Source organism: Shewanella sp. DNRA4 (assembly GCF_012843185.1).
GTDB lineage: Bacteria > Pseudomonadota > Gammaproteobacteria > Enterobacterales > Shewanellaceae > Shewanella > Shewanella xiamenensis.
Genome location: NZ_JABAIP010000014.1, coordinates 1 through 115,343, shown reverse-complemented (window position 1 = coordinate 115,343; position 115,343 = coordinate 1). Strand labels below are relative to the sequence as shown.

Here is a 115,343-nt window from a genome sequence, read left to right as displayed (position 1 = left end):
CCACTTGGCCTGACGTTCGGCCTGTTCTATGGGTTTAGTTTCTGTCCACGAGGGGAAGTTTAAGCGCCCGTCTTTGTAAAATACTTCATAGCCTTTCTTACCAGAACTAGGGCCAGAGCCATTGCCATTGGTTTGGCGTAGGTCTTTATTGCGCTTATGGCGGCCTTTGGTTTCAATCGCGAATACGCCATTTTTGCCGATAACGAGGTGGTCGATATTAAAGCCGTCGGCTTGGACATCGTGAAACACTTGATAACCCAAGGCTTGTAGGCCGATTAGTTCATTTGCGGTGGCGATCTCTGCCGTATGCCCTAGACGTAATTTGGTGAGTTTGGAAAAGTTTTTCCACGTTTTAAAGCTGCAATAGCTTAAGCCCATTAACGCTGAAATACTTAGCATCCAAGGGAATTTGCCAGCTGCGATATGTGCTTGAATGCTGTTAAGTGCAAAGGGGAAGCTAAAGATTATGGCTCCCATCATCATGTAACCCATTAAATCTAATTGCAGATCTTGGATTTGCTTTTGTAAGCCATAGGCTGGAATGCGGGTTAGCTGCTCACGATCAACGGGCAGGGTTAGCGTTGCATCGCGGTATCGAAGAAACACATGCAACACTCCTGCACCGACAAACAGGCTGGATAGAATAATTACCACGGATAATAGGTTGCTGCCGAAATCTGCCATTTACATCCTTGAAGTAAAAAGGTTTTTCTTTATTCCATAACGCACATATAACGAATGTGCTTGATACCTTGGTGACAGAGGTTGCTTTAAGAGGGGGGAGGCGGATAACTGAGTTGCTGCTTCATCCCTAAATAGCGTGCTCGATATGGGTTTTCGAGTGTGGCTCTGCATTTCCCTAAGTGGTCACACTTTAACCCGCACGATACGGTTTAATCAATGCGTTTTATCACAAATACTTATTTTAAATAACAACTTGTGAATATTTGGGGTGATGAATTGGTGGGCGTTTTGGGGTTATACAGGGCAAATCAAAAACGGCCAATCGAATTGGCCGTTATTAATTTCCGTTAGCAGTGGCTGCTTAACGGTAAAATGCTTCTACTGTGCCTTTGATGGTTAACAGTAGCGGTTGACCGCGACGGTCTAAGGATTTGCTTGGTACTTTAACCCAGCCTTCGCTGATGCAGTATTCTTCAACATCGAAACGTTCTTTACCGTTTACGCGAATACCTACATCGTGTTCGAAAATCGCGGCCACATGGTGTGGGCTGCGTGGGTTAACCGAAAGACGATCCGGTAATGCGGGTTGTGAAGTTGTGTCAGTCATGGTCGTTATCTGTAGTGAACAAAAAGTGCGTTATTGTAGGCAATCCCGCCGCCTTGCTCAAGGATCTCAATCAAGAGTCTGGTTTTATACTGCACCCGCATTGGAAAAGGCTTTTAAGGTGCGACCATTTTCTCGGCCCATAACCGATCTTAAGTAAGTCTTGGCGAGGATATCGGCATCAATGGTACTAAAACCCGCAAAGTAATCTCGATACGCGGTATATGACTCGGTTAATACGGTTGGGCTGACAATATTGATCCGCTGTTGATGGGTGAGTTCATTAGCGACCGCGGCAACAAAATGCTCAAGTGCGCCGTTGATGGTGGCGGCGCTGACGCCATCTTTAACGGGTACATCGGCGATAATGCCGCTGGTTAAGGTAATACTGCCGCCCGCATTTAAAAACTGACTACCAACTTGCACTAGCTGGATTTGGCCTAACAATTTGCTCTGTATGCCTTTTTGCCAATCGGCTTGGTCGAGTTGGGCAAAGGGTTTAAAGGCGACGTCTCCCATTGCTGCGATAATGGCGTCGACTTTGCCTAGTTGGTTAAAGCCCTGTTGGAGTGAATTGGGATCGCGAATATCCATCAACAGATCGCCACGGGTTCGCCCGACTTGGATAACTTGATGACCTTCCGCTTTTAGTAATTGCGTGACGGCTTGGCCGATATTGCCTGCTGCACCTACAACGAGTATTTTCATGATTTTCTCCATTATTGAATATAAACACAGCATAACTCGGCGAAATAAACCGAAAAAGCCCATATAATCACCACATTGTTTAGAAAATGGATTTAATCAATGAGCCTGACGCATCTTCAATCCTTTATGATGGTTGTAAAAATGCAGAGCTTTAGTGCGGCGTCGGAGCAGCTTGAGGTCTCTAAGGGCTTAGTGTCTCGCCATGTTAAAGCCTTGGAAGATGAGCTGGGCTGCCAGTTGTTGTATCGCACCACGCGCCGGGTCTCGATGACCGAAGCGGGGCAAACCTTGTATGCCAAAGCCTGTGAAATCGACAGATTAGCCGCTGAGGCCGAGCGTTTAGTACAAGATTTAACTGAGGATGATTGTGGCCGTTTAAGATTTACCGCTCCCACAGAGTTGGGGAAAGCCCTATTAGCGCCGCTATTGATCCCATTGATGGCGAATTTTCCTCAGGTTCGGTTTGAATTTTGTTTTGAGCAGGATATTCAAGATGTTGAATTTGGTCAGTTTGACCTTGCCTTAAGAACCACACTTAAACATAGCGATAATTTAGTCGCTAAATACCTAGGGCGCATTAGCCATGTGTTAGTGGCCGCGCCAGGGTATTTGGCTGCGGCAGACTTAGTGAACCCCGCGGATTTACCCCAATATCCGCTACTTTCGGGCGGTGAAACGCAGTGGACTCTCGAGCATGCCGCTGGCGAGAGTGTAACCCAAGGGTTTGAGCCCGCAGTGATTAGCTCAAATTATGCGACTAATCATCTGTTAGCCTTGAGCGGTCAAGGGATTGCCTGTTTACCCTATTACTTAGTGCAGCAGGATATAGCGCAGCAAAAACTACTGCGGTTACTGCCAGAATGGTATTTATATCCTTATGATTTATATATGGTCTATGCAAAACAAAGCCATTATTCTCACAAACTACGGCAGTTACAGCAGTCATTGCTGACATGGTGCGCGGCTAACTCCGAGTTTATCCGCAAATCATAAGGGGGCTAAAACCTAGGCGTGCTGATTTTTTTGCGCTGATGATTTAACGCGGCTAAAGTGGCGCTCAAGCCGATGTTGAAGCGTTTCAAGCAGTGGTTGTTATTCCGATAACCACTACGGTATTTAAGCACTTATGTCTCTAATTCATTATGTATCATTCACTTATATATCAATCATTTTTATCGCTAAGTAGGGCTGAATCTAACCACTATGCACGATGATATTAGTATTCTCTTGCCATCCCTTATCCATCGTATCGGCCGCGAGGCGGCAAAGCGGGCGCAGGCAATGGCGCTAAAGCACGGCTGCGAGCTTAAGCGGGTGCGCCGCTCCCGTAATTGGAGTATCACAGGGCAGGCTATCGCCATTCAAAGCTGCTGCGCAGAGTTAACAGCCCAGAGTGATGCTGCCGAATTTGCCTTTATGATCAAAAAGATCGACAGCGGCTTATTACAACACGCCGATAAGCTTGAACCACTCAGCGCAAAATTGATCCGCCTAATCAACCAAAACCCCGCAATCACCTTAGGCGAACTGATGCAGCAAACCCAATGCAGCATAACTGAGGCAAGATTGGCGCGCTTTGATGCCGAGCTCTGAGCTTGGGCGTGGTCATTAGCTGGCTGCCACTAAGAAAAAGGCCTCAATTGCTTGAGGCCTTAGGTGGTTAAAGATAGCTATTTATGCCGAATCGACTAACACTTAATCGACTAACGCCGACATGAAGTCTTAGGCGTTAAATCTTAAATTGACCCACAAGTTTACCCAGATTCGTCCCTTCCTGTGACACGGTTTGGCTCACTCTTGCCGCATCTTCGCTGGAGTGCAGTAGCTCATTCACAATTTCTTGAATAGCAAACACATTGCGATTGATCTCTTCGGTCACTGAGCTTTGCTCGGTTGCCGCGGTGGCGATTTGGGTACTCATATCATTGATGGCGGTTACTGCCGAGGTCACAGAGCCAAGGCTGTCTGAGATAGCGCGGGACGAGTCTACCGAACGCACACAACTCTGCTGACTCTCTTCCATGGTATTGACTGCCAAGGCTACAAGCTTGTGCAGTTCGGATAGCATCTCGTTGATTTCTAATGTGCTTGATTGAGTACGACTGGCGAGGCTACGCACCTCATCGGCGACCACGGCAAAGCCGCGTCCCTGTTCACCCGCGCGTGCGGCTTCAATCGCGGCGTTTAATGCCAACAGGTTGGTTTGCTCGGCAATGCCGCCGATAACCGAGAGTACGCTGTTGATTTTTTTGGATTGTTCACTCAAGGATTGAATATTGCTGGCGGCATTATTGATTTGCGCCATTAGCGCTGAAATCTCCTCTAGCGAGGCATCGACACAACGCTGGGCATTGGCCACATCGCCCGTGGCGGCATGGGTAGCCTCGGCCACTTGGGTGGTATTTTGCGCTACTTCACTCGCGGTTGCAGACATCTCAGTAATGGCGGTAACCACTTGATCCGTTTCATTGTTATGGCTGATAAGCTGGCTCGACATCACCTTGGTTTGGTCGTGAATCGCGTTGGCCGCGCTTTTGACTTTGGCGGTCGCGTTTGCCACATCACCAATGATGGTTTGCAGTTTATCGACAAACAGGTTGAAGGAGCGGCCTAATTGGGCGATTTCATCCTCACCCGTCACTGTAAGGCGTTTAGTTAAATCGCCTTCGCCTTTGGCTATATCGTTTAAGTTATCGGCCATATTCTTAATCGGCGTCACCATGCGATGAGCTGTCAAAAGGATTACTGCGGCAGTAATTGCCGCCAGTATCAGCGCAATTAATAACACCCCAAGGGATTTACTCATCATTTGTTCAGTGGCGGTAGCACGGTAATCCTCAACCACGGCATCGATATCGTCGATATAGGCGCCTGTGCCGAGCATCCAATCAGTGCCTGGGATCATCATGGAGTAGCCGATTTTTTCGATTTGCTCGTTGGTATTTGGCTTTTGGAAATAAAACGAGAAGTTACCGTCACCGTTTTTCGCTGCATTGAGTAAACCGACAATGATTTTGGTGCCGCGGGGGTCGGTCATATCGATTTTATTTTGCCCTTCGAGATTGGGCATGACCGCATGGAACAGGTTTTTACCTTGGGAATCGTAAATAAAGAAGTAGCCCGAACTACCAAAGCGGATATCACGTAGGGCTTGATTGACATTGCCCTGTTCTTTTAATGATAACTGATATTGCACTATGCCTGCGGCGATTTGGGTGGCTTCTTTGATTTGGGTTTTACGCTCGCCAATCAGCTTTTCTCTAAATGCGGTGACCTCATCGGCAAGAGATTCTTGTTCAATATGGTAGGAAACAGTCATCAGTATGACGAGGGTTAAGAGTAACGGGAACAGCGCTAACAGGAGCAATTTGTTACGTAAACTGAGATTAGACATGCTTAACAACTCCGAAATAAGCCTCTATATTTGCAGGGCAGTATAACTAATCCCCATTCTTCTTAAGTGCTTAAGTTAACAAAAATCTAATGTAACCGACAAAAAACCTTAATGATATTTGACTTAAGGATGAGGGCGGCTCGCAGTACTTCGTTGATCTTAATCAAAGCCTAAATAAGCCAATGCGCTCATTATATTAGTTATTCTTGATAAAATGCGACAGGGCGTTTGTTCGCTTAAGTGGGCAAGAGTCGCAGCTCAAGCTTAATCAAGGTGAGGTGGACAAGGCGAGATGGACACATACCAAATGCGCACACTAAAAGGGGCAGGACTGTGACCAACCAACGGTTGATCACCCTCTTAAAAATCTGTATTAGCATCGGGCTGTGCCTGATTGTGCTTGGCATTTATCTGCATAACTTTAATCAAACCGTCGAAGCCATGGGTGTTAAGGGGATTATTATCAGCGCCGTTTGCGTTGCCGTTGGGATGGCCTTATCCCTGCCGACCAAGATGTATTTAACCTTTCTACTGGTTAAACGCGAGGCGGATAAGCAAGGTAGTGCTGAGCATTAATCCTTGGCCAAACCACAGTCAATGCCGCAATAAATCCCACTGTTTTACTTGCTGCTCACTACATAAAAATCCCGCTGGTGTTTTTTTAACATAATTAACCCAAGACTAATGGTCGAAAAACACCGATAATTCCCCCAGACGATAGCGCCCAAGGGCAATGCTGTGCGGTAACGGATGCGATTACCGCGTTTGAGCATATTGAGTGGAAAAATTCTAATGGAAATCAAAGTTAATTTTCTCGACAACCTGAGACTCGAAGCCAAGTTCGACGATTTTACGGTCACGGCCGATCAGCCCATCCGTTATAAGGGCGACGGCTCGGCGCCGAGTCCCTTCGACTACTTCTTAGCTTCTTCGGCGCTGTGTGCGGCCTACTTTGTGAAGGTATATTGTAAATCCCGCGATATTCCGACGGACAATATCCGCCTGTCGCAAAACAATATTGTCGATCCAGAAGATCGCTATAACCAGATTTTCCAGATCAATGTCGAATTGCCCGACGATATTTCGGATAAAGACCGCGAAGGTATTTTGCGCTCTATCGACCGCTGCACAGTGAAGAAAGTGGTGCAGACTGGCCCAGAATTTAGAATCGAAACCGTTGAAAACCTCGATGCCGATGCCAATGCCATGTTGATGGGTCATCCCGCTGGAGAGAGCAGCACCTATATTTTGGGTAAAGACTTACCGCTGGAGCAGACCATTGCCAATATGACGGCGATGCTCGCCGATTTGGGGATGAAGATTGAGATCTCCTCATGGCGCAACATTGTGCCCAATGTGTGGTCGCTGCATATCCGCGATGCCGCATCGCCCATGTGTTTTACCAATGGTAAAGGCGCAACCAAAGAGAGCGCGCTGTGCTCGGCCCTCGGCGAGTTTATCGAGCGTTTAAACAATAACTTCTTCTATAACGATCAATTCTTTGGGGTTGAGATCGCGAGTAGCGAGTTTGTGCATTACCCGAATGAAAAATGGTTTGCTTTAGAAGAGGACGATTCGCTGCCAGCAGGCCTGTTAGATGACTATTGCCTCGAGATTTACAATCCCGATGAGGAACTGTGTGGCTCGCATCTTATCGACACTAACTCGGGCAATCGTGAACGCGGTATTTGTGCGATTCCTTATACCCGCAAATCCGATGGCGAGACAGTGTACTTTCCATCAAACCTGATTGAAAACCTGTTCTTAAGCAACGGCATGAGCGCGGGTAATAACCTGAAAGAAGCCGAAGTGCAGTGTCTCTCTGAGATCTTCGAGCGCGCGGTGAAACGCCAAATTATCGAGCAAGAAATCGTTCTGCCAGATGTGCCTATGTCGGTGTTAGAAAAATACCCAAGTATTCTTGCTGGCATTAAGGGCTTAGAAGAACAAGGCTTCCCTGTGGTGGTGAAAGACGCCTCACTAGGCGGCCAATTCCCGGTGATGTGCGTGACGCTGATGAACCCGAAAACCGGCGGGGTATTTGCCTCCTTCGGCGCCCACCCAAGTTTTGAGGTGGCATTGGAGCGCAGCCTGACCGAATTACTCCAAGGTCGCAGTTTTGAAGGCTTAAACGATGTGCCAAAACCGACCTTTAATAGCATGGCGGTGAGCGAGCCTGAAAACTTTGTCGAGCACTTTATCGACTCAACGGGGGTGATCTCCTGGCGCTTCTTTAGCAGCAAGCATGACTATGAGTTCTGCGAATGGGATTTCTCTGGCACTAATGAAGAGGAAGCGGACCGTTTATTTGGCATTTTAGAAGATCTTGGTAAAGAGGTGTATGTTGCCGAATTTACCCAGTTAGGCGCATCGGCTTGCCGTATTTTAGTCCCTGATTACTCTGAGGTTTATCCAGTAGAAGACCTGATTTGGGACAACACCAACAAGGCGCTGGATTACCGGGAAGATATTCTGAATCTGCATTCCTTAAGCACTAAGCAATTGGTTAACCTAGTAAATCGCTTAGAGGAAAGTCAGCTGGATAACTACACCGATATTCGTACCCTGATTGGTATCGTCTTCGATGAAAACACCGTCTGGGGCAAGTTGACGATTATCGAGCTTAAAATCCTGATTTATCTTGCACTTGGCGCGCATGAAGAGGCGCTGGAATTAGTCGGTGAGTTTTTGCAATTTAACGACAATACCGTGAAGCGCAATTTGTTCTACCAAGCAATGAGCGCGGTACTGGAAGTGACACTGGATGAAGACCTTGAACTCGAAGACTTTAGCCATAACTTTACTCGCATGTTTGGTGCGGAAGTGATGGAACAAGTGGTCGGCAGCGTTACTGGTAAAGTCCGTTTCAGCGGTTTAACTAAGACCAGCATGCAGCTCGAAGGGATTGAACCGCACCTAAGACTTATCGAAAGCTATAAGAAACTGCACGCCGCCCGCAAGGCCAAAGCAGCGAACTAATAGTAAATATTAAGTATTTGATATGAGTAAAAAAGCGAACCTAGGTTCGCTTTTTTAATGGCCGTTGCCACGGATATACAGCCTTAAGCACTATTGGCTATTACGCGATTCTTACCATTCCGCTTGGCTTGATAGAGCGCGGCATCGGCGCGTTTTAAGGTGTCTTCATAGGATTTATCGCTCGTCTCTATGGTGGCGACACCAATACTGACGGTGGCGAAGAGCCCTTTTACGGCGTGTTTTTGTAGTGCTTTGAAGCAGCAATCGCAGAGAAATTCTGCAAACACTATGGCTTGATCGTATTCAACGCCTGGCAGGGCGACGACAAACTCATCCCCACCAAAACGGTAGGCACTGTCGGTTTTGCGAAATTGCTGCTTGCAACTGTCGGCCACTGCCATTATGACGTTATCACCCGCATGGTGACCAAGTTGATCGTTGATCAATTTTAGATTGTCCAGATCGAGCACTAAGATCGAGGCGGGAATGCGGTGCCGACTATAGGTATCGAACAGCAGGTTTAAGTCGCGCTCTAATCGGCGACGGTTAAATAGTCCTGTGAGTTGGTCTGTATCGCTTAATTGCCGAAGCTGGACTTCAAGCTGATGGCGTTTGGAGATATTGCTGGCGACCCACAGCACCACGGGTTCATTATCGACGAGAAAATCTAATGCCTGAATGCGCCCTTCAAACCAAATAGGTTCGGTGGGGCCTTGTTCGGGTAAGCCTTTGATATCCTTGTTACTGAGCTCATATTCTTCGATGAGCAATTTACGGCTTATTAAAGCTTGTTCAATAATGCTGAGGTAATAATTGGCTTTTTCTTCGTTTAATACGTCACTGATATATAGGCCGACTAATCCACTACCATCATGGTAATAACGATCATCTTTACCGCCAAACACCGCAATATAACGGCCACTTTGGGAAAGGATAAACGCTGGATCGGGTAGGGCGTCCAGCACTAAAGCGATTTGCTCAACATTGATCATCAAATCTACTCCCTGACACATTTTATGTGTTCATTATCCTTGCTACTGCAAATGTCATTATTGGCAGTCATTTGGTTTTGAATTTAGCTTTTTTTTGTGGATATTCAAACCTTAAACTTGGGTTCAGCATTGTTAACAATATGATGAATAGTCGACTAGCTTTATCAGTTTAGGTGGTTTTTGTGGTCAAATCCTCGATCTGCAAACAATTAGGGTTAATCCCATTTAGGTGAGAGTGTAAACTTTGGCGCATTAACATTTAAAACGAGGAAATGGCATGCACACGGCAGATGATTTTATTCAGTATTTAGCGCTTGAGCAGCATGCAGAAGGCGGATATTACCGTTCGTCTTATCGCTCCGATTCGGCCTTCGATTCGAGTCGTCAGCTGTGGAGCAGTATTTATTTCTTACTGCGAACGGGTGAAGTGTCGCATTTTCATCGACTCACGGCCGATGAGATGTGGTATTTCCATGCGGGGCAATCATTGACGATTTATATGATTTCCCCCGAAGGCGAGCTGACCACGGCGCAGTTAGGACTCGATTTAGCTGCGGGCGAAAGGCCACAGTTTTTAGTGCCTAAGGGCTGTATTTTTGGTTCGGCGATGAATCAAGATGGATTCTCGCTGGTGGGCTGTATGGTATCACCTGGCTTTACCTTCGATGACTTTGAGTTGTTTAGCCAAGAAGCTTTGCTGGCGATGTATCCGCAGCATAAAGAAATCATCTACAAATTAAGTCGGCCAGAGGTAAAATAGCGCAGTAGATCATTGCGTTATCATGCAATAGGCTATTCGTTGAATGGATTCAATCGCCGCATGTCTTTTATCTAGACATGCGGCTTAGTGAGGTTAAGAGCGAATAATGTGGGTTATCTGCACCATGGCATCCCGCGCCGATTGGCTGACGCCAGCGAGTTGGAAGAAGCCGTGGATCACCCCTAAATAGCGGCGGCAATGGGCATTGACGCCCGCATCTAATAGATTACGGAACAGCTGTTCGCCCTCATCTAACAGGGGATCGAACTCGGCGGTAATAATATGAGTTTCGGGTAAACCGGCTAAATCTTGGCTGCGCAGCGGGCTGGCTTCGACATCGGTTCTGGGATGCCAGTCGAGGTACATATCAAAGCCCGTGAGCAGCGTGTCGCGGGTGATAATGTACTTGTCGCCATTGTCGATATAGCTCTGGCTTTTGGCGGTCGCATCCAACATCGGATAGATAAGCACTTGTTTTTTAGGCAACCATTCCCCCTTTGCCTTTAACCGTAGGCAAGTGACTAAGGCTAAATGGCCGCCGGCACTGTCGCCCATCAGAGTGATATTAGTGTTGTCACCGCCCCATTGCTGGCAATGTTGCTGTACGAGATTGGCCGCATTGAAGGCATCGTCATGGGCTGCGGGGTACACATGCTCTGGGGCGAGACGATAGCTGACCGCCACCACTAATGCACCGGAATCATTGGCAATTTTACGCAGTTGCTGATTATGAGTAGCGATGCCGCCGCTGACAAAACAACCGCCGTGATAGTAAATAACCACGGGTAAATTGTTATCTGCCGAGGGCTTAAATAGGGTTAACTCTATGCCCTCAAGGGATAAGGTTTTGACCTCAAACACAGCCTCCGGCTCACCTGCCAATACTGTGCTGGCGATGTAACCTTGGCGGCGTTCCTCAAGGCTTTGCTCGCGGACCGAAGGGCAACCTGCGGCGATAAACTCGCTCACTAATTGTTTAATTCCGTCTTCTAAATAGAGTTGGCTCATGTGCAGTTTCCCTGAATATATTCGGCGAGCGCTTATCGCCCTTTGTGGTCGGCAAAGTGTATCGGCTCAATATCAAAAAGGGTAGTGTATATTGGGTGATATGGTATTAATCCCTGCTATTTCAGTCGATTAAAGATTGTTAATTGAGACGTTGCTGATGTTTTTCGACTTCAATGAATTGAGCTCCACCCAATGAATACGGTTGCAGGGGCTGGTTTTAGGCTTGATGAAGGATTGAGCACAATCTAAAAATGTAAGAAAATTACCGTTCGCTAGCCTTGGCGTGCTATTGCTATTTCACTTGTCTTCCCGCGGTAAGGATCGGACGTGGCCACACCAGCTAAAACCCTGCAACAACGCATGGGCATTGTTGCCCTCACTTGGCCGATTTTTATCGAAACATTGCTGCAATCCTTACTCGGGATCAGCGATATTTTTATGCTGAGCCATTATTCCGATAATGCGGTTGCGGCGGTCGGACTCACCACCCAATTGATGTTTTTTATGATGGTGATGTCCATGATGGTGAGCACGGGCGCCAGCATTCTGATCAGCCAAAATAATGGTGCGGGGCAGACGCAGCAAGCGACCGATATTGGCGTGGCCAGCGTGGCCTTAAGTTTAAGTTTAGCCGTGGTTATGGGGGCATCGATGTTTTTCGGTGCCCACGGCATTATCGGTTTATTTGAGTTAGAGCCTAAGGTTGCGGGCTATGGTTACGATTATCTGCTGATCTGCGGCAGTTTGAGTATCGGGCTGGTAATGAACATCGCCTTTGCCGCCATCTTACGCAGCTACGGCTTTACTCGATCCGCCATGTTAGTCACCTCTAGCACGGGGTTGATGAATGTGCTCGGTAACTATATTGCCCTCTATTCTCCCTTTGGTTTGCCAGTTTATGGGGTAACTGGTGTGGCGATTTCAACTGTCACCAGCCAGATGATTGGTGCCTTGATTATGCTGGCGGTGATCCGCAGTAAGCATATTCCGCTGCCAATGCAGCGACTTAAATTATTGCCGCGCAGCACCTATTGGAGCGTGATGCGCATAGGTTTGCTTAATGCGGGCGAAATGCTGTCCTACAATGTGGCGCAGATGACCATCATCTATTTTATTAGTCAGATGGGCACGCTCTCTTTAACGGCTTATACCTATGGCTTGAATATCAGCCGCTTTATTTACTGTTTTGCGGTGGCGCTCGGGCAGGCGGCGCAAATTCAAACCGGTTACTACGTCGGTAAACAATGGTTCGATGAGATTACTGTACGGGTGCAGAAGTATTGCCTTGTGGGCTTTATTGCCTCCCTCGCCATAGTGTTAGCCTTTTATTGGCAGCGCTTTACCATTGTGGGCTGGCTGAGTGAAAACCCTGAAGTGATTCAACTTACTGCACTTCTGCTATTGGGCTCTATCGCGCTGGAAACCGGCCGAGTCTTTAATCTGGTGATTATTTCGGCATTAAAAGGCGCGGGGGATGTGGCGTTTCCGGTGCGGGTTGGCCTGTTTAGCATGTGGGGAATTGGCGTGTTATTGGCTTGGTTCTTTGGGCTGCACTTAGGTTATGGCGTGCTGGCTGCTTGGCTTGCGGTTGCAGCCGATGAATGGGTGCGAGGCTTGATTATGGTGCACCGTTGGCGCTCGGGTCGCTGGCAGCGTTTTACCCGTATTCCGCCAGCAACGCCTGTTTAATCACGTTAATAGCTTAAAGACAGCTCGGGGCTTATTGTTGGCCCCATTTACCCAATTTCAGCAGTTCATTTTTAAATTGCAGATACCTTGGATGCCCTTCATCGGTTTCGATTTCCATTGTGCTGTAAGGGGCAAAAAGCGCACCAGGAATTTGATATCCATTGGTGAGGACATCATTCAATGAGGGCATAAAACATTCTTTAATCGGGTCAAAATGGATTTTATAACTGGTATAGCCGCGCGCAACAAACCGTTCGGTGATGGTTTTGAATTGCTGTCCAAAAGGCGTGTCGAGCCTCTCCGGTGTGGAGTAATAAAAGCCTTGTCCGTACCAGTAGAGCAATAAGGCGGTACCTGCATCACAGAGTGGATGTTCGATAATCGCTCTGACCATATCGGGATCATGGTCATCCCAATTTAAGTTGCCCGCGACAAAATGCAATTCCTCCATACTTTGTAAGTCACTGATACAGGTGATTTGCGTCGCCGCTTTGCCAAAGTAAGCGCTGTATTCATGTAAAGCGTCATAATCGGGATCGGCGAGCAATTGGGCGAGTCGTTGTTGATTGGCAATACAGCCTAATTCGGCGCATTCATAGGCGCGGATAAATTGTTCTTGGGTTAATAACTTGGCCACGTGCTTCCTTAGGAATGTTGAAATAACCACACTCGCCAGCTCTGCGAGAGCTGGCGAGAAATTGGGAAAATTTTAGGCGTTAAGCTTGCTGTTGCAGCAGGGTACGACAGAGCTTAATAAAGTCGGATGAGGTGACAATCCCTAATACTTTCTTATCGTTATCCACTACAGGTAAGCAGCCGAGTTTGTTGTCGATAAAGTATTCCACCACCACGGTTAAGGGCTCATCCGCAGTTAACTGCTGGCAGTCTTTGTCCATCACAGTCGCTATGGGGGTATAGCGCTCTTTGCGATCCAATGCGCCTTGGCCGTATTTATTCAACATAGACAATACGCTGGCGATCATCTTTTTATGGGTAAGAATACCGACTAATGTGCCGTCGGTTTCGGATATCACAGGTAAATGGCGCACGCCGCGGGTTTGCATTAAGTGGTGGGCATCTTTAAGGCTCGCACCATCGCTGATGCAGATGACCTCTGTGCTCATAATATCGCTGACTTTCATCCTATAAATTCCTTTTTTAACAATGCTCTGGTTTGACTCAGCATGAGCCAAAATCTGAGCGATTTGCCACTGATCCGATGTTAGCAGCTTAATCATAGCTTGTGCCAGTGCTGTACAAATAAAGTACGCTATTCAGTATAAGGCTATGAATTAAAAGAAATCATAAAAGGCTGACAAAGATGTCACAAATGTGTAACAGTGATGTCTCACAATCGGGGCCTCATTAGACCTCATACCAGTGAACCCTCATCTTAGAAAGGAATAATAATAATGAAACGAACCGTGACTCGTCGTGATTTTTTAGCAATATCAGCCAAAGGTATTGGTGCCGCAGTGATTTCCTACGGCCTAATGGGGTGTAGTGACAGTGATGATGATAACTCTGTGCCCGCGCAGTTTTTACATGGTGTCGCCAGCGGTGACCCAGCGCAAGACGCGGTGATCCTCTGGACCCGTGTGACGCCTGATTCTGCAGGGGATGTTAAAGTGAGCTGGCAAGTCGCCAGCGACGCGGCATTCTCACAATTAGTGACCACTGGGGAGATGGTCACTAATGCTAACCGTGATTACACGGTCAAAATCGATGCCCGCGGTTTACGTGCGGGACAAACCTATTTTTACCGCTTTATGACGGGCGGAAAAACCTCCGAGGTGGGCAAGACCCGCACTTTACCCGAGGGCGAAGTGAGTTCGGTAAAACTCGCCGTTATGTCCTGCGCTAACTTTCCTGCTGGTTATTTTAACGTGTATGAACTGGCTGCGGCGCAGGATGACCTCGATGCTGTGGTGCATCTGGGTGACTATATCTATGAATATGCCCGTGGTGGCTATGCCAGCGAACATGCGGCAGAGCTTGGCCGTGAAGTGTTACCCGCCAACGAACTGCTGACGCTTAGCGATTACCGTACTCGTTATGGCCAGTATCGTTCAGATACTAGCCTGCAAAAATTGCACGCGAAAGTGCCATTTATTACGGTATGGGATGACCACGAAGTGGCAAACGATACCTGGCGTGATGGCGCCGAGAACCACAACGAAGGCGAAGGGGATTTTGCGGTGCGTAAAGAAGCCGCGCTACAGGCCTACTTCGAGTGGCTGCCAATCCGTCCATGGCGCGAGGGTAACCATGAGGAGATCTACCGCAGCTTCAGTTACGGTAACTTAGTCGACTTACATATGCTGGACACGCGCGTTTTGGCCCGGGATAAGCAGCTCGACTACGCCGATTATATGGATGCCAGCACGGGCGCCTTCGATGGGGAGCGTTTCCTTGCCGATGTGACATCGACCACGCGCACCATGCTAGGCTTAACCCAATTACTCTGGCTGCAGGGTACTTTATTGCAAGCCACGGGCACTTGGCAGGTGTTAGGCCAACAGATCCTGATGGGCAAGATGTCCCTGCCTGCGGCGATCGCTACCCAGCAAATGAGCATTCCGCAATATGCCATGCTTGGGGCGCTGGCGAAGTTAGCCGCTCGCGCGGCAGCAAATGATCCAACCCTAACGGCAGCGGAATTACAGTACTTACAGGCCAATCAAGCCTTGTTAACGCCAGAAGTGATTGCCCTGCTGCAACTGCCATCTATTCCCTATAACTTGGATGCATGGGATGGTTATGCCTATGAAAGGGAAGTGATTTTAGGCACGGCTAAATCGAAAAATCATAACCTAGTGGTGATTGCGGGTGACACCCATAACGCCTGGGCGAATGAGTTAAAAGACGTTAACGGTGATAGTGTGGGGGTGGAGTTTGCCACAAGCTCAGTGTCATCACCTGGACTGGAATACTACTTAAATCTGCCAGCGGAACAGATCCCCGCGACCGAGGCGGCGATCGTCGAGTTGGTGCCAGATCTTAAATACACCAACCTTAAAGATCGCGGCTTTATGACCTTAACCTTCACTAAAGAAGCGGTGCGTAGCGACTGGCATTATGTCAGCACGATTCTGGCGAAGGAATTTGAAGAGTCGATCAGCCGCAGCTATAGCGCCATGACTAAGGTCGGTGAACACGTTATCAACCCTGTGAGCTAACTTAAGCGCCACACTTAAGCTCCATGCTTTGCTTTGAGCCTGTGCTCGTTCCTTGTTGGCCACCTTTGGGTGGCCTTTTTTGTACGCTTTTTGTTAGTTCCGTCCTAAAAATGCAAAATAAACGGCCGTTCACCTGCAACTTATGACTATAACTGCAGCACGGCGGTTTTTTTTGGTATAAAATTCGCTCCCAAAATTCGGCGGCTGCCTACACTTGCTAGGACTCTTATGAAGAGAATGCTGTTCTCGTGTTTTGGACGCCGAACAGACCTTACTAGGTAAAAGCGCTCGCTTTAACACCTAAAATCAATAATTAAGATGGGGATCGGTGTCATGTCAGAAAAATATTTCGTTACCGCACAGCAACTGCTCGAAGATTCATTTCTATTAGCTTCACAGGTTTATGAGAGTGGATTCCGTCCGCAGTTTATCGTGGGTATTTGGCGTGGCGGTGCTCCAATTGGGATCGCGGTACAAGAGTTTTTCGACTTTAAGAAGGTTGAAACCGACCATATCGCCGTACGTACCTCGTCTTACTACGGTATTGGTACCGACAAGCAAAGCAAAGAAATCAAAGTGCATGGTCTGCATTACATTGTTGAAAATGCGAATGCTAGCGATAGCTTACTGATTGTGGACGATGTGTTTGACTCTGGCCGTAGCATCCACGCGCTGAAGGAAAAGTTAAGCCAACTGATGCGTTTAAACATGCCGCAGGATATTCGTATCGCTTGCCCTTATTACAAGCCAAAGAATACCGCTGTGCCTTTAAAGCCTGATTACTATATCCATGCCTCTGAAGACTGGTTAGTGTTCCCACACGAAGTGACGGGCTTAACGCCGGAAGAAATTGCCGAAGGTAAGGGCGATTTAAAAAATATTCAGCATCTTTTTAAGTAAAAAGAATCTGTTAAAAAAGCGTTAGCAGTTTTGGCTAACGCTTTTTTGTTTCTCGGTTTTGAAATAGAGCCTATTTATTCGGCCTATAAATCCATGCAGTTGGCATAGTAAGTCACAGTCGCCGGCCAGTCCGAAAACACGCCAATCACGCCCACATCTTTGGCTAGCACATCGAGCAGCTCGTAGGTATCACCTTCATTATCAATGGCATCGGTGATGCTTTGATAATACCAACCACCGCCATCTTTCAATAATCCTGAGCGTTCCAAGGTCCAAGTGATAATCTTCAGTCCCGCTGTTTTCGCGGCTTTGGCATATTCCGATGGAATGATTTTTTTATCCGCATCTAAAGCGACTAAAACCCAGAGTGGCGGCGCGATAATTTCGACGCCTTGGGCCTTTAAATCGGCCATTGAGGGTGACCAAGTCGCTGAATTTTGCGGATCGAAGGCGTTGTTATAATCGTACCTGTCATCGAGAAATACTGCCTGTTTAGCAAATTCAGGCGCGTTGGCGACCCAATATTTAATGTCATCCAAAATAAAGGATTGAGGAAAGACCTGTGAGGCATCGACACCTGCTGCGGTATATTCATCGAGCATCTTCTGGGCGTACTCTTGCTGAGTAAAACCATCGAAGGGCATAGCTACGCTCGCGGCTTTTAGCTCGGGCGTCATTTTTACACCAGCATTTTTGAACATCTCAATGCTTTCGGCGTGGGTCATTAGGGTGCCATTGCCTGCATATAAATCCGTGCGCCACTTAGGCGTACCATTCATAAACTCCTCGACAGTGGTGGCCTTGGGATTCTCGCCCTCCATCTTACCCTTTAAGGTTTTAAACTCGGCAAGGGTGATATCACTGGTACAGCAGGTTGCTGTGGCGGCAATGCCATTGGCCGGATCGGCGGGCGTAAAAGGCACAGAGCATTTATTGGCAAGTTCGGGAATGGCCAAAATATTGGTCGTGCTGGCGAGATCGCACTGAGAGTGGCGGCAGACTAAGGCTTTATCGGCGGTAAAGGTCACATCACACTCGACGATACCCGCGCCGGAATCAATAGCCGCTTGGTAGGATTCTTTGGTGTGTTCAGGAAACAGCATCGCCGCGCCGCGATGACCGATGGAAAAATCACTACGGTAGAAATGATCGGTTTCGCACTGGGCTAAGCGGGTCTTTAAGCTGCTGTCCTGCATTTGACGCACTAAAAACAGCGGCCGCTCACCCACTTGGGCTGCAACCATTTGAATGGTGGGTGCTGTGGTCTCGTTATCTTTAGTATCACTGTTGCAGCCAGCAAGCAGAGCTGTTGTGGTAAATAGCATGTAGCGTGTTAATGGAGAGGTTTTCATCATCTTTCCTACATTGAGTTTTTGTAAATGGATTCACCTCACACTCTAAAATGGCTAGATGACTAAATATGTTCAGTTTTATGATCAAAACAAGAAAAGTTACCGTTTGCCCGCCGCTTTTACGCTAGCTTGATACTGAGCTTAGGACTAAGATTAGGACGAAAAATCATCTAGCATGTCGCGTTACTTTTGGGACTATTACGGCTATTTGAAAGTGCTAAGCATGAAAATTTTCTCGTAAGCGATCTTTCTTTGCCGAAATCAAGTAAACTGCGCTCCTTTTGTTTTATGATGGCGTTTGTATCGCTTGATAAGACAAACGTGGCAAGCATCATTTAGGAAATAGAGCAGAATGAGCAAGGGTAAAAAATACGATTTTCGCGTCACTCAAGCTGAAAATGGTTGGAAGACGGAAATCACCCGTCGTATGACGTCGACTAAGACGGTTGTGTCGAAAAGCCATGATGGTTTTGCGACTGAGGCCGAGGCACAAGCTTGGGGTCAAGCCGAGCTGCAAGTGTTTTTAGGCACACTGGTTGAGCGTAATAAGCGTCGCTCAGAGAAACAAGCTAAGGCTAAATTAGCGGCTGCATTAGCAGCGGAAGCGGCAACTGACGCCGATGATTTTGATGATGAAGACGAGTTCGGCGAAGAATAAATCGCAGAAGAAATCTCGGAACAAAAGTCTCGAAGGCAAGCTGGCTTGTGAGCCAATCTGCATTCAACAAAAAGCGGACCCAAGGTCCGCTTTTTGTTATGCCATCTTAAGGTATTCCCCTAAGTAGCTGTTAGGCAATGGGATTAGCCTTGAATTTTAAAGCTACCTTGCATAATCGCCCAGTGACCAGGGAAGCTGCAAAAGAATTGGTAAGCTTCAGTTGGGCTCATACCCGCAGTACTAAATTTTATCGAAGTAGATTCACCGCCACCCACTAACGCAGTGTGAGCAATAACACGGGTATCACCGGCTTTAACATAAGCTGCATCGGCACCAGCACTCATTCCATCGGTCGCAACGGCAGACATATCTGCGGCTTTAGTTAATACCCAGTTGTGGCCCATAGCGGCTTTGGGCAGGGTGCCAGTGTGCGTTAGGGTCAGTGTGACTTCTTTACAGGTAGCAGGAACAGATAGCTCTTTAGTGTCAAATTGCATTGCGTCAGTCGCAGCAATCTTGAGTTCACATTCGTTAGCACTCGCTTGGCTGGCGACGAATAATCCTAGACCGAGTAGGCTTGCGCTAGTCATGTTACGGAAAGTGGTGCTTCTCGCTTTCATCTGGTACTTCCTTATTCTGAACAAGGTGGATCGAGCCGTTTGACTCGAGTATGCGCTGCTCAGCATAGGTTGAATTCATTAAATGGGAATGAATTCGGTATGTAAATTATGTATATACAACTTTTGGTTGAAAGAGATTGAGTGCGACAATTTGCCGCACTCATCAGGCATTAACGCGGCACTTCGTTGCGGTAGGGAATGGCGCGTTGTGCTCCTTCACGGGTCACTGTGATCGCGGATGCGGCATTGGCAAAGCCGACGGCGGCGGCAATCGACATACCTTCACTTAAGCCGACAACCAGTGCACCGTTGAAGGTATCACCGGCGGCGACTGTATCTATGGCTCGTACTTCAAGTGCCGGAATTAGCCCGGTAAAGCCAGCGCTACTGATAAATGCGCCTTTGCTGCCTAAGGTGATCACTACCGTCGCAATCCCTTGTTGATGTAGCCATTGGGCGGCGAGTTTGGCATCTTCCTCATGCTTGACCTCTATACCCGTTAAGGCTTCAGCCTCAGTTTCATTGGGAGTAATAATGTCGACCCATTTGAGGTAGTCCAGCTCCTGAGTGGCCGCTGGCGCAGGATTAAGCACAGTGGTGATACCAAGACGTTTGGCTATTTGCAGCGCATTACTCACCGTCTCAGTGGGGGTTTCGAGTTGGAGCAGTAGGTATTGCGCATTGGCAAACAGGGCGTAATGTTTTTCTAACTCGGCAGGGCTGAGGTGGGCATTAGCCCCAGCGGCAATCCCAATCGTGTTTTCGCCATTTTCAGCGATAAAAATCATCGCTGTACCTGTACTCATATTGGCAACTTGAGTGATGCCATCAGCTTGTATACCGTCCTTGAGCCAACTATTGCGCATTTCATTACCGATACCGTCTTGGCCTACATGGCAAATAAAATCCACGCGAGAATCGGGCAGACACAGGCGAGCGCAAGCGACGGCCTGATTTGCGCCCTTGCCACCATGTTCTAGCCGATAACTTCGGCTTTTTAGGGTTTGTCCGGGAGCGGGCAAATACTCAAAATTCATGACATGATCGGCGTTGGCACTGCCGATAACAAGAATATGGCTCATGGAAGGTTCACCTTAGTGTCATCTGCGGTTGAGATACGTTGGAGTGTAGGCCGCTAAGCTGTCAACTAACAAGTCAACAAAGCCTTGTCTGTCGAGTCCAAACAGTACTGTGGCATTCGCAGGTTTAGCCGTAAGCTGATAGCGGTCGACTACCGTCATCCCCAGCGTTAATTCGCTCTGGGTTTCAATCTCTACTCGACAGTCTTGGGCATCAAACAGTTCAGGTTTGAGTAGCCAAGCAATAGTGCAGGGATCGTGCAGCGGCGCACCCACAAATCCCCATTTTGGATCCCTATGATAAATCATAAAGAAATCCAGTAACTCGGCGACACATTTAGCCACAGGGTTGGGAATCGCACGAATACGTTCGATATCTTCATCCATGATCTGTGCTTGATGTGTTACATCGAGGCCGCACATGGTAATGGGAATGCCGGATTTAAACACGATATCGGCGGCTTCTGGGTCGACAAAAATATTAAACTCGGCGGCAGGTGTCCAATTGCCGACACCCGCTGCACCACCCATCAATACAATGCGTTCGATCTTGGCGTGTAACTCGGCGTGGCTTGCAAGTAATAGCGCGATATTGGTAAGTGGCCCTGTGGGAACCAATGTCACGGGCTTATCACTTTGACGCAGCTGCTGCGCCATCAACTCAACGGCATTGATGCTTTGTGGCATAAAGCTGGGTTCTGGTAATACTGGGCCGTCAAGTCCGGTTTCGCCGTGGACATTATCGGCAATGATTAACTCACGGCTTAAGGGTTTAACCGCACCGCCCGCGACCGGAATATCACTGCGATTTAATAAGGTTAAGATCCGCAGGGCGTTATTAAGCGTTTTATCGGGGGTTTGGTTACCCGCGCTGGTGGTGACGGCGAGTGGAACGAGCTCTGGATGGGCGAGGGCTAAAATGAGCGCAATGGCGTCATCATGGCCAGGATCGCAATCCAGAATAATAGGACGAGTCATACTGTTACTCCTTTAAACAGCTCAATGGAGGCTTAGAATAGCACGCTAAAGCTTGAAGACAGTGAGTCTCATAGTGTCTTTACAATAAACTGTGAGCATTTTCTGATTTCTCTTCATAAGCTGCTACAATAGCGCCCGCTTTAGGCACAATAAAGATAGATATTCAATGCCTTAAATATCATGGAATGATAAGGACGTTCTGGCGTGTTGGTGAATCCTAGTCAATTAACCTCGAGTACCTCCACTCGTTTTTTGGGGTGGTTAGAAATACTCTTAATCTGTATCCCTCTGCTGCTTTTTAGTTTTGCCGCCTTATTTCTGTGGGAAGGCGTGCAAAAGTGGTCGTTGGCCAATCAACTTGAAGAACGTGGTGCTGTCGCCATTGGCCGAGTGATTGACACTGAGTATCGGAGTGAACGAGGTTCGAACGGCATCTCTCGCCAAAGATTGGTGTGTTTGGTGGAGTATCACACCGCCGAGGGCGAGGAAATTCGTCAGTGGGATCTCGATGGTGTGGATTGCCGTGCAACTTATCAATTAGTCTCGCCGCAGGATGATACGCTGGGGGCATTAGTGCCCAACTATGCGCAAAGTGCTGTGAGCTACTTGCCTGATGCACCAACACGGGCGAGCGCCAATCTTGAATTAACCCGCGATCGCGCCAAACTGGACGTTGGCTTTGGCGTCGCAGGCTTATTATTTGGCTTGTTTGTCGGTTATTTCTGTTTGAACTTATTTAGAATTCGTTGGGCCGAGTGTCGTTATGTGCCAATGCTCAAGCGTTTAGGACAGCAGCAGGATTACGCTGGGATTATCAATCTGCTTGAAACCTACAGGTGCCACCCCGCCGCGAATATTCTGGTATGGGAAGCAGCCGAGCATATCGGCCATTGCAGTGAGTTATACCCACGTTTTGTTGCCTTATTTGCCCAAATGCAATCTGTGCCAAGCAAAAAACAGTTAGAACCGATAGATGAAACCATTGTGATGATTAGCTTTTATCGCTTGAGTTCCTTAGGGTTTCACGACTTGGCGCTCGCTATGTTGGCCCGTAGCAATCAAGCTTTGTCGGCAAGAACCTTGGCAACCTTTGTACTGATAACTCGCACTTATCAGCTCCCTTTGGCACTGACATTATCGGCAGAAAAGCTCAAGGCATTGGAGGCACTTTGTTATGCCAAAGAGCTCAGTTTTGGCTTGGAGGATGAAAAACAATGCTGTGTCGACCTTGCTACCCGCATCGAATATTTACTTTGGTTAGTTAAATGGGTACTCGATAATACCCATAGTGCGGTGGAGCAAACGGTTAGCCCTGTGCAAGCGCGGATCTTAGCGGCGTTTGGCCAGACAATGGCGCTGCAAACACTCAGCCTCGATAGCGCACAGGTGATTGATAAACATACACAAGCACTATTATCTCGGTTAGATACGAGTCATGGTTTTCAGTGCGCATTGAGGCCGATAATGGAGTCATTATCGGATAACGTAGCGCAACATATTCAACAACTCACGTTTTCAGCAACGACAAGGAAATAAGTTATGCAGTCTTATTCAATTCCTCGCCCTTTGGCATTGGTAGCAGCCTTAATCGCCCTACAATTAACGGCTTGTAGTCAGCCGAAACCCGTAACCGTATTCGAAAATGATAAAGAAGCCTTATTGCAGTTTGATAACGGCAAACTGCTCCAATTTAAGGAAAATCCGAGTCCACAGTACCGCCATATTCCCTGTGATTTACCCGCTGTCGAGACTGTGGTCACCAATAGTTCGGCCTTTGCGGCGTTAACACAATCCGGTGAGGTGATCACTTGGGGTGATAGCTATGCTGGTGGTGATAGCCGCGAGGTGACTGAGCAGCTAAAGCAAGTTAAGCAAATCGTCTCGATTAAAGATGGGTTTGCCGCGTTACGTCAAGATGGCACTGTGGTGTTCTGGGGCAATGTGGGGAAATATCGCCTCGACAAAGCCCTACAAAACCGCATGACTAATATTACTAAATTATTCGCCAACCAAGAGGCCATTGCCGCGCTAGATGCCACAGGCAAGGTACACACTTGGGGTTATGGCCCTTACGGTGGCAATAGCTTGCATGTGCAGGATCAATTAGTTGATGTCATTGATATCTTTGCTAAGGGACGCAGTTTTGTCGCCCTCAAAAAACAGGGTAGTGCAGTGATTTGGGGCCAGGTTGAAGAGTCGACCAATATGAAAAAGTTGCTCCCTCAGCTTACGGATGTGGCGAAGATCGAATATTTTCAACACACCTATGCCGCCTTGAAAAAGGACGGCTCAGTAGTGAGTTGGGGCTGGCGCAGTGATACTTATCCTATCCGCAGTGCCTTAAAAGACGTGGCGAGTATGACGGCAAACAATTGCGCATTTGCGGTGTTAAGTCCTACGGGGGATGCGCATTTTTGGGGCGATGGCATTAACTGTGGCGTTGATTGGATTAAAAAAAACGACATTACAGGCGTGAAGGAGATTATCAGTATCGGCTCAGGGTTTTTATTACTGCGGGATAAGGCCGTGCCGCAAGTTGTGGCCGACGACACTGACTACGCGTATATGTTTGGGTTTCACTATGCCCAAGAGATTCTTGATAAATATTGGCAGGAAGGCAGTGTTATTACGCAAGGACCATCCTCCTTTGTGTTTACGCGTCCCGATGGCAAAGTGGTGCCCGTTGGATATCGCGCCAACCGTGATAATGTGGAAAAGTTAATGGCACGTATTCCGCGCCTCACGTGGTTAGATGGCGCAAATGACGGTTATGTTGGCATTAGCGACAAGGGGGAGCTGGTCTCTTGGTCGATGAATTTGCCCATGTTCGACAAGTCGCCTGTGCAACCTGCTGACTCGTTAGTGATTAAGCCGCTGGATTTAAGCCCAGTTGCCCAATGCGAAACCCCTGAGCAGCGTCAGGCGATTTTGAGTAAAGACAGACCCCAACCTGCGGCAAAAAACTGGGATGGCGTTTTCTAACTCATCTGAGCTTTCTCGCCAATCTGAGATTAATGGACTTTCATCCGTATAGACGTCTATAATGCGCGCGCTTAGGTCTTTAATATTCTGAGCCTTGTTGGGCGTTAACAGGTTTGACGCCCTTTGAACCTAATTTTGAGTCAACCTTCTGTGGTGCTTGCGATGATGAAGTCGCGAGATAATCGGGAAGCCAGTGAAATTCTGGCACTGCCCCCGCAACGGTAAAAGGTGAGAGACGACCGCATTTGATAGGCGTTCACGATGAACACTGAAATCGAGTGTGTAAAGGTCAGTTTCGCGTTCATCTCAAGTTGAGATGGATATAGCCTAAGTCCGGAGACCGGCCCTAAAGGTGTTTTTGAGATTTCGGTGGGCAGATCTCAAAATGCGATAGTGACTATCAGTGTTTTCTACTGAATCAACGGTATCGTGGCGCTAATGCCCCGTTTTCCTTGTAGGAGTTAAAGGTAAAATGGGAACACATCCAACCAAAATTGCGCTGCTGATTGGCAGCCTTTGCAGTGTATCAATTATCGCGCCCGCTGTGGCTGCTGATGAAACTCATGCCGCCAACGTCGATGAGCATATCGTGGTGATTGGCCGTGCTGATAAGACCCCGTTAAATATTGCCGCTAATGTGAATGTGATTGATGCCGCGTCGATTGAAATGAGTGGCGCGACTAATTTGACTGACGTCTTACGTGGTCAGAGCGGTATTCAAATTTCGGATAACAATATTGGTACTAGCTTTGCGATGCGCGGTTTTAGCGCCAGCACAGCGGTAAACAACACCTTGATTTTGCTCGATGGTCGCCGTCTGAATAACATTGATATTGCTGCGCCTAGCCTGAATGCAATTCCCTTAAATCAGGTTGAACGCATCGAGATTTTATCCGGCAGTGCGGGCGTGCTCTATGGCGATCAAGCCGTGGGTGGTGTGATCAATATTGTGACTAAGTCGCCTGAAAATACGGGTGGCAGCGTGCAATTATCCGGCGGTAGCTTTAATACCTATGAAGGTCGCGGCGATGTGTCTGGCGCAATCAACAAGGATTGGCGCTATTTCTTGACCGGAAGCTACAACCAAGGTGACAACTATCGTCAGCATAACGCCAATGAAACGGGTTCTATCCTTGGCCGCATTCAATATAAAACGGCGACTGATTCGTTCTTTGTTGAAACCAGCTACTACGATGATGACCGCGAAAATCCAGGGGCATTGACTAAAGATCAATTTAAAGACAATCCACGTTACTCTGGGAACGATAAGCAATATTCCCATGAAATGACCACTGCTGCGCGTACGGGCTATCAGCATCAGCTTAATCAAAACTGGGCATTAGCGGCGGATTTAGATTACAGCGATACCTTAGTCAGCTCACTCAATTGGGACCAGAGCCATAATACTCGCTCACTGCTGATGTTTAGCCCTAAGGCGCTCGCCAACTACAGTACCCGTCAAGGTGAGCTAAACCTAGTGACTGGTTTGGATATCAGCCGCGGTAAGGCAGAGTTTGACTCTATGGCGCGCAGCAATGTGCAGGAAATGCAAAGTGCTTACCTGCAAGCCACTGTGCCATTAAGCCACACCTTAAGCTATGTGGTGGGCGGCCGTTATGCGCGGGTGACTGACGATCTGGTCGATGGTAATGTCTATCCAAATGGTATCGATTTAGATGAAGATGCCACTGCATTCGAGTTCGGTTTAAATTACCGCCCAAGCGCCGAGCACAGATTCTATCTACGTGGCGATGAAAACTTCCGTTTCGCTAAGGTGGATGAGCAAGCCTACACCCCGAAGGATGTTTTTGGCCTAAAGCCGCAGACCGGCCGCTCCTATGAAGCGGGTTGGGATTGGGCTGTTGCCAGCCAAACTTTGCGAGTGAGCCTATACCGCCTCGATTTAGAAGATGAAATTGTCTTCGACCCGAGTGCTGAAAAACCCGTTGGTGGTAGCTTTCAAGGCGCTAACGTTAATGCGGACGCTTCACGCCGTTATGGCGCGAGTGCCGATTGGGATTGGCAGGTGACTAAAGCGTTGCAACTAGGTCTTGAGTACAACTATATCGATGCCGAATTTACCGATGGGGTAAATGATGGCAAGAAATTGTCTTGGGTAGCCGAGCATTCGGGACGCGGTTATGTCAGCATGGATTTTGCCGAACATTTTCAAGTCTTTGCCGAGGCCATTTATACGGGCGATCGCTTTATCGAAGGCGATAATGCTAACCAAGGCGATAAATTGGCTAGTTATGTCTTAGGTAACTTGGCACTTAACTATACCCGTGACGCCTGGTTAGCGAGCCTGCGTATCGATAACCTGTTCGATAAAGACTATGTCAGTGCTGGTTATTATGCTGGTGGAACCTATGACGGCTATTACTCAGGCCGAGGCCGTGATATTCGCTTTACTGTTGGCTACCGTTTCTAAGCTGAACCCTAATAATTAAGTGATTTAGCGCATTTTAAAGCCAGACGTTGTCTGGCTTTGTTATTTCTGTCGTTTGGTGCAGAGAAAAATAATCTCTACGGGTGTAATACCAATCACATTAAATATCTAATCAGTTCAGAGCCTCACAGGCATTTCAATCCAAGGCGCATTGACGCAGAAATGGTCATTCCCTTTTAAGTCAATGTAACACCGGAGTGGGATGCCTGTGAGGCTCCCGAAGGGCGGCTGATGTTAACTGTATGGCAACGCGCTTTATACTGTGTTTAAGGCTTTCGACAGAGCACCACTATGCCTTCAAGCCTTCGCCTTGTCTAAAGCGCGTTGAATTCCCGCTGAATGAACAGATATTTAATACGATTGGTATAGGCTAAGTCGTTGCTTATACTATAAAGCACATCATCTTTAGGGTTAACGCAATTATTCTACGACTTAGTGCTGAAATTCTTTGTAGTTTGGGTATGATGTGAGCGGTATTCGAATCATCTTATAGCTAATTAACAGGTGTAAAGTGTCCTATGACAGATCTTGAGCAACAGGTTTTTACTCAAGTGAGAGCCATCATAGCGAATGAAGAGCAAGTCATTGGCCGCCGTGGGATCTTAATTCCACTGAAAAAGGCCATTCTTGCCGAAGGCGATATTCGTAATGTGATCGATATTATTTCGAGTGATCCCGCGTTAGCGGCCCATATGTTGATGCGCAGCAATTCGGCGCAAGCTTCTGGTGTGGTTAGCCCTAAGTCTCGCTCTTTAAAAGATGCCTTAATTCGTTTGGGCCAAGTTAATATTTACCGTTACGCCTTTACATTTTATTTGAAAGAACGCCTCGATGAATTGCCTCAACCCTATAAGAAGTTGGTGCAAGGTTATTGGAAACTCACGGAAAATATAGCAACTGATGCGGTTGACAGCTTAGTTGATATGCCGGATGTCGATATCGACCCCGATGAGGTGCAAACCTTGGCGCTGTTTAGTGTGTTCGGCCAGATTATTGCCTTAACCGCATTTGCTTATTTGAATGCCAGCTCTGAGCAATCTTTCCCGCTAAGTGTGATTAAGTCTTTGATCGATAATCAGCAACAAACCTTAACCATCGAAGCCTTTGAAGCCTTAGATCTTGACCAAGATCTGCGCCAAGAGTTTATGATCGCCCACAATCTGCGCCAGACCCGTAATCAAAATTCCCCCGGGTTAATTCTGCGCCGGGTATTGTCAATGCGTGGTTTATTGCTTAACCCGCTCTAAGCACCACCCATAAAAACAAAGCCTGCAATAGCAGGCTTTTTTGTTAAATATTTCAACGCTTAATTGGTTTTTTGCTGGCGGGCTAAGCCTTCGCTTGCTACTAGTTGCAGCCAGTTTTGCACTAAGGCCGAGTTCGCGCTGTGGAGGCGATAAGCCCCAAATAGCGGGCGTTTTAAGCCTTCTTGGCCGAGTTTGACTGAAGCTAAACTCAAACCATGTCCCTCATTGATAGACCAATTGGGTAGGGCGGCGATACCGTCCTTACAGGCGATGCGCTGCAATAACATCATGGTCAAATCACAGGTTTTTTGCTCGCCGGCTTCTATGCCCGCGGGCTCTAAAAAGTGGCGGTAAATATCTAAACGCGCCAGTGGCACCGGATAACTGATTATCGGCAAGCGCGCCAATTGCTTGGGTGTAACATAGGCTTCTTTCGCTAAGGGATGATCCTTAGCAACCACTAACTTCACTTCAAAATCAAACAAATGCTGATAGGCGAGCGAGTGACCTGGCACGGGATCTGAGGTCAGCACTATATCCAGTTCGCCCATTTCTAGGGCATTGAGCGAGTCGAATAGATGACGGCTTGAGAGATCTAACTCTGCTTGGGGATGATCTTGCCTAAATTGCTCCATCACTGGCATTAACCAGCGAAAACAGCTGTGGCATTCAATCCCGACTCTGAGCTGATTGGTTTCAGTTTCCAGCCCATTTTTGAGATCGGTTTCCGTCTCTAACACCTTAGGCAGGATCTCCTCGGCGAGGTGCAACAGGCGTGCACCTTCCTGAGTAAAGGAGAGCGGTTTGCTCTTACGCACAAAAATGGGCGAGTTAATTCGTTGCTCTAACTCCTTAATTTGATGGGAGAGAGCCGATTGGGTGACAAAACGTTTTTTGGCTGCGCCCGCCAAGCTGCCACTTTCCTTCAGGGCCATTAAGGTTCGCAGATGTCTTAGTTCGATCATGATCACTCCAAGTGAATTTCGCTCATGTTGTGCTTGAAATCAATTCGGTTGCTGGCATAGAGACTATCACAATAAACTTCTAGACGTCCAGACGCCCATTGTGATTTATCTAGGCTTAAATGCGAAAAGTTGCCAAGAAAACACCATCAGCTGGGTGCTAGTGCCGAATATGGCTTATCTCAAATAAAGGAAGATATGGTATGCAATTAAACAGTCTTGGTTTTCCCCGTATCGGGCGTCGTCGTGAATTAAAGTTTGCCCTTGAAAAATACTGGCGTGGTGAGAGCACTCAAGCTGAACTGCATGAGGTGGCTAAGGAGTTGCGGCGCACCCATTGGCAATGGCAAGTGGCTGCGGGAATTGAGCAAGTGCCAGTAGGGGATTTTGCCTTTTACGATCAAGTGTTAACCCTGAGTGCGACCCTAAACGCTATCCCCGATCGCCACCGTGGTGAGGGTGCTATCGATCTTGATACCTTATTCCGCGTTGCCCGTGGCCGCGCACCAAGTGGCATCGATGCGCCAGCCTCGGAAATGACTAAGTATTTCAACACTAACTATCACTACTTAGTGCCAGAGCTTAAGCAAGACCAAGTGTTCTCTATCGCTTATGAGCAGTTTTTTGATGAAGTGGCCGAGGCGCAGTCCTTAGGTTATCAAGCCAAGCCTGTGTTGTTAGGCCCTGTGAGTTACTTGTATCTGGCCAAAACCGTGGAGCAGGATTTCGATAAACTCAGCCTATTGCCAAATCTGTTAAAGGCCTATGCCGACATTCTCGCGCGTTTCGCTGCGCAGGGCGTGACTTGGGTGCAACTTGAAGAGCCGATTTTGGCGCTCGAATTAGCCGCCGATTGGCAAGCAGCGATTAGCGAAGCTTATCAAGCGCTTAAAACGGCTCAAGTGAAGATTTTACTCACCAGTTACTATGGCAGCATTAGCCATCATCAGGCATTGGTTTCCGCGCTGCCGGTGGCGGGGGTGCACCTAGATTTAGTGACTGCCCCTGAACAATTGGCCTTGTTTGCTAATGCATTAAGACCAGATCAAATTCTGTCAGCTGGCGTAGTTAATGGCCGTAACGTGTGGGCGGCAGAGGTTGATCAGATTGTCGAGCGTATCGGCAGTGTTGCCAGAGACTTAGGCCAGCGTTTATGGATTGGCACTTCGTGTTCACTGCTGCACAGCCCTGTGGATTTAGAGGTAGAGACAACGCTCGCGCCGGCGCTACGTCAGCAGCTCGCATTTGCTAAGCAAAAGCTGTTGGAACTGGCGAATGTGCGTCAATTGCTGCTGGCCCCTGAGTCTGTCGCGGCCAAAGCGATAGTTAACACCTGCGTGGCTCGCCGTGAGGCTAAAGCACAGGCGGCGGATGCTAAAGTGATCGCCCGTGTGAATGCGCTGACCCCAGCCGACTATGAACGTGTGAGCGAATTTACTGAGCGCCAAGCGGTGCAGCAGCGTAAGTACCGTTTGCCATTGTTGCCAACGACTACGATTGGCTCATTCCCACAAACACCGGCAATCCGTGGACTACGTAGTCGATGGCGCAAGGGTGAGCTAAGCGATGCTCAATATACTGAGCAGTTGCAGCAAGTGACCCGCGATACCATAGACCGCCAGCTTAAACTTGGTATCGATGTGCTGGTACACGGTGAGGCCGAGCGTAATGACATGGTGGAATACTTCGGTGAGCAGCTCGAAGGTGTGGGCTTTACCAAAAATGGTTGGGTACAGAGTTATGGTTCTCGTTGCGTTAAGCCGCCATTGATTTATGGTGATGTGAGTCGCCCGAAAGCCATGACGGTTGATTGGGCTGTATTTGCCCAAAGCCTGACGGACAAACCCGTCAAAGGCATGCTAACGGGCCCGGTGACGATTCTACATTGGTCGTTTGCCCGTGAAGATATCAGCCGCGATACCATTGCCACCCAATTGGCGCTGGCAATTCGTGATGAAGTGGTGGATTTACAAAATGCAGGTATTGGCATTATTCAAATTGATGAGCCAGCCTTCCGTGAAGGATTGCCATTAAAGCAAAGCGAGTGGCAGGCTTACTTAGATTGGGCGGTGAATGCCTTTAAACTGAGTGCGGCGGGTGTGATTGATGAAACCCAAATCCATACCCATATGTGTTACAGCGAGTTTAACGATACGATTGCCGCGATTGCCGCCATGGATGCGGACGTGATCACCATCGAGACTTCGCGCTCACGCATGGAACTGCTCAACGCCTTTGAAGATTTTGAATATCCAAATGAAATTGGCCCTGGCGTTTACGATATCCACTCGCCCAATACGCCAAGTGTTGAGGCCATGGTGCACCTTATTGAAAAAGCGGCGCAAAAAGTGCCAGTGCGCCAACTGTGGGTTAACCCCGATTGCGGCCTTAAGACACGCACTTGGGCTGAAGTCGAACCCGCGCTGAAAAACATGGTCGATGCGACCCGTGAACTACGTCGCCGCCTTGGCTAAGCACTGTAAAATCTGCAATGAATGCCTCTTTGGCATAGCGTAAACAACAGGGATACCTAAGGTATCCCTGTTTTGCTATTGGTTGTTTATACAGACCTTGGCTTATAAAAATCAGCGTTTCACGCCATGACCCTTTAGTTTTGAGGTATGCAGACAATCTCAAGTAACACGGATTTATATGGTTCAAAGTGTTATCCGTATATTTAAAGATCTAGGGCGCAAACTTCTACACAGATATTTGCAAATCTTTACCTGATATCGACACTTCCTTCGTCTACTGCGCTTAGCTAACTCTATATACTGACAGCACTATTTTTCTTCCCGCAAGATACACGCTTGCGCCCATTGGCATTGATGGACACCTAGATTCAGATGAAAAAATCCTCAAAGCGTAAATTGATATTGATCCTAAGCGGCCTCATCCTCCTTGGGGGCGGCGCTTATTTTCTGTTGCATAAACCCGAGGCGGCCCCAAGCTATGTGACGGAGCCCGTTAGACGCGGCGATATTGAAAACTCGGTGCTCGCCAACGGCATGTTGCAGGCCTCCAAGCTGGTGAGTGTGGGCGCGCAAGTCTCGGGGCAAATTCTGAGTTTGCCTGTGGAGCTAGGACAAGAGGTGAAAAAAGGCGATCTTATCGCGCAAATCGATAGCCTTGCCCAGCAAAACAACCTGCAAAATGCGCTGGCATCCCTTAAAAACATCAATGCCCAGTATCGTGCTAAGCAGGCACAAATACGTCAGGCAAAACTCGAATATACCCGTCAGCAGCAAATGCTCGCCGATAAGGCCAGCTCCCGCGCAGACTTTGAAGCCGCCGAAGCCACGCTCACGGTGTATCAAGCCGAGCTTGAGCAGTTAGAAGCGCAAAAACAACAGGCTGAAATTAATGTCGACAGTGCCAGAATCGATTTAGGTTATACCAAGATCACTGCGCCTATGGATGGCACCGTCGTTTACTCTGCGGTCGAAGTGGGTCAAACCGTTAACGCCAATCAAACCACACCAACCATAGTCGAGATGGCGCAGCTCGATACCATGACGGTCAAGGCGCAGATCTCCGAAGCCGATATCGTCAATGTGCGCCCAGGACAGCCAGTGTATTTCACTATTCTTGGCAGACCTAACCATCCCTATCGCGGCACCTTAAGGGCGATTGAGCCTGGTCCGACGTCAATGGATGGTGACGATAGCAATATGAGCTCGAGCGATTCAGACGCCATTTATTACCATGGCCTCTTCGATGTCGAAAACCCCGATCGTACCCTACGCATTGGCATGACGGCGCAGATTTCGATTGTGCTTGCCAAGTCTGATGATGCGCTGTTAGTACCATCGCAAGTGCTGAGGGTAAAACCAAGGGATAAAGCGGCTCCGCCAGCGGAAGGCAAGTCCCGTGGGCCGCAATATCAAGTGCCTGTATTGGTGAATAACCAAGTGCAATATGTGGATGTAACAGTTGGTATTAATAACAAAATCAATGCCGAAATCCTGTCTGGCCTGAATGAAGGCGACCAAGTGGTGCTCGGAATGCCCGCCGACGGTTCGACCATGAAGTTCCGTGGCCCACCAATGAGGTTTTAAGTGTGACTAAGCCATTACTGGAAGTGTCAGCTTGCTACCGCAGTTTTCAGGCGGGTGAGCAACAACTGACTGTACTCAAAGATGTTAATCTTTCCATCGCCCGTGGTGAGATGGTGGCGATCGTCGGTGCATCAGGTTCGGGTAAGTCGACCCTGATGAATATCTTGGGCTGTTTAGATAAACCCTCAAAGGGCGCGTACTTTATCGATGGCCAAGATACCTCGCAGATGGATGTGGATGAACTAGCAAAGCTGAGACGTGAGCATTTTGGCTTTATTTTTCAGCGATATCATTTGCTTGGTGATCTTAATGCCGTCGGTAACGTCGAAGTGCCCGCCGTCTACGCGGGTAAAGATCGTCTTGAACGTAGACAGCGCGCTGAGCACTTATTGTCGCGCTTGGGCTTAGGTGAGCGTCTCGATCATAAGCCGAATCAGCTCAGTGGCGGCCAGCAGCAGAGGGTGAGTGTGGCGCGGGCGCTGATGAATGGCGGTGATGTGATCCTTGCCGACGAACCAACGGGCGCTTTAGATAGTCACAGCGGCGAAGAAATGATGCGGTTATTACAGGAACTGCACCGTGAAGGCCACACCATTATCATCGTCACCCACGATATGCATGTGGCGCAGCATGCCGACCGTATTATTGAGATTAAGGACGGGGTGATTATCAGCGATGAGCCTAATCTCGCCTCAAACGTTGCGGCTGCGCCTAAGACTGAAGTGATCCCCGCCAAGACTAAGGTGCGCGCCCGCGTGGCGGCATGGGACAGATATGCCGAAGCCCTGAAAATGGCGCTGTTGGCGATGTCGACCCATAGATTGCGCACCTTTTTAACTATGCTCGGCATTATTATCGGTATCGCTTCAGTCGTGTCTGTGGTGGCGCTGGGTGAAGGCTCGCAGCGGGAAATCTTAAAGAGCATTAGTTCAATGGGCACCAATACCATCGACATTCGCCCCGGCTCAGGCTTTGGCGATAGGCGCTCGGCAAAGGTACGAACTTTGACTGCAAGCGATGCTAATGCACTGAAAAACTTACCATATGTCGATAGCGTCACCCCGAGCATTGGTTCGAGTGCGACTGTGCGTTATGGCAATAAGGCGGTGACGGCGACTTTGAATGGCGTGGGGCCAGAGTTCTTCCGGGTTAGAGGCTATGAGCTCGCCCAAGGGCAGTTTTGGGACGATGACAGTGTTAATGCGTTAGCGCAGGATGCGGTGATCGATGAAAACACCCGTAAACAGCTGTTCCCTGACAGTAGCGGCGTCATGGGTTCTGCCATCGGGGAAGTCATCTTCCTCGGGGATTTGCCGGTGCGGATTATTGGTGTCACTCTGCCTAAGGAAAGTGCCTTTGGTAATAGTGATGCTCTCAATGTGTGGGTGCCTTACACCACGGTATCAGGCCGAATGGTAGGCAAGAAATACCTTGATGGCATTACTGTTAGGCTCGATGAATCCGTACCGAGCAATGCGGCGGAGCAGGGGATTATTAGCCTGCTGAAGATGCGCCACGGTACACAGGATTTCTTCACCATTAACACGGATACCATTCGCCAGAATATCGAGAAAACCACCGCGACCATGACGCTATTAATCTCGGCTATTGCGGTGATTTCCCTCGTGGTGGGTGGCATTGGGGTAATGAATATCATGTTGGTGTCAGTGACCGAACGTACTCGCGAAATTGGCGTGCGCATGGCGGTTGGGGCGCGCCAGAGTGATATTCTGCGGCAGTTTTTAATTGAGGCCGTGTTGGTTTGTCTGTGCGGCGGCGCGCTTGGGGTGGCCTTGGCCTATTTGATTGGCGTGGTGTTTGCCCAAGCGGGAGGCAGTTTCCAGATGATTTATTCAACGACTTCTATTGTTGCCGCCTTCGCCTGCTCCACCTTAATCGGGGTGTTGTTTGGCTTCCTCCCCGCTCGTAATGCGGCGCGTTTAGACCCTGTTGATGCCCTAGCGAGAGAGTAACTGAATGAATAATCGAGTTTTAACGCATCAAAATGAATTAAGCCGCCGTGTCGGTTCAACGCTTAAGTTCAGCGTGATTGCCACCAGCATTGCGCTGCTCTCGGGTTGTGGCGCGCTGATGCGCTCCGACTTTGAGCCGCCGGCATTACAAGTGCCTGAGCAATGGCAGCACACCCAAGTGAATGGTCAAGTTAGCCTCGACCCTTGGTGGCATAAGTTTAATCAACCCGAATTAAATCAGCTGATTAGCCAAGTGCTTAGCAGCAATAATGATTTGACTCTTGCGACTTTAACCTTGCAAAAGGCGCGTTTACAGGCGGGGTTAGCGTGGGATGATTTGTATCCACAGCTCAGCTCTAATAATACCGCGTCTATGAATAAACCGCTGGAGGGCGGCAGTTCGAGCAAGACATTTCAGGCGAACCTGTCGGTAAGTTATGAAGTGGATCTCTGGGGTAAAGTGTCGGCCAATATCGACCAAGCCCAATGGACGGCGCTGGCAAGCCTAGAAGATAGGGAGAGCACTGCGCAAAGTTTAGTCGCGACGACGGCATCCCTCTATTGGCAGATTGGCTATCTGAATCAGCGGATTGAACTAAGCAATAAGAGTATTGAACATAGTCGACAAACACTGGCATTAACCCAGCGCCAATATGCCTCGGGCGCCGTGACTGAGCTGAATGTGCTCGAATCCCAACGCAGTTTAGCGGGGCAAGAGGCTTCCCACAGTCAATTGCTGCAACAGTTAGCTGAAGCCGAAAATGCCCTAGCGATCTTACTCAATCGCGCCCCGGGGCAAGTGGCGGTTGAGATCAAGCAATTGCCGGACGGTGCGGTGCCTGAGGTTGGCGTCGGCATTCCCGCCGAATTGGTCGGCCGTCGTCCCGATGTGAAGGCGGCTTTGTACCAATTGCGCTCGGCGCTGGCCAGTAAGGATGCGACCTACGCCAGTTACTTCCCAAGTTTGAGTTTGACTGGCAGCGTGGGTGAGTCGACCTCCGAGCTAAAAGAGCTGTTGCGCAATCCCGTGGGGAGTTTAGGTGCAGGTTTAGTGCTGCCCTTTTTGCAATGGAATCAAATGCAAATCAACAATGATCTTGCAGATATCGACTACCAAACGGCGATTGTGAATTACCGTAAAACCCTCTACAGCGCTTTTGAAGATGTGGATAACGCTATCTCGGCCAAGCAGCAATACGCCTACCAAGGTGAAAAGCTTGAACTGCAATTTAGCGCCGCCGCTCAGGCCGAAGCCATTTATGAGAGCCAATATCGCCATGGCGCTATTGGCATTCAAAATTGGATTGATGCGCAGGAGAATCGCCGCAGCGCCGAGGCCGCATTGCTGGAGAATCGCTATAACCAATTAACGGCTCAAGCGACGCTTTATCAAGCCTTAGGTGGGAGTGATATAGCGCCGCCGTTAGCGGATAACTAATTGAATCATCGATAAATAAAAACCGCGATGCCTAAGGCTTTCGCGGTTTTTTATTATCTCGTTTTTCTCTTAATGTGAGTCAGTTTAGCTGCGCAGGATCTGGAGTGGCAGGCTTAACATATCATCGCCCGTGCCTGCTAAGTGCCAGATAATCCCAACGAGGGCGGCAACGGTCACTAAGTACCAAATGGTTGAGAATATCTGCCCATATCTGTCTAGCGGCAACAGGTGGCTTTGATGACGAGTACGCCATTCAAATACAATTTCTAAGCTGCCGATAAGTAGCAAGAAACCGAGCAAGGCTAAGCCTAAGGTGTAGCTGATATACACCCCAAAGGCGGCGCCAATCACACAGGCGATTAAGCCCATGATGCTGTTCATCGAGAAGCTAATGCTCTTTAAAATATGGCCGCCATCGAGGGGTAAAATCGGCAATAAATTAAACAGGTTAAGTAGCGCGTTAAAGGCCGCAAGCCCCGCAAAGAAGACATTGTCCGTCATGTGGTAAGCGATAAGCGAGCCTACCGACATCAACAGGCCGAAGGTTGGCCCCATAATCGAGATGACCACATCCTGCCAGCGGGTGTTAATCTTTTCATCGCTGAGGGCGAGTCCCCCCATAAAGGGGATGAGATATATCCCTTTGGTTTTCATCCCAAAATACTTCATCGCGCGAATATGGCCGTACTCGTGGAATACCAAACAGGCGATAAGTGCCAAGGCAAATTGGAAGGAAAACAACCAAGAGTAGGCCGCCACACTCGCGCCCGCGAGAACCACTTTGATGACCTTAGTGCTTTTGAGTAGCTTAAATCCAAGGGAAGCTAAACCAACAAAGCTAAATTTTTGTGGTGTAGTCACTGGGATTTCAGGGGTTTGGCGTTCGATATCTTTTTCGGTACGAGTGCCTTGGGCAATCACTTCTTCATCAATAAGCAGTCGATAGTCGAATCTAAAGGGCTGCCAAACCACATCAGTTTCAAGCCGCACAAGGATTTTATGCTCAAGAACTTGCGCTTCGCCATGCTCGCTGGCCAATTGGCTATGTTGTTGCGTGAGTTCAAATTCATGGACTTTGAGACCGCCATTATCCACTGAAGCGGCTTTTTGTGAGACTAAGGTATTGTCCCAAAAGAGTTGTTGCCAACCTGCGAGGGAGCCTTCCAAACGCAGTGATTTGCCTAAGCAGTCAATCTTAAGTAGTTCCAATTTAGGTTCCGTTTGTTGGTGTATCCGAATGATGTCCAGCGTTGATTTGGCACTTTAAGGCAAAGTATGCAGACCAATCGCTTTGGACATAACGGGCTGGGCCGTTCGTGATAAATTATGCCTGCTAAATGTGGTTGAGGATATTAGCTTTTTGGATCATCTCGTTGAAGACTGTGAATCCTATCAGATTTTACTTTGCTTCTGCTTAGTCATCTAAGCTATGGACGATTTCCATGCCTTGGGCGAATGTTGTAAAAGCTAATTTGGCCACACAGCATTGGCCCATGGCATTGGCATGCTTTTGTACCCATTTAATAAAATCGGTGAGGGGCAATTTGTGCTCTTGTTTTAGCAGGTTAGGTAGCTCACCAATAGGATCTTCATGAATAGTGGTTGGGGTGGCGCGGATCAAATATTGGTTACCTAAGCTGTCGAGTAACAGGTCCGTATCGATAAGTTGATGCTGGTAAAGGCAGGCGAGTTCTAACCAATCACGTTGATGGCCAAGATAAAGGAGTTCATCATTTTGAGTCAGCTTAACTACTGCAGGCCATTGAATATCAGCCATTTTTACTTGAGTCATGTGTATTCCTGGGGCCATGTTCTACTTCAACCTATCACATTTATCCTTATCCCCCAACGCTGGCGTTTACGTGGGGAATCGTAGGCAGTATGCCACCGACTAGGTCAAAGAAGAAAGCCATTGAAATTTTATTGGGTGAGAATTCACTCGTGGATAACAATGAGGGGGTTATGATTGAAGCAGCAGCCCTAAGGGGCGCGCCACGTTGAATGACATGTGCGCCCTTAGTAAAACGCTTTGAACGTTATTTAACTGGCTGCCGCTTGTGCTTTAGGTTTGGCATTGTAATCAAAGTTAATCTCTTGATTAAGATTGGTGATGGAGCAAGTGCCATGTTCGCGGGTAGTTCTATGATTAGCTTGGCCAATATGAAATTCGACATTGAGGAATACATGCTTAATCACATCGATGTGATACTTATCGAAATAACTTTCCACTTCCTGTTTTAGGCTATCAAATTCGAGCTCTTCACGGGTGCGCTCGTTTAAAATCCGGTTCTTCTCATCGAGCATCATCTTAATCTGCTCAATCATTACTGGATCATTTTGCCATTCGGATTTTGGGGGAAGTCTTTTTAGGCGAGCTTCAATATCGAGGGTGGCTATCACCATTGATTGGACACTTTCCTCCAGCTGTTTGAGGTTTTGCTTGAGCTCGCCTTGCTCCATTGCACAAAAGACTTCTGTTTTTGTCCCCGCAGTGGCACCAATAGCAACGGCAATGAGTCCTTTTTCAGCATGGGCGACGCCACCAATTAAATCGCCGCGGCGACCGCTAGTGTCACTTATCGTCAGGGTTCCTGCGGTTTTGGTATTACTATGAAGTAATTGCTTAGTGATCAGAATATTCCCCTTTGCAGTTAATTGGGAATATTGCACAAACTGGGCGCTGATTTGCCCTTGAGCAGTGAGGTTAGTCGAAAACTCATTGACGCGAATTTGCCGACCAATAACGCCTTTACTAACGGTAATATCGCCTTCTGCCTCAAGGGTCGCTGAATCGACAAAGCCCATCACAGTAATATCACCGGAGCTTTTCACTATCATGCCTTCGTGTACATCTCCAGTGATTAAAATACTGCCTTTAAAGGTGACATGACCCGTGCTGATATCGACATCTTTTAGCTGTAAAACATCATCAACATTCATGCCTGTGCGGGTTTCAACGGGTTGCCCTGCTACAGTGGCGATGAGTTTGTTGGGATCATTCGGATGGATGCTGGTACCTGTTCCAGCTAGTAAAGGCAGATCCCTGCCAGGCTTTTGCTTAAGAACTTCTCCTTTAATGTTATAACCGGGAGAGCCTTCGGTCCCTGGGTGTTTGATCATCAAAATATCGTTAGGCTTGACCATTATCATGGAGCCAAGATTACGCATATCCACAGTACCATCTTCGCGCTCCTGCGGCTGGAGTAAGCGCTCACGGGCCAGCGAAACCTTACGCTCTAGCACGGCATTTTGGCCGTTTACTGGGTGCTTGCCTTGGGCGATTTCACTTTGACAGCTATCGCCGGGTTTGAGCTTGGTGATTTTTTGCAGCAAGGTTTGGATTTTAAGTTTGCTTAAGCCCATGCAAACATTATTTTTTTTAAGTTCAGTAAGAATTTCAGGTAAGTCGACCGCTTTACCTCCACAAGGGGCGGTTAGGGTCATGGTGGCGAGCATTTTATCTGGGCTGATTTCAATCTTAACGCTACCATCTCGGCGTTCAGCCAGTACGGAAAACAGTTCAAATTTACCATCTTCTTGATGGTACAGAGAGTTGGTTTGCGCCACCACTTTATCGATGGCCTGATCAAGTGGATACAGTGAGCAAAACTCTGGGAGCGATAACAGGCGCATCACATCATCACGGGTGATGGGGCCATGCTCTTTGGGGATCAGGCGTAATTCCGCCTTGCTTTTGTCACTGCTTAACTCGAGGAGTTCAGGGGCCAACATAGAGCGCTTCCTTACTCGTTTGTTTTATTATTGTTTTATCGGCTAACGCGAGTATAACAGTAGAAACTTTGCGCAAAGAAGCCTTTTCGACGCGAAAAAATGTAAATGTTGTGATTTTGTTGTCATGGTCTATTGGTTGATTTATCAATAGATTTTTTATTTGATTAACGATAGTTAATCTAGTGTAATCTCTGGTTTTTTTCAAAATCTCAGCACGGGTGTTGATTGGGAAAGTTTTTTTAGCTTAACAAAAAATAAACTTTACAACGCTGTCGGGTATGTTAGGGGATAGGTAGACTGGACAAAATTCTTGATAATTTAGCGTTTACTGCATTTGATACTGTTCACAAAATGATGAAAATCTTATCTAGATAGCAGCAAGTGTTCGGCTGGGAGCGCGACTTTATTGAGGGCGTTCTTAAAGGGATAAGGTTTCTATCCAGATGGGGCGGCGCGTTAAAATCTTCGAGTAATCTAACTTAGGGGCAAACGTGAACTAAGTGCTTTGCTTCAATTTGTGGGGTTAGGACTAAATCGTGAGGTTAGGATTTAAAATTCTATGGCTTAACATTTGATAACCCTTTATCACTCGCAAAGTACACCCCCATGAGTCAGCTCAAATAGAGGTTCCTTATTGCTTGGCCAGGTCGGCTTTTCTATGGGAGATTCAAAAGTCGTCAGCCAAACTTCAAGCTCACCGGAGCCTGACAAGCATCCCATATAGGAGAAACACATGCCGCTATTTATCATGTTATTGGCAAATTGAATTGCCTCTTCAAGCGAGCCTTCTTTCTTGTTATGGCTGAAGGTTTCATCGTCCCACACCCAGTTAATAGGTGCCCCATTTTCATCACAAGCAAGGTATCTTACGTTCTTATAACCTCCGCTAGCTGCTGTTAATGGATCCAGAAAGGATTCTCTGATTTCTGAGAATCTCTTTTTAAATTCTTCAATGCCGATATTTTTACTCATAATGTGCTTCATACTTGCTCTAGAGGTTAACTATGCGCGCCCGCGCGCGAACCTTGGTGAGCGTCGCTGCGGCCGCAGGCCGCATGTACCTACCACAATTGCCACCAAGGCTTTTTCACACCATTGTGAGTTACTTTTAAATATTGTGGCTCGCTTCGGCCTCCGTCTTTGGAGACTGCGACTATTTTAACGGTTATGTCTATAGGCTCTTGCTCGGTAGTACGGCCATCATTCCATATAAAAAAGTATTCATCTGAACCGGTGTGGTCGCTCTCTAAAATCATCGGTTCAGGATAAAAAAGTTGGTCTTCAAATTGGTCTTCTTCAATGGCAAATATAAAGCCAGTGTCTTTCTCGGCAGAGGTTGTAACTAAAGTAAGCACTCCTGCATCAGCACAGGAACCAGCACTACCGCTCTCTCCACGTGAAATAGACTTCACTGAGAACGATGGTTTTTGGGGAATGGTATTGCCTTCATTGGTGTGTTCAAAATCAATAAACGGTCTGTCAAACGAACAAGCAAACGCATTCCCATAAAATAAAACCGCTGAAATAGTTACAAAAAACTTCATGGAGTTTCCTAGTACAGTTAACTATCGCCTAAACGGCGAGCAACTTGTTGCGAGTCTAGCGGCCGCAGGCCGCGATGTTTAAGGCTATACACTTATGGCAACTTCTCAATTTCTTGAAAGGCTAACCCAAAGTAATGAGATTCCATTATCTTAACCTCGCCATCAACAACACTGAAAATAACTTTGCCTTTATTATGACTTTCAAAAAGTCTTCCATCAGTCGATTTTAAGTAATGAAACGCTTCAGATGTGAAAACTGCATCTTGCCCAGTTTGAGCTATTTCAATGACCTCGGATATTGTTTTTTCTTTAGCAAGAGTGACATAGCATGCATCCATCGCGTCCTTAAAAACAGACATTGCTTCATCGTAACTTTGCTCTTGAACAATCTCTTTGCCATCAACAACGCTGTAATTAAAGAATTTAGTCTTTCCAAAATAGTATTTTGTTGATTCCTCAAAATCACAACGACTTGAAGCATTAGAAATATGATCGTTAATAGCATCGATCATTTTTTTATCAAGGCTAAGCGCAGTAGCTGCGCTAATTACTATTGAAATCAATATGGTACAAGCAAGTAAACATTTTCTGATTTTATGCACGATTCTTCCTTGGTGTATAACGCCCGCAGCACAGGCCGAAACCAGTGCAGCGGTTGAGGTCTAGGCCACGAAGTGGCCGAATGTGACTGCGTTTGTTAGGAGTCTAGGCTGTCACCATGCTGAAAATATATGATTTTGTCTTTGGTTAAATAATTTGTTGCCCACGTAGGCGAGTTAATTGATGCAACCGAACCGTCCTTTGCAATCTTTGTTTTAGAGCGAGCAAATACGGCGTATTCATGAATATCAGGTAAAGATACTAACTCTTCGTAAAGGCCGAGTGCAGTATAATTTTTGGCCTGAAGTTCATAGTGTTTTGCAATCCCTGATGGTATCAAAAAGAACTCTTCGTCCTCATCCCAGTCAATAGCCTCGACATCCTTAAGATAAATTGTCCCGTCTTTATCTTCCGTATACTCGGCAAAACCTACAGCAAAAGATTTAAACTCTTCATTCATCTCGAATGCTCTTTTGAGGTCTTCAACTATATGATGGACTTTCAAATTGACTCCTAACGCTTTGCTTTGGGGCGCGCACGGCGCGTCCCGCGAGTGAAACGAGCAGACAATAGCAATTTGTTATGCATTGTTTGAAGTATATTTTGATGCGATTTCATATGCGCTCCAATTCCTCTGAAGCCATATGCATAGATTCAAATGTGTTAAATGCCACCAGAGCATACCCTTGCCTTTAAAATTTCCCTCCCTTAAATGCTGAAGCGCTATTTGAGAGCTCATTATGGATAAGCGGTCATTTAGCGAATCTGTATTTACAGGCGTTACAAGGTCATTTACTAATGCTGTGAATATCCAACTGTATATCCAGTAAGGTGTAATTGATGCGCATTGATCTGGGGAACATTTCTCTTTTGATTTCCATAACTCAATGGCTTGCGCTTGGCTTAACCCAATATTGGACTTCTCTGGCATTTTCTCTACGAGGTTAATCGTATACGTATACATGCCCAAAGGAAAAAATAACATGGCAACAAGAACACTAAAAAAAAGCCACGCTATTACTTTTTTCATTTGGGTGGAGACTTCCTTGATGCATAACATTTTATTCATGCGCATGCGCGTTTACCTAGTTGAACCAGTGAAAACGCGCACGGTTAACTATCTGTATGCAAAGAACTTATCAGCTTTTTGCCGCTTTTCATATAAGTAATCCATCTGGAAAAACGCGCATGCGCGTTTCCCAAACCTATTAACTAAAGTCAGCTACTATAGTCACTTGATTTTATAGCATTTTATTTGTTGCAAATGGAATTAGTGTGCACCGTTCCTGCCTTAAAATCATACAAAAATGCCTAAATTTAAATATGACTGTGTCCCCATATATTGTTAGTCGATTTCTGGTAAGGCCAAACATCGGTAAATAGATAAGAATTGTATGGCAGCAGGAGTGGGGATTTTCGATTGAGCTAACGAGCCGAAGCATGGAATGGAGCATTAGCTTTTTAGTCAGATGAAAAGTTCAATGCTAATAAATGCTATTTAAGAGATGGCTGCGTTAACTTGTTGGTTTTTTTTGATTTCAAAATGGGCGTATTTGATAGGGACGGCGTTATCTTCGTAATTCTTAACGAGTCTTTATTCCTTGGTGCAGCATCGAGTCAAATTAAGTTAGCCCCACTCATAATCGAGCGGGGCGAAAGATTAGGCCTGTTGGAAGGAATAGAGTTTGTACTTGTTGTTTTCCGCTGGCACGGCTAATTGGCCAAACTCGGCGGCGATGGTGTCCGAATAGGGTAGGTGGCGGTTAGCGACGATTTGCCAAATCCCTTTAGATTGTAATTGCTTGGCGCTATCGGCGACAAAGCGTTGGGCAATGCTAGTGGTGCTGGCAAGGCCATCGTGGAAGGGAGGATTGGAGATAATACCATTGAATTTTCCACTGGTTTGCGCCAGTCCATCGGAGGGATAGATCTTGGCCGTCATGCCGTTTGCTGCCAGCGTAAGTTCGCAAGACGCCAACGCCATGGCATTGATATCAATACATTCTAGCGACAGTGTCGGCTGCGCCTTTAACAGCGCAGCGGCAATGACGCCGGCACCGCAGCCAAAATCCAGTACTCGACCTGAAAGCGTTGGCAGATGCGACAGCAATAGCTCTGTGCCTTGGTCTAAATGCTTTTCACTGAACACACCGACTAAGTTGCAGATGGTGATATTGCCCTGCGGGGTCGAGAGTTGATACTGGCTGGTCCAATCGCTGAGTTTAATCTCAGGCGCGGTATCGATTAGGCTGCTGCCAAAGAGTAGGCAATGGCGCGCGTTATCGAGTTTGACGCCTGTGGCAAAGTATTTCGGCAACAGTTTGACTAAGGATTTAACCCCGCCTTTGTTCTCACCCACGACTAAGAGCTGGCCATCGGCTACTAAATGCTGAGCGGCCAGATTAAACAAATAGGGTGCTAACGGTTTAGCCTTAGGAAAGTACACAATCACAGTGTCGTACTTATCTTGATGTGGTAGTTGATGGCCAAAATAACAACGCAGTTTGCCATTGGCCTGCGGCGCTAAATGCAGATAATGGTGGTAATCCAAGGCGAGGGCATCGACGGACTGGGCGACATCGAGCAGTGCTTTGGGCAGTGAGTCTGCCTCATGGTTTAGCACTAAGACTTTATGTTGGCTCAGGGTTTCCTGATTGCGGATAATGACTTGCGATGGATTCGTTAACACTGCATGGCTACCGTAAAAAATAAGTGCGGGCATTATACCCCTTATTCGGCTACGAGCCAGCCTGCATGCCGCCGACTGAAGGGATGCCGTAAAACAGCGCTCACTCGAATGGTGCAGAATGAAAGCCAATAAAAAAGGCAACTGTGTTAACATGGTTGCCTTTTATCTGTTAGCCGGCGCGATATTCGCTTGGTTTATATTTAGCTAATCGCAGTAAATTAGCCCTGTGGCTGCACTGGTGCTGGAGCTGGAGTTGATACAGGTGCGGGGGCTTTTTGCTTTTTAGGCTTAGGTAACAGGCTAAAAATCTTATTGGCGATATCTGTATTGTCCTGATGACCGTTAAACAGCCCTGCTGCGGGACCTGCGGCAAACACTTGCACATCGGTGCCTGTGTGTCCGTCCGTTGTCCAACCCGTATCGGTACGTTTATCAATCACATGACGAATAGCCATTGCCATGGTTTCTAAGCCCTGCATTCTGGCTACATTGAGTTTAGACAGTTCTTCTTCCGTTAATTCAAACCCTAAACCACGGGATAAGTCGGCTTGCCAGGTTTCGCCACCGATAGCGGCTTGCGCTAAGGTATCTGAACTGGCGGAAATATTACGCAGGATCTCAGGATTCCAGTTGTAGTTTCCATCGACACCAATCGATAAACCACCGGTATTATGGTCGGCGGTGATCACCATTAAGGTATCGGGATTTTGGCGTACGAATTGCTCAACGACTTCAATCGTATTGGCAAACTCATCCATTTCGCCCATAGCGGCGGCGATATCATTGTTATGTCCCGCCCAGTCGATAAGGCTACCTTCGACCAGCAGTACAAAGCCTTGATCATTTTGCGACAGTAAACTGAGGGCTTTTTGGGTCAAGGTGCTGAGTTTTTTAGCATCTTTTTCATCTATGGCCCAAGGCAGTTGTACTTCGGCAAACAAACCTAAGACCTTAGGCTGGGTAATGCTGGCCAGATCGTCAAACCGGGTAATATGTTGATAGCCCTTGGCGGTGAATTGGGCTAACAGCTCGGGTGGAAAGTACTTTTGCCCGCCACCTAAAAACACATCGGCGTTGGTGTCGAGATAACTTAATGCCAGTGCATCGTAATTTTTACGGCTCTCGTTATGGGATAAAAAGGCCGCTGGCGTGGCATGGTTGATTTGCGACGTGACTGCCACACCCGTGCTCAAGCCTAAGGATTTGGCTTTTTCAAGAATGGTGGGCAGTGGCTGTTTTTGGGTATCAACCGAGATGGCGCCGTTATAGGATTTGACTCCTGTCGCGAGGGCGGTTGCGGCGGCGGCCGAGTCGGTCACATAACCACTGACACTGGCGGGATACGTGCTTGCCATGCCAACCAATAAACGGTCAAAAACGGTTTGTTCGACTTCTTCGGTATCTGGATTGTCCTTGTAATAACGATAGGCACTGGTATAGGAAGGCCCCATGCCGTCGCCAATCATAATCACAATATTTTTGGGGCGTGATGGCGCCTTGGCTGGGCCCGTCTCATTCGCCCCAGCTTCCGCTGCAAATACGGGGCTTGAGAGCCATAAACTCATACCAAGCAGTAACAGTGGCGCTTTGGTGAAACTCATATCAGATCCCTAGAAGTCGTAGGCGCTCTTAAGGCGCCTTCAATGAATATTATTATCTTGTAGGTGTACAAGCTTACTGGGCGAGACGGGCTTCGATGGCATCGAACAGCATGCCAGTAATGTCCACATCAAATGCCGCTTGGATTTCGCGGATACAAGTCGGGCTAGTGACGTTAATCTCGGTCAGCTTGTCACCAATCACATCCAGACCCACAAAAATCAGCCCGCGTTTTTTCAGCTCTGGGCCAATGGCACGGGCGATTTTCCAATCTGAGTCCGATAGCGGTTGGGCAACACCGCTGCCGCCTGCGGCCAAGTTACCGCGGGTTTCGCCTTTTTTCGGAATGCGCGCCAAGGCGTAGGGCACGGGCTCGCCATCCACCACCAGAATGCGCTTGTCGCCCTTGGTGATTTCAGGAATAAAGGCCTGCGCCATGGCGTATTGGTTGCCGTATTGGGTCAAGGTTTCGATGATCACCCCAAGGTTAGGGTCGTCCTGCTTGACGCGGAAAATCGAGGTGCCGCCCATGCCATCTAGTGGCTTGAGGATAATGTCGCCCTTGGCTTGGTGGAACGCGCGAATGCGATTGGCATCGCGGGTCACTATGGTCTCTGGCGTAAATTCGCTAAACCATGCGGTGAATAGTTTTTCGTTGGCATCGCGCAAGCTTTGTGGCTTGTTGACGATTAATACACCTTGTTCTTCGGCGCGCTCTAACATGTAAGTGGCGTAGATAAATTCGGTATCGAACGGCGGGTCTTTACGCATTAACACCACGTTCAGATCGCTCAGCGGCGTGTCTTGGGCATCGCCCAGTTCAAACCATTTATTGGCATCGTTGATGACTTTTAATGGACGCATATTGCCCATGGCTACGCCGTTGACCATAGCAAGGTCGGCCATTTCCATATAAAACAGTTGGTAACCCCTTTCCTGCGCCGCCATCAGCATGGCAAAACTGGAGTCTTTCTTAATGTTGATCTCACTGATGGGGTCCATCACTATGCCGAGTTTTATCATTAATCTGTTCCTTATTGATTGCCGTCGCAGGCAAAAAGCATTTATGGATTAGCCAGTAATCAATTCGCTAGTTAGCGGTTAACCTTTAACCTAAATCACCGAATCGAAGTTGCAGCGCGGTAATTGCCGTGAGTGAGGCGGTTTCAGTGCGCAGCACTCGGGGGCCGAGTAACACGTCGGTAAACTGATAGGTTTCCGTCATAGCGATTTCTTCCGCCGATAATCCCCCTTCGGGACCGATCAGTAGGCGTACGCGGGTATGGGATAAATCTAAGCCATTGATACCGTGCGCTGCCCTTGGATGCAAGTTGAGTTTGAGTGCGTTAGTCGGTTCGCTGCACCATTGCTGTAATTCCATGGCGGGGCGAACGATGGGCACTTGGCTACGGCCCGATTGCTCACAGGCGCTGATCACTATCTTTTGCCATTGCTGGATTTTCTTTTCGAGACGCTCACCAGTGAGCTTGACGCCGCAGCGGTCAGAAAATAGCGGCGTAATGGTATTTACCCCTAGCTCAACGGATTTTTGAATAGTGAACTCCATCCGATCGCCACGGGAAATCACTTGGCCTAAATGCAGGTTGAGGGGCGACTCCGATGGATTGGCCTCACAGGACAGCACTTTTACCGTGACCGATTTTTTACCCGCATCGACAATTTCGGCAAGATAATCATTACCATCGCCATTAAACAGGCTAATTTGCTCGCCACTGCCCATACGCAGCACTTTGCCGATATGGGCTGCGCCATCTTCGTCTAGATTCAGCTGTTGATTTACGGCTAATGGCTGAGGTTGATAAATTCTTGGAACTCTCATTGTCGACCTTATTCGGTTAATTGTTGGCGCAGTGGTGGTGCATTGCAGGCATTCTGCACAAAGGGATTATGATTACCTTGGATCTGCGCTATGGCGTTATCGCGTTTGCATTCAATAGTATCAACTGGATAGCTTTTATCCCATGCTTTGAACAATTTTAATTGCTGTGAGGCGATTTTAAGGCCATAGGTCTGCTGCATATACAGGTAAGTGCGGGCTATTTTGCCGCGGGCGTGAGCGGGTGGCTGGGCTTGGCGATTCTTAAAGTCGATAACCATAGCGCATTGACCATATTGGTCGGCCTTACCGTTCCATTGGCTAAAACGGAAGTTGCTGCGATCGCCGTTCACTTCACCAATGGCGGGCACCAGATTGTGCATGTCCGCTTCCATCTTATTGAATTCTTGGCTGTTATCGGCGCAGTTTTTACGGCCACCCTTTTGCCAGCATTGTAATTGGTGACCAAACTCCCATGCAGGGACTATATGCTCCCACTCGATACGGTTGGCGCGGGTTTCTTGTTTACGCACTTGATAACCGCAGCTATTTAGATCGGGCTTCCAGGATTTGCCCTTAATTTGGATAGTGCAGCCACAGTAAAAACTGACAGCGGGCAAGGTGCCTTGGCGACTGCCTTGGTATAAGGATTGAGACAAGACCTTGGCTTGGCTAAAACTATTGGGGTGCGAAGGAGAGGCATTGGCTGAGGCCAACACCGCCAGCCAACTGAATAGGCACAGCAAGGTTTGCCGAGACCTTAAGGCTATCTTGGAGTTGTTCAATATTTATCCCAAAAATAATCAATACTACGCAAGCCTGTGGCTCGTCTTTTATGTCTGAATGGTAAGGGAAATACCGCGTCCTATGCAAATCGCTCGTACTTTTGGCCGAGGATTTTTACGCTATGTGGGTTATTCGGTTGCTTCGGTAAAGGTGAGGTGGGTATGGCAGCGTTTACACAGATAACGGGTTTCACCACGCAACACTTTATTATGGCGGCGAATACTTAGCCGAACTGGGCCGCAGGCACAGTGATACTCAAAGTCTTTTCCTTTAACCGACTGAGTATCGAAACTGTGGGTGGTATTGGGGCTCACCTTAAACAGCTTGAGCATGATGGATTGCCACTCGCGGCCATGGGGTTTGGTTTTGCCAAAGAGTTGGAAGCAGAGTAAGTGGCTTATTTCGTGGGGCACTACTTCGGATAAGAAGGCTTCGCTATTTTCCCTGAGTAATACGGGGTTAAAGCGCAGGCGATTCTGCTGCAAATGCGCTGTGCCCGCACTCCGTCCCCGCAGGGTAAATTGGGTCAACGGCCGCGCAAATGGACGCTTAAAGTAGATTTCTGCCTGCTGATAACAGTCTTCGATACGCGTAAGGATTTGCTGCTGCACTGGTGTCAGTGGCTTTGGCTGCTGTTGTGGCGTGTTGGTTTTCGCCATCTTGGTCGCAGTCGGCGTGGTGATACTCTCGGATGAGATAGCTTTACGGCGCAGGCTATTGAGTAGGGATCTCGGGTTAAACATAGACTTAGGCGTTAACTCTTATTTTGCAAAGCATCAAGTGTGGCTAGGTGTGTCAGATGGATACCATGATGCGACCCGATAAGGCGCATAAAGCAAGCGTTTGCATCATAACCAACGCTTGCTGACAATGCCAGTATTGCGGCGGTTACAGGCTCGCCGCGGCCTGCATCACCATAGTACGCACTTGCTCGACAATGGCTTGTTCGGTGGCATTGTCGTAGCCCTTCACCCTCGGGGTGTGGATATGGCCCACCTTAGCGCGGCTATTGAACTTTTGCTGTAACACAATGGCGCGATAAGAAATCTCGTTTGAGAGATACCCACCACCAGAACCTTCGACCGAGGTTTCATTTTGCAGCTCGCTTAGGGAACTGGCATTAAATTCACCGCGCGCTAGGGTGGTCACAGTATGGTTATCGTTGACTTTCCACTGACCATCTTGCACTTGCATCGCTGCGACGGGTAATGAAAATTCAACAAATTCAGGGCCGATAAAGTTTTTACCGTTGAGTTTGGGGGCGATAGGCGCGGTTTTGCTTGCGCCTGTGTATAGATTTTGGTTATCGGGCGCTGCTGCACTACGGTTACGGCCTGGGAAGCGTTCAATATCAAAGTCGCTGCGCCCCATGCTGACGGTAAAGATAAACTGGGTTTTAGGGTCGCGATAAATGGGGCTGAGTAAGGATTCGATAATACCTTGGTCGAAATCCTCGAAGCGTACTGGGATCATGGCGGTTTCGATTTGGGCCTTTTTGCCATTGATATCAAATCGAAAACCATCGAGGGCGAGGGCGACTAAGCCCGAAGGATTGCTCTGACTGATGTCTTTGTCGAGGAAGAAGGGGTCGAATCCCGTCATGAAGATTTTTATCTGCACATCATCATCGTATTGGATATCACTGAAGCCTCGCGATGCCCTCTCAACCGCGCTGGCTAAAATCTGTTGCTGCCAATCAGCCATTTTAAAGTTAGCACTGTTGTTTTTAAGGCTATTTAACATTGAGAGTCGCGCCCAATACAGGGATCTGTCATCAAAGTGTCCAGACTGCACATCACGCACAGCCTGTTGCCATAATCTATGTCCTTGGCGGGCGGCAAGTTGGGTTGCGTCGCGTTCATTTTTCTGTGCGGATAATTGATTCGCTAAGCCTTCATCCAATGCTTGATAACGGTTTACCACTTCAGCCATGACTTTTTCAGCGGTAGGAATGCGAGACACTTCCACATCGCCGAGGAGTTGTACGGCACCAGCGGTTTGCGCCACTGTGCTAGCGAGGATAAAAGCGAGGCAGGGCTTTAACATTGGCGTTTCCTTTTTATTTTAATCACTTATTTTGCTGGAAATAGACGATGTTTCTAGGGCGTTCAGGCTTACTTCATCTTAGAAATAATGAAACTTATGCCAAAAAGCCACAATGATTGTTTTGAGTATAAGAGTTTACCTATAGTGATTCGAGGATCTTATTCCTATTTTGCATATCAGATCGATACTGACGAGTTGCTATGATTTTGGACTGGCGTTTAGTTGGGATGGCTAATAGTTAAATCTTGTAAAGTTTGTGCCTGATTGTTGCCACAATTGGTCAGCAGTTTGCTAGGGAATGAGAGGGCAGAGAATGATAAGCTTAGCACTTAATTTGTATGGATATATTGCATTAAGCAAGGGGACGTTATGCGTGTATTAGCCTTATCGGCTGTGTTTTTGGTTGCATCGATTATCGGAATGCCTGCGGTAGCAAAGGAATGGCAAGAAAACAAAAGTTGGAATGCTCACTTTACTGAACATAAATCACAGGGCGTAGTTGTGCTCTGGAATGAGAATAAGCAGCAAGGATTTACCAATAATCTTAAACGGGCGAACCAAGCATTTTTACCCGCATCTACCTTTAAAATTCCCAATAGCTTGATCGCCCTCGATTTGGGCGTGGTTAAGGATGAACACCAAGTCTTTAAGTGGGATGGACAGACGCGCGATATCGCCACTTGGAATCGCGATCATAATCTAATCACCGCGATGAAATATTCAGTTGTGCCTGTTTATCAAGAATTTGCCCGCCAAATTGGCGAGGCACGTATGAGCAAGATGCTACATGCTTTCGATTATGGTAATGAGGACATTTCGGGCAATGTAGACAGTTTCTGGCTCGACGGTGGTATTCGAATTTCGGCCACGGAGCAAATCAGCTTTTTAAGAAAGCTGTATCACAATAAGTTACACGTATCGGAGCGCAGCCAGCGTATTGTCAAACAAGCCATGCTGACCGAAGCCAATGGCGACTATATTATTCGGGCTAAAACTGGATACTCGACTAGAATCGAACCTAAGATTGGCTGGTGGGTCGGTTGGGTTGAACTTGATGATAATGTGTGGTTTTTTGCGATGAATATGGATATGCCCACATCGGATGGTTTAGGGCTGCGCCAAGCCATCACAAAAGAAGTGCTCAAACAGGAAAAAATTATTCCCTAGAAGTGGTTAGCGCGTATTTGTGTGAAATAGCCGTCATATAAGCTGTAAAGATATATGGACAAAATGCTGATGCTCGATGCGCTTGTAGTTAATGGCTCATACTTAATCGGTTAGGCCTAATCGACTTAAGCTCCGCGCGTTAACTTTTAGCCTGAGCATTAGCATCACATTCCTCAACGTAAAAAGCCTAGCCAATTTGCTAGGCTTTTTTGTTATCTAAATGGTCATGGTCACTCAACATTGGGATGTGTATAAAGGAATGGCGATGTCAGTAAAGGTGAATGCCGCTGCGATAAAGTGCCTAGCCCATCAAGGATTGTAGGCTTTCTTGGCTGCTAAAGCGTTTGACGAAAAAGTCCAAGAAGGCGCTGATATTGGTGGCTAATTGTCTGCGGCTCGAATACACCCCGTAGACCTTAAAGGGTTCAATCGGCCATTCCTGTAAGATTGGCACTAGCTGGCCGTTGGCGAGTTCGGTTTTGCAGGCGGAGTTTGATAGCATTGCAATCCCAAAGTCATCGAGGGCTAACTGCTTAACCATAATCGGGCTATTGACCCTGACTTTACGCTGAAAGTTTACCATGGTTTTGCGAGCACCTTTGCCTAAGGGCCATATGGGTGCTGAGCGGGATGTTCCTAGCAGAATACCACTATGATCGCTCAGCTCCTTAGGTGTTGCGGGGGTGCCGCGTGCTTTTAAATAGCCAGGGCTTGCTACCAGAATTGGTTGACGCTCGAACAGTAATCTTGCAACAAGATCAGAGGATTGCAGTGGCCCATATTTGATAGCTATGTCATATCCTTCACCCACCAAACCGATATCGTTGTCGGTAAACTGGACATCTAATTCCACATTGGGATATAAACGCATGAATCCGCTACAGAGGTTAGCAATTAATTCTTGGCTAAAAGAGACCGGAATGGCTATCCGTAATGATCCTGATACATCATCATGGGTACTCTCGATAACAGCCTTGGCCGCTTCCACCTCATTGCGAATGGAATCACAGTGTTGATAAAAGAGTGCCCCGACTTGGGTAAGACTCAGGTTACGGGTGTCGCGTTGTAGCAATCGCACGCCTAGTTGTTCTTCAAGCTGCGCGATTTTGCGACTTATGGTGGATTTTGGGTGGCCGGTTTCACGTGCAGCTTGGGAGAATCCCTTTGCTCTCACTACGGCTGCAAATAGCATCATACCGTTTAAATCTGGCATGTTTTTCCCACTGTCTCATATTTGGAACATAGCGTCTTATGCAGTTTAATGGCATTTGGCGGGATAACAAAGTTATATTTATTGGCTAAAAATTTTCAGAGGCTAAAGCAGAGGATCTTTTGATGACCAGCAATAATCAGCCCAAACACATGACTCAAGCCCAAACGCCCGATCCGCTTTTTTTACAGGCCGAGCATTTGGCAAAGGATTTTTCTCTGTTTCCTAAACACAGTAAACAGAGCTTATCAGAAGAAATTAAAGGCCTTTTAAATGAAGATGCCATTCAGGCAAATTTAAAAGACTTGGCATCGTTAGATGTTGACGGTTATGTCGCAAAAGTGATCCAACCGACCCAAGACAAAGGTCGTCCTGGTGCTAAACGTATCATTGCGGACCTAAAGGGGCGCTTGATTACCGAAACTCACTTGGGCTCTTTCTACAGTGCTGAGGTCGAGCTGAATTTCGGTTCACGCACTCGTCGTATCGGCTTTATTGCTCAAGAGCGCACAACGGCTAACGGTGCATGGATGCCTGAGCATCACTATGCCGCCTGTAAAGCGATTCGTCATTTTGCCGAATTGTCTATGCCTATCGTCTATTTAATCGATACCCCAGGGGCCGATGCTGGCGAAGTGGCCAACAGCCAAAACCAAGCACATTCTATTTCTAAGGCGATTGCCGAGAGTGCCAACGTTGACGTACCGACAGTCGGTATCGTTATCGGTGCGGGTTACTCGGGGGGTGCGATTCCATTAGCGGCGGCCAACATCCTGTTATCGCTGCGCGATGGTATTTTCAACACGATTCAGCCACAAGGTCTACAAAGTATTGCGCGTAAGTACAACCTGTCATGGCAGGAATGTGCTAAGTCTGTGGGTGTGTCTCCAGAAGAGCTTTACACCGCCGGTTGTATCGATGGCATTATCGATTTTTCTCCAGGTGACCGTGACGAGCGTCAGCACAATTTACGCCGCGCGATTATCAGTAGTATCGAAGCGGTTGAGCGCGCAGCAGTGAACTTTGTACGTGAATCTAAAGATTTACGTGAGCACTATGACCGCAGTTTAGCGCGTTTCCTTAACCCATCTAAAAACTTGATGGCATTGGAGTTAAACGCTGAATTGGCTGTGGCAACGAGCCCAACCAACCACCACAACTTGTTTGGTAGCGCTTACCGTTACCTGCGTTATTTAACGCTGCGTAGCCGTATTCATTCGATCTCTCAGGAGCAATACGGACGTTTGTCACGTGTTAGCGTGCCTGAAGGTGACTTGTTAGCGCGTATCCAGCAAGAGCAAGATCGTGTATTCCAAGCTTGGCTATCTAGCCCTGATAAGCTGGTTTACGATGAAGATCTGAACAAATTGTGGGCGAACTTTATTGCTAAGCGCGATGAAATTTCAACCGAACGTAATATGCTGACACGTTTTATTTTGGGTGAACCAAAAGAAAACTATAAAAAAGCTCGTAAGGCACTGTTATTTAACATCGGTTGGTCTTTATATCACCGTTGGAAGAGCAACGCGGCAAACAACTTTAAGGGCTTAATTCAGCATCTTGAAAATCTGCCTAAGTCTGTAACTCAAGCAAAATGGCCTGAGCTTAATCAATTGACTGTGCTCGATGTCGTTGTAAACGATGAGCTGCGTGAAGACTTTATTTGGCAATGCCATAACATCCTGATTTTTAACTCACTTTACGACAACGTTGTGGGTAGCTTAGCGTCTATCGCGAAAGAAGCCATGATGTCTAAGAGTCTGTCACGCAACTCTGTGAACAATCTACTGCACAAGTCGATTGACCATGCGCTGTCTACTCAGGATACCGCAAACGACAAGGCTAAATTCTACAAGTGGCTTAAGTACTTTATGAGCCAATCTAACCGTGCCGATCTCTTGGTGCGTGTAGAGCAGTGGAAGAGTGTGGGCTTCCCACAACTTAACGACAGTTTATTCGTTATCCTGACTTACTTCTTCGAACGTTTATTGCCTGAATACTTCGACAGTGAAAGCGACCACAGCAAATACACTGGTGCGATTAACCCTGTGCGTATCGGTCGTCGTAAGGACTTCTGGAACCGCTTGACCATGGGTTATCAGGACTTACTGATCCAAAAAGTATTACGTGACGAAAAACGTACCGGCAAGATGACGTGGGAAAATGTGATTAAGCAATTTTTCACTAATTTCGACGAAATCAATGGCGACAAAATGTCGGCTAACTTGCTCAACTTCCCTGGTTTCCGTTTATCCATTGAAGATGCGTTAGATAAAGGTATTCGTCCTTGCGGCCTGATCACTGGTATTGCTGACTTTAAAGAAAAGGGACAAAAAGTCCGTGTGGGTCTGGCGGTATCTAACACAGCATTCCAAGCGGGTGCCTTCGATATGGCGAGTGCCGAGAAATTCTCTGCGCTGCTGATCGAATGTGCTAAGCGTAAATTGCCAGTAGTTTGTTTTATCAGCTCTGGCGGTATGCAGACTAAAGAAGGTGCTGCGGCTCTGTTCTCAATGGCTGTTGTGAACGACCGTATCACACGCTTTATCCGTGATAACGAGTTGCCAGTACTGATGTTTGGTTTTGGTGACTGTACCGGTGGTGCGCAAGCGAGTTTCGTGACTCACCCATTAGTGCAAACCTATTACCTGTCTGGTACTAACATGCCATTCGCGGGTCAAATGGTGGTTCCTGCTTACTTACCTTCAACGTCGACTCTGTCGAACTACTTGTCGAAAGTACCAGGTGCAATGGCGGGCTTGGTCCACAACCCATTCAGCGAAACCTTAGATAACCAATTGGCGAGCATCGATCCTCTGATGCCAATGCCAACGGCGAAGATTAATGACGTAATCATCAATGCTCTGTCGACTCTGGTTGTTGAAGCGCCTGTTGAAGAAGAAGTGATTGTTCAAAACGATCCTCGTAAGTTAATGAAACCAATTAACAAAGTATTGGTTCATGCCCGTGGTTGTACCGCTGTTAAGTTGATCCGTAAGGCCCACGATAACGATATCAACGTGGTATTAGTGGCGTCAGATCCTGACATGACTGCCGTACCTGCGGATATGCTGAAAGATTCTGACAAGTTAGTCTGTTTAGGGGGTAACACCTCTGACGAAAGTTACCTGAATGCTTACTCAGTGTTGAAAGTTGCCGAATACGAGCAAGTTGATGCACTGCACCCAGGTATCGGCTTCCTGTCTGAAAGTCCACAATTTGCGGCATTGTGTGTGAATAATGGGGTTAACTTTGTGGGTCCTAGCGTGCATTCAATGACGACTATGGGTAACAAGTCGAACGCGATTAAGACTTCACAAAGCCAAAACGTACCAGTGGTACCAGGTTCACACGGTATTCTGACTAACGCTGAGCAAGCGGTAAACGTGGCCAATGAAATTGGTTACCCAGTGCTGCTCAAAGCGGTACAAGGCGGTGGTGGTAAAGGTATTCAGGTCGTTAAACGTCCTGAGGATATGATTGGTTTATTCCAAAAAACCGCTACTGAAGCGGCAGCTGCCTTCGGTAACGGCGACCTGTACTTAGAGAAATATGTTACGTCACTACGTCATATCGAAGTGCAATTACTGCGCGACCAATTTGGTCACGCTAAAGTATTGGGTTTACGTGACTGTTCAGTACAACGTAACAACCAGAAAGTGGTTGAAGAGTCTGGCTCAACCATGTTGCCAGATGAACTGAAAAAACAAGTGCTGGATTACACCCGTGCCTTAGGTGATGCGACCGATTATATGGGCGCAGGTACTGTAGAGTTCATCTACAACCTAGACGCAAACGAAGTGTACTTCATGGAGATGAACACTCGTCTGCAGGTAGAGCATCCAGTAACCGAAGCGACTTCTGGTATCGATATCGTAAGCGCGCAGTTTGATATTGCTGCAGGTCGTTCAATCGAGCATTTAGAGCCGAAAGAAATCGGTTATGCGATGGAAGTGCGTGTAACGGCTGAGAAAGCCGCACTCGACAGCCACGGCGTACTGCAACTGGTTCCAAACCCTGGCAAGATCACCGAATGTGTATTCCCTGATCATCCAGATGTAGAAATCATCTCGATTGCTGCACCGGGTAAAGAAGTTTCGCCATACTACGACAGCTTAATTGCTCAGGTGATTATGCGCGGTGAAAACCGTGAAGACGTTATTGCGAAGCTACATGCTTACCTCGACAGCGTAGTGCTCAAAGGTATCGCGACTAACATTCCATTGCTGAAGTTAATCCTAAGCGATGGCACCTTCAAAGAAGGTGTATACGACACTAACTATCTGCCACGCTTTATGGCTGAGCTAGATATTCCAGCACTGATCGCTGAAATGGAAGCCGCCGCCGAAACCGTTGGGGTGGATACTGAGTCGCTGCGTGTGGGTGAAAGTAACGAGCTTAAAGTATTAGCCCAAGGCGCAGGTATCTTCTATACCTCTCCAGCGCCAGGCGAACCTGATTTCGTTAAAGAAGGTGATATTGTAACCGTTGAGCAAACCCTTGCCTTGACTGAAGCAATGAAGATGTTCTCGCAGGTTAACTTGGCTGGCTTTAACCGCCAAGGCGCCGTGCTCTATCCTGAGGATAAGAAGTACCGCATCGAGCGTATTCTGAACAGCAATGGTCAGCAAGTATCGCAAGGTGACCTACTCTTTGTTGTGTCACCAGTTGAAGATTAATCTTGTAAAAATAGATTAAGTAAACGAAATACCCGTCAATTTGGCGGGTATTTTTTTATCGGTAACAAGATTACGTTTCTCAGGTTCGGTGCATTTTTCTGCTTAGGATGAGCGCATTGGTATTATCTTAATATCATGTATACACTTTTTATCTACGTCAGCGAATTACGAATGTATTTGAGAAGCGACATGGGTTGTCGATTTTGGTTTTTATTCTTCTGTTTATGCTCACCCTTAACTGTGAGTGCAGAGCGTTTGGCTTCGCGCTATCTCAAAACCTCTGATGACGGTGCTAGCAGTAGGCAGTTAGTCCGTTACTGTGTTGATCCCGACTGGTTGCCCTATGAAGCTATACGAGAGGGAAAACATGTAGGGGTCTCATCGGACTATATTCGTTACATTGAGTCCCATTCTCCCCTTAAATTCATTCTTGTTCCCACAACATCTTGGTCTGAAACCCTTAATTTTTTACAAACTGGGCGCTGTGATTTAACTCCAATGTTGAACAAAACCGCTACCCGAGAGCAATTTTTACATTTTAGCCATGTGTATTTTCACTCGCCAAATGTGTTGGTTTCGCTAAAAGAACAGCCATTTTTACAAGGATTTGAAAACATAGGCTCACGAACATTAGCCGTGCCTAAAGGTTATCGTCTCGCTGAGTATATTCAGCAATATTACCCTAGAGTCAAAATCATCGAAGTGGCCAGTGAACCAGCGGGACTCGAGGCTGTGCTCGATAAGCGCGCTGATTTATTTGTTGGGTCAATGTTTTCGGTGAATGCTTATATTCAGCAGACAGGTTTTAACCATCTTAAAATTGCGGGGTGGGGCGGGCCAGAAGATGAACTACGCATGGGAGTGAGTTTAGGCCATGAAGCACTGCTGCCGATACTTAATCAAGTACTTAATGATGTTGATGAGCTTGAGCGAATTAGGATTTACCAGAAGTGGAACAATATTACTGTTATCGATGAGACTAACTATTGGCTTATCTATCAAGTGATTGCAGGCACTCTGCTGGTGATATTTTTACTTGCGACTCGGACTTATTTTATCAGTCGCTATAATCGACGCTTAACCGATAAAAATACACAGCTTGAAGCCCTACGTCGGCAATTAGAACAAACCAATACTGAACTCGAGTTTTTATCTACCCATGATCCGCTCACCAAACTCTATAATCGCCATTACTTTAACCGCCAGTTTGTGCATGAGCATCGTTCTGAGACCGCAACAGAAAGTACCATCTGTCTTGTCATGTTAGATATCGATTTCTTTAAAGAGATTAATGACACCTTAGGTCATGCCGTCGGAGATAATATTTTGATGGAGTTGTCTACTGTGTTGCAGCATTGTGTGCGTGAATCAGATGTTGTTGCCCGTTGGGGAGGTGAAGAGTTCGTGATCCTTTGCCATCAGACTTCAATTACTTTAGTTAACTCATTGTGCCAGCGGATTGCTGCGGCGATTAAGGATTATCGCTTTAGTGGTGATGTGCGGCTCACCTGTAGTTTTGGGATTGCCAAATTAGCGAGTAATGAACCAATGCAGTCCTGCTTTGAACGAGCAGATAAAGCACTGTATCAAGCGAAAGCCTTGGGCAGAAATCAGATTTGTATTGATGAATCCAATGCTTAGTTTGCGAAATTAGATGCATTGCTAAGCCCATTGCCACTCTACTCGATCAATTTCACATTTATGCTAATCAACTTTTAGGTTAAACCGAGTTTTAACCTGAGTTGAAGTTTGTATTGAGGTTGCATTGGGCTGGTATTTTGCCATTTGTGAGTCCTTAAAGTATGAGAAATCTGCAATATCGGTAAAAAAACGCTTATTTTTAGGCTTTTTACTAATTGTTTGAAAACTGAGCTAAATTTTTTTATTTAATTGTTTTAATGCATTTTTCTTATTTTTTTTTAATTTTTTCCGCGACTTTATCGTGAAAAATTGCAAGAGCCATTTGCGCATAGCGGGGTTCCAATTTACAATATGCGCCTAAAATAATCTGATGTGCGGTGTGTCGGTGGTTTGTCGCATACTCCGTCTACTTCTTAAACTAATCATTAAAGTTGAATCATGACCGAATTATCCAAATACAGAAACATTGGTATCTTCGCTCACGTTGACGCGGGTAAAACCACGACCACCGAGCGTATTCTTAAGCTAACCGGTAAAATCCATAAAATCGGTGAAGTTCACGATGGTGAATCAACAACTGACTTCATGGTTCAGGAAGCTGAGCGCGGTATTACCATTCAGTCAGCGGCAGTAAGCTGCTTCTGGAAAGATCACCGTTTCAACGTTATTGACACCCCTGGGCACGTTGACTTCACTGTTGAAGTTTACCGTTCTCTGAAGGTTCTTGACGGCGGTATCGCTGTATTCTGTGGTTCTGGTGGTGTTGAGCCTCAATCAGAAACTAACTGGCGCTATGCGAACGAATCTGAAGTTGCTCGTATCATCTTCGTAAACAAGTTAGACCGTATGGGTGCTGACTTCTTACGTGTTGTTAAGCAAACTAAAGACGTTTTAGCTGCTAACCCACTGGTTATGGTTCTGCCAATCGGTATTGAAGATGAGTTCTGTGGTGTTGTTGACCTGCTAACTCGTAAAGCCTACGTATGGGACGATTCTGGTATTCCAGAAAACTTCGAAGTTAAAGATGTTCCAGCGGACATGGTTGACTTAGTTGAAGAATACCGTGAAATGCTGATCGAAACTGCTGTTGAGCAAGATGACGATCTGCTAGAAGCTTACATGGAAGGCGAAGAGCCATCTGTTGAAGACCTGAAACGTTGTATCCGTAAGGGTACTCGTACTATGGCATTCTTCCCAACATTCTGTGGTTCTGCCTTCAAAAACAAAGGTATGCAACTAGTTCTGGATGCTGTTGTTGATTATCTGCCAGCGCCAGATGAAGTTGATCCACAACCTTTAACTGACGAAGAAGGTAACGAAACTGGCGAATACGCTATCGTTTCTGCTGATGAGTCATTAAAAGCATTAGCGTTCAAGATCATGGATGACCGTTTCGGTGCCCTGACTTTCGTACGTATTTATGCTGGCCGTCTGAAGAAAGGCGATACCATTCTTAACAGTGCAACTGGTAAGACTGAGCGTATCGGCCGTATGTGCGAAATGTATGCTAACGATCGTATCGAAATTGAATCAGCTGAAGCTGGTGACATTATCGCAATCGTGGGTATGAAGAACGTACAAACTGGTCACACACTGTGTGATGTTAAGCACCCATGTACTTTGGAAGCCATGGTGTTCCCAGAGCCAGTTATCTCTATCGCAGTAGCGCCAAAAGATAAAGGCGGCAGCGAGAAGATGGCTATCGCTATCGGTAAGATGATCGCAGAAGATCCATCATTCCGCGTAGAAACTGACGAAGATTCAGGCGAAACCATCCTTAAAGGTATGGGTGAACTGCACTTAGATATTAAAGTGGACATCCTGAAGCGTACTTATGGTGTTGAGCTGATCGTAGGTGAGCCACAAGTGGCCTACCGTGAAACCATTACTCAAATGGTTGAAGACCAATACACCCACAAGAAACAATCTGGTGGTTCTGGTCAATTCGGTAAGATCGAATACATCATTCGCCCAGGTGAGCCAAACTCTGGCTTCGTGTTCAAGTCTTCAGTTGTTGGTGGTAACGTTCCTAAGGAATACTGGCCAGCAGTTGAAAAAGGCTTCGCGAGCATGATGAACACCGGTACTATCGCTGGCTTCCCAGTGTTAGACGTTGAGTTTGAACTGACTGACGGTGCTTACCACGCAGTTGACTCTTCAGCTATCGCGTTCGAAATCGCTGCTAAAGCGGCATTCCGTCAATCTATGGCTAAAGCTAAACCACAACTGCTTGAGCCAATCATGAAAGTTGACGTGTTCAGCCCTGATGACAACGTGGGTGACGTAATCGGTGACTTAAACCGTCGTCGCGGTATGATCAAAGACCAAGTTGCGGGTGTAACGGGTGTTCGCGTTAAGGCTGACGTACCGTTATCAGAAATGTTCGGTTACATCGGTACTCTGCGTACAATGACTTCAGGCCGTGGTCAGTTCTCTATGGAGTTCTCACACTACAGCCCATGTCCAAACAGTGTTGCGGACAAAGTTGTTGAGCAAGTTAAAGAGCGTAAAGCTGCTGAAGCTAAGAAGTAATTCTTAACTTCCTCTAAATAGAAACCGCTGCTAAGCCTAGGCTAGCAGCGGTTTTTTTATGGGCGATGCACTGGTTGACGATAGGTTGACGAGTCAGCATTCAGCATTTAAGCTTTTTGTTTGCTTAATTCCAGTAGAGCATTTGCCGCGGGAGTTAACGGTAAGTTCTGCCGCCAAATCAGGGCTAAATCCCAAGTTAATGCCGGTTGCATCGGTCTAAAGACTAGTTTGCTGTGACTGAGTTTTTGGCAAATAGGTTCGGGTAATATGGCCAGTCCCATGTCGGCTTCAACCATGGTTGCAAGAAAGTCCCATTGACCACTGCGAAAGGCGATATTTAATTGCACGCCAGCCTTACGGCTGAGGCGAGTTATCAATTTGGCAAGTGAGAAGTCCTCGTTATAGAGAATAAACGGATAAGCTTCAAAATCTTGCCAGTTGAGATATGACTTAGCCGCAAGCGGGTGCCCATCAGGCAGGCAAGCTAACAGAGGATATTTTGTCAGCGGTTGGTTGACTAGCTCAGTCTCATGGGTTGTGGGTAACGCAGTAAAGGCAATATCTAAACTGTTATTTAGCAGTGCCTGCTCGCAGCCAAACCCCCCGTATTCATACATTTGTAGTTCAACCCCTGGATAGCGCTTACGATAGCTCGTCAGTAATCCAATAATTAAGCTACTCATCATGGGGCAGACACCGAGTCTAAGCCGCCCCGATTTTAGGCCGCTTAAGTTACTCATGTCCTCCTGCAATCTATGCCATTGTCCGAGGATCTCCCGCGCACTGTGTTCAAACAGCTGCCCTGCTTGGGTTAGCTCCACCTTTTGATTGTTACGGATCAGCAGGGTTTCTCCTACGCTTTCTTCAAGCCTTTGGATGATTTTGCTGAGCGTTGGTTGAGTGATAAAGCATTTTTGTGCTGCACGGGTGAAGTTTTCCGTTTCAACTAAGATCAGAAAACATTGTAAGGTCTTGATTGGAATGTTCATGCTCAAATGGAATCCATTGTATGGCGTTAATTCATTTTACTGATGATGGTCTAAGTATTACTTTGAACTTGTTAACAGAACAGGAGATTTGGTCATGAAGTCAACGTCAAGTTTATGGGTAGATGCTTTGTGGCAGGCGGCGATGCCTGAAACAAAGAATGTGCAAACAGCAAAGGCAGCGCAAACAAGAGTAACGGCTCCGGCGGGTGATTTGCATAAAGCAAAACAACAAGTTAACCCAGCCTAGGCTGGGTTTTTACTTTTCCGCATTTTATCTATTGTCCCGTCTGCTTATTTTTCAGTTCGTCCAACATCTCCCCCACTGAGTTTTTAAGTTTATCTCTAATTTTGTTATGGATAATAAAAAGCCACTGGATGAGCAGTGGCTTTGGTGCGGGCAGGGGAGGATTGTTTTACTGAGTTGAGAACTTATTATCAACTAAAGGCGCTTTGTTTTCTGCTTGTGCAACATGGCACTGGGTGCAGAAATAATTATGGCCGTTGAGCGTGCCCTTATCGTCGATAACGTGGGATTTCGCCACTGGTGTGGCTTTCATCCGTGGGGCTTTATCCCAGCTATGGCAAGTTAAACAGCCATTTTTATCTAAGGTTATTTTGTAATCATCCTTATGGGGGATGAGTGGCGGTTGGTCAGTAAAACTGCGTTCCAACGCCTTACCGCGAGTTGGGTAAACGGGCATAGCATCAGCGGGGCGAATATCGGTCACCGCGCTATCGCCGGCGAGGGATTTGATATTGACTGGTGTTGCTTGAGAGTCTGCTTGTTGGCCTGAGCAGCCGCCGATGGCTAATACAATCGCGGCTAAGGTGAGTATTTTTTTCATTGGTCATTCTCCGCCTTGGGGGCAATGTGTTGACGAATTGGTGAAGTGGTTGATGGCGAGTGACAATCGGTCGAATCGCCTGAACTAAGTTGAGCCTGAGTGGCCGTAAAACGTGTTTGATAGCGAAATACGCGTTGTGCGCAGACATCGATACAGCGGCCGCACTGGGTGCAGTCTGGGCTGGTGATTACCGGATTTTGCCCTTTTAACGCGGGCTTTAATACTTGGCGCTCGGGGCAAACAGCAAAGCAGTCCATGCAGTTATCACAGGCGCTAGCTTTGCTGGCAACGATCTTAATGGGGCTCCATTTGCCGATTAAGCCAAATAGGGCGCCCGTTGGGCACAGGTGACCACACCAAGCGCGCTCGGCGATAAATAGATCCAGCAGAAATATCGCCGCTAAAATCCATAAACCACTGAGACTGCCAAATAGTACGGCGCGATAGACTAAGGGGACGGGATTCATCCATTCCCAAATCAAGTTGCCCGTGAGCAGTGGCAATAACAGCACGAGTGCCAGCAGGTAATAACGTAAATTACGCGGTAACTCGCTGGTACGAGGGAGGTTTAGTTTACGTCTGAGCCAGCTTGCGGTATCGGTGACCAGATTGACGGGACACACCCAACTGCAAAACACCCTGCCACCGGCGAGGGCATAAAACAGTATGACCAACGCTGCACCTATCAATAGGCTAAGCTCGGGAATATGCCCGCTAATGAGCATTTGTAAGCTCACTAGCGGATCGGCAAAGGGAATGATATCGAGCAGTAAACTGGCCGATAAATTACCCTTAAATAGCCAAATTCCCAGTAATGGCCCAATTGCGAATAAGCTCAAAAGGCCTAGTTGCACAGTACGGCGTAGTAGCAAATATTTATGTGCACCAAACCAACCGAGTTCTGCAATGGCTGCGGCATGCTCGCCTTGCATACGGGCTTTTGAGTTCATGGTCCGGTTATTCATAGACTTGTCACTCATAGCGTTAGCCCCTTATTCAACATCTCTAAGGTAGTTTCCTCGGTGTTGATATAAGTATCATGCTCCGCTGCCTTACCGAGTGCTAATGCCGTCGGTAAGACTTTTATGGCGGCGGTATCGAGCACGCAGGCATGTTCGCATTTACCGCAACCCGTGCAGGTATCGCTGTTGACTGTGGGTAAAAACATGGCGTGGTGATCGCTATGTTGATTGCGTTGGCGTTCTAAGGTGATGGCGTTGTCGATTAACGGACAAACCCGATAACAGACATCACAGCGTAATCCCTTAAAGTTAAGGCAATTTTTCTCATCGATCAGTACCGCAACACCCATTTTGGCATCGCTAATGTGCTCAAGTTGAGGATCAAGCGCACCCGATGGGCAGGCTTTGATGCAGGGAATATCCTCACACATTTCGCAGGGAATGCGTCTTGCGGTAAAGAATGGCGTGCCAGTGGCGGCGCCATCGAACCAACGTGCCAGTGTTAGCGTGTCGTAAGGGCAAGCCTCAACACACAAACCGCAGCGCACACAGGCCGAGAGAAAATCGCTTTCTTCAAGGGCTCCCGGCGGTCTGCAAGCTTGGGAGGCGAGCTGGCCTTGGCTTTTTGCCGTGGCCGTCAAGCCTAATCCCACGAGCCCCATCACACAGCCAGCCTTAGCCGTCGTGGCCAAAAACTGGCGACGGTTGACTTGTTTGACTGTGAATGGACTCTTCACTTGCTGACTCACCTTAGACTCCTTAATCGCTTTCAAATACGCTTATCGCTATCAAATGAGGGCTTAGGCCTTCATCACTTTTACTGGGCACTTCTTAAAGTCAGTTTCTTTTGACAGTGGATCGGTTGCATCCAGAATCAACTTGTTGACTAACTGACGCGCATCGAAGAAGGGCATAAACACCACGCCGCGTGGCGGTTTGTTTCGGCCTTTGGTTTCGACACGGGTTTTGACCTCACCACGGGGAGATGCCACGATCACTTCATCACCACGTTGCAGACCACGGACCTTAGCGTCTTCAGGATGCATAAAGATTTGTGCATCAGGATAGGCGCGATAGAGCTCAGGTACACGGGCGGTCATCGAACCTGTATGCCAGTGTTCGAGCACACGGCCGGTAGACATCCACAGATCGTATTCTGAGTTAGGCTCTTCCGCTGCTGGTTCGTAAGGCAGGGCGAAAATTACTGCTTTGCCATCGGGTTTACCGTAGAACTTAAAGCCTTCACCTGCCTTAACATAAGGATCGCTACCTTCAACGAAGCGACGCAGGGTTTCTTTGCCCTCAACCACTGGCCAGCGTAGGCCGCGGGTTTCGTGGTAACGGTCAAAGTCGGCTAAGTCATGGCCATGGCCGCGACCGAAGGCGGCGTATTCTTCGAAGATGCCTTTTTGTAGATAGAAGCCAAAGTGTTCACTTTCGTCGTTTAGGTCGCCCTTACAATCGGTAGTCGGGAATTTGTTGATGACACCATTGGCAAACAGTACTTCATAAAGGGTCTTGTCAGCGTATTCAGGCTTTTTAGCGATAAGCTCTGCGGGCCAGACTTCAGACACTTTAAAGCGTTTTGAAAACTCGACTAATTGCCACAGATCCGATTTAGCTCCCTCAGGCGCTTTAACCTGTTGATGCCACATATGGGTGCGGCGCTCGGCGTTACCGTAGGCGCCTTCTTTCTCGACCCACATGGCGGTCGGTAGAATAAGGTCTGCTGCCATGGCGGTGACGGTTGGGTAAGGATCGGATACCACGATAAAGTTCTCTGGATTACGGAATCCCGGGTAAATTTCATCGTTGATATTCGGGCCGGCTTGCATGTTATTGGTACACATAGTCCAATAACAGTTTAGCTTACCGTCTTTGAGCATCCGGCTTTGCAGCACTGCATGGTAGCCAGGTTTAGGTGGTATCGTGCCTTCAGGCACTTGCCACATTTTTTCGGTAATCGCGCGATGCTTATCGTTATCCACCACCATATCAGCAGGTAAGCGGTGGGCGAAGGTGCCGACTTCACGGGCGGTGCCACAGGCTGAAGGTTGACCTGTCAGTGAGAATGGGCTGTTGCCAGGTGTGGCGATTTTGCCCGTCAGTAAGTGAATGTTATAGAGCATGTTGTTTGCCCACACACCACGAACGTGTTGGTTAATCCCCATGGTCCACAGGCTCATAACCTTCACCTTAGGATCGGCATAGGCTTTGGCTAAGGTTTCTAATTTTTCAGGCTCTACACCACTCATTTTTGCTGCGTATTCCAGCGTATAAGTGCTGACGAACTTAGCGTATTCTTCGAAGCTAATAGGGCTAGATTTACCATTGCCAGGGTTTTTGGCTTTCTTCTCTAACGGATGATCTGGACGCAGTCCATAACCGATATCATCTACACCGAGGGCAAACTTAGTGTGTTTAGTCACAAAGTCGGTATTTACCGCTTTGTTTTGAATGATGTAGTTGGCGATATAGTTGAGGATCACCAGATCAGATTGCGGATGGAAAACCATCGGGTTATCCGCAAGATCGAAGCTACGGTTCTCGAAGGTGGATAGCACATGCACGCGACAGTCTTTACTGCTTAAACGGCGATCAGATAAACGTGCCCACAGGATCGGATGCATCTCGGCCATGTTGGCGCCCCAGAGCACAAAGTGATCGGCGGCTTCTAAGTCGTCGTAACAGCCCATCGGTTCATCAATACCGAAGGTACGCATAAACCCAACGACCGCTGAGGCCATACAGTGGCGGGCGTTAGGGTCGATGTTGTTGGTTAAGAATCCAGCTTTATGCAGTTTAGAAGCGGCATAACCTTCCCAAATCGTCCACTGACCAGAACCGAACATACCGACAGAGGTTGGGCCTTTAGTGGCGATGCTGTGTTTCCACTTAGCGGCCATAGTATCGAAGGCAACATCCCAACTTACTGGGGTAAATTCACCTTCTTTATGATATTTGCCGTCTTTCATGCGTAGTAATGGCGTGGTTAATCTGTCCTTGCCGTACATGATTTTCGACAGGAAGTAACCTTTAATACAGTTTAGCCCGCGGTTAACTGGGCTTTCAGGATCGCCTTTGGTGGCAACCACTTTACCCGCTTTGGTACCGACTAATACGCTACAACCCACACCGCAAAAACGGCAGGGGGCTTTGTCCCACTTAATGTTATCTGACTCGGCGGCTTCAACCATTTTCACGGGAAGCGTGACGCCAACGGCCGTCGCAGCGGCAACCGCTGCGTTAGCCTTGAGAAACTCGCGGCGGCTAATGCTCATAGTGTTTCCTCACTCTCTTTTTCTAACAGTTCTTGTTCTAGGGGTTCTACTTGGTGGTAAATCAAACTGGCGGATAACACACCGGACAGGCCATTGATGGCTTCAACATTGTCGAGAATGGCTTTTTGGGTATTCCCTTCGAGGGTAATAACCAACTTACCTTCGGGTGAAATGGCGTGGATATCGCAGCCTTTTAACGCGGCAATATCGGCTTCAACCTGTTGTAAGGCATTAGGGGCTGCATGTACCACGAGGCTGGTGACATGGTATTCCTGACTCATAGCGGTGACCTTTATCTTGAGATGCACTCAGCTGCTTTGCATAAACATCTGTACAACTGAATGTGGATAACTGCGAGTCTAGACCTGATAAAAAATGTGGGTATACCTCACAAGAGGTATTGCAGGGGATAGTCGATCGGGATCAAAGTTTTGCGCGTGATCTAACTCTCAGTTTGAAATTTAAACAATCGCTATCTCTTTGGAGAGGGAATGGCGAGATTGGTTAGATTAGCGAAAGATCCGGCAGTCAAACATCACTATAAGTGGATTAATATCCCGTCAGCTCCATATAACCCATGCCGGTGTGGCTACCGCTAAGTTTGATTGGGCCTTCCCAATAGGAGGTGGATAACGCCATGGCGCTATTGGGATTTAACGGTGAGATACGGATATCGATTTGCTCACTCGGGATTTGGACTTGCCAGCTTACGGGGTATTTGCCGGTGCGGGTGGTTTGCCATTCAAGCGGCGTCATTTTTATTCCATCTGGCGTGTCTCGGGAGTTGATATTGCGGCCTGTGCCATCGGCAAACATTCGTCTGGCGCTGTAAAAGGCTGATGGAGTTTGAGATTTATCGGTGGATTGCTCCCTTAACTGAAAGAGCATTAGCGCCGAACCATCATTGAGGCGCAGGGCAAACCAATCCCAACCCTGCTGGCTTTTAGTTAAAAATTGTGAGCTCCATTCTCTGTCAAGCCAGCCTTGGCCTGTGACTTTCTCGACCCGACTTTCGGCTTGGCCATTGATGTTGATATGGCGGGTGATCTGGCCAGTAATGCTGATAAAAGGTTGACTGTAGTAGTAGGAAGCGACATTACCCTCGCGGTTTTTAATGCTATAGCCATTATCGCCTTGATATTGCAGCGGTGCTTGGCTGGTCAGCGTTAGCGCGTAACTAAAGTCTGCGGTCTCAACCCTTAAGGTTGCCGGAAATAACTCGCTCGATTCACTCTGCCATTGCCAGTTATCGAGATGAATTTGATAGGGATTGACATTGACGCCGGCAAGCTTTGGATGTCCGCGAGACCATTTCTCATGGGCCAGATGTGCCGCGCTAGAGGTCAGTGCGCTATGGGCAAAATAGAGTTGTTCAGTGGCCCAAGCGGGCTTAAGGGTAGGCGGTTGCGCATTCTGCGATTCTGTATATTGAGGTTTTAGTGCCACCCTAAATTGGGTCCATTGCGCGCCAAGTTGCTCACCTTTTTCGGTGGTTAAGTTAGCGGTGAGATACCACCATTCTTGCCGAAAGCCGTTGTGGGCAAGATGATCTTGGGGAAAATGAAACTGATGCTCAGGTGTCACCTTTGCAAAGGCTTGCAGCGTTGAGGTTGTGGTTTCGCCTTCTTTTGTTTGCCCTAGCAAAGCTCCCATGGATTTGGATTCTGAAACGCTCGCGGGCGCATTATCGCAGCCGCTTATCGTGAAAAAGAGTAATCCACCGATGATGAGTTGAGTGATTAAGCGTGCGTTTGTATGGCACTTAAGCAAGCTCATTGCGAATAAACCATTCACTTTCAATTGGGTAATGGTATATGGACGACTGTTCATAGGGTTTCCTGCTGCAAACTGGCGATTAGCGGCCTGCGGGTTTGCCAGTAAAGCGGTAAGAGCACGGCTAAGGTACAAGTCACCAGTGCGATGAGGATGGCTTTGGCATAAGCAAACCAGTCCCAGATCATTTGGATGGTCCAACCAAAGGCTTGCAGGGTGATTTTATCGATTAATAAATACCCCAGCAGAGCGCCCGTAGGCATCGCAATCAGGCAAGTGATTACTACAACCAGTAGCATTTGGCTAAATACCATAGTACGCAGTTTGCTGCGACTCACCCCTAGAGAATAAAGCCGTGCCAGTGGCGCTTGCCGTGCTTGGGTTAACATTAAGCAGGCGCTAAATAGCCCAATGGCGGCCACTAGCAAGGTTAAGCTATTGAGCACTAACGTGATTGAAAAAGTGCGTTTAAACATGGCAATGGCTTGGGCCTTTATGTTGGCTTGGCTGTAAATTTGCGCCTGAGCCAACTCTAGCTCTGTAGCGAGCTGCATTTGCAGTTCATCCAGTTCGGCCTCACTGCGCTTGCCGTTCGTGGGTATTGGTTGCGTTAGCACCGATGAGGAGGGTTTATCAGCTTGTTCCAGAGGATGAAAACTGGCCGCAAGGCTGATGGGTAACAGTGGCAGTTGTGCCTGTTGCCACAGTTGATGGCTAATAATGAGCTCATTGCGGGTATTACCATGGTCGTAATAAATACCTGCGATAACCACTTGGTTATTGGTGGTTTTATCGAGCACGTTTAAAGTGACTTTATCGCCCAGCATCAACTGATACTTAATCGCCATTGGCTCACTCACCAAGACAAATTGTCCGCCAAAATAGCGTTGCCATAGGTCAGGTAAACTGTCCTTGAGTGTACTTGTGTACTTTATCGATTCATCATCACGGCTGATAATATTCACGGGGATCGTTTGAGCTGTTGGACCTTGGGTCGACATCTCGCCATCGACTTGCCATTGTTGATATAGGCCGCTGACACGAGGATCTTGGCTTAATTTATCCCGTACATCAGCCATACGGTTAGCACTGGGGCGCAGGTATAAATCGGCATGTAAGCGGGTTTCTAACCAACTTCTTAGGGTTTGCTCAAAGCTGCCCACTAGGGTATTCATCGCCACATTTGCGCTTAATGCCAGCAAAATGGCCATCATCGCAAGGGAAAGTGGCGCGATAAGCTCGCGGGTTTCGGCAAGCAAATAGTGCTTAAGCCCTGGGCGAGTGAAGGGGAGCAGTAAGCTTACTCCCCAATGTAATACTTGGGGCAACAGCAGAGGAATCGCGACCGTCACTATGCCTAGTAATATCAAACTGGTGTTGTAACTTTGGCTGAAGGGAAACAGTATCGCCGCGAGTACGAGTAACCCACAGGCTAAGATAAATTGCCGCTGGTGGGTTTGGTTGTGGGCCTTGGTTTGCTGATAACGGTTAGCGCCTTGGGCAAGGGATTGGCGCGTAAGATCAAAATACAAGGGCATGCAAGCAGCAAGCGCTGCCACTAAGGTGAGCGTGATTGCCTGTGCTAACCAATGCCATTGCCAAATGCCCGGCAGCAAGTGGGCACCATAGAGCTGTTCTAACGTCATGGCAACCATAGGTTGTAACCAATGGCTGAGTTGTAAGCCTAAAATAAACCCAATGACCGATCCTAAGATAACCAAAAATAGTAATTCGGCGAGCAGGGCAAGCATCACATCGAGTCGTTCTAGCCCCTGTTGCAGCAGTTGAATCAGCAGACGTTGGCGTTTCATCAGGCTGTAACGCACGCCGTTATAGGCAATAAATAGCCCAACTACAAAGGCTAACATACTCATCGCATTGAGATTTAAATGAAAACTGCGGGTAAGCGCCATTAAGGCTTGCCCTTGATCCTGCTGACTGTAGCTAGCGAGCACTGGGGTGATACCTAAGGTGTCGAGCCGTTGTTTTAACGCGGCTAGCTTATCCCTATCACTAAATAGGGCGATATAACTGAGTTTGCCCTGCATCCCAAGTAAGTTTTGGGCGAGGGAAATATCGGTCAAGATGGCGCTACCAAGTCCCCAACTATCATCGACACGGATCACTTTTAGAGTCGATGGGGCTATGGATTGGGCAAGGCTGAGCTGGCCATTGGGCGCGATTTTACTGGCAAGACTGTCACTCATCACCACCACAGGCTCACCGCTCATTAGGGCGGCAAGGGGCAGATCTCCCATTGAGACAGTAGAATTAGCCGTTGCCTTGCTATTTGAGGATGGTGAAGCGTTTTTTGAGGTTAATGTGGCGGTCAATGCCGCGACAATATCGCTGCCTTCAATTTGCCAATACTGGCCGTTTTGGCCCGCGACTCTGCCACTGACAACCGCAAGACTTTGGCTAATCCCAGCTTGCCTTAAACTGAAATACACCGATTCATCGAGATTATCTTGGCCAACGGGCGCGGTAAGCAGTACATCGGCCCGCTGACTTAAGAGCTCAGTGGCTTCGCTATAGCTACGAATCGCATTATCGTTGGTGGCTTTTACCCCGATGAGCAGCGTCACTGCGAGGGCGATCCCGAGTAAAATCGCCCCAGCCTGCAATGGCGCGTGGCGATAATGGGCTAAAAATACCTTGAGTACCCAGGTGATACGCAGCCATTGCCCACTCTTGTTTAAGTTATTGTATGGATTGGCTTTATTTTCTGGTTGTGTGTTATTCATCATGCTAGCCGGAGATCGACACTGCGGCGTAGGACAGATGCCAGCGTTTGTTCATAAAGGCGGCGCATTCTTCGCTGTGGGTGACCATCAAAATGCTGGTTTGGCTCTCTTTGGCGAGTTCGCATAGCAGTGACATCACCTGTTTACCAGATTCGTCATCTAAGTTACCCGTGGGTTCGTCGGCCAGCAGTAAACTCGGATTGTGGGCTAATGCCCTAGCTATCGCGACCCGTTGTTGTTGTCCGCCGGAAAGCGCTTCAACCTGCCGGTTTAACAATGCCGCTAACCCAAGCTTTTCCACCAAATAATCGCACCATGGATTCCAGCTATCACCGTTAAGGTGCAGGGAAAAGCCGATATTATTTTTGACATTCAGCGGAGTGAGTAAATTAAATTGTTGGAATACCACGCCTAAATGGGTACGCCTAAACTCACTCCATTGCTTATCTTGCCACTTGGTGGTGCATTGATGATTCAGCACTATCTGGCCACTGTCTGCCGTTTCAAAGCCCGCAATCAGATTCAGTAAAGTGCTTTTGCCGCTGCCACTTGGGCCGGTGAGTGCGATAGTCTCCCCTTGATGCAAAGTTAAATCGACCGCTTGCAGCACAGTGTGGCGCTGCTCGCCGTCGCGAAAACTTTTACTCACTTGGATAAGCTTGGCGACTTCTTTCATCTATCTCTTCCAATTGGGGTTTGGCCAACCTAGGCATTAGGCTAAAGATAAAGCATTTTACAATCCTATAGATACCGATATTTGGGCAAGTTAGATCAATTCACATCGATTAAGACTTAGGATTGAGTCTGTTTGAATTTTCTGCGATTAACGGCTTGACTCTCATTTCTGTGAGCAAATGGGCTTGAGCTATTGTGGTGTTTGTTGCATGCTGTGCGCCCTGTTAAAACGATAGCTGGCTATCGTTTTAACAATCCGTTCGGATGAAGGTAGCAGGAGAGTGGGGAATTAACCCCACACCGACGAGGCAACTTTGTTGTTGGAAGCATTCCATAAACAAAGCACTCTTTCAGGTGCCGTAAGGCGTGGACTGTTACTGGACGAGCCTCTGGAGAGACTACCGATTGCATTAACTTGCAATAATAGGTGGCGCCGAAGGCGAAAGTGTCGCAGTGTGTTAAGCGACGCGAAACGCTCAGGCAAAAGGACAGAGGAGAGGATGACTGCACAGTCCCTGTCGTTTGTCTTTGTGGACTATTTTCCTGCCGTTATTGGCTGGGGAGATGGTATTTCTTTAGGCTGACAGCGTTGTGTCACAGCCATTTCTTTTCCTCCTCCTTTATTAATTTAGTTGTTTAATAATTGAGGAATATCATGAGTTTTGAAGCCTTGCTCAGCAGCCTAAATGGTATTGTCTGGGGTCCTATCACACTTTGTTTGTTAGTTGGCACAGGGATTTATCTCACTGCGCGACTAAAGCTTATCCAAGTATTTCGTCTGCCAATGGCGCTTAGCCTATTGTTCAAACCCGCTAAGGGGCATGGTGATCTATCGTCCTTCGCCGCGCTTTGTACTGCATTGTCTGCAACCATAGGTACGGGCAATATTGTTGGGGTCGCAACGGCGATTAAGATGGGCGGCCCTGGTGCGTTATTTTGGATGTGGCTTGCCGCCTTTTTTGGCATGGCGACTAAGTATGCCGAGTGTATGTTGGCGGTAAAATACCGCACTACCGATGCGCGTGGACAGATTGCCGGTGGCCCGATGTATTACATCGAGCGAGGCCTCGGTTTGCGTTGGATGGCGAAGTTATTTGCGCTGTTTGGCGTGGGGGTAGCGTTTTTCGGCATTGGGACTTTTGCTCAAGTGAATGCGATAAGTGATGCCTTAACTATCGCCTTTGATGTACCAACATGGGTGACTGCGCTGGTGCTAACCCTGCTGGTGGCTGCTGTCACCTTAGGTGGCGTCAAACGTATCTCCAACGTGGCGCAAAAGCTTGTGCCTGCAATGTCGATTGGTTACGTGTTGGCCTGTGTGTGGATTTTAGTGGTTTTTGCCGATGCCATTCTACCCGCGTTGCAATTAGTGGTGGAGTCGGCTTTTACGCCAGTATCGGCTGCGGGGGGATTTTTAGGGGCCACCGTGGCGCAAGCGATTCAAATGGGGATTGCCCGCGGGGTATTTTCTAATGAGTCAGGCTTAGGTAGTGCGCCCATTGCTGCGGCTGCGGCAAAAACCAATGAGCCCGTCGAGCAGGGCTTAGTGAGTATGACTGGCACCTTTTTCGATACTATTATCATCTGCACTATGACGGGATTAGTGCTTATCATCACTGGGGTATGGAGCGGTGACACTGCGGGCGCGGCCATGACCAGTGCGGCGTTTAGCTTAGGCGGATCGGCTGCCATCGGCCAGTATTTAGTCACTATCGCCTTGGTCTGCTTTGCGTTTACGACCATTTTAGGCTGGCATTACTATGGTGAACGTTGCTGGTACTACTTAGTGGGCGAGCGCGGGCTGCGTGCCTATCAAATCTTGTTTTTAGGCCTGATTGCTGGTGGGGCTTTTATCAAGTTGGATGTGATTTGGTTACTGGCTGATACGGTAAATGGCTTAATGGCCATACCTAATTTGATTGCGATTATTGGATTGCGGCACATTATCATTGCTGAAACGCAAAGCTATTTTGTTCGAACATTCGCTAACCGTACGCTAAACCCTGTTTATTAATGTTGTGAAAACAATATATTAGTTCACATTATTTTAACTTTGAGATTGTCGCCACAGCGTTCTTCGTTTACTTTATAAGAGCTACCCCAAAAAGGGGGGAGACTTAAAACGGGGGCTTTGAGGCGACGCCATGGATAAAAGTAAACTTCGTACTTTCCGCAGCAAAATTTTATCCCATATTGCGCTGCCTTTGATTCTTATCATGGCGGCCGTTTATGGGATTACTTCATGGTTTAATTATCTTTCCCTTGAAAAGCGGCTTTACGATCATTTAGCTCAACAGTCGGCACATTCAGCCTCTCGATTGCAATTATTACTCGAACACGCTCAAACAAATACTCAAGGGCTTGCTGATTTTATTGGTTTTTTGGCTGACAAGAATGATATTAACGATTCTGATAAGCTGCAAAAAGTCTTAACTAATCGCCTCGAACGTAACCCCGATTTTTATGGTTCTGCCGTTGCCTTTAAACCGGGCACTTTTCTCAATAAAAAACTTTTTTCTCCCTATGTATACCGCAGTGGTAATAGTTTCCATTATTTAGATATTGGCGCCGAGGGGTACGATTATACCGATGGGACTTGGGATTGGTGGACGCAAGCCATCAATAAAGTCGAAGGTTATTGGTCAAAAGCCTATTTCGACGAGGGTGCTGGTAATACTTTAATGATTACTTATGCGGTTCCTTTTGGAGTGCAGCCTAATTATTTTGGGGTTACAACCGTTGATTTGGCTTTAGATAGATTACCTGAGCAACTAGGGATAGCCCCTAATCGGCTGATGATATTAGATGAGCAAGGTCGGCTTATCTTTCATGGTGATAAAGAAAAGGTTTTAGCCACATCAGTCTCGGAATGGCTGGATAAAGGAAATCACAAAAATAATGCCTTTGGCGCTTTGCTGGAAGATGGGCTGACTGGGCAAGCCAGTTTTGTTGATGATACTGGTACAGTTTATCTTGCCAGCATTGCAGAAGTGGCAAAGTTAAAATGGCACGTGGTTGTTATGGTGCCACAGCAGGAGTTATTTACCTCGCTACTGGACGATATTTCCTCAGTTGTCCTCAACTTAAGTTTATTAACCTTACTGCTGTTATTGACCTGCTATATCGCCGCTAAACGGTTAACTCGTCCACTGGAAACCCTTGAATCCGGCATTTTGGCTTTCGGTCAAGGTAAAACACAGCAGTTGGTTATCCCTAAAGGTGCGATTAGCGAGATAGTGACCTTAAGTGAAACCTTTAACAAAATGGCAGATCTGCTTGCTCAGCGTGAGCAAGCTATTTTAGATTCCCGCGGTAACCGCTTCGCTCGCCTGATCGACGGTATGAGCGATAAATCCTTTTACTGCTCACTTGATCCTGACGGACAACTTGCACAGGTCAGTGAAGGGGTGACCAAAGTATTGGGCATACCGCCCGAATTACTTAAGCGCAAATATCAAAGATTGTTTTCGGCCAACCCCCTTAATGAGAAAAACTGGGAATACACCGATCTGGCACTCAAAGGGCAGAACGTCCCTTCACATCAAGTTGAACTCATCGATTCAAAAGGCCAGTCAAGGCGGCTCGATGTTTTTATGCAGCCTTTAGTGTCAGATACTGGCGAGTTAATGTCGGTGGAGATGCTATTTACCGATGTGACAGAGCAATTTTCCGCCGCTGCTTGGTCTAGCGCTGTACTTGAGGCCGCACCTGAGGCCATGTTGATTGTCGATCAAAGTGGCCAAATAGTATTTAGCAATAGTCGCTGTCAGCAGCTCTTTGGTTATGACGCAAAAGCTATGTTGGGATTACAAATTGAAGCTTTGCTACCCGAAGATTTAAGGAGTCCCCATGCCAAAGAAAGATTACAGTTTCTACGTGAGGGGCGTGATAGGCCGATGGCAAATGCACGCCATGTGCGGGCGCTTAAGTCTGATGGGGATGAGTTTGTTGCCGAAATCGCCTTAAGTATTTTACCGAGTGATTTCGATGGTCGTCGCCAAGTGGCCGCATCGATCCGTGATATGACCCAAAAAATAGCGGTTGAACAAAAAATCCGTGATAGTGAAGTTCGCTTCCGTGGTTTGGTGACCAATATTCCTGGGGCTGTCTACCGCACTCGCATCGGCGAGGAGTGGGTGATGGAATATGTCAGTGACAATATTGCCGATATTACCGGTTATGCCGCGAGCCAGTTTATTGAGAATCGTCAACGCAGCTTTGCTTCATTGATTTTGGAAGAAGATCGCGAGCTGTGTCATCAGCATATTGATAGAGCCCTCGCGCAGCAGGAAACCTTTGAGGTGGAATATCGTATTCGCCACCGTGACGGCAGCATCCGTTGGGTGCATGAAAAGGGCAAGGCGAGTTATACCGAAGAGGGTTTTCCCCTATGGTTTGACGGCAGTATTGACGATATAACCAAGAGTAAGTTAGCCATCGTCGAGCTTGAAGCCTCAAGGCTGCAATTAACCAATATCACTGAGTCTATTCCTTGTACTGTGTATCAATTACGCTGGGTTTCTCCTAGCGATCGCCGTTTTACCTTCCTTTCTGGCGCAGCATTTCACATGTTGGGTTTACACCGCGAAGATTTACTCAGTAACTTTAATATTATTGCTGAGCGGATTTTTGATGAGGAACGACCAGAAGTTATACGCGCGCTTGAGGGAATGAGTGACGATAAATTAAGCTGGATCCGTGAGTTCCGCTATCGTCATCCTAATGGTGGCATTCGCTGGATGGAAGCCGGAGCCAGTGGTCATTATGCCGATGATGGCGCCATTATCTGGAATGGCTATGTGATGGATGTGACTGAACGCAAGTCTATTGAAGAAGAACTTGCGGTCAGTGAGGCGCACTTTAAGGCCTTATTTGATGGGGCAACCATTGGTATCGTGAATGTCGATATCAAAGGACTTATCCTCGATTGTAATGATCAGTTCTGTGAGGATATGGGACTGAGCCGTAATGAATTACGTAGTACGCCTATTTTTGATGTCTTGAGTGCACAGGATAAAGAAGTTGCAAAAGCGCAGTTTAAGGAACTTGTAGAAGGTAAAGTTGATCACTACCGAGGGGAAAGAAGCTTTATTCGTCCCTCCGGTGAGCATTTATGGATGACAGTCAACGTTTCAAGCTTATTGGACAGCCAGAACCAATTTGAGTCAGCTGTGGTAAGCATGGTCGATATGACTGAGTTAAAACTGCTTTCAGAACAATTGCTTGTTGCCAAGGAAGAGGCTGATGCCGCCAGTAAGGCAAAAGGCGACTTCCTCGCGAATATGTCCCATGAAATCCGCACGCCAATGAATGCCATTATCGGGATGTCGCAACTTTGCTTACAGACTGATCTAGACAAAAAACAGAAAAATTATCTCGAAAAAATTGAGCGCGCGTCGCAATCTTTATTATCAATCATTAACGATATCCTTGATTTTTCTAAGATTGAAGCTGGCAAGCTTGATATCGAAAATGTGCCTTTTCAACTCGATACCATGCTTGAAGATTTGAGCGATATCTTCTCCGAAAGGGCGGCTCAAAAGCAGATTGAATTGCTGTTTGCTGTCGCACCCAATGTTCCACGTTATCTGCTTGGCGATCCGTTGCGGTTGGGGCAAGTGCTGATCAACCTAATGAATAATGCGATCAAATTTACCGAAAGAGGAGAGGTATTACTGTCCCTCAGTTTGGTCGAGCAGCAAAACGATGATGTCATATTACGTTGTAGTGTGCGTGACAGTGGCATTGGGTTAACCCATGAACAACAAGCCAAACTGTTTAAGTCGTTTACGCAAGCAGACACTTCTACTACCCGTAAATATGGTGGTACGGGATTAGGGCTGGCGATTTGTAAACAACTGGTCGAATTAATGGGGGGAAGTATCGGGGTCGAAAGCCAGCAAGGCCATGGCAGTACTTTCTTTTTTACCGTTAAATTGCGCATCTCCAGTGGACAAAAGCTCATCGTAGGTCAAGAGCTTGAAGGTATGCCAGTATTAGTTGCCGACGACAATGCCACCGCAAGGGACATTATGCGAACCACTCTAGAGAGCATGGGCTTTCAAGTGGATACAGTGCGTTCTGGCGACGAGGCGGTGATGCGGTGCAGCCAGCAGGATTATGCTGTGGCATTGATTGATTGGAAAATGCCAAATCTTGATGGGCTCGAAACCGCAAAACAAATCCTGCAACGGGCAAAAAAAGCGCCGCGGATCTTGATGGTATCAGCCCATGCTAATCAAGATTTCTTGACCCAAATTGAGCAACTTGGGTTAGCGGGCTACATCAGCAAACCTATCAGCGCATCAAGATTGCTTGATGGCATTATGAACGCACTTGGTCGCGCAGGGTTCCTACCCGTCAGGCGCCATCAAGACAGTATTGCGCCTGAGTTATTATTGCCCCTTAAAGGTAAGCGTATTCTGTTAGTCGAAGATAACGAAATGAACCTTGAGGTGGCGACCGAATTTTTAGAGCAAGTGGGGATTATTTTATCCATTGCCACCAACGGCCAAATTGCGTTGGATAAGTTAGCTCAGCAGAGCTTTGATTTGGTATTGATGGATTGCCAAATGCCAGTGATGGATGGTTATCAGGCAACAAAAGCACTGAGACAAAGGCCCGAGTTAGCACAATTACCTGTGATAGCAATGACCGCCAATGCCATGGCTGGCGACAAGGAAATGTGTTTAAGAGCGGGAATGAATGATCATATCGCCAAGCCGATAGAGGTTAACTTACTGTATCAAACCCTCCTAAAATATTTAGGTGCACCGTTACCGCCTCAAGAGCTTATTAATGATTCACCCAAGCCTGTGAATATTGATGTTGATTCTGTCGTGAAATGGCCTGAACACCCAGAGCTTGATATTGATAGAGGCTTGCAGCTAGTGCAAAACTCCACGCGCCTTTACCAAAGGATCTTTGATCGTTTTGTTACTAGCCAACGTAATGTTGTCGAGCAAATCAACAAGGCCGTTGCCAGCAATAAACGTGAGGATGCGGTGCGAATGGCCCATACGCTTAAGGGACTTGCGGGCAATTTAAGTTCCACAACGCTTGCGGAATTGGCTCGGCAATTGGAACTTCACTTAAGTGAAAATACTGAGTTCCAAGCGGAGTTGGACCAAATCCAAACGTTAGTGGCATCGATTTGCCAAGCAATTGAAAAAGTTAAACCTGAGTTTGAAGAATCTAGTGGGCCGACGGCGGAGCATTTACCACCAGAAGCCCTCATTGAGGCCTTAACGCGATTACGCCAAAGTTTAGAAGAAGCGGATTCCGATGCAGTCGCCCAAATGGATGCACTTAAACCGCAAGTGAGTGCTCAGTTATGGCAGCAGTTGAGTCCAGCGCTAACGATGATTAATCAATATCAATTCGATGAGGCCGTCGAGTTGATTGATGAAGTACTTGTAGACTTAAAGTAAAACGGTCAATTATGCGCAGTATTGATCATTGATAAAGCCACTGGAAAGGTGAATGTGTTGATGGATAAGGCAACAATATTAGTCGTCGATGATACTCCAGAAAATATCGATATTTTGGTGGGCATACTCGGTGATGACTATAAGGTCAAAGTCGCGATTGATGGACCAAGAGCGCTAGCCCTTGTAGCCAAAACACTGCCTGATTTAATTTTACTCGACGTCATGATGCCCGGCATGAATGGTTATGAAGTCTGTAAGCAGCTTAAACAGGAGCCCTTAACTTGCCACATTCCTGTGATTTTTGTGACGGCATTATCTGAGGTTGCCGATGAAGCACAGGGCTTTGCCTTAGGTGCGGTTGACTACATTACCAAACCAGTCAGCGCTCCCGTGGTGAAGGCGCGAGTCAAAACTCATCTCGCGCTGTACGATCAAAAACGCTTGCTAGAGCAACAAGTTAAAGAACGTACCCAAGAGTTAGAAGAAACCCGCTTTGAAATCATTCGCCGTTTAGGTCGCGCCGCCGAATACAAAGACAACGAAACGGGTCTGCACGTTGTGCGTATGAGCCATTATGCGCGGCTGCTCGCTATCAAACTAGGTTTACCGAGTACCTTCTGTGAGTTGTTGTATAACGCGGCGCCTATGCATGACATTGGCAAAATCGGCACGCCCGATGCGGTACTGAAAAAGCCGGGTAAGCTCGATGCCGAAGAGTGGAAAATCATGCAGCAACATGCCGCCATTGGTGCTGAGATCATTGGTGAGCATGGCGACCCACTGCTGCAAATGGCGCGGCGTATCGCCTTAACCCACCACGAGAAATGGGATGGTTCGGGTTATCCTAATGGTTTGTCGGGGGAAAATATTCCGATTGAAGGTCGGATTGTGGCGATAGCGGACGTCTTTGACGCGCTGACTTCGCGCCGTCCTTACAAGGAGCCTTGGACAATAGAGGCCACGCTCGAGTTACTCGAAAGCCAAGCAGGGCAACATTTTGACCCTAAGCTGGTGGCCGAATTTAAGCAAATCTTGCCCGAGGTGGTGGCGATTCGAGATACTTATTTCGAACATTAAAGCAGAAAGGCGCCTAGGGCGCCTTTTTCAATACGTTCCGCTTATCAGCGAGAAACTAGTCTTCGAGCGAGTAGGGCAATGCTTGAATACGTAAGCTAGATTGCTCGTCATCAGCGAAACGCAATTTGGCATCACTCTCGGTATCGTTGGCGAGCACGGCGGTGAGCAGCACTTGATTACCACGTTGAACAAATTCAATGATTTGTCCACCCTTGCGATAACCGTCTTCCAATTCTATCTCGATACCCGTTTCCAAATTGATATTTAAGGAAGTGGTGCCTTGAAGAATATAGAGCGCACGCTTGTTACCACCACGGTATTTCATCCGAGCCACAGTTTCTTGACCCATGTAGCAGCCTTTGTTAAAGCTGATCCCGTTGATAGCCTGTAGGTTACACATCTGCGGTACGTACTGATTAGCATGGCTTGGCGCTAGATTGGGGTAACCCGCAGCAATTTCTAATGCTTGCCAAGCACTGGCATCAAATACGGTATGCTCGGCAATGAGGGCACTTGCGGCTTGTGGTTGTAGAACCAATATAAATCGATCCGCATCTTTTAAAATGGCGCCTTGCTCGATGAGAGTGAGTTCCTGAGTGACTTCACCGTAGTGTTGGCTGACAAATTGTTTAGCCTGTTCACCCGCCACACCGAGTAATGTCCACTCATCAGAGGCATTGGTCAGGGTCGCCTTACTAAATACCGCATATTTTTGCAGTTGTGGCAGATCCACTGCAATAGTGTCCTTTGGCATCAACATCAACAGCGCATCTTGGATGGCAAAGGTGCGGAAGCTAGCCAGCATCTTTCCCTTAGGATCACAATGTGCGCCCCAGCGCCATTGGTTGGCTTCGAGTGAGCTGATATCTGTGGTCACTTGGCCATGGATAAAACTGCGGCCCTGTTCGCCAACCACTTTGATAAGGCCTAGGTGGGATAAGTTGGCGAGCATAAGTGGAGGCGTGGAGGCGTCCAGATCCCAATTGGGTGTCGAAACTGCAATAGTCATAGCGAGATCCTGAAAATGAAGGCGATGCAAGAGGCTTGATTGTAGCGGAATTCCTCTGGCCTCAAAAGCATAAGGCGCACATATCTTAAATGAAATGTGCGCCTTAGATGGGGGCAAACCTTAGCGGTTTAGGCTTTAGAACAACACGCGAGTACGCAGTGTGCCTTCAATGGCTTTAAGCTCAACCAAGGCTTCTTCTGCTTGGTGAGTGTCGACTTCCATTACCACATAACCGATTTCTGCCGTTGTTTGCAGATACTGAGCGGCAATGTTAATGCCTTTTTCAGAGAAGGCTTTGTTGATTTTGATCAGCACGCCTGGACGATTTTGGTGGATATGCAGTAGGCGTGAGGTACCTTTATGCATTGGCAGAGACACTTCAGGGAAGTTAACCGCAGATACGGTTGAACCGTTATCTGAGTATTTGGCTAATTTGCCTGCCACTTCGATACCGATATTTTCCTGTGCTTCGGCGGTGCTACCACCCACATGTGGCGTGAGTAGCACATTATCTAAACCGCGTAATGGGCTGATAAATTCATCATCATTCGATTGTGGCTCAATGGGGAAAACGTCAATCGCCGCGCCCGCAAGGTGACGCTCTTTGAGTGCCACCGTGAGCGCATCGATATCGACCACAGTACCGCGGGAAGCGTTGATAAAGATGCTGCCTTTACGCATAGCGGCGAATTCGGCAGTACTTATCATGTCTTTGGTTTGCGGCGTTTCAGGCACGTGCAAGCTTACTACATCGGACTGTGCCAGCAATTGCTCCATTGAATGGATTTGCTGGGCATTACCCAATGGCAATTTGTCTTCGATATCGAAGAACACCACACGCATGCCTAAGGTTTCTGCCAGGATCCCCAGCTGAGTTCCAATATGGCCATAGCCTATCACGCCTAAAGTTTTGCCACGGACTTCGTAACTGCCTGCGGCAGTTTTCATCCAACCACCACGATGGGCGATAGCGTTACGTTCAGGAATACCGCGCATCAGCATAATAATTTCGCCTAATACCAGTTCAGCTACGCTGCGGGTATTAGAGAATGGTGCGTTAAAAACGGGGATACCGAGGGATTCGGCGGTCGCCAGATCCACTTGGTTAGTGCCGATACAGAAACAACCAATCGCAATTAATTTTTCGGCACGTTTTAATACATCGGCGGTGAGTTGGGTACGGGAACGAATACCAACAAAATGAGCATCTTTGATGGATTCGTGCAGGGCTTCATCACCTAACGAGGCTTTGTGATACTCAATATTGGTGTATCCCGCGCGTTCAAACACATCTACCGCAGATTGGTGGACGCCTTCCAACAACAGGATTTTGATCTTATCCTTGTCAAGCGAATGTTTCGCCATGATATGGGTACCCTCTAATTAATTGAAGTGGTTCTTGTATGTTATGCTGACAACCTTGGCTCATCAAAGTAGCACTTTTTTTGCTCACTGTGGAGGGCTAGATGGCTAAAGTTAATATTCTAAAATTAGAACAATATCGCATAAGAGGAAGAAACATTGAATAATAAAATCGCTTGGTGCGGTATTTACCTCTCAGTTTTAGTCTGGTCGGCGATAAAACCTGCAGATACTTTCACTTGGTGGCTTGAAGCTTTACCTGCATTAGTGGCGGTTCCGCTATTATTTTTTACCCGCAAACGTTTTGAGCTAACCCCAATAGTGTATTTTTTAGTACTTGTACATTGTTGTGTGCTGTTTGTCGGTGCGCACTATACCTATGCTGAAGTGCCATTATTTGACACCATTGCCCAATGGATGGGCAGTGAACGTAACAATTACGACAAGGTCGGGCATTTCGCTCAAGGCTTTATTCCTGCCATGTTGGCCCGTGAGATTATGTTACGCAATCAAGCCGTCAAACCCGGCGCTTGGTGCGCTTTTTTGGTCACTTGTTTTGTACTCGCTTTCAGTGCTTTCTATGAGCTTATAGAGTGGTGGGTGGCCGCTGCAACGGGCGAAGGTGCTGAGGCATTCTTAGGCACACAAGGTTACGTGTGGGATACCCAATCGGATATGTTTTTAGCCTTAATTGGGGCCATTGTCGCGCTACTCAGTTTATCCCGTGTGCAGGATAAGCAAATCGCTAAACTCTTGACTCAGGCCTAATCGTAGTCTTGAGAGCATTCAATCCCCTTTGAATGACATTCAAAGGGGATTTTTATTCCCCAAAATGTCATTTTTCGGTGTTAATTTTGTGTTTAAACTTTCGATTGATGTTTCCATTAACTAAGGTATAAAGACGAGTGTGATCTCCATCTCGTTTAGTATTAATTGCTAGCAATGAAATACTATTTAGGGAGTTAGTCGAATTTACTACATATAAATAGAGGTTATTAGTACATTTGGGTGATGGCATTCATACGGTAACTAGTCAAAATGGGCTATGTTAATGAGATGTATGCTGAGATTTAGGCAGATTTCATTAAGCCGGATAAAAAGATAATGGAATACTTTTCAGGGAGAAGAGTAAATTGGGTACTATCAATGAGTTAGTATTTTTACATCAAGTGGCGGCGCCTTGCCATTTAGCGATACTTGCTGAATCTATCGGATTGAAAACACGGATCGTTAAACATGCCTCAGCGTTAGAGTTAGATTTAGAAAAAGGGCATCGCAGCTTTTGTTTAATCGCCCAGAAAGGTGCGGCCTTAGATAATAAAGGGATCCCTTTGCTGGCATCTCGTCTTGTCCCCCATATTCCTGTGGCTCTGTATCAAGTTGAGCGCAATTCCTTAGATCAAGAGTCAGCTATGCTGCTTGGCATACGCGGACTACTGTTTACTGACCAGCGTATGGATTTGATGTTGACCGGATTGCGTAAAATGGTTGCCGATGAGCTTTGGTACGATAGAACTTTGCTCAGTAAGATGTTTCGTCGCGTGGTGCAAAAGTTGGATGGACAACATGATATGCCTGCCGACACTGTGGCCATGCTGCAAGCTCTTACCTCTAGAGAAAGAACCATCATTCAATTCGTTTCCAGCGGCGCGAGAAATAAGGAAATTGCCCATCGTCTTTGCATCAGTGAGCACACGGTAAAGGCGCATATTTCATCGATTTTCCGTAAAACCCAGTCACGAAATCGTGTCGAGTTATTAAGATGGGCTCAGACCTATCAAACCCATTTTGAGTTTTGTAGTTAAGCCTTTGTTGATTGGTATCTTGTTTGAAAGCGAGCGGGTGCGTGGTGTGATACCCAAACGATAAGACGAATAACGATGTACTTTTGCGTGTGATAGGCAAATAAAAACGGGAACATTATCAATGTTCCCGTTTTTATTTAGTCGCCTTCAACTTGAAGGCGACTCATATTTAAAGATTAGTACTGCACAACAGTCGCAACGTTCATATCACCATTTTGGGTTACGCTGATGCTGTTGTTGTTACCCGCTTGTGAGCCTAATACTAAGTTGTCATTACCTGTTTGGGAGATCATTAGGCTGTTGTTGTCACCACTCACGCCAAATGAGTTGGCAGCAAATGAACTACCGCTATCACCACCGACCCAGTTGCCGTTACCCGCTTGAGTGATTTCTGCTGAGTTTTCATCACCTTCGATGATTAAATCGATAAGGTTCAGATCGCCACGGTGTTGCAGTGCAGTTACATCGGCGTTGTTACCTGTTACGCTAATGATGGTCTCGTTTTGATCACCATCTTGCTCAACATCCACTTCGTTGTCGCTACCCACGGCATCCACATAAGCGAAGTTCGCATCACCTTCTTGGCTGATTTCGATGCTGTTGTCTTCACCTGTTGCGAAGGCAACCAGCTCGTTGTTATCACCTTTAGAAGATAAGTCGAAGTCGTTGTCAGTACCGTAAGCGCCAAAGGTTGCGAAGTTAGCATCACCACGTTGTTTTAAGTCAACGTCGTTGCTATCGCCCCATACTTGGAACTCTGCACCGTTGCTGTCGCCTTTTTGCTTGATGGCAATATCATTATCATCACCTTGAATATCAGCAACTAAAGAATCACCAACTGTGTTACTATCACCATCTTGAGCGATGTCGATAGTGTTATCATCACCCGTAGTCATAGAGAGGTAAGCAATGTTATTGCTGCCTTCTTGCTTCATGCTGATATCGTTTTCGCTACCGGCTAAGGCGTAAACAAAGCCAGTGTGGTTATCACCTTTTTGGTAGATATCAACACTGTTGTCGTTACCAGCGATGCCTTTGGCTGCACCAAAGTTATTGTTACCAATTTGTTCAACTGATACGTCGTTGTTGTTACCCACGTTGGCAGTCAGATCGAGTGCAATTAGACCCGCTTGGTTGCTGTTACCGTATTGTTTGATATCACCGTCGTTGTTGTCGCCTTGAACACGGAATACGGCAAGGTTTTCATCACCTTCTTGCTCAACAAATGCACTGTTTTCTGTGCCAGTGATTTCAACATAGCTTTCGTTCAGCTCACCTAATTGGCTAACTGAAACAAGGTTGTCGTTGCCCACGACATCGTTGCTGCTTTGGTTGAAGAAGCCGTCTTGAGTCACTTCAACTTCGTTATTATTGCCTTTCACATCAACAGAGGCTACGTGCCAATCTGTTTGTTGGCTAACAGTCACTTTGTTAGCATCGCCAGTTGAGTTGACTTGTGCTTCATGCCACACACCGTCTTGTAATACGGTGGCAACTTGGTCGTTACCCGTTTGGGTTACTGCTGCTGCGTTAATGACACCAGTTTGAGCGACTAAGGTATCTTGACCTTGGCCTGTTTGCTCAACGCTGATTTCGTTGACTGTGCTTGCTGCTAGCGCATTACCACTTAATCCCGCAGTAATGGCTAATGCAATCAATGACATTTTAGCTTGTGATTTCATGTGACTCTCCCTGTTTAATACTGAGTTATTGAGATTGCGGCACCGTCCGCAATCTGTTGAATCGAAAAATTGCCGCTTCCTAGCTGGTTCAATTGCACCAGGTTGTCATTACCAATCTGGGTAATCGAAGCCATATTTTTAGTGCCGACTTGTCGTAGTTGGACTTCATTATTGGTTCCAATCTGTGTCACAAGCGATACGTTATCGTTACCCGCTTGCGTCACATAGGCGCTGTTATCGTTCCCTGATTGAAACACTATCCCTTGGTTTGCCGTGCCTTGCTGCACTAGGTCGATAAGATTATCGCGCCCTGAACGCTCAATTAGCGCCTGCAGTGTGACGGGCAATTCACTGACATCTGCCGCATGGGATGATGTCAGGCAACTACATATCAAGAGCAGCAGTACCAAAAAGCGTGTTAATGGATTTGGCACAAGTGACTCCTTGCATGTATTGGTGTTTTGGTCAGAGCACAGACTCTTTCCAACTCAGGCATCAAGGTACGAGCCATAGTGCTTAGAGACAATTGGCCAAAAGGGTATTTATTTTTGAGGTGTAATTTAAATGCTAACCAGATTAACTTTTGTTAATTCCATGAATATCTTGTTTTTTGTCGATAAAACCCTGCGTTTAGGCGGTATTTACCTCACCGAGTTGGTCTAGTAGTTAAGTTGTATTTAGCGTGCAGCGTCTTTTTTAAATTGAAACATTATGGCAACAATTTGCAGGCAAACATGCTGGAAATTCGTCGTTTTTATCCATCTCACTTTGAATGGTGGCTGCGTAATTGCCGTTCCAGAATTTCAACGTAAAGGACTATAGGAAGCTTAAGTATGTCAATAAAACTCTCACCATTGGCGTTAGCAATTGCAGGGGCGATGACGTTGTCAGCGGTGCCTGCAATGGCAAAAGATGCACCAGTCTATGAAAAAGACGCCATCCTTGTGGTGTACAAAGATAATGTGACTAAAGCCGAACGTGCAGCAGCACAGCGTTTAGTTCGCGGCACCTTAACCGATGCAAATGCTGATGGCGTAGACGATAAATTCCAGCATTTACTCAATGGTAAACTTACCCGTTTAGCCCTGCGTAAAGGCGCTAATATTGAAGATGCGATTAAGGTGATTAGTCGTCATCCAGCGGTAAAATATGCAGAACCCAACTACATTCTTAAGGCGATAGGTACGCCCGATGATCCAAGCTTTGCTAGCCTGTGGGGCATGAACAACACTGGCCAAAATGGCGGTAGTGCCGATGCAGATATCGACGCGCCAGAGGCTTGGGAAATAACCACGGGTAGCTCGGATGTGGTGATTGGGGTTATCGATACTGGGGTTGATTACAATCACCCAGATTTGCAAGCCAACATGTGGGTTAACGCTGGCGAAATTCCAGGTAATGGTATCGATGACGATGGTAACGGCGTGATCGATGATATTCACGGTTACAGTGCGGTAAATGATAACGGTAACCCAATGGATGGTAATGGTCACGGTACTCACGTATCTGGCACTATTGGTGCTAAAGGCAACAATGGTGTGGGTGTCGTTGGGGTGAACTGGGACGTTAAAATTGCCGCCTGTCAGTTCCTTGATGCCGATGGTTATGGTTCTACAGCTGGCGCTATTGCATGTTTAGATTACTTTACGGATCTGAAGGTTAACCATGGCGTGGATATCAAAGCCACCAACAACTCTTGGGGCGGCGGTAGCTTTAGCCAAGCCTTAAAAGATGCGATTGAAGCGGGTGGTGAAGCAGGCATTTTATTCGTTGCAGCAGCGGGTAATGACGCGGTCGATAACGATGCGAGCCCACATTATCCCTCAAGCTACGATTCTGACGTTGTCCTCTCGATTGCAAGTACGGATCGTAATGACCGTATGTCAGACTTCTCACAATGGGGTTTAACTAGCGTCGATATGGGAGCACCAGGCTCCGCGATTCTCTCTACTGTTCCAGGTGGTGGTTACGCGACGTATTCTGGTACCTCTATGGCTACTCCACATGTCACGGGCGCCGCAGCTCTGGTGTGGTCATTAAATCCAGATCTCTCACCAGTAGAAATGAAATCCTTACTGATGGCATCAGGTGATGCTAATGCAGATTTAACGGGTAAAACCGTGGCTGGTACTCGCCTCAATGTGGCTAACGCACTCGAGCAGGCTAACCCATCTCCTAGCTACAAGTTTACCGTATCGCCAGTATCACAATCTGTCGAAGCGGGTAGCACTGCAAGCTATAACTTTAGTGTTGGTAGCGTTGCAGGATGGGAAGGCGATGTAGCTCTTTCTGTCTCGGTTTCTCCAGCGCTAGAAGGTGTGTCCTTATCAGCCTCAACTGTTTCAGCTGGTGGTTCATTTACCTTAGATGTTGCGACAACGGCGCAAACAGCTTGGGGTGATTACAGCATTACAGTAACAGGTACCGATGGCACTATTGAAAAGGCTAAAGTCGTTTCACTGAATGTGTTCCCTCAAGGATTAAATGACTTTACCTATGGCAATGAGAATGCTGTTGCTATCCCTGATAACAATGCTAGTGGTATTGTGAGCACGATTGAAGTTACTGATGATGTGCAGATTTTTGGCGTGACCGCCGATGTCAATATCAGCCACACTTGGATTGGTGACTTACGCGTTGTGTTAACTTCTCCAGCAGGTACTGAAGTGGTTCTACATAACCGTGATGGCGGCAGCGCTGACAACATTGTTAAGAGCTGGGACTTAAGCGCGTTTGATGGTGAAAACGCACGGGGTACTTGGTCATTATCAGTAGATGACAATGCAGCGGCTGACACTGGTACTCTTAATAACTGGGGCTTAGTGATCAGCGGCTTAGGCGAAGCATCTCCAGCGGCACCAGTGGCGGGCTTCGAGTATGCAGTTGAAGGTTTAAGTGTCGCCTTTACTAACACTAGTACCGATGCGAACGATGATATCGTGAGCTACAGCTGGGATTTTGGTGATGGTTCAACTTCAACTGAAATGAACCCTAGCCATGTATTTGCTGCGGCAGGTACTTACACTGTGGCCCTCACTGTGACTGACTCAATGGAACACAGCAATACTGTGACCATGGAAGTTCAAGTTTATGAGCATAGTATCAACGCATCCGTCACTCGCGCATTGGTATCACGCCGTGGTAGCGCTATGGTAGATATTGAATGGGATAGTGCATTAGGCGAAAGTGTTGCTCTATACCGTGACGGTCAGTTAGTGGTGACAACAGAGAACGATGGCAACTATCGTGATCGCTTCACTACATCTGCATCAAGTGTGACTTATCAAGTATGTGAAACCACTGGAACCTTATGTTCTGCACCAGTAGTAGCACAATTCTAATGTAGTCCTTAAAAATGAAGGCGACCGAAAGGTCGCCTTTTTGCTTTCAACCCCTAAACTAGCTGTTTAGTCGGTAGTTACCATTTACGTTTAATGCTCAACTAATGCGTGTCATTTTTTTTGGGGTTCTTCGTGTTCTACATCGGCATTTATTTGGGTTTTTCTATCCGATAATTGCTGTATAAGTTGGCTATTGATTGTGGTGAGTTTATCAAAATGATCATTAATCTTACTCAGTTGCTTTAAATAATCGGGATCACTTTTGTCTTTATTTTGCCAATATCGCTGCCGTTCTAGTTTCTGTAATTCACTGGCCCTTAGGATTTCAAAATAGCTATTCTCTTGTTTTAGGCTATAGATTTCACCGTCGAGTAATTGCAGCAGTTTCTTTGGGGGTAAGGAGTGATTATTTAACAAAGCTTGCAATGGGTCTACTTTGGTTTCACGTTTATCCGAATCAATTTCGTTGCTAATACCCAACTGATATTCAATTTTATGCTGACTGTATTCCTGCGGACAGGCGATTTGGCTAAAGATGACTTTATCGCCTTTGCGACATTTATAGACGGTATTTGCGAGCGCCGTGAGAGGCAAAAGCATACAAATAAGAGTCACTATGAGTCTTGCCATTCGACGACAAATCCTTTGTATACGCAATGAATGAAATTATCACAATGGGTATTAAGCTAGAGTTAAATGGAGTTGTCTCACTTATCTCCCTTTAAACTTTAGCAGTTATAAATCCATGTAGTATAAACATATGTTACTTAACGTTAACATTGGTGAGTACTATGGCGTAAGTGAAAGAATAAAACCAGTTTTTTGACACTGGAATTTATTTGACGCTTCACTGGAACGCCAGCAATACCAGCGTTCTGAGGTAATAAAAAAGGAGCCTAAGCTCCTTTTCTCAAATCTTAAATAGATGTTTAGCGATCAAAGCGCAGATTATCAATAAGACGCGCTTTACCTAAGTAAGCGGCCGCCAAAATCACCAGGGCTTGGTCCGTAGCTTCCGCATGGGCCAGCGTGGTGGCATGGCGAACTTCTAAATAATCCGGTGTAAAGCCTGCGGCGATAAGGCTCGCTTTGGCTTCCGCGGTGACTTGTTCGATACTCACGCCTTGCTTGATCCCTTGTGCCATGGCATCGATGGCCTTTTTCAGCGCGGGCGCTGCGGCTTTTTCTTCCGCCGTCAGGTAGCCATTGCGTGAACTCATGGCTAAACCAGAGGCTTCACGAATGGTATCAATGCCAATTATTTCAATCGGCAGCGACAAATCCTCAACCATAGTGCGGATCACTAACAGTTGTTGATAATCCTTGTTGCCAAAAAACGCGACATCGGGCTGCACTATGTTGAACAGTTTACAAACGATGGTCGCGACGCCACGGAAGTGGCCGGGACGACTGGCACCGCAGAGCACATCGGAGATCCCTGGGACTTCAACATAGGTTTGCTGCGCTAACCCTTTGGGGTAAATAATCGCCGGTGTTGGGGTAAACAACAGCTCGGCGCCCGCTGCGGTTAAGGCTTGGCTATCGGCCTCTAAGGTGCGCGGGTAGGCATCGAGATCTTCATTTTGCCCAAACTGCATGGGATTGACGAAGATAGACACGACTACATGATCGCATTTCTTCGCCGCTTCTTTCACTAAGGTGATGTGTCCCTGATGGAGATTGCCCATGGTCGGCACAAAGGCGACAGTCTCGCCCTTGGCACGCCATGCTCGCACTTGAGTACGAATATCATCGATATGGGCGCTAGTGATCATTAACTCTTACCTTGCTAAAACCTAAAATGAGTAGTCTGTGTGCTTAGCACTATTTAGCTTAATGAGTGCTAGCACGCTTAGTTGAACGTGTGATCTGCACTCGGGAAGGTGCCATTGGCCACTTCTTCAATATATGCGCGAACCGCCGAGCGGATTTCGCCCGTTTGCTTGAGGTAGTTCTTTGAAAAACGTGGAATATAACCACTCGAAATACCAAGCACGTCGTGCATCACCAGAATCTGACCATCGGTGCTGGCGCCCGCGCCAATGCCAATTACAGGGATAGTTAATGCTTGAGTAATGGCGGTAGCAAGCGATGCTGGAATACATTCAACCACTAACAGCTGCGCGCCTGCCGCCTCTAAGGCCTTGGCTTCATCGAGAATGCGCTGAGCATTTTCAGCATCGCGGCCCTGCACTTTAAAACCGCCAAAAACGTGTACAGATTGCGGGGTGAGGCCCAAGTGGGCGCAGACAGGAATACCGCGCTCGGTCAGTTTAGTAACCGTTTCGAGTAACCAGTGACCGCCTTCCAGCTTGACCATATTAGCACCCGCCTGCATTAGTGCGGTGGCGTTTTCCATGGTTTGTTCTGGCGTGGCGTAACTCATAAACGGCATATCGGCGATCAGCAGTGATCGCTCGATACCGCGACGCACACAACGAGTGTGATAGGCGATTTCGGCTGTCGTGACGGGCAGCGTATCATCGTGGCCTTGCAGAACCATTCCCAAAGAATCGCCGACCAGTAGCACATCGATGCCTTCGCCGTCGAACGCGCTGGCAAAGCTGGCATCATAGGCTGTCAGAGCGGTGAATTTTCTACCTTCCTGTTTGTATTTCAACAGGGTTGAGCTAGTAACTTTAGACATATGGGTGATCTTCAAACCAAATGGAAGTGGTGTTATAAGCTAACTGGGGGCTGACTTCAATGATCATTGCCCAGTAGTTGTAACTCGGCCAAGAATTTTTCACTGATAAGGCTGTGTAGCGGCGTTTTACAGGGCAACACGAGATCGGGCGCAATGGCAGCTAAAGGAACTAGCACAAAGCTACGTTCTTTCATGCCGTAGTGCGGCACTTTGAGTCTGGGCTCATCGATAATGGCGTTGTCATACAAGAGTAAGTCTAGATCTAATGTTCTGGGCCCCCAACGCTCTTGGCGTACACGGCCTTGGGTATTTTCAATGTGTTGCAGTGCATCTAATAAGGCCAGCGGGGCCAGCTGAGTTTCAAAGCCAGCGACAGCATTGATATAGTCAGGTTGCACAACCTCACCCATTGGCGTTGAACGGTAATAGGGAGATACCCTAAGACTTTGATTTTCAGCCAAGGTGGACAAGGCCGCTACGGCATTGTCCAGCTGTGCTTGGGGATCTTCAAGATTCGCTCCAAGGGCGACAAACACTTGAGTCATTATTCTTCGGCTTTGGCTGCACTTGGGCGGCGACGGCGACGCTGAGGTGAATTGCGATTACGGCTGCTCGAGGCTTTATTACCGCTGCGGGCAATCGCCAAACGCTCGGTTTCATCCGCTTCAACAAACTGTTGCCACCAGGCTGCACTCTTGGCCAGATTGCCCCCTTCGACTTCGCCACGCAGTAACAGTAAGTCGTATGCCGCTCTAAACTTCGGATGCTCTAACAGTTTAAAGGCGCGCGTGCCTTGGCTGCGCTCAAAGCGAAGTTGTAGTTGCCAGATATCCTTGGCTGGTGTGCTAAAGCGGCGAGGAATACTAATGGTTTGGCATTGCTGCTCCATCACATCGCCCATGGCGGCGAAAAAAGCATCGTATAAAGTAAGGCCACTTTCAACGGCAATATCTTCGGCGCGTTGGCGCAGTGGATACCAGAGAATCGCCGCATAGAAAAACGATGGCGTGACGGGCTTATCTTCATTAACGCGATCATCCGTACTCTTCATGATGGCTTGCACCATCTTCATTGCCGGACCTTTAGGCGCTTCTTTTAATAGGGCGTCAACCTGAGGAAATAGGGGCGCAAACAGTTTATATTCCTGCATCATTTCAAAGTTTGCCATGGCTTTGCCGGCGAAGAAGAGTTTGAGCACTTCTTCATACATGCGGGCGGCAGGAATATCTTTGAGCAGTGGTGCTAACTGTTTGATTGGTTTAGCAGTTACTTCATCGATTGTCATGCTGAGCTTAGTGGCAAAACGCACGGCTCTGAGCATACGCACTGGATCTTCGCGGTAACGGGTTTCGGGATCGCCAATCAGTTTTAAGGTTCCAGCCTTAAGATCTTCCATCCCACCGCCATAACTGCGGATAGAGTAGTCGCTAATATCGTAGTAAAGGGCGTTAACGGTAAAATCGCGGCGCTCGGCGTCTTCGTCGATTTCTCCGTACACGTTATCCCTGAGCAAACGCCCTTCGGCATTGGCTTTGGAAATCTTTTCATTGCTTTCACCGTGGTGGCCACGGAAAGTCGCCACTTCAATCACATCGCGGCCAAACACAATATGGGCAAGGCGGAATCGACGACCAACAACACGGCAATTACGGAACAGTTTTTTGATTTCTTCCGGCGTTGCATTGGTAACTACGTCAAAATCTTTCGGTTCAAGCCCAAGGAGCAAATCCCGTACACCCCCGCCCACTAAATAGGCTTGGAAACCAGCTTTATTCAGTCGATATAGTACCTTAAGCGCATTTTCACTGATCTGCTTGCGGGAAATGGTGTGCGCATCCCGAGGCACGATCGCCAAGCTTAAGCCGCCTGAAGTAAGTTCTGGCGTTTGGGGTTCAATCTGAGCTGGAGTTGGAGCGGTCGTTTTAGGCGCGTCTTCAAATAGCTGCTTGCAGAATTGGCTAATACGGCGAAAAATGGGACACCTCGGAATGTATCTGTTATGTGATTAAAAATCTGGCGGCTATGATATACCAATTGCGTCCCGATGGGTATATCGCGATTTTTGAGCTATGCCACGACTTAGCGCTGATAACATGATGCTTTTAGGTCGAGAACTTGCCCGTCAGGCTTTAAGGGGCGATCAGGATTTCCCGCTGTTTAGGGATTGCCGACAATTGAAACTGGGCCACTGCCTGGGCCAGCATTTGCGGCGCAGTTGTGAGCTCTACCGGTGCTTGGCCCAAAAAGGCGAGGGCTGCATTGAGACTCGCTTGCGGATGCTGTTTATCGATAGCCTGCGCGTGATTTTGTTTTGACAGCTTAAAACCCGGACTTAAACTGGCGAGCGGTAAGTGCAACCACTGCGGCGCAGTTAGACCAAAGGTTTGATATAAGCTTAATTGGCGACAACTGGCTTCGATTAAATCGTAGCCCCGCACCACCTCGGTAATGCCTTGGTAGGCGTCATCCAGCACTACGGCGAGTTGATAGGCATAAAGTCCATCACTACGTTTGATAATAAAATCTTCAGCAGCAAAGGCCCGATCTACAATCACTTTTCCCATCAGGTTATCGGTAAACTCGGCCACTTGAGCGCGATTAACTAGCCGAACCGCACCACTGTGATGTGGCGTGGCTAACCGATGGCAGCGGCCATCGTAAATCCCACCCATGGCTTGAATCTGTTTGCGACTGCACTGGCAGAAGTAGGCGTTATCCTCAGCGAGTAACTCATCGAGTTTGGCCTGATAGGCCTCGGTGCGCGCACTCTGGTACAGCACCGCATCGTCCCATTCGAAACCATAAGCCTCTAAGGTGCGTAAAATATCATCGGCGGCGCCTGCAACTTCCCTAGGTGGATCAATATCCTCAACGCGTATTAACCACTTTCCTCCCTCTGAGCGCGCCCGCAGATAACTACCAAGGGCGGCGACTAGCGAGCCAAAATGCAATGCTCCTGAGGGCGAAGGCGCAAAACGGCCAACATAAGGATGTAAAGCGGAAGTGTTGAAAGAGTGAGTCGCCATCATAGGAATTTGCAGGAATAACCAGTCAAAGTGGCTGTATTTTAGGGGGATACTAACAAAAAAGCGAAGTGAAACGAGAGGATGTTTATGCAAGATGCACAAACAAGTAGGCGGGGAACTCCCCGCCTAGGATGGCCGATTAACCCGCCATTTGCTTCTCTTTGATCTCTGCAAGCGTTTTACAGTCGATACACTGATCGGCTGTTGGACGCGCTTCGAGACGGCGAATGCCGATTTCGATACCGCAAGAATCGCAGAAGCCAAAATCGTCTTCTTCGATTTTCTGGAGAGTTTTTTCGATCTTCTTGATCAGTTTACGTTCTCGGTCACGCGCACGTAATTCGAGACTGAACTCTTCTTCTTGCGCTGCACGGTCTACAGGATCGGGAAAGTTTGCTGCTTCATCCTGCATATGACTCAGAGTACGGTCGACCTCCTCACGCAACTGATTGCGCCAAGCTTCAAGAATGATCTTGAAGTGACCCAGTTGCTTAGCGTTCATATACTCCTCACCGGGTTTTTCCTGGTAGGGACTTACACCTGCGATAGCGAGTACGCCAAGTTTTTTGGTGCCTTCAGGCATAACGCATCTCCTGTCATCATTTGCGTTTGTAGGGCGTCCTTAAGAACGGCCGCTATCTATATCAGAATCTTTACAACGAGGCAAATTTTTCGTTTCACCTTGACAGAATTTTTTGACTGCCTTCGCTAATTGAAATGAAAAAGTATTTTACTCAATCTTAACATCATACTCGGACTGGGCATGATTGGGCCAGATGTATCTCATCGGGGGATATTTCGCAGCGATACGCTAGTACTTCTACACCTGATAAAATAGCTTTTTTCAATAGGTTAGAATACTCAGGGTCAATGTGTGCCGCTGGTGCCACACTCATAATGTCAGTATGTTGCACCACAAATAGCAAGACGGCTCTGTGCCCAAGGCTGGCCATGTGCATTAATTCCCGTAGATGTTTTTGGCCGCGAAGACTCACAGCATCGGGGAAATAACCTTGGCCATCCTCGAGCAAAGTACAACTTTTGACTTCTATATAACAGGCGGGTTTTTGAGCAGCCTCAAGCAAGATATCGATGCGGCTATTTTCATCGCCGTACTTCACTTCGCGGCTTAAGCTGTCGTAACCTTTAAGTTCAGTGATAATACCTTTATTAAGTGCCTCCTCGACTAGGGCGTTGGCATTGCCCGAATGAATGCCGATAAGGCCACCCGTTGGCGTGGTCATCAACTCCCATGTATGGGCATATTTACGTTTAGGATTGTTAGACGTGGAAAACCACACGGTTTCACCGGGGAACAGGCAGTTACGCATTGAACCGGTATTGGGGCAATGCAGGGTGATTTCACTGCCGTCTTCGAGTTGGACATCGGCGAGAAAACGTTTGTAGCGCTTAAGTAGCTTTCCCGATTTCAGTGCTGGAGTAAAGTGCATGTGATCCCTGTAGCTAGTTGATTCTGGCGCCAAAGACTAACAAATTTCGCAAATGTTTACAGATTTTACCTCGGTAACTTAGGCCGATGGCTTTCAGTCCTGGGCCACTGGCAGTAAACTGCCGCCAACCCCGTTGTACTATGTATACCCCAAAAGCCTGAGGATGCCGGACGTCTCACCTCAACTTGCATGGGTATAAGAGCAAGAACAAATTAAAATAAGGACCCCTCATGAGTGAACTTAAAGTGACTGAAGTGATGAGAGTTGAGTTAACCAAAGATGCCCCCGCAGCCCATTGGGGCAAAGCCGATGTGACCTTCAATGCCGAAGGCGCATTAGTCCACTTAGGTGGCGGCGATGAGCTACGCCAAATTCAAATGGCGGCGCGTAAATTACGTAATCAAGGGATTAATACCGTCGCATTGGTGGGTTCTCTTTGGGATCTAAATAGCCAATGGGTCTTCGCCCAAGGGTTTGCCACAGCTAAGCCCGGTTACAAGATCCAATGGTGCGGCGATGAAGCTGTTCAAGCCGAATTACAACGTCGCTTAGACGTGGCGACATTTGCCCGTCAACTGATCAACGATACCCCTGAAAATCTGTCTCCTGTGAAACTGGCGCAGCAAGCGGCCAAATGGTTAGCCGAACTCGGTGGTGCCAAGGTCAGTTACCGTATTATTGAAGGTGAAGCATTATTAGCAGAGCAATGGATTGGTATTCATGCTGTAGGTCGCGGCAGTGAGCGTCCACCTGCAATGTTAGAGCTAGACTTTAACCCGCTGTCAGCCGATGCCCCAGTATCTGTTGCCTTAGTCGGTAAAGGGATTACCTTCGACTCCGGCGGTTACAGCATTAAAGCTTCTGAAGGCATGCTGGGCATGAAGTGTGATATGGGCGGCGCCGCCACTGTTACTGCCGCTTTAGGTTTAGCGATTAAATCGGGCCTGAACAAACGCGTTAAATTATTCCTCTGCTGCGCTGAAAACCTGATCAGCGGCCGTGCCTATAAGCTGGGTGATATCCTCACCTACAAAAATGGCGTCACAGTTGAAGTGGTTAACACCGATGCCGAAGGGCGCTTAGTGCTGGCCGATGGTCTGCAAGCGGCTTCTGCGACGGGTGCTCCTTTTATTATCGATGCAGCAACCTTAACTGGCGCAGCTGTGATGGCGGTGGGCTCTAACTACAACGCGATTTTTTCGCCACAGACAGAAGTGTTACAACTGGCGCAACAAAAAGCTTCGACAGTAGCTGAGCGTGTATGGCCATTGCCACTGGATCCTTGGCATAAAGACATGTGTCCATCGGCCTATGCTGACACGGCAAACAGCCGCCCAGTGAAGGGCGGTGGTGCGGGCGGTGCCTCGAATGCGGCCGGCTTCCTGTGGCGTTTCGTTTCGCCAGAAGCCAAGTGGCTACACGTGGATTTAGCGGCCGCCTTCGAAGATTCGGCTTCTGCACTATGGGGCGCTGGCGCGACCACCCACGGCGTGCTGACCATCAGCGAGCTGATTAAAGGCTAAGATTGCTTTCGCGACTGAGTTTGCCTTTGCGGCTAAGCTTGCAAGTAAAGCTTCTTATTGTATTAAAACCGTCTTCGGGCGGTTTTTTATTGCATAAAATTAAAGCGTGGGCAGTATGAGTCTTTATATGTTTATTTTATGATTCAGCGTATTAGCGGTTGGCTATGGTTATGGCCACAGCTAGGGCCTGGGCTATTTATCGGGATGACTATGCTAAGGATACGTAAAGCAACGCAATTAGATGCTAAGGCTTGCTGGGACATTCGCAATGCGGCGATTAATAAAGGCTGCGCCGGATTTTATGCTCAAGATGACTTGCAGATTTGGATGCAGGGCGAATTGACCGAATCTTTTCGTCGTATGGTGGGCGCACATTTTTATGTGGCTGAAATCCTTGATGATGAAACTCAAGAAGGCACTTTGGTTGGTACCATCATGCTGGATGAACCCTATGCTCAGGTCGAGGCGCTGTTCGTTGCTCCCGAGGCGATGGGCTTAGGTGTCGGCAAGTCGTTACTGCAATTTATTGAAACAAAAGCCTTTAACTTAGGCATCGCCCAATTGCGATTAGAATCTACTTTAAATGCGGTCGAATTTTATCGCCACTGCGGTTTCGGCGGTGAAGGTTTTGAGGAGGAGTCTATCTATTGCTCACCCCGCGGTATCGCCTTGGAATGTATGGTGATGTATAAAAATCTGGTTTGCTAGGGCGCAGCAAAAAAACGCTGCTGCTAGAATCTAGGGCGTTGCTTCGCAACTGCGAGAGCGCTTCGCTGCTAGAAGCTATTTGGTTCAGCGTTGCTGACATACCCAAGGGAATCAACAGATCAAGCATTGAAGTGGAATTAACTGCTAAGACTTAACGCTGAATGGGGTTGCGTGGTTGCTGACATACTCAAGGGAATCAACAGATCAAGCATGGATGTGGAATTAACAGCTAAGACTTAACGCTGAATGGGGTTGCTGGCATACCCAAGGGAATCAACAGATCAAGCATGGATGTGGAGTTAACAGCTCAAAATTGTTTTGAAGGTTGCTGACATACTCAAGGGAATCAACAGATCAAGATGGGGGAATTAACTCCCAAGAGTATGCCAACTATCGTTCTTTCGCCTGAAATCCCGATGCCAATAAGATTAACTTCAATGGCTTAAATCAAACTTAATCTATTGCTCAAAAAGGCTTTATTTCATTAGCCTTTAGTCAAACGTTAACGCTATCTCAGTTCGCCTGCGGACTATTAAGCTGTTGGCGTTTTTCCATCAAATCTTTAATCAGCGGTGTAAGGATCAGCTCCATTGCGAGGGACATTTTGCCACCCGGCACCACCAAGGTGTTAACCCGTGACATAAAGGAGCCTTGGATCATGCTCAAATAATAGGGGAAGTCGACGTTGTTGATGCCGCGAAAACGGATCACTACAAAGCTTTCATCAAGGCTCGGAATATCCTTGGCGCTGAAGGGGTTAGAGGTATCTACCGTCGGCACCCGTTGGAAGTTGATATGGGTGCGCGAAAATTGCGGCGTCATATGCTTAATATAATCGTCCATACTGCGGACAATCGAGCCCATGACTTTTTCGCGGCTATGGCCACGCTCCGAAGTATCGCGAATAATCTTTTGGATCCACTCTAGGTTAACGATAGGCACCATGCCGATCAGCAAATCCACATGCTGGGCCACATTGGCATCGCCCGTGACCACACCGCCATGTAAGCCTTCGTAATACAACATATCGGTGTTTTCGGGCAGTGGACGCCATTGGGTGAAGGTGCCAGGCATTTGGTTAAAGGGCACGGCTTCGTCAAAGGTGTGTAAGTAGCTGCGGGTTTCACCTTGGCCCGTGGCGCCATAATCGCGAAAGCATTGTTCTAGGCGGGCAAAGTTATTGGCCTCGGGGCCAAAATAGCTCAGGTTACGATTCTCGGCTTGGGATTTACGGATCATCACTTCCATCTCTGCGCGGGTATAGTGATGAAAACTATCCCCTTCTACAAAGGCGGCATTGATTCCAAGTTGGCGAAAAATATGACTAAAGGCGGTGGTGGTTGTGGTGGTTCCTGCCCCAGATGAGCCTGTAACTGCAATAATTGGATGTTTTGCTGACATTTTTTCTACCTAGGCACCATAAAGAGCCGCTCAGTGGGAGCGATAAAACGTATAAGCTATTTATACGGCACAGGGATACTAATGGTCAATCTTGCCGTTTGGCCACTTGGTCAGCGTGACGAATGGCAAAGGACTCATCCTCTTCACTGTATTCTAAGACAAGTTTACCTTGTTTAAGTGCTTGTTGGCATTGCACAATTGCGCCTGATAGTTCTTGCTCATCTAGGCTAGTAAAACTTCCATCTTCCACTTGCCCTAACAAATATTCGCGGAGCAAATTGACTAAGGTCTCTTTGGGAAGTTGGAGTAAGGCATCATAGGGGATAAGCATTCGGGTTCCTTAAGGTGCCGATGACGCATCATTGGCGAGTAAAAAGTCTAAAATGCGCCGCTCTAAATAATAGCGTGGCTTCCATGGCGTGCCGCCTTCGATAAAACCAACATGGCCGCCATGGGCATGTAACTCATATTCCACATGTTCGGAAAGCTGGCTGGGATGCGGGATGACCTCATCCGTCATAAAGGGATCGTCCTTGGCATGCATAATTAGCGTAGGCTTAGTGATTCGGCTAACAAAGGGTAAGCCGCTGGCGCGGGTATAGTAATCTTCTACACCTAAAAATCCATGGAGCGGGGCGGTGACTTTATCGTCAAAGTCATAAAAAGTATTGAGATTAGCAACTTGGATTGGGGTCAAGGTCATAGTGCCAGCAAGCTCTGGATCATTAAGCTTTTGATTGACCTTATATTGTAACTGCTTGATTAAATGGCTTTGATACACCTTTGAAAAACCATTCTCTAAGCGTTTTGCACAGGCCGATAATTGCAGCGGCGCCGACACGACTACAGCGCGACTCAACAGGCTGTGCTCTTGATATTCGCCTTGATATTTGGTTAATACATTGCCGCCTAAGCTGTAACCTACTGCCAATAAAGGTGATTGCGGATAGGTTTGTTGCAGCTGGCTTAGGCTAAACTGCAAATCGTCGGTGTCGCCACTGTGGTAACTGCGGGCGAGACGATTGGCTTCACCTGAGCAGCTTCTATGATGGTGAACCACGGCGGCTAACTCTTGTTCTTTACAGGCTTGCAGAATGCGTCTGGCATAATGGGACTGGGCACTACCCTCTAATCCATGAATGATAACCACAATGGGTTTACCGATTTCTGGCCTAGTTTGCCAATCTAAATCGATAAAATCGCCATCGGGAAGCTCGAGTCGCTGTCGCTCAAGCACAGGTTTGGCCACTTTAGTGAATACGGGCAAAATGGTTTGTACATGGGGACTTTTGGCCCACCAAGGCGGTGTAAAAGCGTTTGGCATGGGATCTTATCTTGGCATCAACTATTGCTGAAAATTAAAACGTGTGTTTAATTTAGGTTCGCGGTCATTGTAGCACAGTAATTTAACACTAAGCGTCTTGGGGAGACATTGATGAATAGACGAACCTTTTTACTGGGCGCGTTTGCTGGTACAGCGGCGATAGCCCTAGGGGTGAATCTTTATTCTCCCGAATTTAGTCTACCCGATGAAGGCGAGGGGAAAGACTACCGCTTATTATTCAGTGTGCTGTTGCCTGTGATGCTTGATGGGGCTTTGCCTGATGTGGCAACCCATAAGGTGGCGGCGCAAAATCGCACCTTAGATGCCATTAAACAATCGATCGCTGTGTTGCCAGATGAACAGCAGTCAGAGTTATTTGAACTACTCGATATGCTCGAGAATCGCCTTGGATTATTGCTACTTACCTCAAGCATGACGCCACTGTTAATGCGCTCTCCCGCCGAGTTGACCCAAATGCTCGAGACTTGGCGTCACAGCTACTTTGCGTTATTGCAAACGGCTTATTTAGGCCTGCGAGAATTAGTGATGGCCAGTTATTACGCCTGTCCTGAGCATTGGAGCCGACTCCACTACGCCAAGCCTGAGTTGTTCAAATAGGCCAAATTTCTAATAATAACAATAATGTGAAGATGGAGTATTCCAAGTGGCAATCATAGATCCCATAGTGACAGGCTTAAATTCCGGTTGGTTACATACCGATGCCAGTCAGCTGCAAGAAAACCAACAATTTGAAGCCGATGTGGTGATTGTGGGCACGGGCGCAGGCGGCGGCGTAGCGGCGGAGATCCTCACCCAAGCTGGGCTCAGTGTGATCATGATTGAAGCGGGACCGCTTAAATCCTCCAGCGATTTTAATATGGAGGAGCGGGTCGCGTATCCGAATTTGTATCAACAGGCGGCGGCGATGAAAACCGCCGATAAAGCGATTGGTATTTTCCAAGGTCGCGCCGTGGGGGGCTCGACGACCATCAATTGGACCACCTCCATTCGTACACCAAAGGAAGCCTTAGCCTTTTGGGCACAGCATAAATCGGTAGCCGGACTCGATCCTGAAACCCTCGCGCCTTGGTTCGAGCAGATGGAGCAGCGGCTCAATATCCACGAATGGAATTATGAACCTAACCGTAATAACGGCGCACTCAAGCAAGGCTGTATCAATCTAGGTTGGGATTATACCGTCATTAAACGCAATGTGGCGGGCTGCTGGAATACTGGCTATTGCGGGATGGGCTGCCCAGTCAATGCCAAACAGTCGATGCTAGTAACGACAATTCCGAGTGCATTAGAGAAAGGCGCACAGCTGATTAGCCGTGCCAAAGTCGTTAAGATTGAACATCATAATGGCCAAGTCTTTGCCCTCAAGGCACAGGCGCTCGACGTTAATTTAAGGCCGACTGCGGTTGAGCTGCTGTTTAAAGCCAAACACTATATTTTAAGCGCTGGCGCTATCCACACGCCGACCTTAATGATGCGCTCCGAGGTGCCCGATCCCTATCAGTTATTGGGTAAACGAACCTTTTTACATCCCACAGTGCTTTCTGGCGGCGTATTTGCCGATGCGATTAACGCCCACAGCGGCGCACCTCAATCTATCTATTCCGATGAGTTTGTTTGGAAAAATGGCGCAGATGGCGAGTTAGGTTACAAGCTCGAAGTGCCGCCAGTGCATCCTATTTTGATCGCCTCTAAGACCATAGGTTATGGATTAAGCCATGCTGAGTTGATGGCGCAGTTTAATCAGTTGCAGGTGACTATCGCCTTGGTTCGCGACGGTTATCATCCCGACAGTCAAGGCGGGCAAGTGCATTTAACCCCAACAGGCTTTACGTTAGATTATCCATTAACCGACGCTTTTTGGCGGGCAGCGCGGCGAGCCTACGCCAGCATGGCCGAATTGCAATTTTCTGCAGGCGCATTAAAAGTGCTGCCTATCAGCGATGGTATGCCCTATTTGTCGTCATGGAAGGAAGCGAAAGAGAGCATTGCCCAAATGGACTTAGCGCCGCTAAAGACGGTGGTGGCCTCGGCCCATGTGATGGGTGGCTGTCCATTCGGCGAAGATGAAAAGCTCTCTATGGTCAATAGCTATGGGCAGTCACATTATTTGGATAATCTGTCGGTGATGGACGGTTCTATCTTCCCGACTAGCTTAGGTGCAAACCCACAGTTGTCGATTTACGGCATCACCGCACGCAATGCCACCGCGCTGGCGCAAAAGCTCACCGATGGCAAAAGTTGATATTTCCTCGGCCGCATAAGTCAGTCGCTAACACTTATGCGGTCTAAGCCTAATGAGTCGTCTGCTAGCGTTACATGGCGCTAATGGGTAAATGGCCAGTTTTTACTAAGATAATGGTTTCCTCTTCGACAAAAGGAAAATGGCCGCTCATATGGGGGCTGCGTATCCATGTGTGGCGCGGATATTCACCTAGCTCATCTTGAAACTTGCCCGATAACACTAAGATTTCTTCGCCACCAAAATGCCGATGGGGTTGAAATTTTTCTCCCTTAGGCCATTTCACTAATGCGGTATGTTGGTGCTCGAACTCGTGTAACGGCATGACTTGTAAGCCACCAATACCCGGTAACCATGGTGTCTGCTGAGTATTCATTCTGATCAGTTCGAGATCTCGCGGATCGAATTGGTTAAGTTTTACGAAAATCACGCAACCTGTTTGGCTAAAAGGAGCATGTTGGCTCCCGGGTGGATGGCGAAGATAACTGCCCGCGGGATAATCACCGTTTTCATCGGAAAATACCCCTTCGAGCACAAGGATTTCTTCGCCCTGCGGATGCTGGTGGGTCGTAAACTGCGAGCCCGCGTCATATTTGACTATGCTGGTGGTGTGCCCTGATTCCTTAGCCTCCCGCTCCAGTGGTTTACGCCACACCCCTTGAGCAGGGCTTGGCAACCAAGGTTGCTGCTCAGTATCAATAACGATACGTTCACTAAAGTTCATATTAAGCATAGTGTTAGACCTGATTTAACCTTTTCTAATGATTAGTTGTGTGTCGCTCGCAGTGCATTAACTCGCGAATTTAGTTGCGTCCTGCCATCACGCCGCCATCAACATCCCAAATTGCACCTGTTACCCAGCTGGTGTCATTGGATAACAAAAAGCACACGCTATTTGCCACATCGGCAGGAGTGCCGACTCGTCCAATTGGATGAAAAGCATCAAAGCTTGCAAGCACTTGGTCTCGCTCTTCCTTTGGAATAAAAGCGTTATAGATTGGCGTATTGACCACCGCAGGTGAAACCGCATTGACGCGAATATGCTTGTCCGCCAGTTCCATCGCTAAGTGTTGGGTTAATGCGTGTAACCCGGCTTTGGCCATCGAATACGCCGACGAAGGCGTGGCTTTAACCGCTTGTTTTGCCCACATCGACCCTATGTTCACTATACTACCACCGTCCGCATCGATCATCTTGTGGGTCACGGCTTGGGTAATCCAGAACAGCGCTTTATTTAACCCCATATACAGTTCGTAATCTGTTTCAGTGTGGTCAATAAAGGATTTGGGATTGAAATACCCCGCCGCATTGACGAGATAGCCGACCTTATGCTCGAGTTGGTTGATGTGTGTAATGAGTCGATTAAGATCCGCTGCTTGGTAAAGGTTGGCTTGAAACCCCTCGACCTGTAACTCGGGGATTGTATTTTCCTGTTTGAGTGCAGCGACGGCGGCGGTGAGTTTTTCTTGTTGATTACCCACGATAAGCACTGATACACCTTGCTTGACCAGTTGTTTAGCGGTTTCAAAACCGATGCCGCTGCTACCGCCAATAATAATGGCCAGATTTGAGGTATTAAATTGCATTTGCTACTCCTATGTATTATCAAGGTGGTAATCTTATGGACTCAATAACTATCTGAACAGTAAGTACAAATTGGTTAGGCAGGTACTTTTGGGTACATCTTTATGAATAACAATGAAAAAATTATTTCTCGCAAATCGCCGCCTGAGCGCTCAGCCCGAATGGTCGAGACGATTTATGGTTGCAAATGGTCATTAACGGTTTATCAGTTGTTGGCCAATGGGATCCAAAGGCCTGGAGAAATGGTGCGCTCAGTCGAGGGACTTTCCACTAAGGTATTGAATCAATGTTTAAAAAAGAACATTGAATTTGGCATTTTAGATAAGGTCATTTATAACGAATTACCACCGCGGGTCGAATATCAAGTGACGGAGTTTGGCCAAAAATTCCTGCATATTTTAGATGAGCTGGAAAAATTGCAGCAAGAAATTGATGCGTAATGAGCTGTCTTGACTGGTCTGTTATACAAGATAATCAAGGAAACTTAATGTATTAGTTTTTTGCTCTGTTTGGTGAGGGTTAATGGGTATGTCTAAGATCTTGCAAGAGGGCGGCTGTTTATGCGGAGCGATTCGTTATCGGATTGAGGGCAAGCCCTTCGATGCGGATTATTGTCACTGCCGCATGTGTCAAAAGAGTATTGGGGCAGCCTTTGGTGCATGGATGGATTTTAAGGTGTCGCAGGTGACATGGCTTAAGGGCAACGTCACTGAGTTTGCCTCATCAGAATTTGTAAGGCGCGGATTTTGCGCCCAATGTGGCTGCTCACTGACCTTTAGGCACACTGAGTATCCCGACTATCTCACCCTAACGATCGCCAGCTTAGATGATCCAAATTCAGTGCAGCCTAATTATCATATTTATACTGAGCAGCAGCTGAGCTGGCTTAAGATTGAGGATAACTGCCAGCGTTATCCTCAAGCTCGCACTAAGTAAACCTGAGCTCGGGATAAGTAGAGCCGCTGAATAGGCATCTTTTCGGGCCTCTCTGCGTTGCTCTGTCTAACCATAGCTCGCTATGGCATACGACAGAGCGCCTTGATATGCGCAAAAATCTGCGCATTCAGTCAGAAAAAGATTCTTCTTTTCAAAAAAATCATTTATAGCATTGATTTTGATTGTTAAATTTAGATTTTTCCGACACTCGTTATCCCGAGTTCAGGTTAAGTAAGCTGTGCGTGAGGCCAGTTAAGGTGCGATAAGATCTAGCGCAATAACATCCGCAGCGGATAAACCAAATAGCGCGAGGTAACTCACGAGATTGGTTTGTTGACCGCTAGGCGATAAATCATTGACGGCATGTAAAATGGTGCGCTGCGCCTTGCGTTCCATCATCAACTCAACATCGAGCATTTGCTGATATTCTGCTGCATTCAGGCTGGCTTTGGCGAGACGACGCAAACGGCGATAGGGGGTGAGAAACTTTTCATCCCATTCCCATACTGCATTGACGAGTTGTTGCCATTGCTCGGTTGAATATTCCCGCGGCCCCGCCACATCACTGGTGAGATCTAAATACTGCGCTAGCAGTAATAGATTCACATTTACCTGACAATTATCCTGAAGCTCAAGGCAAAGCACTTTGTTTTGCCCATAGCTCATATCACACCAATGCCAAATTTGGCTGTCTAGCGGGGTTACATTCGACATACGGCTTCCTTGTCAATTAGGCGCCAGCAGACCGGTTATTGGCCCATTAACTCAAGTTCTATTGCATCAATTTCTTCTTGTAGCTCAAGCCATTGCATTTCACTTTCTTCTAGCGTTTGTGTCAAGCTGGTGCGCTCACTGAGTACCGAGGTGAGCTTGGCTTTATTGTCTTGATCATATAATTCGCTATCGGCCAGCAAATGCTCCAGTTCGGCGAGCCGCTCACTGAGCTTTTGCTGATCGGTTTCAAGCTTCGCCTGTTTGCGTTTAAGTGGTGACACCTTTTGGCGTAGCTCTGCTTCTAAGCGCTTTTGCTGCTTCTTATCGACAGCGGGTTTGGTGTCATCGCTGTTGGCCGTTTGGTTGGCACTGGCGGCTTTTGCGGCATCGAGTAACCATTGGTGGTAATCGTCAAGATCGCCATCAAAGGCTTGTACTTCACCTTGGTCAACCAAATAGTAGTCGCTACAGGTTAAGCGCAATAAATGGCGGTCGTGCGATACGATCACCATTGCACCTTCAAAGGTTTGCAATGCCATAGTGAGCGCATGGCGCATCTCTAAATCTAAATGGTTGGTTGGTTCGTCAAGCAGCAACAGATTGGGCCGTTGCCATACCAATAATGCCAACACTAAACGGGCTTTTTCGCCTCCCGAGAAGGGGCGCACTGGCGAGAGTGCCATATCGCCATTAAAGCCAAAACCACCGAGGAAGTTACGCAATTCCTGCTCGCGGGCATTAGGCGCAAGGCGCACTAAATGTTGCAGCGGCGTATCGTCTAAGCGTAAAAATTCGATTTGATGCTGGGCAAAGTAACCGATATTCAGGCCGGGATTGGGCTCATACAATCCGGTCATCGGTGATAACTGGCCCGATAACAGCTTGATTAGGGTTGATTTACCCGCACCGTTACGGCCGAGCAACCCAATGCGCGCTCCAGGCACTAAGTTTAAATGCACTTTGCTGAGGATTTGCTTAGCGCCATAACCCACCGCCACTTGCTCCATCTTAATCAGCGGATTGGGCAGGGCTTCAGGCGGGCGAAACTCCATATAAAACGGGCTATCTGCTTGAGATGGTAACAGCTCAGTCATCCGCTCCAGCGCCTTTAAGCGGCTCTGCGCTTGTTTGGCTTTACTGGCCTTATAGCGGAAGCGGTCAACAAAAGACTGCATATGCGCCCGTTCTTTTTGTTGGCGTTCAAAGGCGACCTGTTGCTGTGCCATACGTTCAGCGCGGATGCGTTCAAAGGCACTGTAGTTGCCTTTGTAGAAGTTGAGTTTTTGATTTTCGACATGGACGATTTCATCAACGATTTCATCGATAAAATCCCTATCGTGGCTGATTAAAATCAGCGTGCCTTGATAGGACTTAATCCAACCTTCGAGCCAGTACATGGTATCTAAGTCTAAGTGGTTGGTCGGTTCGTCGAGCAGCAGTAAGTCCGAGCGGCACAGTAGTGCTTGGGCTAAGTTGAGGCGCATCCGCCAACCGCCCGAAAAACTTTTCACTGGGTTATTTTGCTCGGCTTCGCTAAAGCCTAAACCTGCAAGCAGGGCTCCGGCGCGGGCGCGAATAGCATAACCGCCAATGGCATCGATTTTACCGTGCAAGGTAGCAATGGCATGGCCATCATTATGTTCCTGTGCAATATGCAGATCAGCCTCAAGCTGGCGATATTCTTTATCGCCATCAAGCACATATTCAAGTGCAGACATTTCGAGAGCAGGGGTTTCCTGGGCGACGCTGGCAATCTGCCAACCCGAAGGCATACTAAACTCGCCTTTATCTAAGCTCAGGTGACCCATAATTAATGCGAGCAGTGAGGATTTACCCGTGCCGTTGGCGCCCACTAGGCCGACCTTATGGCCGGGATAGATGGTCAGAGAGGCTTCGTCGAGCAGGGTTTTGCTACCACGGATTAATTGTGCTTGGTTGATGCTGATCATTAACTACAACTTGGTCATATCATGAATGAGTAAGGGTTGTGATGATAACGTACAAGCTCATGGCAAACCACAACTTAGGCCGAGTTGCTGCGTATTTCTTCGACTTTTTATGGCCTAGTGCGATAGCGATCTACCGCGTGGTCAGGGAGTATGGCAGCACAAGTTTATTCAAGGACTGGCAATAGCTGGGCAGTATGGCAAAATAGCGCCACATTTTCGCCTTAACGCCGATGATTCGCTTATCGCTGGGCGCGTAGCCATTTATAGGTTTGTATCATGACCACTAAAATAAAAAAACGCTTTGTTGCTGGCGCAAAATGCCCTAAGTGCGGCGCGAAAGACAGCATTTTGCTGTTTAAAGAAAACGGTATCGAAACCGTAGAATGTACTGACTGTGATTATCGTGAGCAGCAAACCGATATCAAAGTGACCGAAAAAGCCACGGGCGCCGTCATTGGGGTGTTTAAACCCGACTAGGCTCATCTTTATGAAGCGCCAAACACGTGCTGGCAAAGTATGTAAGAGATTTTATTAACCGCTGCCAATGGCCCTCGCATCGTTGTAGGGCTGATATAACTGTATTCTGTCGTCCTATTTTAGGGGCGTACACCCTTATCGATTTCAGCATTACTGGAGACAAAACTCATGACAAACGTGAATGTGGATGTCACGCCGTTAACGACTAAGCCATCACAAGATGGTTTTTATATGCCCGCCGAATGGGCGGCGCAGCAAGCCGTATGGATGATTTGGCCCTATCGTCCTGATAACTGGCGCGCTGCGGGTGCGTATGCTCAGGCGACTTTCGCTAAGGTGGCCGATGCGATTGGCGCGGCAACGCCAGTGTATATGGGTGTCCCTAAAGCCTTTTTAGCCGAAGCCAAAACGGTAATGCCATCCCACGTTACCTTGGTTGAAATGGACAGTAACGATTGCTGGGCTCGCGATACAGGGCCAACTGTGGTCGTTAATGTCGAGGGCGAATGCCGCGGTGTTGACTGGGGCTTTAATGCTTGGGGCGGCCATAACGGTGGTTTGTACTTTCCATGGGATAAGGACGAGCAAGTCGCGCAGCAAATGCTTGCACAGCATGGTTTTGCCCGTTATCGCGCGCCGCTGATCCTTGAAGGTGGCTCCATCCATGTCGATGGTGAAGGCACCTGTATGACGAGTGCCGAATGTTTACTCAACGCCAACCGTAACCCTGAGCTGACAAAAGAACAGATTGAAGACTTACTGCGTGACTATTTGAATGTTAAGCAGTTTATCTGGTTACAAGATGGCGTTTATATGGATGAGACCGATGGCCATATCGATAATATGTGCTGTTTTGCCCGTCCTGGTGAAGTCATTCTGCACTGGACTGATGATGAATCGGATCCACAATATCCACGTTCAAAAGCCGCGCTCGAAGTGCTGCAAAATACTGTGGATGCCCAAGGTCGTAAGTTAAAAATCCATCTGTTGCCACAACCAGGGCCGCTGTATTGCAGCGAAGAAGAATCAAAAGGTGTTACTGAAGGCACTGGTGTGCCACGCACGGCAGGTGAGCGTTTAGCGGGTTCTTATGTGAACTTTTTAATCACCAATCATCGCATCGTATTCCCGCTGCTTGACCCAGCAACCGATGATATCGCTGCCCAAAAACTGCAAGAAATTTTCCCTGAGCATGAGATTGTGGGGGTGCCCGCCCGTGAGATTTTATTAGGTGGCGGCAATATCCATTGTATTACTCAGCAAATCCCTGCTGGAAAGTAACCCAAGGAGAACAGCATGACGATTGATGTCACTGTTAATACACCACAATTGGCTTTCTGCGGGAGGGCGTAAGATGTTTGAAGTCACTGAAGTTTCTATTGCCGAGCTGCGTGCAGCGCTCGAATCTGGCCGTACCACCGCAGTGGAGTTGGTGAAATCGTATCTCGAGCGGGTTGAGGCCTATGACGGCCCTGCGACAAAAACTAAGCTCAATGCGTTAGTGGTGCACAATCCCGATGCGCTGAAAGAAGCTGAAGCCTCAGATGCGCGCCGCGCTCGAGGTGAAACCTTAAGCCCGCTTGATGGTATTCCTTACACCGCTAAGGACAGCTATTTGGTGAAGGGACTGACGGCTGCGTCTGGCAGCCCAGCCTTTAAAGATTTAGTGGCCCAGTACGATGCTTTTGCCGTCGAGCGCCTACGCGCTGCGGGTGCCATTTGCCTAGGCAAAACCAATATGCCTCCCATGGCGAATGGCGGCATGCAGCGTGGTCACTATGGCCGCGCTGAAAGCCCATACAATGCTGATTATCTTACAGCACCGTTTGCTTCGGGTTCTTCCAATGGGGCGGGCACTGGCACGGCGGCAAGTTATTCTGCTTTCGGTCTTGCCGAAGAGACATGGTCGAGTGGTCGTGGCCCTGCGTCCAATAATGGTTTGTGTGCCTATACGCCGTCTCGCGGCGTGATTTCCGTGCGTGGTAACTGGCCGCTAACCCCGACCATGGATGTGGTTGTGCCCTATACCCGCACAATGGCGGATATGCTCGAAGTGCTCGATGTGATTGTGGCCGACGACCCAATCACCCGTGGCGATCTCTGGCGTCTACAACCTTGGGTTAAAATCCCTAAAGCATCGACAGTTCGCCCAGAATCCTATCTAGCGCTGGCGGCTAGCGCCGATACGCTTAAGGGTAAGCGTTTTGGTGTGCCGCGTATGTACATCAATAAAGATGAATTGGCTGGCACCAGCGAAAATCCGGGTATTGGCGGCCCAACGGGTCAACGGATCCATACCCGCCAATCGGTGATCGATCTGTGGGAAGCCGCGCGTAAAGCCTTAGAAGCCGCTGGCGCCGAAGTGGTTGAAGTGGATTTTCCGCTGGTTTCCAATTGCGAAGGCGACCGCCCTGGTGCGCCGACGGTGTTTAACCGTGGTATCGTTACACCTCAGTTCCTGCATGATGAGTTATGGGAACTCTCAGGTTGGGCGTTCGATGAATTCCTGCGTGCTAACAATGACCCTAAACTCAACAAGCTTGAAGATGTGGTGGGGCATTTGATATTCCCCCATGATCTTGGCACCTTGCCAAATCGTGAAGGTGACTTAGCGGCAGGCATGGAAGAGTACGTCAACATGGCTAAGCGTGGCCTTAAATCCTTCGAACAGATCGACAGTATTCCCGATGGTCTGCGTGGTTTAGAAAAGACCCGTAAGCTGGACCTTGAAGATTGGATGGACGGGCTAAAGCTTGATGCCGTGCTGTTCCCAACGGTGGCCGATGTGGGGCCTGCCGATGCCCATGTGAATCCAGCCTCTGCCGATATTGCGTGGAGTAACGGGGTTTGGGTGGCTAACGGAAACCTTGCGATTCGCCACTTAGGCGTACCAACTGTGACTGTGCCTATGGGCGTGATGGCTGATATTGGCATGCCAGTGGGTTTGACCTTTGCGGGCCGTGCCTACGACGATAATAATCTGCTTAAATTTGCCGGTGCATTTGAGTCAACAGGTAACAGGCGCATTATTCCGCCGCGTACACCAAAACTGAGTCAATAAGCGCTAAACTGACAAATATAGACTTAGCTTAATCTTAGGGATTTATCTTGCTAGAGATTTAGCCCCATATAACGGCAAAGTATAGAGTTATAAAAACGGGATGGGTCTTAAAGTGCCAATCCCGTTTTTTTATGCTAACAAAAGCCTGATACGATATATTGCCATTCACTTCTGTTTGCTACTGTGTGAGAGGAATACGGTCTTATACCAAGCAATTAAGAATCACACTAAATGGCAGCAATCTCATCAATACGCAGCCTTTGATAAAATGTTTTTGCCCCAAAGCAAGACAGTTGAGCTACGCGCATTACGCATTAATTGACATTGCTTCCCCAGTGACACGCCGTGAACTCGTCCCTGAGGGCTCTACTAAAACATCCATGTTTTAGACGGTCACTGGTGCAACAATGCCAATCTTAACTAACCCTCTCGCTGCTCGTTTAGCTAAAAAGCTATTGCCCCAAAGCTTGTTAGCACACGTTTATTCGTTCTGGACTTTACGAAAGAGTTACCCTACAAAATCTCATCTATTAGCCCTCCACTTTAGTGCTTCTC

General features: G+C 47.6%; 94 protein-coding genes and 2 riboswitches (1 of these 96 running past the window's edge). Of the genes, 37 read left to right on the top strand and 57 right to left on the bottom strand.

Annotation, left to right across the window (positions count from 1 at the left end):
* From HG547_RS20760 to HG547_RS16015, 3 genes are all read right to left on the bottom strand, one after another.
* Nucleotides 1–684, bottom strand: partial view of a nuclease-related domain-containing protein gene (locus HG547_RS20760; protein ID WP_211164685.1) — the 5' portion only. 231 nt of this gene lie to the left of the window's left edge; 684 of the gene's 915 nt are visible here — the first part of the coding sequence; its start codon is at nucleotides 682–684; its stop codon lies beyond the left edge, outside the window.
* A gap of 361 nt (nucleotides 685–1,045) precedes the next feature.
* Nucleotides 1,046–1,291, bottom strand: a complete 246-nt coding sequence (locus HG547_RS16020) for a DUF3297 family protein (protein ID WP_069453553.1) — start codon at nucleotides 1,289–1,291, stop codon at nucleotides 1,046–1,048.
* Between the two features lie 84 nt (nucleotides 1,292–1,375).
* Nucleotides 1,376–1,996, bottom strand: coding sequence for a short chain dehydrogenase (locus HG547_RS16015; RefSeq protein WP_169548377.1), 621 nt, complete (start codon nucleotides 1,994–1,996; stop codon nucleotides 1,376–1,378).
* A 99-nt stretch (nucleotides 1,997–2,095) separates the two neighbouring features.
* Here HG547_RS16015 and HG547_RS16010 point away from each other — a divergent pair, with 99 nt between their 5' ends.
* Nucleotides 2,096–2,989, top strand: a complete 894-nt coding sequence (locus tag HG547_RS16010) for a LysR family transcriptional regulator (protein ID WP_169548376.1) — start codon at nucleotides 2,096–2,098, stop codon at nucleotides 2,987–2,989.
* 210 nt (nucleotides 2,990–3,199) lie between these two features.
* Entirely contained in the window at nucleotides 3,200–3,589 is a 390-nt protein-coding gene (locus HG547_RS16005) for a ribosome recycling factor family protein (RefSeq protein ID WP_169548375.1), read from the top strand.
* A 136-nt stretch (nucleotides 3,590–3,725) separates the two neighbouring features.
* Here HG547_RS16005 and HG547_RS16000 read toward each other — a convergent pair whose 3' ends face one another.
* Nucleotides 3,726–5,390, bottom strand: a complete 1,665-nt coding sequence (locus HG547_RS16000; protein ID WP_169548374.1) for a methyl-accepting chemotaxis protein — start codon at nucleotides 5,388–5,390, stop codon at nucleotides 3,726–3,728.
* Nucleotides 5,391–5,723: 333 nt separating this feature from the next.
* Between HG547_RS16000 and HG547_RS15995 the strand changes: the two genes are divergently transcribed.
* Both HG547_RS15995 and HG547_RS15990 read left to right on the top strand, forming a co-directional pair.
* The gene (locus tag HG547_RS15995) at nucleotides 5,724–5,966 is read left to right on the top strand and encodes a hypothetical protein (RefSeq protein WP_169548373.1); all 243 of its coding nucleotides are present in this window, start codon (nucleotides 5,724–5,726) and stop codon (nucleotides 5,964–5,966) included.
* 216 nt (nucleotides 5,967–6,182) lie between these two features.
* On the top strand, nucleotides 6,183–8,369 hold the full coding sequence (locus HG547_RS15990; protein WP_169548372.1) for an OsmC domain/YcaO domain-containing protein: 2,187 nt from the start codon (nucleotides 6,183–6,185) through the stop codon (nucleotides 8,367–8,369).
* 83 nt (nucleotides 8,370–8,452) lie between these two features.
* On the opposite strand, the gene HG547_RS15985 is transcribed toward HG547_RS15990, so the two are convergent.
* Nucleotides 8,453–9,361 (bottom strand): GGDEF domain-containing protein, encoded by a 909-nt coding sequence (locus tag HG547_RS15985; RefSeq protein WP_169548411.1) that lies wholly within the window; start codon nucleotides 9,359–9,361, stop codon nucleotides 8,453–8,455.
* Between the two features lie 277 nt (nucleotides 9,362–9,638).
* Between HG547_RS15985 and HG547_RS15980 the strand changes: the two genes are divergently transcribed.
* Nucleotides 9,639–10,121 carry a cupin domain-containing protein gene (locus HG547_RS15980; protein WP_169548371.1) on the top strand — a complete coding sequence of 161 codons (483 nt, stop codon included), beginning with the start codon at nucleotides 9,639–9,641 and terminating at the stop codon, nucleotides 10,119–10,121.
* Between the two features lie 93 nt (nucleotides 10,122–10,214).
* On the opposite strand, the gene HG547_RS15975 is transcribed toward HG547_RS15980, so the two are convergent.
* Entirely contained in the window at nucleotides 10,215–11,129 is a 915-nt protein-coding gene (locus HG547_RS15975; protein ID WP_133179776.1) for an alpha/beta hydrolase, read from the bottom strand.
* Nucleotides 11,130–11,456: 327 nt separating this feature from the next.
* Between HG547_RS15975 and HG547_RS15970 the strand changes: the two genes are divergently transcribed.
* Nucleotides 11,457–12,818 carry an MATE family efflux transporter gene (locus HG547_RS15970; protein ID WP_169548370.1) on the top strand — a complete coding sequence of 454 codons (1,362 nt, stop codon included), beginning with the start codon at nucleotides 11,457–11,459 and terminating at the stop codon, nucleotides 12,816–12,818.
* A gap of 31 nt (nucleotides 12,819–12,849) precedes the next feature.
* Here HG547_RS15970 and HG547_RS15965 read toward each other — a convergent pair whose 3' ends face one another.
* Entirely contained in the window at nucleotides 12,850–13,455 is a 606-nt protein-coding gene (locus HG547_RS15965) for a DUF4274 domain-containing protein (RefSeq protein WP_169548369.1), read from the bottom strand.
* 79 nt (nucleotides 13,456–13,534) lie between these two features.
* Nucleotides 13,535–13,960 (bottom strand): CBS domain-containing protein, encoded by a 426-nt coding sequence (locus HG547_RS15960; protein ID WP_037414382.1) that lies wholly within the window; start codon nucleotides 13,958–13,960, stop codon nucleotides 13,535–13,537.
* 270 nt (nucleotides 13,961–14,230) lie between these two features.
* On the opposite strand from HG547_RS15960, the gene HG547_RS15955 reads away from it, so the two are divergent.
* Together HG547_RS15955 and HG547_RS15950 are read left to right on the top strand one after the other, a co-directional pair.
* Entirely contained in the window at nucleotides 14,231–15,997 is a 1,767-nt protein-coding gene (locus HG547_RS15955; RefSeq protein WP_169548368.1) for an alkaline phosphatase D family protein, read from the top strand.
* Nucleotides 15,998–16,330: 333 nt separating this feature from the next.
* Nucleotides 16,331–16,897, top strand: a complete 567-nt coding sequence (locus HG547_RS15950) for a phosphoribosyltransferase family protein (protein ID WP_011624046.1) — start codon at nucleotides 16,331–16,333, stop codon at nucleotides 16,895–16,897.
* Between the two features lie 83 nt (nucleotides 16,898–16,980).
* On the opposite strand, the gene HG547_RS15945 is transcribed toward HG547_RS15950, so the two are convergent.
* Nucleotides 16,981–18,249: a glycerophosphodiester phosphodiesterase family protein gene (locus tag HG547_RS15945; RefSeq protein WP_169548410.1), complete on the bottom strand. Its 1,269-nt coding sequence runs from the start codon at nucleotides 18,247–18,249 to the stop codon at nucleotides 16,981–16,983.
* A gap of 352 nt (nucleotides 18,250–18,601) precedes the next feature.
* Here HG547_RS15945 and HG547_RS15940 point away from each other — a divergent pair, with 352 nt between their 5' ends.
* Complete coding sequence (locus HG547_RS15940; RefSeq protein WP_037414426.1) at nucleotides 18,602–18,907, top strand: DUF3622 domain-containing protein; 306 nt, start codon at nucleotides 18,602–18,604, stop codon at nucleotides 18,905–18,907.
* A gap of 143 nt (nucleotides 18,908–19,050) precedes the next feature.
* Here HG547_RS15940 and azu read toward each other — a convergent pair whose 3' ends face one another.
* From azu to rihA, 3 genes are all read right to left on the bottom strand, one after another.
* Entirely contained in the window at nucleotides 19,051–19,527 is a 477-nt protein-coding gene (azu, locus tag HG547_RS15935) for an azurin (protein WP_037414424.1), read from the bottom strand.
* Nucleotides 19,528–19,697: 170 nt separating this feature from the next.
* Complete coding sequence (gene rbsK, locus HG547_RS15930; RefSeq protein ID WP_144345403.1) at nucleotides 19,698–20,609, bottom strand: ribokinase; 912 nt, start codon at nucleotides 20,607–20,609, stop codon at nucleotides 19,698–19,700.
* Between the two features lie 18 nt (nucleotides 20,610–20,627).
* Nucleotides 20,628–21,584: a pyrimidine-specific ribonucleoside hydrolase RihA gene (gene rihA, locus HG547_RS15925; protein ID WP_169548367.1), complete on the bottom strand. Its 957-nt coding sequence runs from the start codon at nucleotides 21,582–21,584 to the stop codon at nucleotides 20,628–20,630.
* A 204-nt stretch (nucleotides 21,585–21,788) separates the two neighbouring features.
* Here rihA and HG547_RS15920 point away from each other — a divergent pair, with 204 nt between their 5' ends.
* The 4 genes from HG547_RS15920 (at nucleotide 21,789) to HG547_RS15905 (ending at nucleotide 28,262) form a co-directional block, all read left to right on the top strand.
* Nucleotides 21,789–23,120 (top strand): DUF3592 domain-containing protein, encoded by a 1,332-nt coding sequence (locus tag HG547_RS15920; RefSeq protein WP_169548366.1) that lies wholly within the window; start codon nucleotides 21,789–21,791, stop codon nucleotides 23,118–23,120.
* A gap of 3 nt (nucleotides 23,121–23,123) precedes the next feature.
* On the top strand, nucleotides 23,124–24,566 hold the full coding sequence (locus HG547_RS15915; protein ID WP_169548365.1) for a hypothetical protein: 1,443 nt from the start codon (nucleotides 23,124–23,126) through the stop codon (nucleotides 24,564–24,566).
* Between the two features lie 134 nt (nucleotides 24,567–24,700).
* A riboswitch (cobalamin riboswitch) is annotated at nucleotides 24,701–24,930 on the top strand.
* Nucleotides 24,931–25,038: 108 nt separating this feature from the next.
* Nucleotides 25,039–26,997 carry a TonB-dependent receptor gene (locus HG547_RS15910; RefSeq protein ID WP_169548364.1) on the top strand — a complete coding sequence of 653 codons (1,959 nt, stop codon included), beginning with the start codon at nucleotides 25,039–25,041 and terminating at the stop codon, nucleotides 26,995–26,997.
* Between the two features lie 536 nt (nucleotides 26,998–27,533).
* A complete protein-coding gene (locus tag HG547_RS15905; protein ID WP_037414412.1) occupies nucleotides 27,534–28,262 on the top strand; it encodes an HDOD domain-containing protein in 729 nt (242 codons plus the stop codon).
* Nucleotides 28,263–28,321: 59 nt separating this feature from the next.
* Here HG547_RS15905 and HG547_RS15900 read toward each other — a convergent pair whose 3' ends face one another.
* Nucleotides 28,322–29,227 carry a LysR family transcriptional regulator gene (locus HG547_RS15900; RefSeq protein ID WP_169548363.1) on the bottom strand — a complete coding sequence of 302 codons (906 nt, stop codon included), beginning with the start codon at nucleotides 29,225–29,227 and terminating at the stop codon, nucleotides 28,322–28,324.
* 200 nt (nucleotides 29,228–29,427) lie between these two features.
* Between HG547_RS15900 and metE the strand changes: the two genes are divergently transcribed.
* The 4 genes from metE (at nucleotide 29,428) to HG547_RS15880 (ending at nucleotide 36,693) form a co-directional block, all read left to right on the top strand.
* Nucleotides 29,428–31,698 carry a 5-methyltetrahydropteroyltriglutamate--homocysteine S-methyltransferase gene (gene metE, locus HG547_RS15895; RefSeq protein WP_047534533.1) on the top strand — a complete coding sequence of 757 codons (2,271 nt, stop codon included), beginning with the start codon at nucleotides 29,428–29,430 and terminating at the stop codon, nucleotides 31,696–31,698.
* A 372-nt stretch (nucleotides 31,699–32,070) separates the two neighbouring features.
* The gene (locus tag HG547_RS15890; RefSeq protein ID WP_088586117.1) at nucleotides 32,071–33,282 is read left to right on the top strand and encodes an efflux RND transporter periplasmic adaptor subunit; all 1,212 of its coding nucleotides are present in this window, start codon (nucleotides 32,071–32,073) and stop codon (nucleotides 33,280–33,282) included.
* Between the two features lie 2 nt (nucleotides 33,283–33,284).
* On the top strand, nucleotides 33,285–35,255 hold the full coding sequence (locus HG547_RS15885) for a MacB family efflux pump subunit (protein WP_169548362.1): 1,971 nt from the start codon (nucleotides 33,285–33,287) through the stop codon (nucleotides 35,253–35,255).
* Nucleotides 35,256–35,259: 4 nt separating this feature from the next.
* On the top strand, nucleotides 35,260–36,693 hold the full coding sequence (locus HG547_RS15880) for an efflux transporter outer membrane subunit (RefSeq protein WP_169548361.1): 1,434 nt from the start codon (nucleotides 35,260–35,262) through the stop codon (nucleotides 36,691–36,693).
* Nucleotides 36,694–36,777: 84 nt separating this feature from the next.
* Here HG547_RS15880 and HG547_RS15875 read toward each other — a convergent pair whose 3' ends face one another.
* From HG547_RS15875 to HG547_RS15805, 15 genes are all read right to left on the bottom strand, one after another.
* Nucleotides 36,778–37,902, bottom strand: coding sequence for a site-2 protease family protein (locus HG547_RS15875; RefSeq protein WP_169548360.1), 1,125 nt, complete (start codon nucleotides 37,900–37,902; stop codon nucleotides 36,778–36,780).
* Between the two features lie 205 nt (nucleotides 37,903–38,107).
* The gene (locus HG547_RS15870) at nucleotides 38,108–38,485 is read right to left on the bottom strand and encodes a DUF4144 family protein (RefSeq protein WP_169548359.1); all 378 of its coding nucleotides are present in this window, start codon (nucleotides 38,483–38,485) and stop codon (nucleotides 38,108–38,110) included.
* Nucleotides 38,486–38,733: 248 nt separating this feature from the next.
* Nucleotides 38,734–40,425, bottom strand: coding sequence for a FapA family protein (locus tag HG547_RS15865; protein WP_169548358.1), 1,692 nt, complete (start codon nucleotides 40,423–40,425; stop codon nucleotides 38,734–38,736).
* A gap of 585 nt (nucleotides 40,426–41,010) precedes the next feature.
* Nucleotides 41,011–41,397 carry a hypothetical protein gene (locus HG547_RS15860; protein WP_169548357.1) on the bottom strand — a complete coding sequence of 129 codons (387 nt, stop codon included), beginning with the start codon at nucleotides 41,395–41,397 and terminating at the stop codon, nucleotides 41,011–41,013.
* A gap of 89 nt (nucleotides 41,398–41,486) precedes the next feature.
* The gene (locus tag HG547_RS15855; protein WP_037428911.1) at nucleotides 41,487–41,969 is read right to left on the bottom strand and encodes a hypothetical protein; all 483 of its coding nucleotides are present in this window, start codon (nucleotides 41,967–41,969) and stop codon (nucleotides 41,487–41,489) included.
* A gap of 92 nt (nucleotides 41,970–42,061) precedes the next feature.
* A complete protein-coding gene (locus HG547_RS15850; RefSeq protein ID WP_169548356.1) occupies nucleotides 42,062–42,571 on the bottom strand; it encodes a hypothetical protein in 510 nt (169 codons plus the stop codon).
* Nucleotides 42,572–42,666: 95 nt separating this feature from the next.
* A complete protein-coding gene (locus HG547_RS15845) occupies nucleotides 42,667–43,074 on the bottom strand; it encodes a hypothetical protein (RefSeq protein WP_169548355.1) in 408 nt (135 codons plus the stop codon).
* Between the two features lie 75 nt (nucleotides 43,075–43,149).
* Nucleotides 43,150–43,644, bottom strand: coding sequence for a hypothetical protein (locus tag HG547_RS15840; protein ID WP_037428907.1), 495 nt, complete (start codon nucleotides 43,642–43,644; stop codon nucleotides 43,150–43,152).
* A gap of 585 nt (nucleotides 43,645–44,229) precedes the next feature.
* Nucleotides 44,230–45,258: a methyltransferase gene (locus HG547_RS15835; protein ID WP_169548409.1), complete on the bottom strand. Its 1,029-nt coding sequence runs from the start codon at nucleotides 45,256–45,258 to the stop codon at nucleotides 44,230–44,232.
* A 218-nt stretch (nucleotides 45,259–45,476) separates the two neighbouring features.
* Nucleotides 45,477–46,859, bottom strand: a complete 1,383-nt coding sequence (locus tag HG547_RS15830; protein WP_169548354.1) for an alkaline phosphatase — start codon at nucleotides 46,857–46,859, stop codon at nucleotides 45,477–45,479.
* Between the two features lie 73 nt (nucleotides 46,860–46,932).
* Nucleotides 46,933–47,880, bottom strand: coding sequence for a glutathione synthase (gshB, locus tag HG547_RS15825; protein WP_144376397.1), 948 nt, complete (start codon nucleotides 47,878–47,880; stop codon nucleotides 46,933–46,935).
* Nucleotides 47,881–47,965: 85 nt separating this feature from the next.
* Nucleotides 47,966–48,697 carry a 16S rRNA (uracil(1498)-N(3))-methyltransferase gene (gene rsmE, locus HG547_RS15820; protein ID WP_037428904.1) on the bottom strand — a complete coding sequence of 244 codons (732 nt, stop codon included), beginning with the start codon at nucleotides 48,695–48,697 and terminating at the stop codon, nucleotides 47,966–47,968.
* An 8-nt stretch (nucleotides 48,698–48,705) separates the two neighbouring features.
* Nucleotides 48,706–49,482 carry an endonuclease EndA gene (gene endA / locus HG547_RS15815; RefSeq protein WP_348981366.1) on the bottom strand — a complete coding sequence of 259 codons (777 nt, stop codon included), beginning with the start codon at nucleotides 49,480–49,482 and terminating at the stop codon, nucleotides 48,706–48,708.
* A 126-nt stretch (nucleotides 49,483–49,608) separates the two neighbouring features.
* Nucleotides 49,609–50,223, bottom strand: coding sequence for a SprT family zinc-dependent metalloprotease (locus tag HG547_RS15810; RefSeq protein ID WP_169548352.1), 615 nt, complete (start codon nucleotides 50,221–50,223; stop codon nucleotides 49,609–49,611).
* 145 nt (nucleotides 50,224–50,368) lie between these two features.
* Nucleotides 50,369–51,526: a hypothetical protein gene (locus HG547_RS15805; RefSeq protein WP_169548351.1), complete on the bottom strand. Its 1,158-nt coding sequence runs from the start codon at nucleotides 51,524–51,526 to the stop codon at nucleotides 50,369–50,371.
* 369 nt (nucleotides 51,527–51,895) lie between these two features.
* Between HG547_RS15805 and HG547_RS15800 the strand changes: the two genes are divergently transcribed.
* Nucleotides 51,896–52,693 carry an OXA-48 family carbapenem-hydrolyzing class D beta-lactamase OXA-48 gene (locus HG547_RS15800; protein WP_015059991.1) on the top strand — a complete coding sequence of 266 codons (798 nt, stop codon included), beginning with the start codon at nucleotides 51,896–51,898 and terminating at the stop codon, nucleotides 52,691–52,693.
* A gap of 301 nt (nucleotides 52,694–52,994) precedes the next feature.
* On the opposite strand, the gene HG547_RS15795 is transcribed toward HG547_RS15800, so the two are convergent.
* The gene (locus tag HG547_RS15795) at nucleotides 52,995–53,906 is read right to left on the bottom strand and encodes a LysR family transcriptional regulator (RefSeq protein ID WP_015586033.1); all 912 of its coding nucleotides are present in this window, start codon (nucleotides 53,904–53,906) and stop codon (nucleotides 52,995–52,997) included.
* A gap of 122 nt (nucleotides 53,907–54,028) precedes the next feature.
* Here HG547_RS15795 and HG547_RS15790 point away from each other — a divergent pair, with 122 nt between their 5' ends.
* The 3 genes from HG547_RS15790 (at nucleotide 54,029) to fusA (ending at nucleotide 62,755) form a co-directional block, all read left to right on the top strand.
* A complete protein-coding gene (locus HG547_RS15790) occupies nucleotides 54,029–58,582 on the top strand; it encodes a biotin carboxylase N-terminal domain-containing protein (protein WP_037414507.1) in 4,554 nt (1,517 codons plus the stop codon).
* A gap of 189 nt (nucleotides 58,583–58,771) precedes the next feature.
* Complete coding sequence (locus HG547_RS15785) at nucleotides 58,772–60,223, top strand: diguanylate cyclase (protein ID WP_169548350.1); 1,452 nt, start codon at nucleotides 58,772–58,774, stop codon at nucleotides 60,221–60,223.
* A gap of 438 nt (nucleotides 60,224–60,661) precedes the next feature.
* A complete protein-coding gene (fusA, locus tag HG547_RS15780; protein ID WP_055648166.1) occupies nucleotides 60,662–62,755 on the top strand; it encodes an elongation factor G in 2,094 nt (697 codons plus the stop codon).
* 107 nt (nucleotides 62,756–62,862) lie between these two features.
* Here fusA and HG547_RS15775 read toward each other — a convergent pair whose 3' ends face one another.
* Entirely contained in the window at nucleotides 62,863–63,744 is an 882-nt protein-coding gene (locus HG547_RS15775; protein ID WP_037414510.1) for a LysR family transcriptional regulator, read from the bottom strand.
* Nucleotides 63,745–63,838: 94 nt separating this feature from the next.
* Here HG547_RS15775 and HG547_RS15770 point away from each other — a divergent pair, with 94 nt between their 5' ends.
* Nucleotides 63,839–63,991 carry a hypothetical protein gene (locus tag HG547_RS15770; protein WP_169548349.1) on the top strand — a complete coding sequence of 51 codons (153 nt, stop codon included), beginning with the start codon at nucleotides 63,839–63,841 and terminating at the stop codon, nucleotides 63,989–63,991.
* Between the two features lie 166 nt (nucleotides 63,992–64,157).
* On the opposite strand, the gene napB is transcribed toward HG547_RS15770, so the two are convergent.
* The 8 genes from napB to HG547_RS15730 form a co-directional block, all read right to left on the bottom strand.
* Nucleotides 64,158–64,589 carry a nitrate reductase cytochrome c-type subunit NapB gene (gene napB, locus HG547_RS15765; RefSeq protein WP_169548348.1) on the bottom strand — a complete coding sequence of 144 codons (432 nt, stop codon included), beginning with the start codon at nucleotides 64,587–64,589 and terminating at the stop codon, nucleotides 64,158–64,160.
* The gene (gene napH / locus HG547_RS15760; RefSeq protein ID WP_248278755.1) at nucleotides 64,586–65,539 is read right to left on the bottom strand and encodes a quinol dehydrogenase ferredoxin subunit NapH; all 954 of its coding nucleotides are present in this window, start codon (nucleotides 65,537–65,539) and stop codon (nucleotides 64,586–64,588) included. Before napH ends, napB begins: the two co-directional genes overlap by 4 nt.
* A 26-nt stretch (nucleotides 65,540–65,565) precedes the next feature.
* Nucleotides 65,566–66,300: a ferredoxin-type protein NapG gene (napG, locus tag HG547_RS15755; protein ID WP_144376391.1), complete on the bottom strand. Its 735-nt coding sequence runs from the start codon at nucleotides 66,298–66,300 to the stop codon at nucleotides 65,566–65,568.
* A gap of 51 nt (nucleotides 66,301–66,351) precedes the next feature.
* A complete protein-coding gene (napA, locus tag HG547_RS15750; protein WP_169548346.1) occupies nucleotides 66,352–68,832 on the bottom strand; it encodes a nitrate reductase catalytic subunit NapA in 2,481 nt (826 codons plus the stop codon).
* Entirely contained in the window at nucleotides 68,829–69,113 is a 285-nt protein-coding gene (locus HG547_RS15745; protein ID WP_037414522.1) for a chaperone NapD, read from the bottom strand. The genes napA and HG547_RS15745 overlap by 4 nt, the downstream gene beginning before the upstream one ends.
* 268 nt (nucleotides 69,114–69,381) lie before the next feature.
* Nucleotides 69,382–70,608, bottom strand: coding sequence for a lipocalin-like domain-containing protein (locus HG547_RS15740; protein ID WP_169548408.1), 1,227 nt, complete (start codon nucleotides 70,606–70,608; stop codon nucleotides 69,382–69,384).
* A 50-nt stretch (nucleotides 70,609–70,658) separates the two neighbouring features.
* Nucleotides 70,659–73,349 (bottom strand): ABC transporter permease, encoded by a 2,691-nt coding sequence (locus HG547_RS15735; RefSeq protein WP_169548407.1) that lies wholly within the window; start codon nucleotides 73,347–73,349, stop codon nucleotides 70,659–70,661.
* A 4-nt stretch (nucleotides 73,350–73,353) separates the two neighbouring features.
* Nucleotides 73,354–74,025 (bottom strand): ABC transporter ATP-binding protein, encoded by a 672-nt coding sequence (locus HG547_RS15730; RefSeq protein WP_169548345.1) that lies wholly within the window; start codon nucleotides 74,023–74,025, stop codon nucleotides 73,354–73,356.
* A 378-nt stretch (nucleotides 74,026–74,403) separates the two neighbouring features.
* Nucleotides 74,404–74,526: riboswitch (glycine riboswitch) on the top strand.
* A 153-nt stretch (nucleotides 74,527–74,679) separates the two neighbouring features.
* Between HG547_RS15730 and HG547_RS15725 the strand changes: the two genes are divergently transcribed.
* The 3 genes from HG547_RS15725 (at nucleotide 74,680) to HG547_RS15715 (ending at nucleotide 82,531) form a co-directional block, all read left to right on the top strand.
* Nucleotides 74,680–76,038, top strand: a complete 1,359-nt coding sequence (locus HG547_RS15725; protein ID WP_122040763.1) for a sodium:alanine symporter family protein — start codon at nucleotides 74,680–74,682, stop codon at nucleotides 76,036–76,038.
* 130 nt (nucleotides 76,039–76,168) lie between these two features.
* Nucleotides 76,169–81,454 (top strand): PAS domain S-box protein, encoded by a 5,286-nt coding sequence (locus HG547_RS15720; protein WP_169548344.1) that lies wholly within the window; start codon nucleotides 76,169–76,171, stop codon nucleotides 81,452–81,454.
* Nucleotides 81,455–81,514: 60 nt separating this feature from the next.
* A complete protein-coding gene (locus tag HG547_RS15715) occupies nucleotides 81,515–82,531 on the top strand; it encodes a two-component system response regulator (protein WP_037414530.1) in 1,017 nt (338 codons plus the stop codon).
* A 55-nt stretch (nucleotides 82,532–82,586) separates the two neighbouring features.
* Here HG547_RS15715 and ygfZ read toward each other — a convergent pair whose 3' ends face one another.
* Nucleotides 82,587–83,540 (bottom strand): tRNA-modifying protein YgfZ, encoded by a 954-nt coding sequence (gene ygfZ, locus HG547_RS15710; protein ID WP_169548343.1) that lies wholly within the window; start codon nucleotides 83,538–83,540, stop codon nucleotides 82,587–82,589.
* Nucleotides 83,541–83,675: 135 nt separating this feature from the next.
* Nucleotides 83,676–84,905: a phosphoglycerate dehydrogenase gene (gene serA, locus HG547_RS15705; protein ID WP_037414534.1), complete on the bottom strand. Its 1,230-nt coding sequence runs from the start codon at nucleotides 84,903–84,905 to the stop codon at nucleotides 83,676–83,678.
* Nucleotides 84,906–85,061: 156 nt separating this feature from the next.
* Here serA and HG547_RS15700 point away from each other — a divergent pair, with 156 nt between their 5' ends.
* Together HG547_RS15700 and HG547_RS15695 are read left to right on the top strand one after the other, a co-directional pair.
* The gene (locus HG547_RS15700; RefSeq protein ID WP_169548342.1) at nucleotides 85,062–85,670 is read left to right on the top strand and encodes a DUF2238 domain-containing protein; all 609 of its coding nucleotides are present in this window, start codon (nucleotides 85,062–85,064) and stop codon (nucleotides 85,668–85,670) included.
* A gap of 365 nt (nucleotides 85,671–86,035) precedes the next feature.
* A complete protein-coding gene (locus tag HG547_RS15695; RefSeq protein ID WP_169548341.1) occupies nucleotides 86,036–86,707 on the top strand; it encodes a LuxR C-terminal-related transcriptional regulator in 672 nt (223 codons plus the stop codon).
* 176 nt (nucleotides 86,708–86,883) lie between these two features.
* Here the strand turns inward: HG547_RS15695 and HG547_RS15690 are convergent, their stop codons facing one another.
* Both HG547_RS15690 and HG547_RS15685 read right to left on the bottom strand, forming a co-directional pair.
* Entirely contained in the window at nucleotides 86,884–88,389 is a 1,506-nt protein-coding gene (locus HG547_RS15690) for a curlin (RefSeq protein ID WP_169548340.1), read from the bottom strand.
* 14 nt (nucleotides 88,390–88,403) lie between these two features.
* Nucleotides 88,404–88,823, bottom strand: a complete 420-nt coding sequence (locus HG547_RS15685) for a curlin (RefSeq protein ID WP_037414543.1) — start codon at nucleotides 88,821–88,823, stop codon at nucleotides 88,404–88,406.
* Nucleotides 88,824–89,222: 399 nt separating this feature from the next.
* Here HG547_RS15685 and HG547_RS15680 point away from each other — a divergent pair, with 399 nt between their 5' ends.
* Complete coding sequence (locus HG547_RS15680; protein ID WP_169548339.1) at nucleotides 89,223–91,730, top strand: S8 family serine peptidase; 2,508 nt, start codon at nucleotides 89,223–89,225, stop codon at nucleotides 91,728–91,730.
* 111 nt (nucleotides 91,731–91,841) lie between these two features.
* Here HG547_RS15680 and HG547_RS15675 read toward each other — a convergent pair whose 3' ends face one another.
* The 8 genes from HG547_RS15675 to sfsA form a co-directional block, all read right to left on the bottom strand.
* The gene (locus HG547_RS15675; RefSeq protein ID WP_055648265.1) at nucleotides 91,842–92,360 is read right to left on the bottom strand and encodes a hypothetical protein; all 519 of its coding nucleotides are present in this window, start codon (nucleotides 92,358–92,360) and stop codon (nucleotides 91,842–91,844) included.
* A gap of 299 nt (nucleotides 92,361–92,659) precedes the next feature.
* A complete protein-coding gene (gene panC / locus HG547_RS15670; RefSeq protein ID WP_037429055.1) occupies nucleotides 92,660–93,505 on the bottom strand; it encodes a pantoate--beta-alanine ligase in 846 nt (281 codons plus the stop codon).
* A gap of 77 nt (nucleotides 93,506–93,582) precedes the next feature.
* Nucleotides 93,583–94,377 (bottom strand): 3-methyl-2-oxobutanoate hydroxymethyltransferase, encoded by a 795-nt coding sequence (panB, locus tag HG547_RS15665; protein WP_055648267.1) that lies wholly within the window; start codon nucleotides 94,375–94,377, stop codon nucleotides 93,583–93,585.
* Between the two features lie 56 nt (nucleotides 94,378–94,433).
* Entirely contained in the window at nucleotides 94,434–94,922 is a 489-nt protein-coding gene (gene folK / locus HG547_RS15660; RefSeq protein ID WP_047539687.1) for a 2-amino-4-hydroxy-6-hydroxymethyldihydropteridine diphosphokinase, read from the bottom strand.
* Nucleotides 94,922–96,223 carry a polynucleotide adenylyltransferase PcnB gene (locus HG547_RS15655; RefSeq protein ID WP_231640407.1) on the bottom strand — a complete coding sequence of 434 codons (1,302 nt, stop codon included), beginning with the start codon at nucleotides 96,221–96,223 and terminating at the stop codon, nucleotides 94,922–94,924. Before HG547_RS15655 ends, folK begins: the two co-directional genes overlap by 1 nt.
* Nucleotides 96,224–96,506: 283 nt before the next feature.
* Nucleotides 96,507–97,403 carry a tRNA glutamyl-Q(34) synthetase GluQRS gene (gene gluQRS, locus HG547_RS15650; RefSeq protein WP_047540833.1) on the bottom strand — a complete coding sequence of 299 codons (897 nt, stop codon included), beginning with the start codon at nucleotides 97,401–97,403 and terminating at the stop codon, nucleotides 96,507–96,509.
* 139 nt (nucleotides 97,404–97,542) lie between these two features.
* Entirely contained in the window at nucleotides 97,543–97,986 is a 444-nt protein-coding gene (dksA, locus tag HG547_RS15645; protein WP_037414555.1) for an RNA polymerase-binding protein DksA, read from the bottom strand.
* 163 nt (nucleotides 97,987–98,149) lie between these two features.
* Nucleotides 98,150–98,854, bottom strand: a complete 705-nt coding sequence (gene sfsA, locus HG547_RS15640; protein ID WP_055648269.1) for a DNA/RNA nuclease SfsA — start codon at nucleotides 98,852–98,854, stop codon at nucleotides 98,150–98,152.
* Nucleotides 98,855–99,084: 230 nt separating this feature from the next.
* Here sfsA and pepB point away from each other — a divergent pair, with 230 nt between their 5' ends.
* Together pepB and HG547_RS15630 are read left to right on the top strand one after the other, a co-directional pair.
* The gene (gene pepB / locus HG547_RS15635) at nucleotides 99,085–100,377 is read left to right on the top strand and encodes an aminopeptidase PepB (RefSeq protein WP_055648270.1); all 1,293 of its coding nucleotides are present in this window, start codon (nucleotides 99,085–99,087) and stop codon (nucleotides 100,375–100,377) included.
* 210 nt (nucleotides 100,378–100,587) lie between these two features.
* Nucleotides 100,588–101,085 (top strand): GNAT family N-acetyltransferase, encoded by a 498-nt coding sequence (locus HG547_RS15630; RefSeq protein ID WP_169548406.1) that lies wholly within the window; start codon nucleotides 100,588–100,590, stop codon nucleotides 101,083–101,085.
* A gap of 513 nt (nucleotides 101,086–101,598) precedes the next feature.
* Here HG547_RS15630 and HG547_RS15625 read toward each other — a convergent pair.
* The 3 genes from HG547_RS15625 to HG547_RS15615 form a co-directional block, all read right to left on the bottom strand.
* Nucleotides 101,599–102,486 (bottom strand): phosphoribulokinase, encoded by an 888-nt coding sequence (locus tag HG547_RS15625; RefSeq protein WP_011071167.1) that lies wholly within the window; start codon nucleotides 102,484–102,486, stop codon nucleotides 101,599–101,601.
* A gap of 85 nt (nucleotides 102,487–102,571) precedes the next feature.
* Entirely contained in the window at nucleotides 102,572–102,817 is a 246-nt protein-coding gene (locus HG547_RS15620) for a YheU family protein (RefSeq protein ID WP_055648271.1), read from the bottom strand.
* Nucleotides 102,818–102,826: 9 nt separating this feature from the next.
* The gene (locus tag HG547_RS15615; RefSeq protein WP_055648272.1) at nucleotides 102,827–103,810 is read right to left on the bottom strand and encodes a hydrolase; all 984 of its coding nucleotides are present in this window, start codon (nucleotides 103,808–103,810) and stop codon (nucleotides 102,827–102,829) included.
* Nucleotides 103,811–103,921: 111 nt separating this feature from the next.
* Here HG547_RS15615 and HG547_RS15610 point away from each other — a divergent pair, with 111 nt between their 5' ends.
* Nucleotides 103,922–104,428, top strand: coding sequence for a hypothetical protein (locus tag HG547_RS15610; protein ID WP_047539290.1), 507 nt, complete (start codon nucleotides 103,922–103,924; stop codon nucleotides 104,426–104,428).
* Between the two features lie 46 nt (nucleotides 104,429–104,474).
* Nucleotides 104,475–106,070, top strand: a complete 1,596-nt coding sequence (locus HG547_RS15605; protein ID WP_037429037.1) for a GMC family oxidoreductase — start codon at nucleotides 104,475–104,477, stop codon at nucleotides 106,068–106,070.
* Nucleotides 106,071–106,140: 70 nt separating this feature from the next.
* On the opposite strand, the gene HG547_RS15600 is transcribed toward HG547_RS15605, so the two are convergent.
* Both HG547_RS15600 and HG547_RS15595 read right to left on the bottom strand, forming a co-directional pair.
* A complete protein-coding gene (locus HG547_RS15600; protein ID WP_055648274.1) occupies nucleotides 106,141–106,800 on the bottom strand; it encodes a cupin domain-containing protein in 660 nt (219 codons plus the stop codon).
* A 70-nt stretch (nucleotides 106,801–106,870) separates the two neighbouring features.
* Nucleotides 106,871–107,653, bottom strand: a complete 783-nt coding sequence (locus HG547_RS15595; RefSeq protein ID WP_169548338.1) for an SDR family oxidoreductase — start codon at nucleotides 107,651–107,653, stop codon at nucleotides 106,871–106,873.
* A 102-nt stretch (nucleotides 107,654–107,755) separates the two neighbouring features.
* On the opposite strand from HG547_RS15595, the gene HG547_RS15590 reads away from it, so the two are divergent.
* Complete coding sequence (locus tag HG547_RS15590) at nucleotides 107,756–108,091, top strand: helix-turn-helix domain-containing protein (protein ID WP_037414574.1); 336 nt, start codon at nucleotides 107,756–107,758, stop codon at nucleotides 108,089–108,091.
* A gap of 88 nt (nucleotides 108,092–108,179) precedes the next feature.
* On the top strand, nucleotides 108,180–108,587 hold the full coding sequence (locus tag HG547_RS15585; RefSeq protein ID WP_169548337.1) for a GFA family protein: 408 nt from the start codon (nucleotides 108,180–108,182) through the stop codon (nucleotides 108,585–108,587).
* A 252-nt stretch (nucleotides 108,588–108,839) separates the two neighbouring features.
* Here the strand turns inward: HG547_RS15585 and HG547_RS15580 are convergent, their stop codons facing one another.
* On the bottom strand, nucleotides 108,840–109,301 hold the full coding sequence (locus HG547_RS15580; RefSeq protein WP_169548336.1) for a DUF2390 domain-containing protein: 462 nt from the start codon (nucleotides 109,299–109,301) through the stop codon (nucleotides 108,840–108,842).
* 35 nt (nucleotides 109,302–109,336) lie between these two features.
* Nucleotides 109,337–111,250, bottom strand: a complete 1,914-nt coding sequence (locus HG547_RS15575) for an ABC transporter ATP-binding protein (protein WP_169548335.1) — start codon at nucleotides 111,248–111,250, stop codon at nucleotides 109,337–109,339.
* A 276-nt stretch (nucleotides 111,251–111,526) separates the two neighbouring features.
* Here HG547_RS15575 and HG547_RS15570 point away from each other — a divergent pair, with 276 nt between their 5' ends.
* The 3 genes from HG547_RS15570 (at nucleotide 111,527) to HG547_RS15560 (ending at nucleotide 114,788) form a co-directional block, all read left to right on the top strand.
* Nucleotides 111,527–111,727 carry a YheV family putative zinc ribbon protein gene (locus tag HG547_RS15570; protein WP_011071175.1) on the top strand — a complete coding sequence of 67 codons (201 nt, stop codon included), beginning with the start codon at nucleotides 111,527–111,529 and terminating at the stop codon, nucleotides 111,725–111,727.
* Between the two features lie 168 nt (nucleotides 111,728–111,895).
* The gene (aguA, locus tag HG547_RS15565; RefSeq protein ID WP_169548334.1) at nucleotides 111,896–113,008 is read left to right on the top strand and encodes an agmatine deiminase; all 1,113 of its coding nucleotides are present in this window, start codon (nucleotides 111,896–111,898) and stop codon (nucleotides 113,006–113,008) included.
* 73 nt (nucleotides 113,009–113,081) lie between these two features.
* On the top strand, nucleotides 113,082–114,788 hold the full coding sequence (locus tag HG547_RS15560; RefSeq protein ID WP_169548333.1) for an amidase: 1,707 nt from the start codon (nucleotides 113,082–113,084) through the stop codon (nucleotides 114,786–114,788).
* Nucleotides 114,789–115,343 lie beyond the last annotated feature (555 nt).

Excerpts from the sequence above, each read along its gene's own strand:
- HG547_RS15790 (WP_037414507.1), top strand. The coding sequence starts at position 54,029 with ATGACCAGCAATAATCAGCCCAAACACATGACTCAAGCCCAAACGCCC.
- HG547_RS16000 (WP_169548374.1), bottom strand. The coding sequence starts at position 5,390 with ATGTCTAATCTCAGTTTACGTAACAAATTGCTCCTGTTAGCGCTGTTC.
- HG547_RS15950 (WP_011624046.1), top strand. The coding sequence starts at position 16,331 with ATGTCAGAAAAATATTTCGTTACCGCACAGCAACTGCTCGAAGATTCA.
- HG547_RS15900 (WP_169548363.1), bottom strand. The coding sequence starts at position 29,227 with ATGATCGAACTAAGACATCTGCGAACCTTAATGGCCCTGAAGGAAAGT.
- HG547_RS15735 (WP_169548407.1), bottom strand. The coding sequence starts at position 73,349 with ATGAATAACACACAACCAGAAAATAAAGCCAATCCATACAATAACTTA.
- HG547_RS15630 (WP_169548406.1), top strand. The coding sequence starts at position 100,588 with ATGCTAAGGATACGTAAAGCAACGCAATTAGATGCTAAGGCTTGCTGG.
- sfsA (WP_055648269.1), bottom strand. The coding sequence starts at position 98,854 with ATGCACTTTACTCCAGCACTGAAATCGGGAAAGCTACTTAAGCGCTAC.
- HG547_RS15770 (WP_169548349.1), top strand. The coding sequence starts at position 63,839 with ATGAAGTCAACGTCAAGTTTATGGGTAGATGCTTTGTGGCAGGCGGCG.
- HG547_RS15910 (WP_169548364.1), top strand. The coding sequence starts at position 25,039 with ATGGGAACACATCCAACCAAAATTGCGCTGCTGATTGGCAGCCTTTGC.
- HG547_RS15620 (WP_055648271.1), bottom strand. The coding sequence starts at position 102,817 with ATGCTTATCCCCTATGATGCCTTACTCCAACTTCCCAAAGAGACCTTA.
- HG547_RS15985 (WP_169548411.1), bottom strand. The coding sequence starts at position 9,361 with ATGATCAATGTTGAGCAAATCGCTTTAGTGCTGGACGCCCTACCCGAT.
- HG547_RS15905 (WP_037414412.1), top strand. The coding sequence starts at position 27,534 with ATGACAGATCTTGAGCAACAGGTTTTTACTCAAGTGAGAGCCATCATA.
- ygfZ (WP_169548343.1), bottom strand. The coding sequence starts at position 83,540 with ATGACTATTGCAGTTTCGACACCCAATTGGGATCTGGACGCCTCCACG.
- napH (WP_248278755.1), bottom strand. The coding sequence starts at position 65,539 with ATGAACTCAAAAGCCCGTATGCAAGGCGAGCATGCCGCAGCCATTGCA.
- HG547_RS15730 (WP_169548345.1), bottom strand. The coding sequence starts at position 74,025 with ATGAAAGAAGTCGCCAAGCTTATCCAAGTGAGTAAAAGTTTTCGCGAC.
- serA (WP_037414534.1), bottom strand. The coding sequence starts at position 84,905 with ATGGCGAAACATTCGCTTGACAAGGATAAGATCAAAATCCTGTTGTTG.
- HG547_RS16010 (WP_169548376.1), top strand. The coding sequence starts at position 2,096 with ATGAGCCTGACGCATCTTCAATCCTTTATGATGGTTGTAAAAATGCAG.
- HG547_RS15870 (WP_169548359.1), bottom strand. The coding sequence starts at position 38,485 with ATGACTCAAGTAAAAATGGCTGATATTCAATGGCCTGCAGTAGTTAAG.
- gshB (WP_144376397.1), bottom strand. The coding sequence starts at position 47,880 with ATGATAAAACTCGGCATAGTGATGGACCCCATCAGTGAGATCAACATT.
- HG547_RS15915 (WP_169548365.1), top strand. The coding sequence starts at position 23,124 with ATGCAGTCTTATTCAATTCCTCGCCCTTTGGCATTGGTAGCAGCCTTA.
- HG547_RS15690 (WP_169548340.1), bottom strand. The coding sequence starts at position 88,389 with ATGAAATCACAAGCTAAAATGTCATTGATTGCATTAGCCATTACTGCG.
- HG547_RS15840 (WP_037428907.1), bottom strand. The coding sequence starts at position 43,644 with ATGCGCATGAATAAAATGTTATGCATCAAGGAAGTCTCCACCCAAATG.
- azu (WP_037414424.1), bottom strand. The coding sequence starts at position 19,527 with ATGAAAGCGAGAAGCACCACTTTCCGTAACATGACTAGCGCAAGCCTA.
- HG547_RS15980 (WP_169548371.1), top strand. The coding sequence starts at position 9,639 with ATGCACACGGCAGATGATTTTATTCAGTATTTAGCGCTTGAGCAGCAT.
- HG547_RS16020 (WP_069453553.1), bottom strand. The coding sequence starts at position 1,291 with ATGACTGACACAACTTCACAACCCGCATTACCGGATCGTCTTTCGGTT.
- HG547_RS16005 (WP_169548375.1), top strand. The coding sequence starts at position 3,200 with ATGCACGATGATATTAGTATTCTCTTGCCATCCCTTATCCATCGTATC.
- HG547_RS15580 (WP_169548336.1), bottom strand. The coding sequence starts at position 109,301 with ATGTCGAATGTAACCCCGCTAGACAGCCAAATTTGGCATTGGTGTGAT.
- HG547_RS15775 (WP_037414510.1), bottom strand. The coding sequence starts at position 63,744 with ATGAACATTCCAATCAAGACCTTACAATGTTTTCTGATCTTAGTTGAA.
- fusA (WP_055648166.1), top strand. The coding sequence starts at position 60,662 with ATGACCGAATTATCCAAATACAGAAACATTGGTATCTTCGCTCACGTT.
- HG547_RS15940 (WP_037414426.1), top strand. The coding sequence starts at position 18,602 with ATGAGCAAGGGTAAAAAATACGATTTTCGCGTCACTCAAGCTGAAAAT.
- napB (WP_169548348.1), bottom strand. The coding sequence starts at position 64,589 with ATGAAAAAAATACTCACCTTAGCCGCGATTGTATTAGCCATCGGCGGC.
- gluQRS (WP_047540833.1), bottom strand. The coding sequence starts at position 97,403 with ATGGCGACTCACTCTTTCAACACTTCCGCTTTACATCCTTATGTTGGC.
- HG547_RS15960 (WP_037414382.1), bottom strand. The coding sequence starts at position 13,960 with ATGAAAGTCAGCGATATTATGAGCACAGAGGTCATCTGCATCAGCGAT.
- HG547_RS15830 (WP_169548354.1), bottom strand. The coding sequence starts at position 46,859 with ATGAGTTTCACCAAAGCGCCACTGTTACTGCTTGGTATGAGTTTATGG.
- HG547_RS15975 (WP_133179776.1), bottom strand. The coding sequence starts at position 11,129 with ATGAGCCAACTCTATTTAGAAGACGGAATTAAACAATTAGTGAGCGAG.
- rsmE (WP_037428904.1), bottom strand. The coding sequence starts at position 48,697 with ATGAGAGTTCCAAGAATTTATCAACCTCAGCCATTAGCCGTAAATCAA.
- HG547_RS15740 (WP_169548408.1), bottom strand. The coding sequence starts at position 70,608 with ATGAGCTTGCTTAAGTGCCATACAAACGCACGCTTAATCACTCAACTC.
- HG547_RS15675 (WP_055648265.1), bottom strand. The coding sequence starts at position 92,360 with ATGGCAAGACTCATAGTGACTCTTATTTGTATGCTTTTGCCTCTCACG.
- HG547_RS15625 (WP_011071167.1), bottom strand. The coding sequence starts at position 102,486 with ATGTCAGCAAAACATCCAATTATTGCAGTTACAGGCTCATCTGGGGCA.
- HG547_RS15800 (WP_015059991.1), top strand. The coding sequence starts at position 51,896 with ATGCGTGTATTAGCCTTATCGGCTGTGTTTTTGGTTGCATCGATTATC.
- HG547_RS15715 (WP_037414530.1), top strand. The coding sequence starts at position 81,515 with ATGGATAAGGCAACAATATTAGTCGTCGATGATACTCCAGAAAATATC.
- HG547_RS15890 (WP_088586117.1), top strand. The coding sequence starts at position 32,071 with ATGAAAAAATCCTCAAAGCGTAAATTGATATTGATCCTAAGCGGCCTC.
- HG547_RS15860 (WP_169548357.1), bottom strand. The coding sequence starts at position 41,397 with ATGAGTAAAAATATCGGCATTGAAGAATTTAAAAAGAGATTCTCAGAA.
- HG547_RS15955 (WP_169548368.1), top strand. The coding sequence starts at position 14,231 with ATGAAACGAACCGTGACTCGTCGTGATTTTTTAGCAATATCAGCCAAA.
- HG547_RS15865 (WP_169548358.1), bottom strand. The coding sequence starts at position 40,425 with ATGTTGGCCCCTGAACTCCTCGAGTTAAGCAGTGACAAAAGCAAGGCG.
- pepB (WP_055648270.1), top strand. The coding sequence starts at position 99,085 with ATGAGTGAACTTAAAGTGACTGAAGTGATGAGAGTTGAGTTAACCAAA.
- HG547_RS15945 (WP_169548410.1), bottom strand. The coding sequence starts at position 18,249 with ATGAAAACCTCTCCATTAACACGCTACATGCTATTTACCACAACAGCT.
- HG547_RS15745 (WP_037414522.1), bottom strand. The coding sequence starts at position 69,113 with ATGAGTCAGGAATACCATGTCACCAGCCTCGTGGTACATGCAGCCCCT.
- dksA (WP_037414555.1), bottom strand. The coding sequence starts at position 97,986 with ATGCCTGAAGGCACCAAAAAACTTGGCGTACTCGCTATCGCAGGTGTA.
- HG547_RS15560 (WP_169548333.1), top strand. The coding sequence starts at position 113,082 with ATGTTTGAAGTCACTGAAGTTTCTATTGCCGAGCTGCGTGCAGCGCTC.
- HG547_RS15600 (WP_055648274.1), bottom strand. The coding sequence starts at position 106,800 with ATGCTTAATATGAACTTTAGTGAACGTATCGTTATTGATACTGAGCAG.
- HG547_RS16015 (WP_169548377.1), bottom strand. The coding sequence starts at position 1,996 with ATGAAAATACTCGTTGTAGGTGCAGCAGGCAATATCGGCCAAGCCGTC.
- napA (WP_169548346.1), bottom strand. The coding sequence starts at position 68,832 with ATGAGCATTAGCCGCCGCGAGTTTCTCAAGGCTAACGCAGCGGTTGCC.
- HG547_RS15680 (WP_169548339.1), top strand. The coding sequence starts at position 89,223 with ATGTCAATAAAACTCTCACCATTGGCGTTAGCAATTGCAGGGGCGATG.
- HG547_RS15785 (WP_169548350.1), top strand. The coding sequence starts at position 58,772 with ATGGGTTGTCGATTTTGGTTTTTATTCTTCTGTTTATGCTCACCCTTA.
- HG547_RS15570 (WP_011071175.1), top strand. The coding sequence starts at position 111,527 with ATGACCACTAAAATAAAAAAACGCTTTGTTGCTGGCGCAAAATGCCCT.
- rbsK (WP_144345403.1), bottom strand. The coding sequence starts at position 20,609 with ATGAGCCATATTCTTGTTATCGGCAGTGCCAACGCCGATCATGTCATG.
- panB (WP_055648267.1), bottom strand. The coding sequence starts at position 94,377 with ATGTCTAAAGTTACTAGCTCAACCCTGTTGAAATACAAACAGGAAGGT.
- rihA (WP_169548367.1), bottom strand. The coding sequence starts at position 21,584 with ATGACTCGTCCTATTATTCTGGATTGCGATCCTGGCCATGATGACGCC.
- HG547_RS15725 (WP_122040763.1), top strand. The coding sequence starts at position 74,680 with ATGAGTTTTGAAGCCTTGCTCAGCAGCCTAAATGGTATTGTCTGGGGT.
- HG547_RS15990 (WP_169548372.1), top strand. The coding sequence starts at position 6,183 with ATGGAAATCAAAGTTAATTTTCTCGACAACCTGAGACTCGAAGCCAAG.
- HG547_RS15575 (WP_169548335.1), bottom strand. The coding sequence starts at position 111,250 with ATGATCAGCATCAACCAAGCACAATTAATCCGTGGTAGCAAAACCCTG.
- HG547_RS15595 (WP_169548338.1), bottom strand. The coding sequence starts at position 107,653 with ATGCAATTTAATACCTCAAATCTGGCCATTATTATTGGCGGTAGCAGC.
- HG547_RS15615 (WP_055648272.1), bottom strand. The coding sequence starts at position 103,810 with ATGCCAAACGCTTTTACACCGCCTTGGTGGGCCAAAAGTCCCCATGTA.
- HG547_RS15880 (WP_169548361.1), top strand. The coding sequence starts at position 35,260 with ATGAATAATCGAGTTTTAACGCATCAAAATGAATTAAGCCGCCGTGTC.
- metE (WP_047534533.1), top strand. The coding sequence starts at position 29,428 with ATGCAATTAAACAGTCTTGGTTTTCCCCGTATCGGGCGTCGTCGTGAA.
- HG547_RS15590 (WP_037414574.1), top strand. The coding sequence starts at position 107,756 with ATGAATAACAATGAAAAAATTATTTCTCGCAAATCGCCGCCTGAGCGC.
- HG547_RS15855 (WP_037428911.1), bottom strand. The coding sequence starts at position 41,969 with ATGAAGTTTTTTGTAACTATTTCAGCGGTTTTATTTTATGGGAATGCG.
- HG547_RS15805 (WP_169548351.1), bottom strand. The coding sequence starts at position 51,526 with ATGTTAAAGCCCTGCCTCGCTTTTATCCTCGCTAGCACAGTGGCGCAA.
- HG547_RS15585 (WP_169548337.1), top strand. The coding sequence starts at position 108,180 with ATGTCTAAGATCTTGCAAGAGGGCGGCTGTTTATGCGGAGCGATTCGT.
- folK (WP_047539687.1), bottom strand. The coding sequence starts at position 94,922 with ATGACTCAAGTGTTTGTCGCCCTTGGAGCGAATCTTGAAGATCCCCAA.
- aguA (WP_169548334.1), top strand. The coding sequence starts at position 111,896 with ATGACAAACGTGAATGTGGATGTCACGCCGTTAACGACTAAGCCATCA.
- HG547_RS15810 (WP_169548352.1), bottom strand. The coding sequence starts at position 50,223 with ATGTTTAACCCGAGATCCCTACTCAATAGCCTGCGCCGTAAAGCTATC.
- HG547_RS15795 (WP_015586033.1), bottom strand. The coding sequence starts at position 53,906 with ATGCCAGATTTAAACGGTATGATGCTATTTGCAGCCGTAGTGAGAGCA.
- HG547_RS15720 (WP_169548344.1), top strand. The coding sequence starts at position 76,169 with ATGGATAAAAGTAAACTTCGTACTTTCCGCAGCAAAATTTTATCCCAT.
- HG547_RS15610 (WP_047539290.1), top strand. The coding sequence starts at position 103,922 with ATGAATAGACGAACCTTTTTACTGGGCGCGTTTGCTGGTACAGCGGCG.
- panC (WP_037429055.1), bottom strand. The coding sequence starts at position 93,505 with ATGATCACTAGCGCCCATATCGATGATATTCGTACTCAAGTGCGAGCA.